The organism is Streptomyces sp. NPDC007945 (assembly GCF_042958885.1).
Lineage (GTDB): Bacteria > Actinomycetota > Actinomycetes > Streptomycetales > Streptomycetaceae > Streptomyces.
The window spans coordinates 1-113581 of sequence record NZ_JBIBJV010000007.1 but is presented as its reverse complement, the minus strand read 5'-3'; the positions used below and the strand labels follow the sequence as shown (position 1 = coordinate 113581).

Here is a 113581-nt window from a genome sequence, read left to right as displayed (position 1 = left end):
CCGCGCTGCGCGAGCGCGGCGTCGAGAAGGTGGAGTCCGCGGCGATCCTCGGCGCCGGCGCCACCGCCTCCTCCGCGCTCGCCGCCCTGGCCCGCGTCTGCGCGGGCCCGGTCACCGCCTACGTACGCGGCGAGGCCCGGGCCGCGGAGATGCGGGGCTGGGGCGAGCGCCTCGGCGTCGAGGTCCGCACCGCCGCCTGGGACGACGCGGCGGAGGCCCTCGCGGCGCCGCTGGTCGTGGCCACCACCCCGGCGGGCGCCACGGACGCGCTGGCGGACGCGGTCCCCGACCGCCCCGGCACCCTCTTCGACGTCCTCTACGACCCCTGGCCGACCCGGCTCGCCGCCGCCTGGTCCGACCGCGCCGGTAAGATCATCGGCGGCCTGGACCTCCTGGTCCACCAGGCGGTGCTCCAGGTCGAACAGATGACGGGCGCCCCGAAGGCCCCGCTGGCCGCCATGCGCGCCGCCGGCGAGGCCGCGCTCGCCGCGCGCTGACCCCGCGCGGCCGCCCCGGGGTGCCATGACACCCAGGGGGAACGGGGATGGACGGGGACATCACGCTCGCGTCGAAGGCGGACCTCGCCTTCGACGCGCTGCGCTTTCTGTACGTGGGCTTCTTCAGCTCGGTGCCCGCGTGGGCGCGGTACACGGTGCTCGCGCTCTTCGCGCTGACCGTGGTGTACGGCTTCGTCGGCCGGCTGCGGAAACGGTCCGCCGACGCGCCCGCGTCCACCGCCGACGTCGAGGAGGACGAGGCGCGCGTCCGATAGCTGGACCGGAGGCCGGGGCCAGGGCCCGGACGTGGGAGGATCGGGGGTGGCGGGTCAGGACCGCGCGCCCGGTCCTGCCGTCGCAGTGCCCAGGCGCGAGCATGAGGAGCATCGTTGAGCAGGTTGCGTTGGCTGACCGCTGGGGAATCCCACGGACCCGCGCTGGTCGCGACGCTGGAGGGTCTTCCCGCCGGCGTCCCGGTCACCACTGAGCTGGTGGCGGACCACCTCGCGCGGCGGCGCCTCGGCTATGGGCGCGGCGCCCGCATGAAGTTCGAGCAGGACGAGGTCACCTTCCTCGGTGGCGTCCGGCACGGGCTCTCGCTGGGTTCGCCGATCGCCGTGATGGTCGGCAACACCGAGTGGCCCAAGTGGGAGAAGGTCATGTCGGCCGACCCGGTCGACCCCTCGGAGCTGAAGGAGACCGGCCGCAACGCGCCGCTCACCCGGCCCCGCCCCGGCCACGCCGACCTCGCCGGCATGCAGAAGTACGGCTTCGACGAGGCCCGGCCGATCCTGGAGCGCGCCAGCGCCCGGGAGACCGCCGCCCGCGTCGCCCTCGGCGCCGTCGCCCGGTCCTTCCTCAAGGAGGCCGCCGGCATCGAGATCGTCAGCCACGTGGTCGAGCTGGCCGCCGCCAAGGCCCCGTACGGCGTCTACCCGGTCCCCGGCGACGTCGAGCGGCTCGACGCCGACCCGGTCCGCTGCCTCGACGCCGACGCGTCGAAGGCGATGGTCGCCGAGATCGACCAGGCCCACAAGGACGGCGACACCCTCGGCGGCGTCGTCGAGGTCCTCGCCTACGGCGTGCCCGTCGGCCTCGGCTCGCACGTCCACTGGGACCGCCGCCTCGACGCCCGGCTCGCCGCCGCGCTCATGGGCATCCAGGCCATCAAGGGCGTCGAGGTCGGCGACGGCTTCGACCTCGCGCGGGTGCCCGGCTCCCGGGCCCACGACGAGATCGTGCGGACCGAGGACGGCATCAAGCGCACCTCCGGCCGCTCGGGCGGCACCGAGGGCGGTCTCACCACCGGCGAACTGCTGCGCGTCCGCGCCGCGATGAAGCCGATCGCGACCGTCCCGCGCGCCCTCGCGACCGTCGACGTCGCCACCGGCGAGGCCGCCGCGGCCCACCACCAGCGCTCCGACGTCTGCGCCGTCCCGGCCGCGGGCATCGTCGCCGAGGCCATGGTCGCCCTCGTCCTCGCGGACGCCGTCGTCGAGAAGTTCGGCGGCGACTCGGTCCCCGAGACCCGGCGCAACGTCCGGTCGTACCTCGACAACCTGCGCATCCGGTGACCGGCGGCCCGCTGGTCGTCCTCGTCGGCCCGATGGGCTCCGGCAAGTCCACGGTGGGCGCGCTCCTGGCCGAACGGCTCGGCGCGCCCTACCGGGACACCGACGCCGACATCGTCGCCGCCGAGGGCCGCGAGATCTCCGACATCTTCGTCGAGGACGGCGAGGAGCGCTTCCGCGCCCTGGAGAAGGCCGCCGTCGCCCGGGCGGTGGCCGAGCACCAGGGCGTCCTCGCCCTCGGCGGCGGCGCGATCCTCGACGCCGACACCCGCGCCCTGCTGGCCGGGCAGCCCGTCGCGTACCTCTCGATGGACGTCGAGGAGGCCGTGCGACGGGTCGGGCTCGGCGCGGCCCGGCCGCTGCTCGCCGTCAACCCGCGCCGGCAGTGGCGCGAGCTGATGGACGCCCGGCGCCCCCTGTACGAAGAAGTCGCCCGCGTCGTGGTCGCAACCGACGCGCGCACCCCCGAAGAGGTCGCAGCGGCGGTCCTCGACGCACTGGAGCTGAAGGACGCATGACCACGGACCAGGAAGTCACCCGCATCCACGTCGGCGGCAGCGCGGGCACGGATCCGTACGAGGTGCTGGTCGGCCGGCAGCTGCTCGGCGAACTGCCCTCCCTCATCGGCGACAAGGCCAGGCGGGTCGCCGTCATCCACCCCGAGGCGCTCGCCGAGACCGGTGAGGCGCTCTGCGAGGACCTCGCCGAGCAGGGGTACGAGGCCGTCGCCATCCAGGTGCCGAACGCGGAGGAGGCGAAGACCGCCGAGGTCGCCGCGTACTGCTGGAAGGCGCTCGGACAGACCGGCTTCACCCGCACCGACGTCATCGTCGGCGTCGGCGGCGGCGCCACCACCGACCTGGCCGGCTTCGTCGCCGCGACCTGGCTCCGGGGTGTCCGCTGGGTCGCCGTGCCGACCACCGTCCTCGGCATGGTCGACGCGGCCGTCGGCGGCAAGACGGGCATCAACACGGCCGAGGGCAAGAACCTCGTCGGCGCCTTCCACCCGCCCGCCGGCGTCCTCTGCGACCTCGCCGCCCTGGACTCGCTGCCCGTCCACGACTTCGTCAGCGGGCTCGCCGAGATCATCAAGGCCGGTTTCATCGCCGACCCGGTGATCCTCGACCTGATCGAGGAGGACCCGCAGGCCGCCCGTACGCCCGCGGGGCCGCACACCGCAGAGCTGATCGTCCGCTCGATCCAGGTGAAGGCCGACGTGGTCTCCGGCGACCTCAAGGAGTCCGGCCGCCGCGAGATCCTCAACTACGGGCACACCCTCGCGCACGCCATCGAGAAGAACGAGCGGTACAAGTGGCGCCACGGCGCCGCCGTCTCCGTCGGCATGGCCTTCGCCGCCGAGCTGGGCCGCCTCGCCGGCCGCCTCGACGACGCCACCGCCGACCGGCACCGCGCCGTCCTGGAGTCCGTCGGCCTGCCGCTCACCTACCGCGGCGACCAGTGGCCCAAGCTCCTGGAGACGATGAAGGTGGACAAGAAGTCCCGCGGCGACCTGCTGCGCTTCATCGTCCTCGACGGGCTCGCCAAGCCGTCCGTCCTGGAGGGCCCGGACCCGGCCGTCCTCGTCGCCGCCTACGGGGAGATCTCCGCATGAGCGGAACGCGGCGCGTCCTCGTGCTGAACGGGCCGAACCTCGGCCGCCTCGGCTCGCGGGAGCCCGACATCTACGGCGCCACCTCCTACAAGGGGCTCGTGGAGTCATGCCGGGAGCTCGGCGCCGAGCTCGGCTTCGCCGTCGAGGTCCGCGAGACCAACGACGAGGGCGAGATGATCCGCTGGCTGCACGAGGCGGCCGACGGACGCGTCCCCGTCGTGCTCAACCCGGGCGCCTTCACGCACTACTCGTACGGGATGCGGGACGCGGCCGCGCAGCGGACGGCCCCGCTGATCGAGGTGCACATCTCGAACCCCTACACCCGCGAGGAGTTCCGGCACACCTCGGTGGTGGCCGCGGTCGCGACCGGCACCATCGCCGGCTTCGGCATCGGTTCCTACCGGCTCGCCCTGCGCGCCCTCGCCGAGGAGCTCGACGCCCAGGTCTGAGCGGCTCCCGAGCGGTTCCGCGGGACCGAGGGCGGGTCCCGCGCGTCCCGGCGGGCCCGCGGCGCCCGGCGCGCACGACCGGGACGCCGCTCCCTGATCCGGCTTCATCCGGCTCGATCCAGCCTCACCCCGCTTGATCCGGCCTGATCCGGAAAGACGCGCCCCGGGGGCGGTCGCCCCACCGCGACCGCCCTTCGCGTGGGCCCGGCCCGGCGGCGACCGGTCACTTCCGGCCGGGCACTTTCGGCGGGGTCCGGCCCGTTCCCCGAGCGGGGGGACGGGGCGGTAACGTTTTGGCATCCCCGGGGGACCGGAGCGGGGCCGGCGGCGGCACCGTGTCCGGCCGCCCGCACCGACCTACCAGGCCGACGAGACGGAGTGGCACCGGATGCAGCACGCAGTGGGGGCACCGCTGCCACCGCCCGAGGGGCCGGGCCGCGTGCCCGGACAGGGCCCGGCGGGCGGCCACGGCCCCGTACCACCGCCCCCGCACACCGCGCCCTACCCGGGGCCGCCGTCCGGCGCGCCCGGCGGCCGCCTCGGCGTGCACCCCGCCGTGCGCCCGGGGCAGCCTCCGGCGCCCGGCGGCGCGGGCTGGGGCGCCGCCCCCGGAGCCGTACCGCCCCCTCCCGGCGGCGCCGTGCCGCCGGTCGCCCCCGGCGCGACCCTGCCTCCGCACGCCGCGGGCTCCGCGCACACCACAGGTGCCGTGCCGCTCGCCCCGCCCGTGCCGGTCGTCGAGCACCGGCCCGGCACCGGGGGCGCCACGCTCGCCGTGCTGCTCATCGGGCCCGCCGGCGCCGGCAAGACGACCGTCGCCCGGCACTGGGCGACCCGACGGCCCGTCCCCACCGCCCACATCAGCCTCGACGACGTCCGGGAATGGGTCTGCTCCGGCTTCGCCGACCCGCAGTCGGGGTGGAACGAGCACTCCGAGGCGCAGTACCGGCTGGCCCGCCGCACCTGCGGCTTCGCCGCCCGCAACTTCCTCGCCAACGGCATCTCCTGCATCGTCGACGACGCCGTCTTCCCCGACCGGCCCGCCGTCGGCCTCGGCGGCTGGAAGCGGCACGTCGGCCCCGGCCTGCTCCCGGTCGTCCTCCTCCCCGGCCTGGAGGTCGTCCTGGAGCGCAACGCCCAGCGCGCCGGCAACCGGCGGCTCTCCGACGAGGAGGTCGCCGCGATCCACGGCCGGATGGCCGGCTGGTACGGCTCCGGGCTGCCGATCATCGACAACTCCGCGCTCGACGTGGACTCCACCGCCCGGCTCATCGACGAGGCCCTGGCCCGGGCGATAGCCGCGCCGCCCGCCGGCTGAGCGGCGGGCGGTCCCCGGTCGGGCGCCGCCGACAGGCCGGGCCGGGGCCGGGCTCGTAGGCTCGGAGGCATGTCACAGGTGTATGCGGACCGCCGGATCAGGCTGCGCGACCGGGTCGCGGCAGCGGGCAGCGCGGCGGCCCTGGTGTCCCGTCCCGCGAACGTCCGCTATCTCGCGGGCGGCGCCCCACCCGGGGCCGTCCTCCTCGTCGGCCCCGAGCCCGGCGCGGACCTGCTGATCCGGCCGCTCGCGGCCGAGGGCGAGCCCTCCGACGGACGGCTCGACGAACTGCTCCGGCAGCAGCAGCTGCCCCTCGGCGGCGGCGACCCGGCCGTCGCCGCCGCCGAACTCGCCCGCCGCTCCGGCGCCGACGGGCTCGCCGTCGAGGAACACGACCTGACGGTGGCCCGCCACCGCAGCCTCGCCTCCGCCGCTCCCGGTCTCCGCCTCGCCGACCTCGCCTGCGCCGTCGAACAGCTCAGGGTGGTCAAGGACGAGGACGAGATCGGCTGTCTGCGGATCGCCGCCGAGATCGCCGACCAGGCCCTCGGCGAGCTCCTGGAGTCCATCCTCGTCGGTCGCACCGAACGCCACCTCGCCCTCGAACTGGAGCGGCGGCTCGTCGACCACGGCGCCGACGGCGCCGCCTTCCCCACCTCCGTCGCCACCGGGCCGCACTCCGGCCGGCGCGGCCACCGGCCCACCGACCGGAGGGTCGAGGAGGGCGACTTCCTCTCCGTCTGCCTCGGCGCCGACTACCACGGCTACCGCTGCGAGATCGGCCGGACCTTCGTCATCGGCACCGCGCCCGCCGACTGGCAGATCGAGCTGTACGAGCTCGTCTTCGCCGCCCAGCGGGCCGGCCGGGAGTCCCTCGTGCCCGGTGCCGGGTACCGTGACGTGGACCGCGCGGCCCGCCAGATCCTCGACGCCGCGGGCCATGCGGAGACCGCCGTTCCGCTCACCGGACACGGTGTGGGACTCGAAATCGACGAGGACCCGCAGTTGTCGCCCTCGGCCATGGGTAAACTGGACGCTTGTGTGCCGGTCACCGTCGAACCGGGGGTCCACCTCCCGGGCCGGGGCGGAGTCCGGATCGATGACACGCTCGTCGTGCGCCAGGAGGCGGACGGCGGACCCGAGCTACTCACCATCACGACCAAGGAGCTGCTCGCGCTGTGAGGCGCGTACGCCTCCTCGGTCCCACGTCAGTCCAGGAGATTCCGCAACCGTGGCTTCCACGAACGACCTCAAGAACGGCATGGTGCTCAAGCTCGAAGGCGGCCAGCTCTGGTCCGTCGTCGAGTTCCAGCACGTCAAGCCCGGCAAGGGCCCGGCCTTCGTGCGCACCAAGCTCAAGAACGTGCTGTCCGGCAAGGTCGTCGACAAGACCTTCAACGCCGGCGTGAAGGTGGAGACCGCGAACGTCGACAAGCGCGACATGCAGTTCTCCTACATGGACGGCGACTACTTCGTCTTCATGGACCTGGACACCTACGACCAGCTCCACATCGACCGCAAGGTCGTCGGCGACGCCGCCAACTTCCTCATCGAGGGCTTCACCGCGCTCGTCGCGCAGAACGAGGGCCAGGTCCTCTACGTCGAGCTGCCGGCCGCCGTCGAGCTGGTCATCGCCGAGACCGAGCCGGGCGTCCAGGGCGACCGCTCCACCGGTGGCACCAAGCCCGCCAAGCTGGAGACCGGCCACGAGATCCAGGTCCCGCTCTTCATCACCACCGGTGAGAAGGTCAAGGTCGACACCCGCACCAGCGACTACCTCGGCCGGGTGAACAGCTAACCGTGGCCGCCCGGAGCAAGGCCCGCAGGCGGGCCTTCCAGATCCTGTTCGAGGCCGACCAGCGCGGCACTTCGGTGCAGGAGGTCCTCGCGGACCAGATCCGGCTCCACCGCGCCGACGAGCGTCAGCCCGCGGTCGGTGACTTCACGATGCAGCTGGTCGAGGGGTACGCCCGGTACGTGGCCCGGATCGACGAGCTCATCGCCACCTACGCGGTGGACTGGGACCTCGATCGGATGCCGGCCACCGACCGGAACATCGTGCGCCTCGGCGCGTACGAGCTGATCTGGGAGGACGGCACGCCGGACGCGGTCGCCATCGACGAGGCCGTACAGCTCGCCAAGGAGTTCTCCACGGACGACTCCCCGGCCTTCGTCAACGGTCTCCTCGGGCGCTTCAAGGACCTGAAGCCCCGACTCCGTCGCGACGTGGACGCCTAGTCCCGCACCGCCCTGCGAAGGGGCCCGCCGCACCGTCCGGTGCCGCGGGCCCCTTCGCGTTCCCCCGAACGGGTGAGAGCGGGGGAGAACGGGTGAGAACCCGCGAGAACCGGTGAGAAGGATCCCGGACGCGGAAAAGCGCCGGGCCCGTGGCGTCGGATGACGTCCACGGGCCCGGCGGCACGTTTCTGCAGAAGGCGCGGAGGAGGTCAGTTCTCCTCGTGGGCGGCGACCGCGCGGCGCGCGTCCGCGTCGAGCACGCCCCAGCTGATCAGCTGCTCGGTGAGGACCGAGGGGGACTGGTCGTAGATGACGGCCAGGGTGCGCAGGTCGTCCTGGCGGATCGACAGCACCTTGCCGTTGTAGTCGCCGCGCTGCGACTGGATCGTCGCCGCGTAGCGCTGGAGGGGGCCGGCCTTCTCCTGCGGGACGTGGGCCAGGCGCTCCAGGTCCAGGACCAGCTTCGGCGGGGGCTCGGCGGCGCCGCCGGGGGTCGTACCGGGCAGCAGCTCCTGCACCGGAACGCCGTAGAAGTCCGCCAGCTCGGCCAGACGCTGCACGGTCACGGCGCGGTCGCCGCGCTCGTACGAGCCGACCACCACGGCCTTCCAGCGGCCCTGGGACTTCTCCTCCACCCCGTGGAGGGAGAGGCCCTGCTGGGTGCGGATCGCGCGGAGTTTGGCCCCGAGCTGCTTTGCGTATTCGCTGGACATAACGCTCCCGGACGCTGTGACGACATGCGGCTGCGCCGCGCGGCTGGTAACTCACTGTGAGGTTACGCAGCGTTACTCTTTCCCGTCAAGCCGAAAGGGGCTCGCCGCCCCCTCCCGGGGGACGGTCCGCCGCAGGTCGGAGCGGGGGAGGGGGAGCCCCCGGAAAGCCTGTGCGAGCGTCCTGCTAGAGTGGACGCCGTACATCCGACGTCCTTTAAGAACCGTCCCGTGAGGCGGAGAAGGAGGTCCTTTCTTCATGGACACGCACGAGCACACGCACGAGCACACCGATGAGGCACGGCCCGTTCTGGAGGCCCCCGACATCGCCCGGGTCCTGACCCGGATCGCCCACGAGATCGTCGAGCGCGCCAAGGGCGCCGACGACGTGGTCCTCCTCGGCATCCCCACCCGCGGCGTCTACCTCGCCCGCCGGCTCGCCGAGAAGCTCGAATCGATCACCGGTGCCAAGATCCCGGTCGGTTCCCTCGACATCACCATGTACCGCGACGACCTCCGGATGAAGCCGGCGCGCGCCATCGGCCGCACCGAGATCCCCGGAGAAGGCGTCGACGGCCGCCTCGTCGTCCTCGTCGACGACGTCCTCTTCTCGGGCCGCACCATCCGCGCCGCCCTCGACGCCCTCGGTGACATCGGCCGCCCCCGCGCGGTCCAGCTCGCCGTGCTCGTCGACCGCGGCCACCGCGAGCTCCCGATCCGCGCCGACTACGTCGGCAAGAACCTCCCCACGTCGCTGCGGGAGACCGTCAAGGTCCAGCTCGCCGAGGAGGACGGTCGCGACACCGTCCTGCTCGGCGGCAAGTCCGCCTCCTAGCCGGACCGGCCACCCCGCGGAGCCCGGGCACCCCGCCCGCGCCCCCGCATGCCCTGATGCCTCCCCACCCCGGAGAGAAACCCCGATGATGCGTCACCTCATCTCGGCCGCCGACCTCACCCGCGACGACGCCGTCCTGATCCTCGACACCGCGGAGGAGATGGCCCGGGTGGCCGACCGGCCCATCAAGAAGCTGCCGACCCTGCGCGGCCGGACGATCTGCAACCTGTTCTTCGAGGACTCCACCCGCACCCGGATCTCCTTCGAGGCGGCCGAGAAGCGCCTCTCCGCCGACGTCATCAACTTCGCGGCCAAGGGCTCCAGCGTCTCCAAGGGCGAGTCGCTGAAGGACACCGCCCAGACCCTGGAGGCGATGGGCGTCGACGCCGTCGTCATCCGGCACGGCGCCTCCGGCGCCCCCTTCCGCCTGGCCACCTCCGGCTGGATCGACGCGCCCGTCATCAACGCGGGCGACGGCACCCACCAGCACCCCACCCAGGCCCTCCTGGACGCCTTCACCATGCGCCGCCGCCTCGTCGGCCGCGACGCCGGACTCGGCAAGGACCTGGCCGGCAAGCGGATCACCCTGGTCGGCGACGTCCTGCACAGCCGGGTCGCCCGCTCCAACGTCGACCTGCTGCACACCCTCGGCGCCGAGGTCACCCTGGTGGCCCCGCCCACCCTCGTCCCCGTCGGCGTCGAGACCTGGCCCTGCGAGGTCAGTTACGACCTCGACAGCGTGCTGCCGAAGTCCGACGCGGTGATGATGCTGCGGGTGCAGCGCGAGCGGATGAACGCCGCCTTCTTCCCGACCGAGCGCGAGTACTCGCGCCGCTACGGGCTCGACGGCGACCGGATGGCGAAGATGCCCGAGCACGCCATCGTCATGCACCCCGGCCCCATGGTCCGCGGCATGGAGATCACGGCCGAGGTCGCCGACTCGGACCGCTGCACGGTCGTCGAGCAGGTCGCCAACGGCGTCTCCGTCCGGATGGCCGTCCTCTACCTGCTGCTCGGCGGCTCCGAGCCCGCCGTCGCCCCCGCCACCGCCCGTACCGAGGAGAGCAAGTAAAGATGAGCAAGATCCTGATCCGCGGTGCGAAGGTGCTGGGCGGCGAGCCGCAGGACGTCCTCCTCGACGGCGAGACCGTCGCGGAGGTCGGCACCGGCCTGTCCGCCGAGGGCGCGACCGTCATCGAGGCCGAGGGGCAGATCCTCCTCCCCGGCCTCGTCGACCTCCACACGCACCTGCGCGAGCCCGGCCGCGAGGACTCCGAGACCGTCCTCACCGGCACCCGCGCCGCCGCCTCCGGCGGCTACACCGCCGTCTTCGCCATGGCCAACACCCACCCGGTGGCCGACACCGCCGGCGTCGTCGAGCAGGTCTACCGGCTCGGCAAGGAGGCCGGCTACTGCGACGTGCAGCCCATCGGCGCGGTCACCGTCGGCCTGGAGGGCAAGAAGCTCGCCGAGCTCGGCGCCATGCACGACTCCGCCGCCGGCGTCACCGTCTTCTCCGACGACGGCAAGTGCGTCGACGACGCCGTGATCATGCGCCGCGCCCTGGAGTACGTGAAGGCCTTCGGCGGCGTCGTCGCCCAGCACGCCCAGGAGCCCCGCCTCACCGAGGGCGCCCAGATGAACGAGGGCATCGTCTCCGCCGAGCTCGGCCTCGGCGGCTGGCCGGCCGTCGCGGAGGAGTCGATCATCGCCCGCGATGTCCTCCTCGCCGAGCACGTCGGCTCCCGCGTCCACATCTGCCACCTCTCCACCGCCGGCTCCGTCGAGATCGTCCGCTGGGCCAAGTCCCGCGGCATCGACGTCACCGCCGAGGTCACCCCGCACCACCTCCTCCTCACCGACGAGCTGGTCCGCACGTACAACCCGGTCTACAAGGTCAACCCGCCGCTGCGCACCGAGCGCGACGTGCTGGCCCTGCGCGAGGCCCTGGCCGACGGCACCATCGACATCGTCGCCACCGACCACGCCCCGCACCCGCACGAGGACAAGGACTGCGAGTGGGCCGCCGCCGCCATGGGCATGGTCGGCCTGGAGACCGCGCTCTCCGTCGTCCAGCAGACGATGGTGGAGACCGGCCTCCTCGACTGGGCCGGCGTCGCCGACCGGATGTCCTTCGCCCCGGCCCGCATCGGCCGCGCCACCGGCCACGGACGACCCGTCTCGGCTGGTGAGCCCGCGAACCTCGTCCTGGTCGATCCGGCTTACCGTGGGACGGTGGACCCCGCGGGCTTCGCCTCCCGCAGCCGCAACACCCCCTACGAGGGCCGCGAGCTGCCGGGTCGCGTCACCCACACCTTCCTGCGGGGCCGGGCAACGGTCATGGACGGGAAGTTGGCGTGACACACACCATCGCAAGCGCGGCCCTCGCCGCGGAGCAGAAGTCGGCCGAGGTGACCGACTGGGCCGGCCGCGTCGGCTGGGTCGTCGGACTCCTGCTCTTCGTCGCCTTCGTCTACTGGCTGATGCGCCAGGGCTGGAAGTGGCGCGGCAGCCTCCAGTCGGACCTCCCCGAGCTCCCCGAGGTGCCGCGGGCGCCCGGTGCGGCGAAGCTGACGATGGAGGGCCGCTACCACGGCTCCACCACCGCCGGGCAGTGGCTCGACCGGATCGTCGCCCACGGTCTCGGCACCCGCAGCCGCGCCGAGCTCACGCTCACCGAGGCGGGGATCTCGGTCGTCCGCCCCGGGGCGAACGACTTCCTGATCCCCGCCGCCGCCCTGCGCGAGGCCCGCCTCGACAAGGGCATCGCCGGGAAGGTCCTCGCCGAGGGCGGGCTCCTGATCGTCACCTGGGAGCACGGCACCACCCTCGTCGACTCCGGCTTCCGCTCCGACCGGGCCGCCGAGCACACCGCCTGGGTCGACACCCTCAACTCCATGATCAACACGACGGAAGGCATCGCACGATGACGACCTCCACAAGGGGAGCCCAGGCTCCCGCCGTACTCGTCCTGGAGGACGGCCGCACCTTCCGCGGCCGCGCCTACGGGGCCGTGGGGGAGACCTTCGGCGAGGCCGTGTTCTCCACCGGCATGACCGGCTACCAGGAGACCCTGACCGACCCCTCGTACGACCGACAGATCGTCGTCGCCACCGCCCCCCAGATCGGCAACACCGGCTGGAACGACGAGGACGACGAGTCGAGCCGCATCTGGGTCTCCGGCTACGTGGTCCGCGACCCCGCCCGCATCCCGTCGAACTGGCGCGCCAAGCGCAGCCTCGACGACGAGCTGGTCGCCCAGGGCGTCGTCGGCATCTCCGGCATCGACACCCGCGCCCTCACCCGCCACCTGCGCGAGCGCGGCTCCATGCGCGCCGGCGTCTTCTCCGGCGACGCCCTCGCCCCCGAGGCCGAGCTGCTCGCCCGCGTGCAGGCCCAGCCGCACATGAAGGGCGCCAGCCTCTACGAGGAGGTCGCCACCAAGGAGCCGTACGTCGTCCCCGCCCACGGTGACAAGAAGTTCACCGTCGCCGCGATCGACCTCGGCATCAAGGGCATGACCCCGCACCGGATGGCCGAGCGCGGCATCGAGGTCCACGTGCTGCCCGCCACCGCCACCGCCGACGACGTGTACGCGGTGAACCCGGACGGCGTCTTCTTCTCCAACGGCCCGGGCGACCCGGCCACCGCCGACGGCCCGGTCGCGCTCATGACCGCCGTCCTGGAGCGGAAGACCCCGCTCTTCGGCATCTGCTTCGGCAACCAGATCCTCGGCCGCGCGCTCGGCTTCGGCACCTACAAGCTGAAGTACGGCCACCGGGGCATCAACCAGCCCGTCCAGGACCGGACCACCGGCAAGGTCGAGGTCACCGCGCACAACCACGGCTTCGCCGTCGACGCGCCCCTCGACAAGGTCTCCGAGACCCCCTTCGGCCGCGCCGAGGTCTCGCACGTCTGCCTGAACGACAACGTCGTGGAGGGCCTCCAGCTGCTCGACCAGCCCGGCTTCTCCGTCCAGTACCACCCCGAGGCGGCCGCGGGCCCGCACGACGCCGCGTACCTCTTCGACCGCTTCGTGACCCTCATGGAGGCCGAGCGTGCCTAAGCGCACCGATATCCAGTCCGTCCTGGTCATCGGCTCCGGCCCGATCGTCATCGGCCAGGCCGCCGAGTTCGACTACTCCGGCACCCAGGCCTGCCGGGTCCTCAAGGCCGAGGGCCTGCGGGTCATCCTCGTCAACTCCAACCCGGCCACGATCATGACCGACCCGGAGATCGCCGACGCCACCTACGTCGAGCCGATCACCCCCGAGTTCGTCGAGAAGATCATCGCCAAGGAGCGCCCCGACGCCCTCCTGCCCACCCTCGGCGGCCAGACCGCGCTCAACACCGCGATCTCCATGCACGAGCAGGGCGTCCTGGAGAAGTACGGCGTCGAGCTCATCGGCGCCAACGTCGAGGCCATCCACAAGGGCGAGGACCGCGACCTCTTCAAGGGCGTCGTCGAGGCCGTCCGCGCCAAGATCGGCCACGGCGAGTCCGCCCGCTCGGTCATCTGCCACTCCATGGACGACGTCCTCAAGGGCGTCGAGACGCTCGGCGGCTACCCCGTCGTCGTCCGCCCCTCCTTCACCATGGGCGGCGCCGGCTCCGGCTTCGCCCACGACGAGGAGGAGCTGCGCCGCATCGCCGGCCAGGGCCTCACGCTCTCCCCGACCACCGAGGTGCTCCTGGAGGAGTCCATCCTCGGCTGGAAGGAGTACGAGCTGGAGCTCATGCGCGACAAGCACGACAACGTCGTGGTCGTCTGCTCCATCGAGAACTTCGACCCGATGGGCGTCCACACCGGCGACTCCATCACCGTCGCCCCGGCGATGACGCTCACCGACCGCGAGTACCAGATCCTCCGCGACGTCGGCATCGCGATCATCCGCGAGGTCGGCGTCGACACCGGCGGCTGCAACATCCAGTTCGCGGTCAACCCCGAGGACGGTCGCGTGATCGTCATCGAGATGAACCCGCGCGTCTCCCGCTCCTCGGCCCTCGCCTCCAAGGCCACCGGCTTCCCGATCGCCAAGATCGCGGCCCGGCTCGCCGTCGGCTACACCCTGGACGAGATCCCGAACGACATCACGGAGAAGACCCCGGCGTCCTTCGAGCCCACGCTCGACTACGTCGTGGTCAAGGCCCCGCGCTTCGCCTTCGAGAAGTTCCCCTCCGCCGACTCCACGCTGACCACGACCATGAAGTCGGTCGGCGAGGCCATGGCCATCGGCCGGAACTTCCCCGAGGCCCTCCAGAAGGCCCTGCGCTCCCTGGAGAAGAAGGGCTCGCAGTTCACCTTCACCGGCGAGCCCGGCGACAAGGCCGAGCTCCTCCGCGAGGCGGTCCGCCCGACCGACGGCCGCATCAACACCGTCATGCAGGCGATCCGCGCCGGCGCCACCCCCGAGGAGGTCTTCGACGCCACGAAGATCGACCCGTGGTTCGTCGACCAGCTCTTCCTGATCAAGGAGCTCGCCGACGAGCTCGCCGGCGCCGAGAAGCTGGAGCCCGCGCTCCTCGCCGAGGCCAAGCGCCACGGCTTCTCCGACGCCCAGATCGCCGAGATCCGCGGCCTGCGCGAGGACGTCGTCCGCGAGGTCCGGCACGCCCTCGGCGTCCGCCCGGTCTACAAGACCGTCGACACCTGCGCCGCCGAGTTCGCCGCCAAGACGCCGTACTTCTACTCCTCCTACGACGAGGAGTCCGAGGTCGCGCCGCGCGAGAAGCCCGCCGTGATCATCCTCGGCTCCGGCCCGAACCGCATCGGCCAGGGCATCGAGTTCGACTACTCCTGCGTCCACGCCTCCTTCGCCCTGAGCGACGCCGGCTACGAGACCGTGATGGTCAACTGCAACCCCGAGACCGTCTCGACGGACTACGACACCTCCGACCGCCTGTACTTCGAGCCGCTGACGCTGGAAGACGTGCTGGAGATCGTCCACGCCGAGTCCCTCGCGGGCCCCATCGCCGGCGTCGTCGTGCAGCTCGGCGGCCAGACCCCGCTCGGCCTCTCCCAGGCCCTCAAGGACAACGGCGTGCCGGTCGTCGGCACCTCCCCGGAGGCCATCCACGCCGCCGAGGACCGGGGCGCCTTCGGCCGCGTCCTGGAGGAGGCCGGCCTGCCGGCCCCCAAGCACGGCACCGCCACCACCTTCGCCGGTGCCAAGAAGATCGCCGACGAGATCGGCTACCCGGTCCTGGTCCGCCCCTCGTACGTGCTCGGCGGCCGCGGCATGGAGATCGTCTACGACGAGGCGCGCCTGGAGGCGTACATCGCCGAGTCCACCGAGATCAGCCCCACCCGGCCGGTCCTGGTCGACCGCTTCCTCGACGACGCCATCGAGATCGACGTCGACGCCCTCTACGACGGCGAGGAGCTCTACCTCGGCGGCGTCATGGAGCACATCGAGGAGGCCGGCATCCACTCCGGCGACTCGGCCTGCGCCCTGCCCCCGATCACGCTGGGCGGCTTCGACATCAAGCGGCTGCGCGCCTCCACCGAGGCCATCGCCAAGGGCGTCGGCGTCCGCGGCCTGATCAACATCCAGTTCGCCATGGCCGGTGACATCCTTTACGTCCTGGAGGCCAACCCGCGCGCCTCCCGGACCGTGCCCTTCACCTCCAAGGCCACCGCCGTCCCGCTCGCCAAGGCCGCCGCCCGCATCTCGCTGGGCGCGACCATCGCCGAGCTGCGCGCCGAGGGCCTGCTGCCGAAGAACGGCGACGGCGGCACCCTGCCGCTCGACGCGCCGATCTCCGTCAAGGAGGCCGTGATGCCGTGGAGCCGCTTCCGCGACGTACACGGCCGCGGCGTGGACACCGTCCTCGGCCCGGAGATGCGCTCCACCGGCGAGGTCATGGGCATCGACGCCGTCTTCGGCACCGCCTACGCCAAGTCGCAGGCCGGCGCCTACGGCCCGCTGCCCACCAAGGGCCGCGCGTTCATCTCGGTCGCCAACCGCGACAAGCGCTCCATGATCTTCCCGGCGCGCGAGCTGGTCGCCCACGGCTTCGAGCTGCTCGCCACCTCCGGCACCGCCGAGGTCCTCAAGCGCAACGGCATCAACGCCACCGTCGTGCGCAAGCTCAGCGAGGGCGAGGGCCCCGGCGGCGAGAAGACCATCGTCCAGCTCATCCACGACGGCCAGGTCGACCTCATCGTCAACACCCCGTACGGCACCGGCGGCCGCCTCGACGGCTACGAGATCCGTACGGCGGCGGTGGCCCGCGGCGTCCCGTGCCTCACCACGGTCCAGGCGCTCGCCGCGGCCGTCCAGGGCATCGAGGCACTGGGCCACGGCGGCGTCGGCGTCCGTTCCCTGCAGGAACACGCCGAACACCTGACCGCGGCCCGCGACTAGCAGCCACCGAGGGGGACACCGGAAACGGTGTCCCCCTCTTCATGAGGACACCACCATGTACAAGCTCTTCTTCCAGCTCGTCTTCCAGCGCATGGACCCCGAGAAGGCCCACTACCTGGCCTTCCGCTGGATCCGGCTCATCGTCCGCGTCCCGGTCCTGCGGACCTTCGTCGCCGCCGTCCTCGCCCCCCGGTACAAGGAGCTGCGCACCGAGGCCCTGGGCCTCCGCATGCACGGCCCCTTCGGGCTCGCCGCCGGCTTCGACAAGAACGCCGTCGCCATCGACGGCATGGCCATGCTCGGCTTCGACCACGTCGAGATCGGCACGGTCACCGGCGAGGCCCAGCCCGGCAACCCGAAGAAGCGGCTCTTCCGCCTCGTCCCCGACCGGGCGCTGATCAACCGCATGGGCTTCAACAACGAGGGCTCCGCCGCCGTCGCCGCCCGCCTCCACGCGCGCGTGCCGGTCTTCAGGACCGTCGTCGGCGTCAACATCGGCAAGACCAAGGTCGTCGAGGAGGCCGACGCGGCCGCCGACTACGTGAAGTCCACCGAGCGGCTCGCCGCCCACGCCGACTACCTCGTCGTCAACGTCTCCTCGCCCAACACCCCCGGACTGCGCAACCTCCAGGCCACCGAGTCGCTGCGCCCGCTGCTCACCGCCGTCCGCGAGGCCGCCGACCGCACGGTCACCGACCGCCGCGTCCCGCTCCTGGTGAAGATCGCCCCCGACCTCGCCGACGAGGACGTGGACGCCGTCGCCGACCTGGCCGTCGAGCTCGGCCTGGACGGCATCATCGCCACCAACACCACCATCGCCCGCGAGGGCCTCGGCCTGCGCTCCGCCCCGGCCCTCGTGCAGGAGACCGGCGGCCTCTCCGGCGCCCCGCTCAAGGAGCGCTCCCTGGAGGTCCTGCGCCGCCTGTACGCGCGCGTGGGCGACCGGATCGTCCTCGTGGGCGTCGGCGGCATCGAGGACGCCGAGGACGCCTGGCAGCGGATCCTCGCCGGCGCCACCCTGATCCAGGGCTACAGCGCCTTCGTCTACGCGGGCCCGTTCTACGCCCGCGCGATCCACAAGGGCCTCGCCGCGCGCCTCGCGGCCTCCCCGTACGCCACGATCGCCGAAGCCGTCGGCGCCGACCACCGAAAGGCCGCCACCTCGTGACCCCCTCCTTCGGCACCCGCCTGCGCTCCGCCATGGACGAGCGCGGCCCGCTCTGCGTCGGCGTCGACCCGCACGCCTCCCTGCTCGCCTCCTGGGGCCTCGGCGACGACATCGCGGGCCTGGAGCGCTTCACGTACACCGTGGTCGAGGCGCTGGCGGAGACCGTCGCCGTCTTCAAGCCGCAGGCCGCCTTCTTCGAGCGCTTCGGCTCGCGCGGCATCGCCGTCCTGGAGCGCGCCACCGCCGATCTGCGGGCCGCCGGCGGCCTGGTCGTCATGGACGCCAAGCGCGGCGACATCGGCTCCACCATGGCCGCCTACGCGGAGGCCTTCCTCCGGAAGGACGCCCCGCTCTTCTCCGACGCCCTCACGGTCTCCCCGTACCTCGGCTACGGCTCCCTGAAGCCGGCCGTGGACCTGGCCCGGGAGTCCGGCGCCGGCCTCTTCGTGCTCGCCCTCACCTCCAACCCGGAGGGCGCCGAGGTCCAGCGGGCGGTACGCACCGACGACCCCGACGGCCGGACGATCGGCGCGACCATGCTCGCCCACCTGGCGGAGGAGAACGCGGGGGAGACCCCGATGGGCTCCTTCGGCGCGGTCGTCGGCGCCACCCTCGGCGACCTCTCCTCGTTCGACCTCGACATCAACGGCCCGCTGCTCGCCCCGGGCATCGGCGCCCAGGGCGCGACCCCGGCCGACCTCCCGGTCGTCTTCGGGGACGCGGTCCGCAACGTGGTCCCCAACGTGAGCCGGGGCGTGCTGCGCGCCGGACCGGACGCGTCCGCCCTGCGGGACGCGGCGACGCGCTACGCGGACGAGATCCGGGCCGCCGTCGCCGGCTGACCCCGCCGGCCCGCCCCCGGGCCATCCCCGCAGGTGGGAGCGGACGGCGGGCCGGGAGCGCGTCCCGCCGTGCCACTTGACGAAATCTTGGCAGAAAACCGGGGCGTTATGCCGGAAAAGTCCTGGTCGACGGAGGCTGACCAGGACTTTTCCGCTGTTCTCGCTGACTGGAGCGGCCATGGCCGCTAGTCTCCGGGGCAGGGCAGGCGTCCGACGGCCACGTCGTCGGGCGTTGCTCCACTGGTGTGGGTCGACCAGGTCCCCACCGGTCCGTATCCGACAGATCGACATCCGAGGTGACGTAGGCGTGGCTCTTCCGCCCCTTACCCCTGAACAGCGCGCAGCCGCGCTCGAGAAGGCCGCCGCGGCTCGCCGGGAGCGGGCCGAGGTCAAGAATCGACTCAAGCACTCCGGCGCCTCCCTCCACGAGGTCATCAAGCAGGGTCAGGAGAACGACGTCATCGGCAAGATGAAGGTCTCCGCCCTCCTCGAGTCCCTGCCCGGCGTCGGCAAGGTCCGCGCCAAGCAGATCATGGAGCGGCTCGGCATCTCCGAGAGCCGCCGTGTCCGAGGTCTCGGCTCCAACCAGATCGCCTCCCTGGAGCGCGAGTTCGGCGGCGCGGGCGCCTGACCCGGCGCCCCGGCGGGTGCCCGATCCGGGACACGCGTCCCGGGCACCCCGGCGATACTGGAATAATCGCTGCATGGCAGCAGAGGTACGTCCGCGGTTGACCGTGCTCTCCGGCCCCTCAGGGGTCGGCAAGAGCACGGTCGTCGCTCATATGCGCAAGGTCCACCCCGAGGTCTGGCTCTCGGTGTCGGCCACGACACGAAAGCCCCGCCCCGGCGAGAAGCACGGCGTCCAGTACTTCTTCGTCTCGGACGACGAGTTCGACAAGCTGATCGCCAACGGTGAGCTCCTCGAATGGGCCGAGTTCGCGGGCAACCGCTACGGCACCCCTCGCGGCGCGGTCGTCGAACGCCTGGAGAAGGGCGAGCCCGTGCTCCTGGAGATCGAACTCCAGGGCGCGCGCCAGGTGAAGGAGTCCATGGCCGACTCCCGCCTCGTCTTCCTGGCCCCCCCGAGCTGGGAGGAGCTGGTCCGCCGGCTCACCGGCCGCGGCACCGAGTCGCCCGAGGTCATCGAGCGCCGCCTGGCGGCCGCCAAGATCGAACTCGCCGCCGAGTCGGAGTTCGACACCACGCTCGTCAACACCTCCGTCGAGGACGTCGCACGCGAGCTGCTAACGTTGATGCACGTAGTCTGATCTTTCTGATCTTTCTGATCTTTTATCCATCTTCGGAAGGTAGAGCGTGTCCTCTTCCATCACCGCGCCCGAGGGCATCATCAACCCCCCGATCGACGAGCTGCTCGAGGCCACGGACTCGAAGTACAGCCTCGTGATCTACGCGGCCAAGCGCGCGCGTCAGATCAACGCGTACTACTCGCAGCTCGGTGAGGGCCTGCTGGAGTACGTGGGTCCCCTCGTCGACACCCACGTCCACGAGAAGCCGCTCTCGATCGCCCTGCGCGAGATCAACGCGGGCCTGCTGACCTCCGAGGCCGTCGAGGGCCCCGTCCAGTAGGCGTCCGTACATCACTCCAGGCCCGGCGGTTCTTCCGCCGGGCCTGTGGTGTCTCATGGAGTCGTACGTCATCCGAGAGCGCGCACCCGCGTGGGGAGAGGCAGTCGTGACCAAGCCGAAGGTCGTCCTGGGCGTGAGCGGCGGCATCGCCGCCTACAAGGCGTGCGAGCTGCTGCGCCGGCTCACCGAGTCGGGCCACGACGTCCGCGTCGTCCCCACCGACTCCGCGCTCCACTTCGTGGGCGCCGCCACCTGGTCCGCGCTCTCCGGCAACCCCGTCTCCACCGAGGTCTGGGAGAGCGTCCACGAGGTGCCGCACGTCCGCATCGGCCAGGGCGCCGACCTCGTCGTCGTCGCCCCCGCCACCGCCGACATGCTCGCCAAGGCCGCCCACGGCCTCGCCGACGACCTCCTCACCAACACGCTCCTCACCGCGCGCTGTCCGGTCGTCTTCGCCCCCGCCATGCACACCGAGATGTGGGAGCACCCGGCCACCCAGGAGAACGTGGCCACGCTCCGCCGCCGCGGCGCGGTCGTCATCGAGCCCGCCGTGGGCCGCCTCACCGGCGTCGACACGGGAAAGGGCCGGCTCCCCGACCCCGGCGAGATCTTCGAGGTCTGCCGCAGGATCCTCGCCCGCGGCGTCACCGCCCCGGACCTCGCCGGCCGTCACGTGGTGGTCTCCGCCGGCGGCACCCGCGAACCCCTCGACCCGGTCCGCTACCTGGGCAACCGCTCCTCCGGCAAGCAGGGCTACGCCCTCGCCAAGGCCGCCGCCGCCCGCGGCGCCCGGGTCACCCTCGTCGAGGCCAACACCGGCCTGCCCGACCCGGCCGGCGTCGACGTCGTCCACGTCGGCACCGCCGTCCAGCTCCGCGAGGCCGTCCTCAAGGCCGCCGCCGACGCCGACGCGGTCGTCATGGCCGCCGCCGTCGCCGACTTCCGCCCGGCCACGTACGCCACCGGCAAGATCAAGAAGACCGACGACGGGGGCGCGCCCACCATCGAGCTGGTCCGCAACCCCGACGTCCTGGCGGAGCTCTCCGCCGACCGCGCCGTGCCCGGCCAGGTGGTCGTCGGCTTCGCCGCCGAGACCGACGACGTGCTCGCCAACGGCCGCGCCAAGCTCGCCCGCAAGGGCTGCGACCTCCTCGTCGTCAACGAGGTCGGCGAGCGCAAGACCTTCGGCTCGGAGGAGAACGAGGCCGTGGTCCTCGCCGCCGACGGCACCGAGACCCCGGTCCCGTACGGCCCGAAGGAAGCCCTCGCCGAGACCGTCTGGGACCTCGTCCTGCCGCGCCTGCGGGAGCGCTCCGCCTGAGCGCGGGGAGCGGCGGGGCACGCGAAACGCCGGGGCGCGAGTGATCTCCGCCCTACGGAACGTGCCCCCCGGGCCCCCTCCGCGGCCGGTTCGCCCGACCTGATCACATTCGTCAGGCGAGACACCTGGTCCATCCGGCGACCTGGCCCGATAGACTGTCCGTGGAACGTCGCGGGGCGCAGCCCCCTGCCGGTCCGCGAAGAGATAGCCAGCAGCCGCTGCAACCCCAGGGAGCGTTGTGTCCCGTCGTCTGTTCACCTCGGAGTCCGTCACCGAGGGACACCCCGACAAGATCGCTGACCAGATCAGCGACACCATCCTCGACGCGCTGCTCCGGGAGGACCCCACCTCCCGCGTCGCCGTCGAGACGCTGATCACCACCGGCCTCGTGCACGTCGCGGGCGAGGTGACCACCAAGGCGTGGGCGGACATCCCCACCCTGGTGCGCAACAAGATCCTCGAGATCGGGTACGACTCCTCGAAGAAGGGCTTCGACGGCGCCTCCTGCGGCGTCTCGGTCTCCATCGGGTCGCAGTCCCCCGACATCGCGCAGGGCGTGGACACCGCCTACGAGAAGCGCGTCGAGGGCGACGAGGACGAGCTCGACAAGCAGGGCGCCGGCGACCAGGGCCTGATGTTCGGCTACGCCTCGGACGAGACCCCCGAGCTGATGCCGCTGCCGATCCACCTCGCGCACCGGCTCTCCCGCCGGCTGACCGAGGTCCGCAAGAACGGCACCATCCCGTACCTGCGCCCCGACGGCAAGACCCAGGTCACCATCGAGTACGACGGCGACAAGGCCGTCCGCCTCGACACGGTCGTCGTCTCCTCGCAGCACGCCTCGGACATCGACCTCGACTCGCTGCTCGCGCCCGACATCCGCGAGTTCGTCGTCGAGCACGTCCTGAAGGAGCTCGTCGAGGACGGCATCAAGCTCGACACCGACGGCTACCGCCTGCTGGTCAACCCGACCGGCCGCTTCGAGATCGGCGGCCCGATGGGCGACGCCGGGCTCACCGGCCGCAAGATCATCATCGACACGTACGGCGGCATGGCCCGCCACGGCGGCGGCGCCTTCTCCGGCAAGGACCCGTCGAAGGTGGACCGCTCGGCCGCGTACGCGATGCGCTGGGTCGCCAAGAACGTCGTCGCCGCGGGCCTCGCCTCCCGCTGCGAGGTCCAGGTCGCGTACGCGATCGGCAAGGCCGAGCCGGTCGGTCTCTTCGTGGAGACCTTCGGGACCAACGCCGTCGAGACCGAGAAGATCGAGAACGCCATCGGCGAGGTCTTCGACCTCCGCCCGGCCGCGATCATCCGCGACCTCGACCTGCTCCGCCCGATCTACTCGCAGACCGCCGCCTACGGCCACTTCGGCCGCGAGCTGCCCGACTTCACCTGGGAGCGCACCGACCGCGTCGACGCCCTCAAGAAGGCCGCGGGCCTGTAGGCCACCCGCACCACCGTCCGGAAGCCCGGCACCCCCGAGGGGGCGCCGGGCTTCCGGCGTCCTCCCGCTGTCCGAGCCGTCTGGTAGGTATGGGGCTGTGAGCAGCGAGAAGGGGAACGGCGAGAGCGGCGAGGGGCCCGAGCAGCTCGCGCTCATCCGGGAGACCGTGCGCAAGGCGAAGGTGCCGAAGGCGAAGCCGCGGACGTGGCGGGGGGCCGCCCTCGCCAAGGAGCTGCCGGTCGCGCGGGTCGTGGTGAACAAGGGGGTGCTGCACCTCGACCAGTTCTTCGACTACGCGGTCCCCGAGGAGCTCGACGAGGTCGCCCGGCCGGGCGTGCGGGTGCGGGTGCGGTTCGGGGCCGGCTCGGGGCAGGTGCGGGGCGGCCGCCGGGAGGGCGGACGGCTGATCGACGGGTTCCTCGTCGAGCGGCGGGCCGCCTCGGACTACTCCGGGCCGTTGGCCGCGCTCGCCGACGTGGTGTCGCCCGAGCCCGTGCTCGGGCCCGAGCTCCTCGGCCTCGCGCGGGCCGTCGCCGACCGGTACGCGGGCAGCCTCGCCGACGTGCTCCAGCTCGCCGTCCCGCCGCGCAACGCCGCCGCCGAGCGCCGGACCTCGCCCGCGCCGCTGCCGCCGCCCCCGCCCCCCGAGCCGGCCACCTGGGGCCGGTACGAGCAGGGGCCGGCGTTCCTGGAGTCGCTGGCCCGCGGCGGGACGCCCCGGGCGGTCTGGACCGCGCTGCCGGGACCCCACTGGGCCGAGGAGATCGCCCGCGCGGTCGCCGCCACGCTCGCCTCCGGACGCGGCGCCCTCGTCGTCGTGCCCGACGGGCGGGCCGTCGGCCGGGTCGACGCGGCGCTGACCGCCGTCCTCGGGGAGGGGCGGCACGCGGTGCTCACCGCCGAGGCCGGGCCCGAGAAGCGGTACGGGCAGTGGCTCGCCGTGCGGCGCGGCTCCGTGCGGGCCGTCGTCGGCACCCGGGCCGCCATGTTCGCTCCCGTCCGCGACCTCGGTCTCGTCGTCATCTGGGACGACGGCGACGGCAGCCACAGCGACCCGCACGCCCCGCAGCCGCACGCCCGCGAGGTGCTGCTGCTCCGCGCCGCGCACGACCGGTGCGCCTTCCTGCTCGGGGCCGTCGGATGCACCGTGGAGGCCGCGCAGCTCGTCGAGTCCGGCTGGGCCCGGCCGCTCGCCGCGAGCCGTGAGGAGGTCCGCGCGGCCGCGCCCCTGGTGCGTACCGTCGGCGACGACCTGCTCGCCCGGGACGGCGCCGCGCGGGCCGCCCGGCTGCCCTCGCTGGCCTGGGAGACGCTCCGGGACGGACTGCGCGCCGGCCCGGTCCTCATCCAGGTCCCGCGCCGCGGCTACGTCCCCCGGCTCGCCTGCCAGCAGTGCCGGACGCCCGCCCGCTGCCGGCACTGCGCCGGGCCGCTGGAAGCCCCCGACCAGCGCGAGCTGCACTGCGCCTGGTGCGGGCGCGAGGCCCCCGACTGGCACTGCGAGGCGTGCGGGTCCACCCGGCTGCGCGCCCAGGTCGTCGGCGCCCGCAGGACGGCGGAGGAGCTCGGCCGCGCCTTCCCCGCCGTCCCGGTCCGCACCTCCGGCCGCGATCACGTCCTGGACCGGGTCCCGGACCGACCCGCCCTCGTCGTCTCCACCCCCGGCGCCGAACCGGTCGCCGACGGCGGTTACGCGGCGGCGCTGCTGCTCGACGGCTGGGCGCTGCTCGGCCGTCCCGACCTGCGGGCCGGCGAGGAGGCGCTGCGCCGCTGGATGGACGCGGCCTCGCTGGTCCGGGGCCAGGCGGAGGGCGGAACCGTGGTGGTGGTCGCCGAGCCGACCCTCCGGCCCGTGCAGGCGCTCGTCCGCTGGGACCCGGCCGGGCACGCCCGGCGGGAGCTGGCCGAGCGGGCCGAACTGGGCTTCCCGCCGGTCTCCCGGATGGCGGCGGTGACCGGGCCCCCCGAGTCGGTGGAGACCTTCCTCGCGGGCGCCGCGCTGCCCATGGACGCGGAGGTGCTGGGACCGGTGCCGCTGCCGGTGGTCCGCCCCGGGTCCGCCCGCCGGCCCGGCGACCCGCCGCCCGGCGAGCAGTGGGACCGGGCGCTCGTCCGGGTCCCGCCGGGCAGCGGCGCGGCGCTCGCGCAGGCCCTCAAGCACGCCCGGGCGAGCCGTCAGGCGCGCGGCACCGGCGACCCCGTCTGGGTCAGGGTCGACCCGCCGGACATCGGCTGACGGGCATCGGCGACCCGCGACCGAGGACGGGTGCGGGGCCCGGCGGCGCGGGAGCGGGCACGACGACGGCCGCCGCCCCCTTCGGCCAGGGGACGGCGGCCGGTCGTCGGCCCCGAGGGGTCAGCCGTGGCGCGGGCTGGGGAAGGCGGGGGAGCGGGGCTCCTCGCGGAGGGCGGCGCTGCCCGAGGTCGGCTGCGGCGGCATGCTTCGGGCGGCGGGCACGGACGGCAGGGTGCGCGTCACGCCCGGCTCGGCGCCGTGCTGCTCCGGCTCCACCGAAGGCTGCTGGGGCGCCCGGCGGGCACCGTAACGGCGGTGGACGGCCTGCTTGGTGACACCCAGTGCGGAACCGACGGCGTCCCAGGAGAACCCGAGGGAGCGGTCGAACTCGACGGCCGCGGTCACCAGGGTCTCGACGCTGTCGCGGAGCTCCTGGGCGAGCCGAACGGTGGGGGCGGGGGCGCGGCCGTAGACGACGAAGCCCGTGGACGGGCCGGAGCGGCGAGGGCGGTAGACATTGCCCAGCTGGGCCGTGAGCGTGCGCAGTGCGTCCACCTGCCGCCGGACCCGCTCGATGTCCCGCACCAACAGGTGCAGACTCGCCCGGGCTTGGGCGTCGTGGGTTGCGTGGTCGGCCATGTGAAAGCCTCTCGAACCGGCGATGGAAGGGCGGGCGGCCGCAGGGGGACGGCAGCCCGATGAGGTCAATCTCTCTTGACCAACGCGCCACCGGGAGTTGGGTCACGCTGCGGGGGCGTACACGCATATGCGCAGGGCGCTCACCGCCGCGCACGCCCCCTCCCTCCGCGCGCCGCCGCCCCCTCCCTCCGCCCACGGTCGCCGCCTCCCTCCGGCGCCGCCGTGGCCGTCCCCGCCGCCGCCGGAGGGCCCGCGGCACGGCCGCCGCGCCCACCCGCCCGGGACCGCCGGGCCCTCTGCCGCGGGGCCCGGCCCGTCCCCTCCGAACGGTGTCGGAGACAGCGCCTAGACTGGTGCGTCGCTCGCAACGCCCCCGGACAGACAGGCAGTCGCCACCCATGAAGCTGGTCTTCGCAGGCACCCCCGAGGTCGCCGTTCCCGCCCTGGACGCCCTGCTCGCCTCGGGCCGGCACGAGGTGGCGGCCGTGGTCACCCGGCCGGACGCGCCGGCGGGGCGCGGGCGGCGGCTCGTCGCCAGTCCGATCGCGCAGCGGGCCGAGGAGGAGGGCATCGAGATCCTGCGGCCGGCCCACCCGCGCGACGAGGACTTCCTCGCCCGGCTGCGCGAGATCGCCCCCGACTGCTGCCCGGTCGTCGCCTACGGCGCGCTGCTCCCGCAGAAGGCCCTCGACATCCCGGCCCACGGCTGGGTCAACCTGCACTTCTCCCTCCTGCCGGCCTGGCGGGGCGCCGCCCCCGTCCAGCACGCGGTGATGGCGGGCGACGAGGTGACCGGCGCCTCCACCTTCCAGATCGAGCGCGGCCTGGACTCCGGCCCGGTCTACGGCGTGGTCACCGAGGAGATCCGCCCCACAGACACCAGCGGCGACCTGCTCACCCGGCTCGCCTTCGCCGGCGCGGGGCTGCTCTCGGCGACCATGGACGGCATCGAGGACGGCACCCTGAAGGCCGTCCCGCAGCCCGCCGACGGCATCTCCCTGGCCCCGAAGATCGAGGTCGAGGACGCCCACGTCGACTTCGCCGCCCCCGCCCTCCGCGTCGACCGCGTCGTCCGCGGCTGCACCCCCGCCCCCGGCGCCTGGACCCTCTTCCGCGGCGAGCGCCTCAAGCTCATCCAGGTCACCCCCCTCGCCGACCGCACCGACCTCGCCCCCGGCGAGCTGGCGGTCGGCAAGAACAACGTGTACGCGGGCACCGGATCGCACGCCGTGGAGCTCCTGTGGGTCCAGCCCCAGGGCAAGAAGCCGATGAAGGCAGCCGACTGGGCCCGCGGCGTCCGCATCGCCGCCGGCGAGCGCCTGGGCGCGTGACCCCGCCGCCGCTCCCCGAGGGGCCGTGGGACGCCTGGGAGCTGCGCCGCTTCGACGGCAGCCGGCTCACCCTGGTCGCCGGGTACGACCTCACGTACCACCACGGCCTGGAGGTGGAGCTCGTGGACGTCTCGTACGTCCGGTTCCCGACGGGCCTCATGGACCCCCTCTTCCGCGAGCCCACCGCCGGGGAACGGGCCGAGGTGCTGCGGATCACCGGCGAGGAGCCGCCCGTGCTCCTCGCCTTCGAGGCGGACGGGGGCGGCACCGCGCCGGTGACCTGCCTCCTCGCCGCCGAGGACCTGGTCGTCCGGCAGGGGCGTTTTCCCCGGTAGCGGCGCGCGGACGTAGGCTGGGTGGGTTCGACCCCTCATTTCGTCACGCGGAGCACCTTTGAGCGAGCAGGCACGTCGCCGTCCCCCCAAGCCCCACCGCCGGCCCAAGAAGGATCCCGTGCGGATGCTCGCCTTCGAGGTGCTCCGGGCGGTCGACGAGCGGGACGCGTACGCCAACCTCGTGCTGCCCCCGCTGCTGCGCAAGGCGCGCGAGAAGGAGGGCTTCGAGGCCCGGGACGCGGCCCTCGCGACCGAGCTGGTCTACGGGACGCTGCGCCGGCAGGGCACGTACGACGCGATCATCGCGGCCTGCGTCGACCGGCCGCTGCGCGAGGTCGACCCGCCGGTCCTGGACGTGCTGTCGCTCGGCGCGCACCAGCTGCTCGGGACCCGGATCCCGCCGCACGCCGCCGTCTCCGCCACCGTCGAGCTGGCTCGCGCGGTGCTGGGCGAGGGACGCGCCAAGTTCGTCAACGCCGTCCTTCGGAAGATCACGCGGCAGGACCTCGACGCCTGGGTGGCCGAGGTCGCCCCGCCGTACGAGAAGGACGCCGAGGACCACCTCGCCGTCGTGCACTCCCACCCCCGCTGGGTGGTCTCCGCCCTCTGGGACGCGCTCGGCGGCGGCCGGGCCGGCATCGAGGCGCTCCTGGAGGCCGACAACGAGCGGCCCGAGGTCACCCTCGTCGCCCGCCCCGGCCGGACCACCGTCGAGGAGCTGGCCGCGGCCGCCGAGACCGAGCCCGGCCGCTGGTCGCCGTACGCCCTGCGGCTGAGCGACGGCGGCGAGCCGGGCGCCATCGAGGCCGTCCGGGACGGCCGGGCCGGCGTCCAGGACGAGGGCAGCCAGCTCGTCGCGATCGCGCTGGCCGACGCGCCGCTCGAAGGCCCCGACACCCGCTGGCTCGACGGCTGCGCGGGGCCCGGCGGCAAGGCCGCCCTGCTCGGCGCGCTGGCCGCCGAGCGCGGCGCCGCCCTGCTCGCCTCCGAGAAGCAGCCGCACCGCGCCCGCCTCGTCGAGCGCGCGCTGGCCGGCAACCCCGGCCCGTACCAGGTCATCGCCGCCGACGGCACCCGCCCGCCGTGGCGCGAGGGCTCCTTCGACCGGGTCCTGGTCGACGTGCCCTGCTCCGGGCTCGGCGCCCTGCGCCGTCGCCCCGAGGCCCGCTGGCGCCGCCGCCCCGAGGACCTCGACGGCTTCGCCCCGCTCCAGCGCGGGCTGCTCACCGAGGCGCTCCGGGCCGTCCGCGTCGGCGGCGTCGTCGGCTACGCGACCTGCTCGCCGCACCTCGCCGAGACCCGGGTCGTCGTGGACGACGTCATGAAGAGGCTCGGCGGCGCCGAGCTGATCGACGCCCGGCCGCTCTTCCCCGGCGTCGAGCCGCTCGGCGACGGTCCCGACGTCCAGCTGTGGCCGCATCTGCACGGTACCGACGCCATGTACCTGGCGCTCATCCGCCGGACGGCCTGACGGTTTCTGCTGGTCCGTACCAGTACGTCCGGTGCCGGAAGGGCCGCGCATCGGTTCGCGGCAAAGAAGTCCCCAAGAACGTGGCAGGCTTGGCTCATGGCGCAGATCAATCCCAGCATCCTCTCCGCAGACTTCGCCCGCCTCGCGGACGAGGCCAAGGCCGTCGACGGAGCCGACTGGCTGCACGTCGACGTCATGGACAACCACTTCGTGCCCAACCTGACGCTGGGCGTGCCGATCGTCGAGTCGCTCAGCCGGGCGACCGACACCCCCCTCGACTGCCACCTGATGATCGAGGACCCCGACCGCTGGGCGCCGCAGTACGTGGAGGCCGGCGCGGGCTCGGTCACCTTCCACGTCGAGGCGGCCGCCGCGCCGGTCCGGCTCGCCCGGGAGATCCGCGCCAAGGGCGCCAGGGCCTCCATGGCGCTCAAGCCGGCCACCCCCATCGAGCCCTTCGAGGACCTGCTCCCCGAGCTCGACATGCTCCTCATCATGACCGTCGAGCCCGGCTTCGGAGGCCAGGCCTTCCTCGACATCATGCTGCCCAAGATCCGCCGCACCCGTGAGCTGATCGCCAAGCACGGTCTGGAACTGTGGCTCCAGGTCGACGGCGGCGTCTCCGAGGCGACCATCGAGCGCTGTGCCGAGGCGGGCGCCGACGTCTTCGTGGCCGGTTCGGCGGTCTACGGAGCGGCCGATCCGGCCGCCGCGGTGGCCGCGCTGCGGGCCAAGGCGGACGCCGCCACGGCCGGTGCCGCCTGGGCATGTGGCCACTGAGCCTCCGGCTGGTGAACGCGGTCCGACGGGCCGCCGACAGGACTGATCAAGGCCCGCCGTTTCTGACAGGATGAACAGCGGGTCCAGAGTGTGAACGAACACGGATCGTGGACAGCGGTACGTGAACAGCAGTGAGGAGATCGCGGTGGCGGGAATGTCGGCGGGACGGTCGGCCCTGCGGATGGGCCCCGCGGAGCTGGTGCAGGCGGCGGCCATGGCGCGCCGCTTCTACCTGGAGGGGAAGTCCAAGATCCAGATCGCCGAGGAGTTCGGCGTGAGCCGCTTCAAGGTGGCCCGGGTCCTGGAGACCGCTCTGGAGCGGGATCTCGTACGCATCGAGATCCGGGTACCGGCCGAGCTGGACGCGGAACGTTCCGACGCGCTGCGCGCCCGCTACGGGCTCCGCCACGCCGTCGTCGTCGAGTCCCCGGCCGAGGACGACGAGTCGCCCGACCCGGAGAACCTCGGCGAGGTCGCCGCCGACCTCCTCGGCGAGCTGGTCGCCGAGGGCGACGTCCTCGGCCTGGCCTGGGGCCGCTCGACCATCCACATGGCGGCCGCCCTCGACCGGCTGCCCCCGTGCACGGTCGTCCAGCTGACCGGCGTGTACGACGCCGGGACCGCCGAGCGCGGCTCCGTCGAGGCGGTCCGGCGCGCCGCCCAGGTATCCGGCGGCGAGGCCCACCCGATCTACGCCCCCATGCTGCTGCCCGACCCGGCCACCGCCGCCGCGCTGCGCAGCCAGACCGGCATCGCCCGCGCCTTCGAGTACTTCGACAAGGTCACCGTCGCCTGCGTCTCCATCGGCTCCTGGGAGCCGGGCATCTCGACCGTCCACGACATGCTCACCGAGGAGGAGCGGGCCCACTACGCCACCCTCGGCGTGGCCGCCGAGATGTCCGCGCACCTCTTCGACGCCGAGGGCCGCCGCATCGGCCGCGACCTCGGCGAGCGGTGCATCACCGTCGAGGCGGACCGGCTGCGCCGGATCCCCGAGGTCGTCGCCATCGCGGGCGGCCAGCGCAAGGCGGCGGCGATCGGCGCGGTGCTCCGCTCCGGCCTCGTCACCAGCCTCGTCACCGACCGCTCGGCCGCCGACCGCCTCCTCACCGAGTTCAGCCCCGGCTCGCGCCCGGCCCTCGACCGCAAGGACCCCGACACGGGCACCGACGCCCGCTGACCCCGACGGAGGGCGCCGACCACCACTTGGTCGGCGCCCTCCGGCACACCCGGACCCGCCGTCGCGGGGGTTGCGCCTGCGGGCCCCGGGGCTTGGGCGTGTCTTTCGGCCGCGGCACGGGAGGGGGCGCGTCTCCCGGCCCCCGGGCCGTCGGTCGTGGTCGTTCCCCGGCCCCCTTTCGGCTCTGCCTGGCGCGTCCGACGGGCCTCGACGGGGGCCGGTGGCAGCATCGGGGGATGATCGCTCGCTCTCTTCGGGCGGGGCTCGGCGTCCTGGTCGGACTGACGCTGCTCCTCACCGGCTGTTCGGGTGGGACCGCCACGCCGGCCGCCACCGCGGCCCCGTCCCGTACCGCCGCGACCGCCGGGCCGACGTCCTCGGGGCGGGCCATCGCCACGCCCGTCTCGGACCTCCCCACCGTCCAGGAGTCGGAGCTGCCGCCCGAGGCACGCCGGACCCTCGCGCTGATCCGGGCCGGCGGGCCCTTCCCGTACGCCAAGGACGGCAGCGTCTTCTCGAACTTCGAGCGGATCCTGCCGCCGAGGAAACGCGGCCACTACCGCGAGTACACCGTCCCCACCCCCGGCGAACGCGACCGCGGCGCCCGCCGCGTCGTCACCGGCGGGGACGGGGAGCGGTACTACACCGACGACCACTACGAGAGCTTCCGAGAGGTGGTGGTCGGCGATGAGACTCGATGACCCCGTCGTCCTCGATCTGCGCGGCGTCACCGACAAGGCCGGCTTCATGGACCGCTGCGCGGACGCGCTCGGACTGCCGGACTGGTTCGGCCGGAACTGGGACGCGCTGGCCGAGAGCCTGGGCGAGCTGCCCCGGCCCGTCGCGGTCGTGGTGACCCACTGGCAGGCGTACGCGCGCCGCGCCCCGCGCGACTGGGACCTCGCCCGGGAGGTCTTCGCGACGGCCGTCGAGGAGTCCGGTGAGCGGCTCTCGGTGCTGGTCGCCCTGGGACCGGAGGGAGAGGAGGCGGAGTGAGGCGGCGCGTACACCGGAGGGAGTACGGCGTGCGCCGGGGGAGTACGCCAGGATGACGGCGGGCGGCGGACGCGGCCCCGCGAGGCGGGTTCCTAGCGTGAGGGCCGTCGGGCGGAAGCGCCGCCCCGTACCGTCCGGAGGCTCCTCGTGCAGACCCGTTCCCCGTCCTCCACCACTTCCCCCTCCTCCCTCATCCCTCCTTCCTCCGTCGTCGTCACCGGGATCGGCGCCGCGGTGGCCGGGATCGTCGCCGCCGACCTCCTGAACCCCGGCTACAGCCCGGTCACCGAGGTGATCAGCCGGTACGTCAACGGGACCGCCGGCTGGCTGGTGACCACCGCCCTGCTGCTGGTCGCCGGCGCCTCCGGCCTCCTCCTCGCCCTGCTGCGGCGCGCCGGGGCACCGCGGGCCGGCCGGTGGGCGGTGGCGGTGTGGACCGTCGGCGTCCTGGTCGCCGGCGTGTTCCCGGCCGATCCGCCCGGGCGGTGGAGCAGGCCGTCCACCTCGGACCTCGTCCACGGCACCGCCGCCGCCCCCGCCTTCCTGGCCCTGCCCGTGGCGGCGCTGCTGCTGCACCGGTGGCTGGCCCGGCGCCGGCCGGGCGCGGCCCGGCTCCTGCGGGCCGCGCTCGTCGCCTCGTGGGTCTCGACCGCCGTGCTGCTGGTCTGCCTGGTGGACGTGATGGACGGGCCCTCGCTCGGCACCGCCGCCGTGCCGACCTTCGTGGGGCTGGTCGAGCGGGTCGCCTTTGGCGCCGCCCTGGCCTGGGTGGCGCTCGCCGCCGTCGCCGCCGCGTCCCCGCGGGAGCGGGCGTGAGGCCCGAACAGCCCCGGCCGAGGGCGGGCGTTGGGCAGAATGAGCCGGTGAGCGAAGAGCGTGTCGTCAGGGGCGGGCGGAGCGGGCGGACGCTGTCGGGCGGGGGACCGGCGGCCCCGGGGGCCGTACGGGTCGCCGCGGCCGCGGTCACGGCGGTCGCCGTGGTCACCGCCGAGGCCCTGGCGGGCGAGGGCCCGCTCCTGGTCGGCGCGGTGCCGTACGGGCTCGGGCTCGCCGTCCTGGTCCTCGTGGCCGGCCGGTGGCCGCGCGCCGCCCTCCTGGCGAGCGTCCAGACCGTCATCGCCTTCCGCGCCGCCGGGATGTCGGACGTGGGCTGGCTCTGGCCCGCCTCCGCCGCGTACTTCCTGGTCGCGGCGGGGGACGGAGCCGTACCGGACGGGTCGGGGAAGCGGCGCGGCGCGCTGCCGCGGCGCGGGCCGGCCCTCGCCGTCGCCGTCGGCGTCCTCCAGGTCGTCTTCGCGGCGAACTGGGAGCGGTACGTCGCCGGGCTCGACGGCCGGGAGGTCGTCGCCGAACTCGGCGCCGAGACCCTCTGGCTCGCCCTCGTCCTGGCCGCCGCGACCGCCTGGCGCAACGGCCGCAACTGGCGCCGCGAGGAGGCGGCCGGTCGCGCACGCGCCGCCCGGGAACGGGCGGCGGAGGCCCGGCGGAGGGCCGAGGCGGAGCGGCTCCGGATCGCCCGCGAACTGCACGACGTGGTCGCGCACACCCTGACCGTGGTCGGCGTGCAGCTGCGGGTGGCCGTCGAGGCCCTCGACGACGAGCCGGCGGAGGCGCGGGCCGCGCTGCGAACCGCGCAGGAGGTCCGCGCGACCGCCGTGGCCGACCTCCGCGCCCTCATCGGCGTCCTGCGGGACCCCGGTGAGGAACCGGGTGCCATGGAGCTCGCCCCGGGGCGGGGACTCGACGGCCTCGACGACCTGGTGGCGGGCGTACGGGCCGCCGGACTCCGGGCGGCCGTCGAGACCGAGGGAGACCCGGCCGGGGTCCCGGCTCCCGTCGCGCTCGCCGTCTACCGGATCGTCCAGGAGTCGCTGACCAACGCGGTGCGGCACTCCGGCGGCACCCGCGTCGACGTCCGCCTGCGGTACGGCGCCGAGGCCGTCCGCGTCGAGATCGCCGACGACGGCGCAGGGGCCGGGGCGCGGGCCGGGGCCGGGGCCCGGGTTGAGGACCGGTCCGAGGACGGGGCCGGCAGGGAGGCGGGCGGGGTCCCCGGGACGGGCGGTGGCGGGCACGGGGTCGCCGGGATGCGGGAGCGGGTCACCGTCCTCGGCGGTGAGTTCGCCTCCGGGCCGGGGGAGCACGGCGGACACACCGTCAGGGCCGTGATTCCTGTGCCAAGCTGACGATCATGACGATCTCGGTACTGCTCGCCGACGACCAGGCCCTCGTCCGGGCCGGTTTCCGCAGCCTGCTCCGGCGGACCCGCGACATCGAGGTGGTCGGCGAGGCGGCCACCGGCGACGAGGCGCTGCGCGCCGTCCGCGAGCTGCGCCCCGACGTCGTCCTGATGGACATCCGCATGCCCGGGACGGACGGGCTGACCGCCACCGAGACCCTCACCGGGGATCCGGAACTCTCGGGCACCCGGGTCATCGTGCTGACCACCTTCGAGACCGACGAGTACGTCTTCGCGGCGCTGCGCGCGGGCGCCGGCGGCTTCCTCACCAAGGAGATCGAGCCGGACGACCTGCGCCAGGCGATCCGGGCGGTCGCCGCGGGCGACGCCCTGCTCTCGCCGAGCGCGACCCGCCGGGTCGTCGCGGAGTTCGCCCACCGGGCGCCCGCCGCCACGGTCGCCGCGGAGCGGCTCACGGCGCTCACCGCCCGGGAGCGCGAGGTGGTCGCCCTGGTCGCCGCCGGGCTCTCCAACGACCGGATCGCCGAACGCCTGGTGATCTCACCCCTGACCGCCAAGACCCACGTCACCCGGGCGATCACCAAGCTCGGCGTGCGCGACCGCGTCCAGCTCGTCGTGCTGGCGTACGAGACGGGGCTGATCCGGCCGGGCCACACCGCCGAGAGCGGTGGATGACCGAAAGCGTTCGGTCGATCCTCCGAAAGGGCGGTCGTGAGGCTCGGAGGATTCGACCGGGGCTGGTATCCGTACCGGCGTGGGACAATGAACTACGTGCTTTTTCCCCTGGCTGAAATGCCTAGGGGCCGATCCGAACGACTGGGATGTCAGCACGTGCGTTTCCTCAATGACGTCAAGCCGCCGTACGACCTCACGTACGACGATGTGTTCATGGTGCCGAGCCGGTCGGCCGTCGGCTCCCGACAGGCCGTGGACCTCTCCGCGCCGGACGGCACCGGCACGACGATCCCGCTGGTCGTCGCCAACATGACCGCGATCGCCGGCCGCCGCATGGCCGAGACGGTCGCCCGCCGGGGCGGCATCGTCGTCATCCCCCAGGACATCCCGATCGAGGTCGTCACCGAGGTCGTCTCCTGGGTGAAGGGCCGCCACCTGGTCCTCGACACCCCCATCGTCCTGGAGCCGCACCAGACCGTCGCCGACGCCCTGGCGCTGCTGCCCAAGCGGGCGCACGAGGCCGGCGTCGTCGTCGACGAGCACCGCCGTCCCGTCGGCGTCGTCACCGACGCGGACCTCGCCGGCGTCGACCGCTTCACCCAGCTCTCCGAGGTCATGTCCAAGGACCTCCTGCTGCTCGACGCGGACATCGACCCCCGCGAGGCCTTCAACGTCCTCGACGGCGCCAACCGCCGCTACGCCCCCGCCGTCGACGCGGACGGCAAGCTGGCCGGCATCCTCACCCGCAAGGGCGCCCTCCGGGCCACCCTGTACACGCCGGCCGTCGACGCGAACGGCAGGCTGCGGATCGCCGCCGCCGTCGGTATCAACGGCGACGTGGCCGGCAAGGCCAAGCTGCTGCTCGACGCGGGCGTCGACACCCTCGTCATCGACACCGCCCACGGGCACCAGGAGTCGATGATCGCCGCGATCAGGACGGTGCGGGCGCTCGACCCGCAGGTCCCCATCGTCGCGGGCAACATCGTCTCCGCCGAGGGCGTCAAGGACCTCGTCGAGGCCGGCGCGGACATCATCAAGGTCGGCGTGGGCCCCGGCGCCATGTGCACCACCCGCATGATGACCGGTGTCGGCCGCCCGCAGTTCTCGGCCGTCCTGGAGTGCGCCGCCGAGGCGAAGAAGTACGGCAAGCACGTCTGGGCCGACGGCGGCGTCCGGCACCCGCGCGACGTCGCCATGGCGCTCGCCGCCGGCGCGTCCAACGTGATGATCGGCTCCTGGTTCGCCGGGACGTACGAGTCCCCCGGCGACCTCCACCACGACGCGCAGGGCCGTGCCTACAAGGAGTCCTTCGGCATGGCGTCGGCGCGGGCCGTCCGGAACCGGACGTCCGAGGAGTCGGCCTACGACCGCGCGCGCAAGGCGCTCTTCGAGGAGGGCATCTCGACGTCGCGGATGTTCCTCGACCCGGCCCGTCCGGGCGTCGAGGACCTGATTGACTCGATCATCGCGGGCGTGCGGTCGTCCTGCACGTACGCGGGGGCGAGCACGCTGGCGGAGTTCGAGGAGAAGGCCGTCATCGGCATCCAGTCCGCCGCCGGCTACGCCGAGGGCAAGCCCCTCCACGCCAGCTGGAGCTGACCCTCCGGCCCATCCCCCCCCGGGCGGCCGGGCGTATCCGCCCGGGGCGGGCACCCCACCCGGTCGGCGCCTCGCCGCGCGCCCGGGCGGGCAGCCGTCCCGCCAAGGGGGGCCGGGGAGAGGCACCCGGGACGGTGCCCCCTTGCCGGCCCCTGCTCCCGCTCCTGAACCCGCACCCGCTGTACGGCTCCGTACGGGTGCGGGTTCAGTCGTGCGGGGAGGGGAGGCGCGGTGCTCGCGACGGGGAGCGCCCGAGGGCGTCTCCCGCGGGGCCGGGGCGGCCGTGGTGGGACAGGGCCTTCGTGACCGCCTCCGCCAGGGCCGCGTGGCCGGTGTCGTCGGGGTGGAGGCCGTCGGCCAGATGCTCGGGACGGAGGAGCGGGCGGCCGGGGAGCACCGTCAGGTGGCGGTCGCCCTCCGCGGCGAGCTCGCGGCCGGCCCGCTCCATCGCCCGCCGCAGCTCCGTGAGCGTCGCGCCCAGCGCGTTGCGGGTGTGCTCCGCGGCCGGGCGCAGCACGGGGGAGACCAGGAGGATCGGGGTCCGGGGGTGACCGCGCCGGACCAGGCCCACGAAGGAACGCACCGTCGCGTGCAGCCACTCGGGCGTCGCCGGCACCCGGTCCCAGCAGTTGGTGCCGAACGCCAGGGTGATCAGGTCGCCCGGCAGCCGGGCCAGGTGTTCGGCCAGGACGAGTTCGCCGCGCGCCCCGCCCGCGTACCCGAGGTTCACCGGGTCGAGGCCGAGCGCGCGCCCCGCCGCCGCGGGCCAGGCGTGGGCCGGCCGGGTGGACCACCAGCCCTCGGTGATGGAGTCGCCGTGGACCAGCCACCGGGGCCGCGCGGGCGCGGGCGTAAGCGCCCCGCCGACGCCCCGTACGCCGCGCACGACGGGCGCCTGCGCCTCCGGCAGATGGACGGTGAACTCCCCTCCGCCCGGCGGGAGTCGGAGTCGTACCGTGGCCTCCTCCGCGGGCTCCGCGCAGACCTCCCGCACACACCGTCCGTCCTGCCAGAGCGCGAACACGTGACGCAGCGCGCCCAGTGCGTCGCCGGCCGGCGGAACGTCCGCCCGGTAGCGGAGTTCCACCGCCGACGTGCCCGGCTGCGCGAGGAACTCGACCCGCACCCCGATCGGCAGCGCGGCCCGTTCCGCGACGTCCCAGGGCAGCCGGTCCAGGTCGGCCGGGTCGGCGCGGACCACCCGGTCGCCGTCGCGCCAGGCCGTGCCCCGGAGGAAGGGGTCGGGCTCCAGCCAGCTCACTCGGTACCTCCGATCGGGCCGCGGCGGGGTGCCACGGGCGGTGAGGAGTCACGGCATGCGTTCAGGTTCCGTCCTGTCCCCTGGTGTGTCGATTCATGCGGGGGCGCGCAATGTTTCCCCGGCCGGGCCGGAAGTGCGCAATGATCATCCGCCACTGCGCAACAACACTGCATTACGGATGCGAAGCGGAGCGCTAGGCTCATCCCTCGTACCAGGAGTGGCGGGGACCGCCTGCTCGGCGGACTTCCTGCCCCCGTGGACTGCTTCGGCATGCCCCCGGACCGGCACGCGGCCGTCGCGATCCCCGTCGTACCGACAGGCAGCGATAAGGAGCCTCCGCAGTGCTGGATCACGGCGCAGCCCCACCGGTCGAGTCCCCGACCGTCCCCAAGACGTCCCTCCTGACCGCCCTCGTCCGCCGTAAGCCGGTGGAACGCCTGGTCGCGGAGGGTGGGCAGGGCGAGGGCGGCAGTCTTCGCCGCTCGCTCTCCATGTGGCAGCTGACCATGATCAGCATCGGTGCCACGCTCGGCACGGGCATCTTCGTCGTCCTCGGCGAGGCGGTCCCCGAGGCCGGTCCGGCCGTGACGCTCGCCTTCGTCTTCGCCGGCCTCACCGCGCTCTTCTCGGCCCTCTCGTACGCCGAGCTGGCCGGCACCATCCCCGTCGCGGGCTCCAGCTACTCGTATGCGTACGCAACGATGGGTGAGCTCGTCGCCTGGGTCTGCGGCTGGTGCCTGATGCTGGAGTACGGCGTCTCCGTCGCGGCCGTCGCCGTCGGCTGGGGCGACTACCTGAACGAGCTGCTCGACGGCACGATCGGCGTCACCCTCCCCGCCGCGCTGAGCGCGCCGCCCGGCGAGGGCGGCGTCTTCAACCTGCCGGCGCTGATAGTCGTCGTCCTCGCGATGCTGTTCCTGCTCGGCGGCGCCAAGGAGTCGGCCCGGGCCAACACGATCATGGTCGCGGTGAAGATCGCCGCCCTGGTCCTCTTCTGCGCCGTCGGCTTCATGGGCTTCAAGTCCGGCAACTACTCCGACTTCATGCCGCTCGGCATGGGCAGCGTCGGTGCCGCCGGGGCCATCCTCTTCTTCTCGTACATCGGCTTCGACGCCGCCTCCACGGCCGGCGAGGAGGCGAAGAACCCCAAGCGCGACCTCCCCCGGGCGATCATGCTCTCGCTGGTGATCGTCACCGCGCTGTACGTCCTCGTCGCGGCCGTCGCCGTCGGCGCCTGGGACTGGAAGAAGTTCGAGGGCGCCGACGCCACCCTCGCCGCGATCATGAACGACGTCACCGGCCAGAGCTTCTGGGGCACCCTGCTCGCCGCCGGCGCCGTGATCTCCATCGCCAGCGTGGTCCTCACCGTGCTGTACGGCCAGACCCGCATCCTCTTCGCGATGGCCCGCGACGGCCTCGTCCCCAAGGTCTTCGGCAAGGTCGACGCCAAGACCGGCACCCCGCGCACCAACACCCTCATCGTCTCGCTGCTCTGCGGCGGCCTCGCGGCCGTCGTCCCGCTCGGCGAGCTGGTCAACGCCACCAGCATCGGCACGCTCTTCGCGTTCGCCCTGGTCAACATCGCCGTCGTGGTGCTCCGCTTCACCCGCCCCGACATGGAGCGCTCCTTCAAGGTGCCCTTCGGTCCGGTCTTCGCCGTGCTCGGCTTCCTCTGCTGCGGCTACAGCATGTACAGCCTCGACCTGATCACCTGGGTGTACTTCGGTGCCTGGATGGCCGCGGGTCTCGTGTTCTACTTCCTGTACGGCATGCGCCGCTCCCGCCTGGTCACCGAGCCCGTGACCACCGACGCAGAGAAGTGATCCACCCGTAGTGCGACTCAACGACCTCGACGAACGCATCGTCCACGCCCTCGCGGAAGACGCCCGCCGCAGCTACGCCGACATCGGCTCGCTCGTCGGCCTCTCCGCCCCCGCCGTGAAGCGGCGCGTGGACCGGCTCCGGGCCGAGGGCGCCATCACCGGCTTCACCGTGCGGGTGGACCCGGCGGCGCTCGGCTGGGAGACGGAGGGCTTCGTCGAGATCTTCTGTCGCCACAACACCTCGCCGGACGACATCCGCCGAGGTCTGGAGCGGTACCCGGAGGTGGTGTCCGCGTCGACCGTCACCGGTGACGCGGACGCCGTCGTCCAGGTCTTCGCCTCCGACATGCGCCACTTCGAGCGCGTCCTGGAGCGGATCGCGGGCGAGCCCTTCGTGGAGCGCACCAAGTCCGTCCTGGTGCTCTCCCCGCTGCTGCGGCGCTTCTCCTCCGGCTCGCCCGCCTGACGCGCCACCGGCCCGCCGCCGGAGATCCACGACGGCGCCCGGCAGTCCCCGCCGCCCCGCACGACCCCCTCGTGCGGGGCGGTCGCGTCGAACCGGCGGCACCCCGTCCGTCGGCGACGCGCGGACCCGCCCCGGCCCCGACGGTCGCGGAGCGCGCACCGACCCGCTCTCCTCGCCGCGCAATGAATCGCCGCCGCGGTCGGCGATCGCGCAACGGTTCGACGGTCGGTCCGCAACGGTCCCGTCTTGTCCCGGCCGAGCCCGGAACCGTACCGTTTTGAACGTCTCCCGGAGACGCCCCTCCCTCCCCTCCGCCCCCACGAGGACCAGCATGCCCACGGTGCGCACCGCCCTGCTCCAGAGCTCCGGACGGCTCGGTGACGTCACCGCCAACCTGCGGATCCTCGACGAGGCCGCCGGCCGGGCCGCCGCCGCCGGCGCGGACGTGCTGCTCGCCCCCGAGCTCTTCCTCACCGGCTACGCGATCGGCGCCGACATCGCCCGCCTCGCCGAGCCGTCCGACGGCCCCTCGGCCCGCTCGGTCGCGGAGATCGCCGCCCGCCACGGCCTCGCCGTCGGCTACGGCTACCCGGAGCGGGACACCGAGCGGCACGGCGTGATCTACAACGCGGCCGCGCTCTTCGGCGCCGACGGCGCCCGCCTCGCGCACTACCGCAAGACCCACCTCTTCGGCGACTTCGAGCTGAAGTGGTTCACCCCGGGCGACGAGCCGCTCGTCCAGGCCCGCATCGGCGACCTCACCGTCGGCCTGATGATCTGCTACGACGTCGAGTTCCCCGAGAACGTACGGGCGCAGGCGCTGGCCGGCACGGACCTCCTCCTCGTGCCGACCGCCCTCATGCACCCCGCCGAGATCGTGCCGCTCTCCGTCGTCCCGGTGCGCGCCTTCGAGAACCAGATGTACATCGCGTACGCCAACCGCGCCGGCGCCGAGGGCGACTTCGAGTTCGTCGGGCTCTCCGTGCTCGCCGGCCCCGACGGCACCGCCCGGGCCCGCGCCGGCCGCGGCGAGGACCTCGTCCTCGGCGACGTCGACCCCGAGGCCCTCGCGGCCTCCCGCGCGGAGAACCCCTACCTCCGCGACCGCAGGCCGGGCCTGTACGGCTCCCTCGTCTGAGCCGCCCCCTTCCGCTTCCCGCCCCACCCCCGTGCAAGGAGTCCGTACCCCATGACGTCCACCGTGCCCAACGCCGTCGAGCACGTCGACGAGCAGCAGCCGCCGATCACCATGTTCGGCCCGGACTTCCCGTACGCGTACGACGACTTCCTGGCCCACCCGGCCGGCCTCGGCCAGATACCCGCGACCGAGCACGGCGCCGAGGTGGCGGTCGTCGGCGGCGGCCTGTCCGGCATCATCGCCGCGTACGAGCTGATGAAGATGGGCCTCAAGCCCGTCGTCTACGAGGCCGACCAGATCGGCGGCCGGCTGCGCACGGTGGGCTTCGAGGGGCCGGAGACCGAGGGGCTGACGGCGGAGATGGGCGCCATGCGCTTCCCGCCCTCCTCCACCGCCCTCCAGCACTACATCGACCTGGTCGGCCTGACGACCTCGCCGTTCCCGAACCCGCTCGCCGAGGCCACCCCCTCGACCGTCGTCGACCTCAAGGGCGAGTCGCACTACGCGGAGACCATCGACGACCTGCCGCAGGTCTACCGCGATGTCGCCGAGGCCTGGGGCAAGTGCCTCGACGAGGGCGCCGACTTCTCCGACATGAACCGCGCCATGCGCGAGCGGGACGTCCCGCGCATCCGCGAGATCTGGTCGAAGCTCGTCGAGAAGCTCGACAACCAGACCTTCTACGGCTTCCTCTGCGACTCCGAGGCCTTCAAGTCCTTCCGGCACCGCGAGATCTTCGGACAGGTCGGCTTCGGCACCGGCGGCTGGGACACCGACTTCCCCAACTCCATCCTGGAGATCCTCCGCGTCGTCTACACCGAGGCCGACGACCACCACCGCGGCATCGTCGGCGGCTCGCAGCAGCTGCCGCTGCGCCTGTGGGAGCGCGAGCCGGAGAAGATCGTCCACTGGGCGCAGGGCACCTCGCTGGCCTCCCTGCACGAGGGCGGGCAGCCGAAGCCGGCCGTCACCCGGCTGAACCGCACGGCGGGCAACCGGATCACCGTCACCGACGCCTCGGGCGACATCCGCACCTACCAGGCGGCGATCTTCACCGCCCAGTCCTGGATGCTGCTCTCGAAGATCGCCTGTGACGACTCGCTCTTCCCGATCGACCACTGGACGGCGATCGAGCGCACCCACTACATGGAGTCGAGCAAGCTCTTCGTCCCGGTCGACCGGCCGTTCTGGCTCGACAAGGACGAGGAGACCGGGCGGGACGTCATGTCGATGACGCTGACCGACCGGATGACCCGCGGCACGTACCTCCTGGACGACGGCCCGGACAAGCCGGCCGTCATCTGCCTCTCGTACACGTGGTGCGACGACAGCCTGAAGTGGCTGCCGCTCTCCGCGAACGAGCGCATGGAGGTCATGCTGAAGTCGCTCGGCGAGATCTACCCCAAGGTCGACATCCGGAAGCACATCATCGGCAACCCGGTGACGGTCTCCTGGGAGAACGAGCCCTACTTCATGGGCGCCTTCAAGGCCAACCTGCCGGGCCACTACCGCTACCAGCGGCGCCTGTTCACCCACTTCATGCAGGACCGCCTGCCCGAGGACAAGCGCGGCATCTTCCTCGCCGGCGACGACATCTCGTGGACGGCCGGCTGGGCCGAGGGCGCGGTGCAGACGGCGCTCAACGCCGTGTGGGGCGTCATGCACCACTTCGGCGGCGCCACCGACGCCACCAACCCGGGCCCGGGCGACGTCTACGACGAGATCGCCCCGGTCGAGCTGCCGGAGGACTGATCCCCGGAGGCCTACGGCCTGGCCAGGGGCGTGAGCAGCATGCGCCCCACCAAGCCGACCGAGCGGTCGAGCCGCTCGGTGAACTCGGCGGCGATGCCGGGGAGCGCCCGCAGCTGCCACAGCGAGCGGGCGGCGAGCCAGGCCCCGTCGCGGGCCCGCTCCAGGCTCCAGCAGCCGAGCAGATGCGTCAGCGGGTCCGCGATCTCCAGGAGGTCCGGGCCCGGCATCAGTTCCTCCCGGATCCGCTCCTCCAGGAGGAGGAGGACGTCGCCGACCCGGTCGAACTCGTCCTCCAGGTCGGCCGGCGCGCACTCCAGGGCCGCGCAGCTGTCGACGACGGCGAGCGCCAGGTCGTGGCCGATGTGGGCGTTGATCCCGGCGAGCGCGAACTGGAGCGGGGTCACGCCGGGGTGCCGCCGGTAGTGGAAGAGGGGCCGCCAGCAGGCGGGACCGCGGCGGCCCGCGGCGTGCGCCTCGACGGCGGCGAGATAGCGCTCGGCGAAGAGCACGTCCAGGGTGGTCGCCGCTCGCCGGTCCTGGAAGGCGCCCGCCCCGATGGCGTGGCCGATCTCCTCGGTGACCGTCAGGTACACCCGGTTGAAGACGGCGACCCCGTCGCCCGGGTGCCAGGCCGCGCGCAGCGACCGCATCCGGTCCACGACGGGGTCGACCGCCACGAACTGCCCGAGCCGTTCATCCGTCCACTGGGTCTGCGCCATGGGGGCAGACTCCCAGCCGCCGGGCCCGGGAGGGAGCCTCCGGGGCCCGGCTTCGCCGGAACGGGCGAATACCTCAGCTCTTCGCCGTGTCGCCGGAGCCCGTCTCGTACGAGCTGGTGCCCGAGTCCAGGAGCGGTTCCTGCTCCGTGGGCGCGGCCTTGAGGTGCGCCGGGGCGAAGGCGCGCAGCACGTGGTAGCCGGTGATGACGACGATCGTGCCGAGCGCGATGCCGCCGAGCTCGAAGGTGTCGGTGAAGGTCAGCTTCACGCCGCCGACGCCGATGATGATGCCGGCGGCGGCCGGGACCAGGTTGAGCGGGTTGCGCAGGTCGACCTCGGCGTTGATCCAGATCTGCGCGCCGAGCAGGCCGATCATGCCGTAGAGGATGACGGTGATGCCGCCGAGGACGCCGCCCGGGATGGCGGCGACGACCGCGCCGAACTTGGGGCAGAGGCCGAAGAGGAGCGCGAAGCCGGCGGCGGCCCAGTAGGCGGCCGTGGAGTAGACGCGGGTGGCGGCCATGACGCCGATGTTCTCGGAGTACGTGGTGTTCGGCGGTCCGCCGACGGCGGTCGACAGCATGGACGCGGCGCCGTCCGCGGCGATCGCGGTGCCCAGCTTGTCGTCGAGGTCGTCGCCGGTCATCTCTCCGACGGCCTTCACGTGGCCGGCGTTCTCGGCGATCAGCGCGATGACGACGGGGAGCGCGACGAGGATGGCGGACCACTCGAAGCTGGGGCCGTGCAGGTCCGGCAGGCCGATCCAGTCCGCCTTGCCCACGGCGGAGAGGTCGAGCCGCCAGTGGTCGGTGACCTGGCCGCTCGGGGACATCGAGTGGATCTTGCCGAAGGCCAGGTCGAGGACCCAGGAGAGGGCGTAGCCGAAGATCAGGCCCAGGAAGATCGCGATCCGCGACCAGAAGCCGCGCAGGCAGACCACGGCCAGACCGGTGAAGAGCATCACCAGGAGCGCCGTCCACTGGTCCTGGGGCCAGTACGTGGAGGCCGTCACGGGCGCCAGGTTGAAGCCGATCAGCATGACGACGGCGCCGGTGACCACCGGGGGCATCGCCGCGTGGATGATCCGCGCGCCGAACTTCCGCACGGCGAGACCCGCGAGGAAGAGCACCGCGCCGACCACGAAGACGGCGCCGGTCACGGTCGCGCTGCTGCCGCCGGAGGCCCGGATGGCGGCGGCGACGCCCACGAAGGAGAGCGAGCACCCCAGGTACGAGGGGACCGTGCCGCGCGTCGCCAGCAGGAAGATGACCGTGGCGAAACCGGACATCATGATCGCGAGGTTGGGGTCGAGGCCCATCAGCACGGGCGCGACGAAACTCGCCCCGAACATGGCGACCACGTGCTGTGCGCCGAGACCGACGGTGCGGGGCCAGGAGAGCCGCTCGTCGGGGCGGACGACGGCCCCGGGGGCGGGCGTTCTCCCGTCCCCGTGCAGGGTCCAGCGCACGCCGAGTTTCATGAGGTCGCTCCCGTTCTCCGGTTCCGGCGGCCAGGACACGGCCGCAGAAGATCAGCCACATGGTATGCGCCGGAACCGGCCGGGCGAGGGGGCGGAAGCGCCCGCTCAGGGGCTCAGCCCACCGGGCCCGCGCTCTTCGCGCCGTCCGCGTCGGCGGGCGCCGCGCTCGTGGCGCGCGGCGCCGTCCGCAGCACGCCCGCGCCGAGCACCAGCCCGAAGGCGAGGGCGGTGACCAGGCCGAACGAGAACACCAGCGAGGTGGCGTCGGCGATGCCGCCGATCGCGGAGGGCGCGATGAGGCCGGAGGTGTAGGTGATGGTGGCGACGCCCGCGATGGCCTGGCTCGGGTTCGGGCCGCTGCGCCCGGCGGCGGCGAAGGCGAGCGGGACGACGACCGCGACCCCGAGGCCGAGCAGTCCGAATCCGGCCATCGCCACGGCGGCGTTCGGGGCGACGACGACCAGGACCCCGCCGAGGGTGGCGGCCGCGCCCCCGACCCGTACGGTGCGGACCGCGCCGAAGCGGTCCACGACCCGGTCGCCGACCAGCCGGGCCACGGCCATGGTCAGCGCGAAGGCGGTGGTGGAGGCGGCGGCGAGACCGGCCGAGCCGCCCAGTTCGTCGCGCAGGTAGACGGCCGACCAGTCGAGGCTGGCGCCCTCGGCGAAGACCGCGCAGAAGCCGATGGCGCCGATGACCAGGGCGGACCGCGGGGGCAGCGCGAAGCGCGGCGGGGCCTCCGCCTCCTCGGCGGGCGCCGGGTCGAGGACGCCCTGGCAGCAGACTAGGCCGAGGGCGGTGAGGACGAGCGCGGCGACCAGGTGGTGGAGTCGGGCGTCGCCGCCGACGTGGGCGGCGACCGTGCCGGCCGCGGAGCCGATGAGGGCGCCCACGCTCCACATGCCGTGCAGGCCGGACATGATGGAGCGGCCGAGCCGGGTCTCCGTCTCGACGCCGAGCGCGTTCATCGCCACGTCGGACATGCCGGCGGTGGCGCCGTAGACGAAGAGCGCGGCGCACAGGCCCCAGACGTTCGGCGCGAGCGCGGGCAGGGTGAGCGACAGCGTCCACAGGGCGAGCAGCCCGCGCAGGGCGGTCCGGGCGCCGAAGCGGTGGCTGATCCGGCCCGCCAGCGGCATCGCGAGCGAGGCGCCGAGGGCGGGGAACGCGAGCGCGAGGCCGAGCTGGCCGGCGCTCACCCCCGCGTGCTCCTGGATCCAGGGGATCCGGGTCGCGAAGCTGCCCGTCACGGCGCCGTGCACGCAGAAGACGGCGGCGACGGCGAAGCGGGCCCGCCGGAGCCGTTCGGAGCTGAGGACGGTCTCCGCCGCCATGGGTCCTCCCCGGTGGTCGTGATGGTTCCGATATTTCGGATCCGATATTCCGTATCCGATGTCGGCCGTAAACTATCAGGCACCCTGCCTGATAAATAGTGGTCCGCAGAGAAGACGGCGGGGGAGCGTCTGAGAGGATCACCGCATGGCCGCATCCCCGAGCACCGCCCGGGCCCTCAACGACCGGCTCGCCCTGCGTCTGCTCCAGGACGAGGGGCCGCTGACGGCAGCCCAGCTCAAGACCCTCACCGGACTCTCCCGGCCCACCGTCGCCGACCTCGTCGAGCGGCTCGGCGACTCCGGTCTCGTGCACGTCGTCGGCGAGACCGGCGCCGAGCGCCGCGGCCCCAACGCCAAGCTGTACGGCCTCGTCGCCGACCGCGCCCACCTCGCCGCGCTCGACCTCCGCACCCGCTCGGTCACCGTCACCGTCACCGACCTCCTCGGCACCCCGCTCGCCGAGGCGGCGGCCCCGGTCGGCGAGGACGCCGGCACCGGCCCCGCCGTCGAGCTGGCCGTCGCCCTCCTGGAGCGCACCGCGGAGGAGGCCGGCGTCGAGCGCCTCCACTCCGTGGCCGTCGGCGCTCCCGGCCTCATCGACCCGGCCACCGGGGAGCTCCGTGACTCCACCGGCCTCCCCGCCTGGCACCGCCGGCTGGTCGCCGTCCTCCAGGAACGGCTCCCCGCGCAGGTGCTCGTCGAGAACGAGACCAACCTCGCCGCCGTCGCGGAGCTGCGCGAGGGCGCCGCGGCGGACCGCGAGGACTTCGTCCTGCTCTGGCTCGGCCAGGGCATCGGCGCCGCCGTCGTCCTCGGCGGGCGGCTGCGCCGGGGGGCCTCGGGCGGCGCGGGCGAGATCGGATTCCTGCCCGTGCCCGGCACCTCGGGACTGCCCTCGGCCACCGGCTGCGACGGCGGCTTCCACGAGCTGGTGAGCACCGCCGCCGTCGACGCCCTCGCCGCCGCGCACGGCCTCGACCCGGCCGGCGCCCTCGCCTCGGGACACGGCCCCTTCCTCGACGCCCTGGCCCGCCGGCTCGCGGTCGGCGCGGCGGCCGTCGCCGCCGTCCTCGACCCGGGCTGCGTGGTCCTCGGCGGCGAGACCGGCCACCAGGGCGGCCCGGAGCTCGCCGCCCGCGTCGAGGCCGCGCTCGCCGGGCTCTCACCGCTGCGCACCGAGATCCGCGCCACCACGCTCGGCGACGCGGCCGTCCTGCGCGGCGCGCTGCTGCGGGCCCGGGACGCGGCCCAGGACGCCCTGTTCCCGTAGAGGGCGGCCGCCGGCGGACCTCCGCCGCCGCCGAGGGGGCCGGCGGGCTTCCGGGAACGCGACCGCGCCGCGCCCCGGACAGGGGGGCGCGGCGCGGAGGGCGGGGCCCGGCGGCGGCCAAGGGCCGTGAGACCGCCGCCGGGGGTCTTTCGGGTGGAGCGTGCGGACGATCAGCAGGCGCCGAGGTCCTGCCAGACGCCCCAGTCACCGGTCGTGCCCGGCTCCTCGTTCTGCGTCCACCACTTGGCCTTCCACTTGCGGCTCTTGTGGGAGACCTCGTTGCCCGCGTTGTACACCTGGCCGGCCACGTACGCCGGGGCGGCGCAGCCCGCGGGCGGCGTCGTCGGCGGGGTGGTCGGGGGAGTGGTGGGCGGGGTGGTCGGCGGAGTCGTGGGCGGGGTGGTCGGCGGCGTGGTGCCCGTGCCGGGCTCCACCGTCGTCGTGCCGCGCGCCAGGTCGCCGGCGAGGGCGTACGTGGTGCCGTTGATGTTCACCGTCCAGTTGGAGGGGGTGGACACCGGCAGGTAGTAGTTGAAGGAGAGCTCGACCGTCGCGCCGGGGGCCAGGGTCTGCCAGGCCGGGAGCTTCAGCGAGACCCGGTGGAAGTCGCCCTTCAGGCCGCCCACGTTGGAGCCCGTGTGGTCGCTGCTGATGACCTTGGTGCCGAAGCCGGACTGGTCGGAGGCGTTGGCCGGGGCCGAGGTGCCGTAGTCGAACTGGAACTCCGTGCCGCCGGGCAGCGTGGTGTTCGTCCGGTTGGTGATCTTCACCTTGGGGGTGATCGGGTAGTTCGAGTCGCCCAGCTTGAACTCGGTGAAGGCGGTCTCGATGTTCACGGCCCGGGTCGGCAGCGCCTTGTTCGACTTCTTGGCGCCGTAGGGGGTGGCGGCCTTGAACTTGTCGTACATCAGCGAGGTGAGCGTGGAGCCCATCTCGTACTGGCCCTTGGCGGCGTTCCAGGAGTAGTCGCCGGCCATCTCCCAGACCATGGTGCCGCCGATGCCGCGGTCGACCACGTAGTCGGCCTTGGCGGCCACGGACTGCTCGTCCTCGGTGGAGAGGAAGACCTTCTTCTCGGCGTTCCACAGCCACGGCGCGACCAGGGTCGGGTCGTACTTGCGGGCGTAGGTGCCGGTCAGGGTGGTGTTCGCCGGGAAGCCGTACCGGGTGACGTAGTCGCCGACGATCCCCTTCTCCAGGTTCTTGGCGTGCCACATCGGGTTGGAGCCGGCGGGCGACTCCTTGCCCGCGGTGTCCTTGTCGTGCCACAGGTTGTCGATGCCGACGGCGCCGTCACCGCACTTGGTCAGGCCGGCGCCGGCCGGGCAGGTGGCCGCGGTGGCCTTGCCCCAGAGGCCGTCGGTGCCGCCCTGCACGTTCTTGTGGCCGCGGGTGTAGTAGGGCAGGCCGATGTTGATCCGGCCGGCCGGCATGGAGCCGCGGAAGTAGTGGTAGGCCCAGTCGGTGTTGAGGTAGCCGATGTTGCCGTACTGGGAGGAGCCGTAGACGTTGGCGGCGGCGAGCTCGCCGTCCTTGCCGTCGTCGAAGAGCGAGGCGTTCGGGCCGACGTACTCGTTCCAGGCGCCGTGCAGGTCGTACGACATGATGTTGACGTAGTCCAGGTACTTCTGGACCTGGAAGGTCTCCATGCCGCGCAGCAGGTAGCCGGAGGACGGGGCGGCGACGGTCAGCAGGTAGTGCCTGCCGTCGGCGGCGCCGGCCTTGTCGAGCTTCTCGCGGAGCGTCTTCATGAGGGCCGCGTAGCCCTGGACCAGGCCGGCGCGGCGCGCGTTGGCGAAGGTCCAGTCGAGCGGGTTGCCCGCGTCCTTCATGGTGGTCGGGTACTCGTAGTCGATGTCGACGCCGTTGAACCCGTACTTCCGGATGAAGTCGACCGCCGAGGTGGCGAAGGTGTCGATGCCGGCCTGGTTGACCGAGCCGTCGGCGTTGGTGGCCATCGAGTAGAAGCCGCCGGAGTTCACCCGGTCGCCGTTGTCGGCGAAGTAGCCGCCGGTCTCGGCCCAGCCGCCGACGGAGATCAGCGTCTTGACGTCGGGGTGCTGCTTCTTGAACTTGTTCAGCAGGTTGAAGTGGCCCTTGTAGGGGAGGGCCGGGTCCATCTCGGCGCCGGCCACGCCGGGCCAGGTCATGCCGGTGGCGGCGTTGTTCGGGCCGTCCGTGCCGACCGAGAGCTTGTTGTCGCCGCCGATGTGGCCGAAGGCGTAGTTGATGTGGGTGATCTTGTCCCACGGAATGTCGTCGGCGAGGTACGCGGGCTCGCCGTTCTTGCCGGTGCGCCAGCCCGTGAAGTAGCCGATGACGCGGCGCTGGTGGTCGGCGCCCATCTTCTCGCGGCCCTCGGTGTCGTAGACCGAGCAGTAGGGCACGTCGACGCCGGGCGTCTTGTACAGGCCGTCGGGGCGACAGCTCTCGTTGTCGGCGGCGTACGAGACGCCGCCGGCGAGCGAGCTGAGCAGCAGTCCGGTGACGGCGGCACCGGAAGCGAGCAGCGACGCCCTCTTGGTCGTGGGGGACAGCACGATCGGGTCCTCCTCAGGGAGGTCGAGAAACACGCAACGAACAAAGGGGGTGGTACGTGTCGGGCCCGGGGTGTGCGCACACCGACGGGCCGTGCCTCGGAGGTGACACGGACATTAAGAGGACTAGACCAGTGCGTCAATAGGTCTGGACCATCGAAGCGTTCCGAACGGTCGTGTGAGTCATCGCACAGAGATCGCCCGCATGACCTTCGGCGGGGCGTGGCACACTGGCCCTGTATCAGCAGCAGCGCACTCCGGGGTCGGTGTAATTCCGAACCGGCGGTATAGTCCGCGACCCGTCCGCAGCCAGCGGTCGGTTGATCAGGTGAAATTCCTGGACCGACGGTGAAAGTCCGGATGGGAGGCAGTGCGCGGCGGGCGACCCCTGACAGGGGTGTGCCGGCCGTACGTCCGCTGGTGGCCGCGTTCTCGCGTCGGCGCACCCGTGGACCTCCGGCCGTACCGGCACACCCGCTGCACAGCCGTCGTACCCGCTCTCTGTCGTCATCGACAGGCCCCGGAGTCCGTGCCCGAAGAGGCAGGAGGACCCGGTGGACCGGCAGGCCGACATCACCGCCATGCGACGCGCCGTGGAGCTCGCCGCCCGCGGACTCGGCGCCACCAGCCCCAACCCCGTCGTCGGCTGCGTCGTCACCGACGCCTCCGGACGAGTGGTCGGCGAGGGCTGGCACCAGCGCGCCGGAGGCCCCCACGCCGAGGTCCACGCCCTGCGCGCGGCCGGCGAGGAGGCCCGCGGCGGCACCGCCTACGTCACCCTCGAACCCTGCAACCACACGGGTCGCACCGGACCCTGCGCCCAGGCCCTGATCGAGGCCGGGATCGCCCGCGTCGTGTACGCCGTCGCCGACCCGAACCCGCAGGCCACCGGCGGCGCGGACACCCTGCGCGCGGCCGGCGTCGAGGTCGAGGGGGGACTCCTGGAGGCCGAGGCCGAGGCCGGCAACCTCGCCTGGCTCACCTCCGTCCGCACCGGCCGCCCCTTCGTCCGCTGGAAGTACGCCGCCACCCTCGACGGCCGGATCGCCGCCGCCGACGGCACCTCCCGCTGGATCAGCTCCGCCGCCTCCCGCGCCGACGTCCACCGGCTCCGCGCCGAGGCCGACGCCGTCCTGGTCGGCGGCGGGACGCTGCGCGCGGACGACCCGCACCTCGCCGTCCGCGGCGTCGAGGGCGCCGTCCAGCCGCTGCGGGTCGCCCTCGACACCCACGCCGGCCTGCTGCCCACCGCCCGGATCCTCGACGACGCCGCGCCCACGCTGCTCGTCGTCGGCGAGGACGCCGACACCCGGCACCTGCCCGGCGTCGAACTGCTCCGGCTGCCGCTGCACGACGGCCGCGTCGGCGTGCACGAGCTGCTCGCCCACCTGTACGCGCGCGGCATCCGCTCGCTCCTCCTCGAAGGCGGCCCCACCCTCGCGGGCGCCTTCGTCGCCGGGGGCGCCGTCGACCAGGTCGTCGGCTACCTCGCCCCCGTCCTCCTCGGGGCCGGCCCCCACGCCCTCGCCGACGCCGAAATCACCACCCTCACGCGCGCGTTGCGCCTCGACATCACCGAGACCGCACACATCGGATCCGATATCCGCATCACCGCCGTCCCGACCCTCAAGGGAGCCTGACCGTGTTCACCGGAATCGTCGAAGAACTGGGCGAGGTCGTCGCCGTCGAGCAGCTGGAGGACGCCTCCCGCTTCCGGCTCCGCGGCCCCCTGGTCACGGAAGGCGCCCAGCACGGCGACTCCATCGCCGTCAACGGTGTCTGTCTCACGGTCGTCGAGCACGGCGACGGCGAGTTCACCGCCGACGTCATGGCCGAGACCCTCAAGCGGTCCAGCCTCGGCGCCCTCGACGTCGGCTCCCGGGTCAACCTGGAGCGGCCCATGGCCGTCGGCGGCCGCCTCGGCGGGCACATCGTCCAGGGCCACGTGGACGGCACCGGCACCATCCTGGAGCGCACCCCCTCCGAGCACTGGGAGCTCGTCAAGGTCGGCCTCCCCGCCCCGCTCGCCCGCTACGTCGTCGAGAAGGGCTCCATCACCGTCGACGGCGTCAGCCTCACCGTGGTCGAGGTCGGCGACGACTGGTTCACCATCAGCCTCATCCCCACCACCCTCGACCTGACGACGCTCGGCCTCAAGCAGCCCGGCGCCCCGGTCAACCTCGAAGTCGACGTCATCGCCAAGTACGTCGAGCGGCTGCTCGGCACGGACGCACAGGAGAACGGCAAGTGAACTGGCTCAACTCCGAGGCGTTCACCGTCTTCGGCCAGCACATCATGTGGTCCGACATGATCGGCAACACCATCGGCCTCATGGCCCTGGCCCTCGGCTGGCGCCGCTCCATCCTCACCTGGCCCGCCCAGCTCCTCTCCGGACTGATCCTGGTCGGCGCCTACGCCTCCGCGCACCTCGCCGGCGGAGTCGGCAAGCAGCTCCTCGTCATCGGCGTCGCCGCCTGGGGCTGGTGGCAGTGGAACCGCGGCCGGCAGCAGGCCCAGGACGGCTCCATCGCCGTCCGCTTCGCCACCTGGAAGGAGCGCGGCCTCCTCGCGGGCGGCGCCCTCCTCGGCACCCTCGCCGTCGGCGGGCTCTTCACCCTCTACCCGTCGCTCTCCTGGAGCCCGTGGGCCGACGCGTACATCTTCGTCGGCACCCTCGTCGCGATGGTCGCCCAGGCCCGCGGCCTGGTCGAGTTCTGGTTCGCCTGGCTCCTCGTCGACCTCGTCGGCGTCCCGCTCGCCTTCAGCAGCGGCCTCGCCTTCTCCGGCCTCGTCTACGTCGTCTACTTCGCCCTCGTCCTGTGGGGCATGCGCGACTGGTGGCTCCGGACCCGCACCCCCGTCCTGGAAGGAGCCCCCGCATGAACCCCTGGGACCTCGAAGAGAGGCTCGCCCTCGACCCCGTCGAGCAGGCCATCAGCGACATCGCCGCCGGACGCCCCGTGGTCGTCGTCGACGACGAGGACCGCGAGAACGAGGGAGACCTCGTCATCGCCGCCGAGAAGGCCACCCCCGAGGTCGTCGCCTTCATGATGAGCGAGTGCCGCGGCCTGATCTGCGCCCCCATGGAGCACGACGAGCTGGAACGGCTCCGCCTCCCGCAGATGGTCGAGCACAACACCGAGTCGATGCGGACCGCCTTCACCGTCTCCGTCGACGCGAGCCCCGAGCACGGCGTCACCACCGGCATCTCCGCCGCCGACCGCGCCACCACCCTCCGGATGCTCGCCGGCGGCCACCACGAGCCCTCCGACTTCGTCCGCCCCGGCCACATCTTCCCGCTGCGCGCCCGCGAGGGCGGCGTCCTCGCCCGCCCCGGGCACACCGAGGCCGCCGTCGACCTCGCCCGCCTCGCGGGCCTCCGCCCGGCCGGCGCGATCGTCGAGATCGCCGGCGAGGACGGCGTGATGCTCCGCCTGCCCGAGCTCGTCCCCTTCGCCCGCAAGCACGGCCTCACGATCATCTCCATCGAGGACCTGATCGCCTACCGCCGCTCCGCCGAGCCCACCGTCCGCCGCGAGGCCGAGGTCCACCTCCCGACCGCGCACGGCGACTTCACCGCCTACGGCTACCGCTCCACCGTCGACGGCGTCGAGCACGTCGCCCTCGTCCACGGCGAGATCGGCGACGGCGAGGACGTCCTCGTCCGGGTCCACTCCGAGTGCCTCACCGGCGACGTCTTCCACTCGCTGCGCTGCGACTGCGGCCCCCAGCTCCAGGCCTCCATGGAACGCATCCAGGAGGCCGGCCGAGGCGTCGTCGTCTACCTCCGCGGCCACGAGGGACGCGGCATCGGCCTGCTCTCCAAGCTGCGCGCGTACGAACTCCAGGAGCGCGGCCGCGACACCCTCGACGCCAACCTCGAACTGGGCCTGCCCGCCGACGCCCGCGACTACGCGGCCGGCGCGCGGATCCTCGGCGACCTCGGCGTCCGCAGCCTCCGCCTGATGACCAACAACCCCGACAAGATCGAGGCCCTCACCCGGCACGGCCTCGCCGTCCAGGGCCGCGAGCCGATGCCCGTGACGGCCGGCGAGCACAACCTCCACTACCTGCGCACCAAGCGGGACCGGATGGGCCACGACCTCCCCTGGCTCGACGGCTCCCCCGCCCCCACCTGCGGCAACCAGTAACCACCCCCCGTACGACAACACCGGCTAGGAGAACCATGAGCGGCAAGGGCGCACCCGTCCTCAGCGTGAAGAACTGCGGCGACCTGCGGGTCGCGGTCGTCGCGGCCCAGTGGCACGAGAAGATCATGGACGGCCTCGTGGACGGCGCCCTGCGCGCGCTGTCCGAGCTCGGCATCGACGAGCCCACCCTGCTCCGCGTCCCCGGCAGCTTCGAACTCCCCGTCGTGGCCAAGGTGCTCGCCGGGCGCGGCTACGATGCCGTCGTGGCGCTCGGCGTCGTCATCCGAGGCGGGACGCCCCACTTCGAGTACGTGTGTCAGGGCGTCACCCACGGCCTCACCCAGGTCTCGATCGACACCGGCGTACCCGTCGGATTCGGCGTGCTGACCTGCGACACCGAGGAGCAGGCCCTGGACCGGGCCGGCCTCGAAGGATCCAGCGAGGACAAGGGCCACGAGGCCGTCACCGCCGCTGTTGCTACCGCCACTATCCTCCGCACGGTCAGCGAACCCTGGCGCTAGGGACGAGCCGTCCACCCCGTACTCTTAGGACCATCATGGCGAACGAAACCCTGAAGACCTTCGAAGAGCTCTTCGCCGAGCTGAAGCTCAAGGCGGAGACCGGCGACCCGGCCACCTCCCGCACCGCGGAACTGGTCGGCAAGGGCGTCCACGCGATCGGCAAGAAGGTCGTCGAGGAAGCCGCCGAGGTCTGGATGGCCGCCGAGTACGAGGGCAAGGAAGCCGCCGCCGAGGAGATCTCGCAGCTGCTGTACCACGTCCAGGTGATGATGGTCGCCCGCGGGATCTCGCTCGACGACGTCTACGCCCACCTCTGAGCGCGGACCGTCCCCGAGCACGGCCACCCCGAGCACGCACCCCACGTCTCCCACCACTCCCCAGGCAAAGGAAGCCCACCCCATGCTGCGCATCGCCGTCCCCAACAAGGGTTCCCTCTCCGGACCTGCGTCGGCCATGCTCCATGAGGCCGGCTACCGCCAGCGCAAGGAGTCCAAGGAACTGGTGGTCATCGACCCCGACAACGAGGTCGAGTTCTTCTACCTGCGCCCGAAGGACATCGCCATCTACGTGGCGTCCGGCAAGCTGGACATCGGCATCACCGGCCGTGACCTGCTCCTCGACTCCGGCGCCAGCGCCGAGGAGATCCTGGCGCTGAACTTCGGCCGCTCCACCTTCCGCTACGCCACCCGCCCCGGCACCGCCACCGGCCCGCAGGACTTCGGCGGCATGACGATCGCCACCTCCTACGAGGGCATCGTCGCCAAGCACCTCGCCGACCAGGGCATCGACGCCTCCGTCGTCCACCTGGACGGCGCCGTCGAGACCGCGATCCAGCTGGGCGTCGCCCAGGTCATCGCCGACGTCGTCGAGACCGGCACCAGCCTGCGCAACGCCGGCCTGGAGGTCATCGGCGAGCCGATCCTCACTTCCGAGGCCGTCGTCGTCCGCAGTCACGGCGCCGACACCGACCACCCGCAGGTCCAGCAGTTCCTGCGCCGGCTCCAGGGCGTCCTGGTCGCCCGCAGCTACGTGATGATGGACTACGACTGCCGCGCCGAGCACCTGGAGCAGGCCGTCGCCCTCACCCCGGGCCTGGAGTCGCCGACCGTCTCCCCGCTGCACAACGAGGGCTGGGTCGCCGTCCGCGCGATGGTCCCCGCCAAGGAGGCGCAGCGGATCATGGACGACCTCTACGAGATCGGCGCCCGCGCGATCCTCACCACCGCGATCCACGCCTGCCGTCTCTGACCCCCGCCGCACCACTCCAGGCCGAGGTACCCCGATGTCCGAGTCGTCCACGCCCGCCCTTCCGGTCACCTTCCGGCCGGGCCGCACCCGCGCCGTCCTGCTGACGGTGGGCGTCGCCATGTTCGCCGCGATCACCGCCGTGGCGCTGATGCTGGAGCGGCTCGGACCGGGGGAGCGGGCCAGCTTCGTCTTCACCGCCGCCCTCTTCCTCGGCGTCCTCGTGATGCTGAGCCGCCCCAAGGTCGTCGCCGACAGCGAGGGCGTCACGGTCGTCAACATCACCCGCACCCGGCGCCTCGCCTGGGCGGAGATCCTCCGCGTCAACCTCCGTCCCGGCGACCCCTGGGTCTTCCTCGACCTCAGCGACGGCACCAGCCTGCCGGCCCTCGGCATCCAGCCGGGCATCGCCAAGGAGTCCGCCATCAGGGACGCCCGCGCCCTGCGGGCCCTCGCGGACAGCCGGGGCACCGGAGCCGAGACGGCCTGAGCCCCGGCACGGGTCTCCGGGACGACCCCGGACCGTCCCCCATCCGGGGCGTCCCCCCTGCCACGCGGGGGGCTCGCGTGACTACTCTTGAGGCGGTGGTGCCGGGTGCACCACCGCCTCGCGTGTGCAGGGCCGCCGCCGGCGGCCGGCGAGGCCTCCCTTCGACCCGAGGAGTGACTCCCTCCGGCAATGGACGGATCGTCCGGTAGTACATGCGCCGCCCCCTCGTCCCCCGAGGCGGCGGCATGATCGTCTCCCTGCTGCTCCTGCTGGCAGCCTTCCTCCTGATCCTGGCCAACGGCTTCTTCGTCGCCGCCGAGTTCGGTCTCGTGACCGTCGAGCGCGCGGAGGCCGAGCGGGCCGCGGCCGCCGGCGACCGGCGCGCCCGCACCGTCGTCTCGGCGCTGCGCGAGCTCTCCTTCCAGCTCTCCGGCACCCAGCTGGGCATCACCCTCACCTCGCTCGTCGTCGGCATGCTCGCCGAGCCCGCGCTCGCCGGCCTGCTGCGCGCCCCCCTGACCGCCACCGGGCTCCCCCCGGGCGCTGTCTCCGGGGTCGCCGTGGTGATCGGCATGCTGCTCGCCTCGGCCGTGCAGATGGTCGTCGGCGAGCTGGTGCCGAAGAACTGGGCGGTCTCCCGGCCGCTCCAGGTCGCCCGCTTCGTCGCCGCCCCGCAGCGCCGCTTCTCCGCCGCCTTCCGGCCGGTGATCGCCCTGCTCAACCGGGTGGCGAACGCACTGGTCCGCGCCCTGGGCGTGGAGCCGACCGAGGAGCTCGACTCGGTCCGCACCCCCGGCGAGCTGGAATCCCTCGCCCGGCACTCGGCCCGGGCCGGCGCCCTCGAACAGGACACCGCCGACCTCTTCGTCCGCACCCTGTCCCTGGGCGGCCTCACCGCCGAGCAGGTCATGACCCCGCGGGTGAAGGTCAGCGCCCTCCAGTGGGACGCCACGGCGGCCGACGTCCTCAACCTCACGCGCGCCACCGGCCTCTCGCGCTTCCCGGTCTACCGGGACCGCATCGACGAGGTCGTGGGCATGGTCCACCTCAAGGACGCGCTCGCCGTCGCCGCCGACGCCCGCCCGCGGACCCCGGTCGGACGGATCGCCGTCCCCCCGCTCCTGGTCCCCGAGTCGCTGCCCGTCCAGGCCCTCCTGGAGCGGCTGCGGCGCGAGCAGCCGATCGCCGTCGTCGTCGACGAGTACGGCGGCACGGCCGGCGTCGTCACCCTGGAGGACATCGTCGAGGAGCTCGTCGGAGAGGTCCGCGACGAGCACGACACCGCCGCCGACGCCCGCCCCGAGCTGGCCGCCGCGCCCGCCGAGGACGGCCGCCCCGCCTGGGAGGCCGACGGCTCCTGCCGGGTCCACACCCTGCGCCGGATAGGCCTCGACGTGCCGGACGGCCCGTACGAGACGGTCGCCGGGCTCGTCGCCGACCTCCTGGGCCGGATCCCGGCCCCCGGCGACCGGGCCGAACTGCCCGGCTGGCGGCTCTCGGTCCACCGGGTCGACCGCTTCCGGGCCGAACGGGTCCGGATCGTGCGCACCGCCGCGGTGCCGATGGCGGAGGCGGTCCGATGAGCACCCTCCAGCTCCTCCTCGCCCTCTTCCTCGTCCTGGCCAACGGCTTCTTCGTGGGAGCCGAGTTCGCGCTCGTCTCCGTCCGCCGCAGCCAGATCGAGCCGCTCGGCGGGGCCCGCGCCAGACAGGTGCTGTACGGCCTGGAGAACCTGCCGCGGATGATGGCCGCCGCGCAGTTCGGCATCACCGTCTGCTCGCTCACCCTGGGCGCGGTCGCCGAACCGACCGTCGCCCACCTCCTCGAACCGGCCTTCCACGCGGTCGGCGTGCCGGCCGGGCTCATCCATCCGCTCGGCTATGTGATCGCCCTCGCCGTGGTCGTCTTCCTCCACCTCGTCATCGGCGAGATGGTCCCGAAGAACCTCGCGATGGCCGCGCCCGAACGGACCGCGCTCTGGCTCGCCCCCACCCTGGTCGCCTTCGCCCGGCTCTGCCGGCCGGTGACGGCCGCCCTGGGCGCCTGCTCGGCCGTGGTCCTGCGGGCCTTCAAGGTCGAGCCGAAGGACGAGGTGGAGGCCGTCTTCACCAGTGCGCAGCTCGGCCGGCTGGTCGAGGACGCCGGCCAGGCGGGTCTCCTCGACCCGGCCGAGCAGGAGCGCCTGGAGGACGCCCTGGAGCTGGGCAGCCGCCCGGTCACCGACGTCCTCCTCCCGGCCGCGGCGCTCGTCACCGTCCCGCCGTCGGCCACCCCGGAGCGGATCGAGGAGCTCACCGTGCGGACCGGCTACTCGCGCTTCCCGGTCGTCGCGGAGGACCGCGGGCAGACCGCCTTCCTCGGCTTCGTGCACGTCAAGGACGTGCTGGACCTGGAGGACCGGGAGCGACCGGTGCCGCGGCAGCTGTGGCGTCCGATGGCGACGCTCCGGGCGGAGCTGCCGCTGGACGACGCCCTCACCGTGATGCGCCGGGCCGCCACCCATCTCGCGCAGGTCGCGGACGCCTCCGGCCGGGTCCTGGGCCTGGTCGCCCTGGAGGACGTCCTGGAGACCCTGGTGGGCGAGGTGCGCGACCCGGCACACCGGCTGGGCCCGCCCCCGGCGTCGGCTCCGAGCCCGGTGTCGGCTCCGAGCCCGGCGCCCGCTCCGAGTCCGGCGTCGGCTTCGGGTCCGGCGCCCGCTCGGGGGCCGGCGTCCGCTCCGTCCCCCGCTCCGGCGGGCTAGGCGCGGGTCAGAACGGAGGCTCCTGCTGGGGGCCGCGGTCCGCGGGACCGCGGCCCGACAGCACCTCGCCGTACGCCTGCATCAGGTCCCCGAGCCGCAGCGTCGCCAGGTCCTCGCGGCTCAGCGTGCCGGAGTAGCCGGAGAGCCGCAGGTCCCGGTAGGCGCAGGACTTCTCGTACAGGGTGCGCAGGAAGCGGCCGTTGCCCAGCTCGTCGATCCAGCCCTGCTCGACGACGTGGCCGCTGATCGAGCGCAGCTCCTCCAGAGCCTCCTCGTCCCAGCCGTCGCCGTTCGCCGCGGCCAGCACCTCGCCGATCGCGGTCAGTTCCCGCGGCCGGTAGGACGGGAAGTCGACCCGGGTGGTGAAGCGGGACGACAGCCCGGGGTTGGCGGCGAGCAGCCGGTCCATGCCCTCCGGATACCCCGCCAGGATGACGACGAGGTGGTCGCGGTTGTCCTCGGCCCGCTTCAGCAGCACCTGGAGGGCCTCGTCGCCGTACGCGTCGCCCTTGCTGTAGCCGGAGTTGGAGAGCGCGTACGCCTCGTCGACGAAGAGCACCCCGCCGACCGCCGAGTCGATCAGCTCGTTCGCCTTCACCGCCGTCTGGCCGAGGAACTCGCCGACGAGGTCGGCCCGTTGGGCCTCGACGAGATGGTCGCCGCCGAGCAGGCCGAGCGCGTAGAAGACCCGGCCGAGGATCCGGGCGACCGTCGTCTTGCCGGTGCCGGACGGTCCGGAGAAGACGAAGTGCCGCTTCGGCGGCTGCACCGGCAGCCCCTGCCCCGCCCGCAGGCGGGCCATCTCCAACTGGGCGGAGAGCGCCTTGACCTGACGCTTCACCGGTTCGAGCCCGACCATGCCCTCCAGCTCGGCGAGCGCCTCGGCGAGCAGCGTCGGGTCGGTCGGCCCGGCGGGGAACCGCGGCGGCCCGGGCTGGGCGGGCACCGGAGAGGTGTGCCGTACGACCTCCCGGGGCCCGGCCGGAGCGCCGGGCGGCACCGGGTCGGGGGAGCGGCGCAGCCCGTCGCCGCCGGGGGCGAGCGGCTCCGTCTCGGTGCCGGCGGCGGTGTCCGTGCCGTCCTGCCCGGGGCCCGCGCCGACCGTGCCGAGGGCGACGGCGGCGAGGCCGGCCTGTTCGTCCATGCCGTCGAGTCCGTCGAAGCCGTCGTACTCGGCGATGGCGGCGAGCCGGGCGGCGGTGTCCATGAACGCGGGGTCGACCCGGTGTACCGCCCGGTAGAGGGGGAGGGCGGCGGCGCTCCGGCCGGTGCCCTCGTGGGCGCGGGCGAGCCAGTAGCGCAGCTCCTTGCGCTGCGGCTGCTCGCTGCGGCAGCGCATCAGGGCGGCCGAGAGCAGGGGCTCGGCCTGTCCGTACATCTCCAGGCGCACCCGGGCCATGCCGCCGAAGAGACCCGCCTCGATGCCGAGCAGCGGGTCGTCCACGAGCGGTTCGGTGTGCCGCACCAGCTGATCCCAGTCCTTGACCAGATAGGAGCGGCAGGCGTGCAGGAAGCGGACCTGCGGGTCGGTGTCGACCGGCGGCAGCTCGGCGAGGGCCCGGTCGAGCTCCGGGACGTGCCGCCCGTCGAGCCAGTGGGAGGCGTGGGCGAGCAGCAGGTCGCGCGGGCTCTCCAGCACCGGCTGCACCCACCAACCAAGCCAGTACCAGGAGTTGAGGGTGCGGCGGTGCCGGGCGCGCTGCTCGCCGAAGCGCTCGCGGTTGCGGTACATGCGCAGCAGCGCCGTCGTGGTGTCCACCCGGAGAGCGTGCAGCCCCAGCCAGGCGTCCGCCATGCCGGGATCGATCCGCACCGCGGCCCGGAACTCCTCCTCGGCCTGCGGGTAGGCGCCCATCGTGTAGGCGTCCACTCCGCGCAGCCAGGCGAGTTCGGCGGGGGCCTGCGCGCCCTGTGTGCCGATGTCCATCGGGTCCCCCACAACCGTCGGCGTATGGACGGGATTTGACCGCACCTGCGGGCATCGTACCTGCGCAGGCGGGGTGCGCTTAAGGAGAAGCGCAAGATCCGGAAGCGGTGACCCTGGGTGAGCGCAGGCGGTGGGGAAGGGCCCGGCGGGGGTGTCCGAGGGCGGAACGAAGCCCCCGATCACGGGGGAACAACCGGGGGCTTCGTGTCCGCGGCGGCTGTAGAAAAGCCGCACATTGAGAACGTAAGACCTGTAAGCCCCCGGGGTCAAGCGCCCTCGAGGCACTTGCGGAAGCGGAATTCCGGAGACTCAGTCCACCGCCATCAGGCCGTCACGGTGGGTGATGATCTGGTCCGCGCCCGCCGTCACAGAGGGCCCGGGAAGCCAGTCGTACCCCTCGCTCCGCTCCCGTACCAGGGTGTCGGCGAAGGGCCGCGAGGGGTCCTCCGCGAAATGGCGAGTCTCCGCCACCACCCAGCCGTCCCAGAACTCCGCCTGCTCCGGCCCGTCCCGGTGCCGTCCCCGCTCCCAGGACGCCCCGGCCGACCGCTCCATCCACAACAGCCACGCCAGGTGCGGCCGCAGCTCTCGCCGCCCGGAGCCCACGCCCTCCACCAGCACCACCGGTGCCGCGGGCAGCGGACGGGCGGCGCCGAAGCGCCGCAGATTCCAGTCGTACGGGTGGTAGCGCGCCGTCTCGCCGCGCCCCAGCGGCTCCAGGACCTGGGCACGCAGCCGGGCCGTCCAGGCGAAGAGCTCCTCGTGGGTGGCGAGGTCGTCGAGCCGGAGCACCGGGGCGCCACCGAGGGCGGCGGCGAGCCGGCGGGCGAGGGTGGACTTCCCGGAGCCGGCGTGGCCGTCGACCGCGATCAGCCGCACCGGACCGAGCGAGGGCGGCAGCCGGCGCAGCGCGCGGGCCGCACGGTCGAGGTCGTCCATGCCGCCAGCGTAGGCCAGGGGCCGCCCGCGCAGGTCAGCGCGGTGCCGCCGTCAGTGGTCTGCACCCATGTCGGTGGCCGCGACGCGGGCCGAAGTGCTGGCGAAGGCCCCACCGAGCCGGGATAGTGGGCCCGCGCAGCCCCGTCCGATCGCCGTCCCGTCCTCGACTGGGGGTCCTCGCCATGCCCGGATCAGCCTCACGCCGGACCGTCCTCGCCGCGGCGCTCGCCGCCGCCGCGGGCACCGGGGGAGCCGTGTCGGCCACCGCGGCCGAACCCGGTCCCGCGGAGCCGGACTCCGCCGCCCCGGCCGCCGCCGCGACCGTCGCCAACCGCTTCTGGTCGACCTTCACCGACTGGCGCTCCGGGACCGCCGAGGGCACCCGGCCCGTCGCCGGGCACCGCCCCGGACTGGTCCTGGAGGCGCCCCTGGGCCGTACCGACTACACCGACCCGCACACCGGGACGACCTCCGCCTGGGAGTACGCCCGCTGGACCTCGCCGGAACACACCCCCGCGGTGCCCGCCACGGAGGTGATCGCCTCCTGGAACGCCCACACCCCGGCCGGCACCTGGATCCAGGTCGAGCTCTCCGGCGCCTACTCCGACGGGACGCGGACCCCGTGGTTCGTGATGGGCCGCTGGGCGTCGGGCGACGCCGACATCAAGCGCACCTCGGTCGACGACCAGACCGACGGGCGCGGCACCGTCTGGACCGACACCCTCGCCGTCGACGACCCGGCGAGCGGCCTCCGCCTCGTCTCGTACCGCCTCCGGCTCACCCTCCACCGCCGGCCGGGCACCGCGCTCACCCCCACCGTGTGGCGGCTCGGCGCGATGGCCTCGGACGTCCCGGACCGCTTCACCGTCCCGGCCTCCGCGCCCGGCCTCGCCCGCGAGCTGACCGTCCCGCGCTACTCGCAGAACACCCACATCGGCCAGTACCCCGAGTACGACAACGGCGGCGAGGCCTGGTGCAGCCCGACCTCCTCGCAGATGATCGTCGAGTACTGGGGCCGCGGCCCGTCCGCCGCCGACCTGGCCTGGGTGAACCCCGACTACGCCGACCCCCAGGTCTGCCACGCGGCCCGCTTCACCTACGACCACCAGTACTCCGGCTGCGGCAACTGGCCCTTCAACGCCGCCTACGCCGCCGCCTACCCCGACCTGAACGCCGTCGTCACCCGGCTCCGCTCGCTCACCGACCTGGAGGCCCTGATCCGCGCCGGAATCCCGGCCATCACCTCACAGTCCTTCCGCAAGGAGGAACTGACCGGCGCCGGCTACGGCACCGCGGGCCACCTGATGACCGTCATCGGCTTCACTTCCGAAGGCGACGTGATCGCGAACGACCCCGCCTCCCCGACCAACGAAGCCGTCCGCCGGGTCTACCGCCGCCGCGAGTGGGAGAACATCTGGCTGCGTACGAAGAGGTACGACGCGAACGGCAAGGTCAGAAGCGGTACGGGCGGCGTCTGCTACGTCTTCTGGCCGGTCGGGCCGACACCGGCTCAGCGCCGCGCGCTGCAGTCGCTCGGCCTGGTGTGAGCACGCGCGGCCCGACGGCCGCCTCGACGACCCGACGGCAGCGCTCGTTCGGGCGGGTTTCCCACCGGCCCCCCGCGCTGCGGCCCACGGTCGTCCCGCCGGGGAGCTGACCCGCGCCTCCGGCTCGGCGTGAAGCGGTGCGACGCACCCGGGAAGTGGTGTCCGGCACAGGCCGGGCTGCTCCCGTGCTTCCCCGGCCGGCCGATTCCCTTGCGGCGCAAGGCGCTTCGGGGCGTGGGCGTGCTCCGAGGCGCACGGCGGGCGGGCGGGGGTGTGAGGGACGTCTCTGGTGGCGGGGCGGGGGTCTGGCCCATGGTGGTGGGCATGAGCGCCACCACCACCTTCGCGGCCCGTCTGTTCACGCGTACGCGCACCGGCGGGCCCCAGGACGACCGGGGCCCCGAGCTCCTGGAGCACCTTTTGGGCTGGACCCTCGTCGTCCTGCTCGCCGTCCTCGTCACCCGCGCGGGCCTCATGTGACCCGGCGGGCGGTCAGCGGGCTCCGCCCTGGGCGACCAGGACGCCGCTGACGCGGACCGTCCGGTCGGCCCAGACGGGGCCCGCCGCCAGCCGCGCCCACTCCGGGTCCCGGCGCCCGGGCAGGGTGCGGCCCTGGCTTGCCCAGAGGGAGTACAGCGCCTCGTAGATCGGCGGGTCGGGGTGGACCTGTACGGGGACCGGCGCGGGTGTCGGCACGGGCACCGGAGCCGGGGCGACGGTGGTGGGGGTCGGGGTGGGCCAGGGCGCCGCGTGCGGCGCCGGGCCCGGAATCCCGGCCGGACCCGGGGCCGGGCCGGCGGCCGGGGGCGGTGCCGTGGAGGGCGTGGGAACCGGGGACCGCGGGGGGACCGGTGCCGGCGCGGCGCCGTCCGGGGCCGGGTCCGAGGGGCCGGAGGCCTCCGGAATCCAGGGAAGAACCGATTCTTCACCGCGCGGTTCGGTCTGCCGATGCCGACCGACTCCGCTGGGTGTGGAGTACAGCGTGGTCATGCCCGGACCAACGCGCCCCGGGGCCGCCGGGTCACCGCCCGGCGGATTCGGGCGCCAGTTCGCGCCCTACCCATTGCTTATCCGGCGCTTATGCGCGCCCTCCGCTCGCCACCCGCGCACGCCCCCGCCCGCGGCCCGCCCCTCCGGAGCCCCTCGCCCGCGTCGCGCCCGGCTGGAGCCCTCTGGCCGGCGCCCCGCCCCTCCGGAGCCGTCACGCCCGCGGCCCGCCCCTCCGGATCCCTCTCGCCCGCGTCGCGCCTGACTGGAGCCCCCTGGTCGGCGCCCCGCCCTTCCGGAGCCCCCTCGCCCGCGTCGCGCCCGGCTGGAGCCCCCTGGTCGGGGCCCGCCCTTCCGGAGCCCTCTCGCCTGCGGCCCGCTCGCGCGACGGCCTCCTCCCGCCCGCACTCCGGCACCTGACGTTGCGTCAAGGCCCTTCCGCGGAGCAGGAGGTCAGCTGCGGATTCCCCCTCCGGCCTTACGCGGATCGACCGGCAGCTTCCCGCCACGCAGGGAGCCCCGTTCCGCACGCCCAGGGTCGGCTGACCCCCGAAGGTCGTCGCTTCGTCCAGGCCGGAAACTGAGGGCGGCATGGTCGTCGCGCGGGCGCCGATCCCCGTGGGCGCGCGGCGCCGCGGCACGCGAGCGTGATGCCGGGGATCGCGTACCGCCAGGCGTACTTCGGCAAGGCCGGGGTCCACGAGGACCTCGACCAGCTGATCCCGCGCCGCGCCACCCTCGCGGCGACGGCGCGGGGGACCCGCTGGGCCGTGGGAGGCCGGCCTCAGGCCGCGCGGCGCAGCTGCGTCGCGCGGATCGGCCGCGAGCCGGGGCCGCCGATGTGCGAGAACGGCTGGGTCCGCCAGTCGAGCCCCTGGGGGAGCGTCAGCAGGAGCGCGGTGTCCTGCTCCTGGACGCCCGCCTCGGCGTCGGCGGACTCCGCCTCGTCGGCGGCCCGGCCGGTGCCCGGGCAGACCGTGAGGGTGAAGGGGTTCCACGGCGACGGGCAGAGCGCGTGCTCGGGCAGCGCGTCCTCGTCGGCGAGCAGCGCGATCGGCTGGTCGCACTCCGGGCACACCACCCGGTACATCTCAAAGGTGTCGTACGCGTCGAACTCGTCGGACGGCTCGACGGAATCAACGGGCTCCTGCATGGAGAATCTCCCCCTCGGACCGGTCGGCCGATACTGTGCGGCCGGAACCACAGCAAGCCCTTCCCATACGGAAGTCCGCATAACCGTGAGGGAGGCCCGGGATGCCTCCGGCAAACCTGTGGCGTTCGTCACATGCCTGTCGCAGGTGCCCCGTGAGGGCCCATAGCGGCCGATAAGGCCCCCTCCCGGTTGGGCCCGGGACCCTTCGGCGCCATAGGGTCGGCGCATGGAGGAGCTGGATCGTCAGATCGTCGAGTTGCTCGTCAAGGACGGGCGCATGAGCTACACCGACCTGGGCAAGGCCACCGGCCTGTCCACGTCGGCCGTGCATCAGCGCGTCCGCCGCCTGGAGCAGCGCGGAGTCATCCGCGGCTATGCCGCCGTCGTCGACCCCGAGGCGGTGGGCCTGCCGCTGACCGCCTTCATCTCGGTCAAACCCTTCGACCCCAGCGCCCCCGACGACACCCCCGACCGGCTCGCCGACATCCCCGAGATCGAGGCCTGCCACAGCGTCGCCGGTGACGAGAACTACATCCTCAAGGTCCGGGTCGCCACGCCCCTGGAGCTGGAGCACCTGCTCAGCCGGATCCGCTCCCAGGCGCACGTCTCCAGCCGCACCACCGTCGTCCTGTCCACCCCGTACGAAGCCAGGCCGCCCCGCATTTAGCCTGGTCGCATGAGCGACACCCTGAACTCCGGCGAACACCGCACCGTGCTGCTGCGCGGTGGAGAAGTCCACAGCCCCGCCGACCCCTTCGCCACGGCCATGGTCGTGGAGCGCGGTCACATCGCCTGGGTGGGGGAGGAGGGCGCCGCCGACGCCTTCGCCTCCGGCGTGGACGAGGTGATCGACCTGGAGGGCGCGCTCGTCACCCCGGCCTTCGTGGACGCCCATGTGCACACCACGGCCACCGGCTTCGCCCTCACCGGCCTCGACCTCTCCTCCGCCGCCTCGCTGGCCGAGGCGGCGGTGCTGATCCGCGCCCACGCCGACGCCCGCCCCGGGGACCGCATCCTCATCGGCCACGGCTGGGACGCCTCCCGCTGGCCCGAGCGGCGCCCGCTCACCCGCGAGGAGCTCGACGGCCTCACCGGCGGCCGCCCGCTCTACCTGACCCGGATCGACGTCCACTCCGCCGTCGTCAGCACGGCGCTGCTCGACCTCGTCCCCGGCGTACGGGAGCTCGACGGCTTCCACGGCGGGCGCGCGCCCCTCACCGGCGACGCCCACCACGCCGTGCGCGCCGCCGCCTTCGCCGCCGTCTCGCCGGCCCAGCGCGCCGAGGCCCAGCGCGCCGCCCGCGCCCACGCGGCGTCCCTCGGCATCGGCACCCTCCACGAGTGCGGCGGGCCGCGGATCTCCTCCGAGGACGACTTCACCGGCCTGCTGGACCTCGCCCGCAGCGAGCCCGGCCCCCGGGTGGTCGGCTACTGGGCGGACCTCGACATCGAGCGGGCCCGGGCCCTCGGTGCCCTCGGCGCGGCCGGCGACCTCTTCGCCGACGGCTCGCTCGGCTCGCACACCGCCTGCCTCCACGAGCCGTACGCGGACGCCGGTCACACCGGCGCCGCCCACCTGGACGCCGCCGCGGTCGCCGCGCACGTCGTCGCCTGCACCGAGGCGGGGCTCCAGGCCGGCTTCCACGCCATCGGCGACGCCGCGGTGAGCGCCGTCGTGGACGGCGTCAGGGCCGCCTCCGAGAAGCTCGGCCTCGCCCGCGTCCGGGCCGCCCGGCACCGCGTCGAGCACGCCGAGATGCTCACCCCCGAGACCGTCGCCGCCTTCGCCGAGCTCGGACTGACCGCCTCCGTCCAGCCCGCCTTCGACGCCCTGTGGGGCGGCGAGGACGGCATGTACGCCGAGCGGCTCGGCGCGGAGCGGGCCCGCACCCTCAACCCGTACGCGGCCCTGCTGCGGGCCGGCGTGCCGCTGGCCTTCGGGTCGGACAGCCCGGTCACCCCGCTGGACCCGTGGGGGACGGTCCGGGCCGCCGCCTTCCACCGCACCCCCGAGCACCGGATCTCGGTCCGGGCCGCCTTCACCGCCCACACACGCGGCGGCTGGCGAGCGGTCGGCCGGGACGACGCCGGCATCCTGGTGCCGGGGGCGCCCGCGGACTACGCCGTCTGGCGGACCGGTGACCTGGTCGTCCAGGCGCCCGACGACCGGGTCGCCCGCTGGTCCACCGACCCCCGGTCCGGAACGCCCGGTCTGCCCGATCTGTCGCCCGGCGTGGAACTCCCCGTCTGCCTGCGGACCGTGGTGTACGGGCAGACGGTTTTCGTACGACCGAACGAGTGATGTCGGGTTGACGACCACCCGGATGTACGCACCACGGGCCCGTCCTCGACCTGCGGATCGTCCCGTCCGGCCTGCGGCTTCTCGGGAACCCCGCAGGTCAAACGGGTGTTGACAGCCGACCGTCCTGGCCCGGTAGGTTCTCACGCGTCCACCACAGGACGTCCGACCGGACCACACCTCCTCGCCCGCGCCGACCGCCGCCCGCGCCTCGGCCGCGAGGGAAGGTTTCGCCGGCGGAAGGTGCGACCCGGGTGGGGCCCGGACGTTCAGTAGACAACGGCCTTGTGTCGATCCGCAGCCGGCGGGTCCCGGGTCGGACCGAAGGACGTCGGGCCCCGCACCGCACTCCGTGCCGGGGTCGCACGTGTCACACCCCGCAGGACCGGACCAGGTCGGAGACCTCGCTAAGGTGGTGGCCTGTGTCTGTATCCGAAGGGGCAGTAGTGAACGACGGTGGCGTGAGGCGTTACGGCCCGCTCGGCAAGGCCTTGGTGATCATTCCGACCTACAACGAGGCGGACAACATCAGGCCGATCGTCGCGCGGGTGCGGGAGGCCGTCCCTGAGGCGCACATCCTCGTCGCCGACGACAACAGCCCCGACGGCACGGGCAAGTTCGCCGACGAGCTCGCGGCCGACGACGACCACGTCCACGTCCTGCACCGCAAGGGCAAGGAGGGGCTGGGCGCCGCCTACCTCGCGGGCTTCCGCTGGGGCATGGAGAACGGCTACGAGGTCCTCGTCGAGATGGACGCCGACGGCTCCCACCAGCCCGAGGAACTGCCCCGCCTGCTCACCGCGCTCAAGGGCGCCGACCTCGTCCTCGGCTCCCGCTGGGTCCCGGGCGGCCGGATCGTGAACTGGCCGAAGTCCCGCGAGTTCATCTCGCGCGGCGGCAGCCTGTACTCCCGCCTGATGCTCGACGTCCCGATCCGCGACGTCACCGGCGGCTACCGCGCCTTCCGCAAGGAGACCCTGGAGGGCCTCGGCCTGGAGGACGTCGCCTCGGCCGGCTACTGCTTCCAGGTCGACCTCGCCCGCCGCGCCGTCGCCGCCGGCTTCCACGTCGTCGAGGTCCCCATCACCTTCGTCGAGCGCGAGATCGGCGACTCCAAGATGAGCAGGAACATCGTCGTCGAGGCCCTGTGGCGGGTCACCGGCTGGGGCGTCGCGGCCCGCGCCGAGAAGCTCTCCAAGGCCCTGGGCCGCAAGAACGCCTGACGGCACGGGCACCGCCCGCCCTGCGACCCGGCCCCGAGGGGCCGGGTCGATCCTTTCCTTGCGCCGTCCTTTCCTTACGCCGCCTTGGCGGGGTTCCAGGCACACTGGAGCCCATGACGACCGGCGCACCGCCCCCGCAGACCCATCGGCGCTCCCGGGCGCGCACCCTGCTCCCGCTGGGCCTGGCCGCCTGGCTGGTCCTGGAGATCTGGCTCCTCACCGTCGTGGCGGACGCCGCCGGCGGGCTCACCGTGCTGCTCCTGCTGATCGGCGGGGTCGTGCTCGGCACCGTGGTGATCAAGCGGGCCGGGCGCCGGGCCTTCGCCCATCTCACCGCCGCCTTCCAGCAGGCCCAGGCCGCCGCGCAGAGCGGTACGACCCCGACCGCGGCCGGCCGCGAGGGCGCCGAGGACCGCAACGGCTTCCTGATGCTCGGCGGACTGCTCCTGATGATCCCCGGGCTCCTCTCCGACGCGGCCGGACTGCTGCTCCTCGTGCCCCCGGTGCGGGCGGCCCTGGGCCGCGCCGCGGAGAGGGCGGTCGAGCGCCGGATGGCCGCGGCGCCTGCCGGCAGCCTCCAGGACGCCTTCCAGCAGGCCCGTATCCGCCGCCCGGCCGGGAAGGTGGTGCAGGGCGAGGTCATCCGCGACGACGCTCCCCAGGGGCCGTACGGCCCCGCCGGCGACCGCCGCCCGCCGCTGACGCCCTGAGACCGGCCGCGTACCCGGGCGCCCGCCCCTCCGGGACGCGGGCGCGGCAACGCCGAGGGGCCCGGTACACGGATCGTGTACCGGGCCCCTCGGCGTTGCTCGTGCCGGGTCGTCCGTCAGGCGGACTTCCGGCTGTCGCGCGGATGCACCGCGATGTTCATGGCGCCGGAGCGCAGGACGGCCAGCCTCTCGGCGAGGACCTCCTCCAGCTCCTCACGGGTACGCCGCTCCATGAGCATGTCCCAGTGCGTACGCGCCGGCTTGCCCTTCTTCTCCTCGGGTCCGTCGCCGTCCACCAGGAGTGCCTGGATTCCGCAGACCTTGCATTCCCACTCCGGCGGAATTTCCGCCTCCACCGAGAAGGGCATCTCAAAACGATGGCCCTTCTCGCATGCGTACTCCACGGCCTGGCGAGGTGCCAGATCGATGCCGCGGTCGGTCTCGTAGCTGGTCACCACGAGGCGCGTGCCGCGAAGAGCTCGCTCACTCATGAATCGTGCCTCCCGGGCTTGTCGCCCACAGGACAGGTGTCGCTGTCGTCGTCATCCGGTCAACGTCCGGTCGGCGAGAAAGATTCCCGTTCCGGGTAATGCGTCGCCCGTCGTGCCGCCCCTTGTTGTACCCACCAGTGCCCGTTTTGTCACATCTGGCGGCAGATGTGACTCATCGTCTTCACTGAAGCAGCGCGCAGTAACGGTCCGCCTGGCAGGCCAAACGCGTACACTACCGGCCTTTTACTTCCGCGTCTAAATTCGTTCGGGCACCACATTCCCCGCCTCCCTGGCCGCCTCGCGCACCGGCACCCGCGCGAGGAGGACGAATCCGGCCACGAAGAAGATCACCAGGGAGATGATGGCAGCTCGATAGCTTCCGGTCAGCTGGTTCACGAGCCCGAACACCAGCGGGCCCAGCCAGCTCAGTCCCCGGTCGCTCAGCTCGTACGCGGAGAAGTACTCCGCCTCCTTGCCCTCCGGCACCGTGTGCGAGAACAACGAGCGCGACAGCGCCTGCGTCCCGCCCATCACCAGGCCGATGGCCGCCGCCAGGAAGTAGAAGAAGACCGGCGCCCCGGCCGGCAGGAAGTACCCCGCCAGCAGGATGAGGGTCCACACGACCAGGGCCCCCAGAATCGTCCGCTTGGCCCCGTGCGTCCGGGCGACCCGGCCCATCGCGAGCGCCCCGGCCACCGCGAGCACCTGCACCAGCAGGACCGCCGTGATGAGCGTCGTCTGCTCCAGCCCCAGCTCGTTCTTGCCGAAGACGGCCGCCTGCGAGATCACCGTCTGTACCCCGTCGTTGTAGACGAGGTAGGCGAGCAGGAAGGCGAGCGTCTTCGGGTGGTTGCGCATGTCGACGAGCGTGGCCCGCAGCTGGCGCCAGCCGGCCCCCACCGCGCCCGTCCCGTCCGCCTCCACCGCGCCGCCCGCCGGCAGCCCCCGGTCGCGTAGCCGCTTCAGCGGGATCAGCGCGAAGGCGCCCCACCAGAGTCCGGCGGAGGCCAGGCAGATGCGGACCGCCTCGCCCGCCGACAGGCCGAAGGACTCGTGGCCCGAGTACAGGACGAGGTTGAGGACCAGGACGAGCGCGCCCGAGGTGTAGCCGAACGCCCAACCGCGCGACGAGACCGCGTCCCGCTCCTCCGGCTCGGAGATCTGGGGCAGGTAGGAGTTGTAGAGCATCATCGACACCGCGAGCGCGGCGTTCGCCACGACGAGCAGCAGGGCGCCGAGCAGATAGCGGTCGTCCTTCAGGAAGAACATGCAGGTCGTCGCGCCCGCCCCGAGGTAGGCGGCCGCCGCGAGCAGCGGCTTCTTCCGGCCCCGGCGGTCGGCCGCCGCGCTCACCAGCGGCATCGCGACGATCGCCACCACGAGCGACGCCGAGACCGCGTAGGCGAAGAGCGAGTCGACGTGCACCGGGACGCCGAGCGGGTACACGTGCGTCCCGCCGCCGGCCGCCGCCTTCGCCAGCTCGTTCAGGTACGGACCCAGGAACACGGTCACGACGGTGGTCGAGTACACCGAGCAGGCGAAGTCGTAGAAGTACCAGCCGCGCTGCTCCCGTCTGCGCTCGGCCGGATCGGTGATGGGCCCCTCGGGCCCGGTCGTCTCGGCGGTCACGGCCGCACGCCCCCCTCGCTCGTCCCCGTCCCGGGGGCGCCCGCTCGCCCTCAGACCCATGCCCCGCGGGCGATGAGGACCTCGCGCAGCGTCTCCAGATGATCGGTCATGATGCCATCGACCCCCAGGTCGAGGAGAGACTCCATGCGCTCCGGATCGTTCACGGTCCACACGTGCACCTGGAGCCCGCGCGCGTGCGCCGCCCGGACGAAGCGGCGGTCCACCACGCGGACCCCGCCCTGCGTCTCCGGGACCTGCGCCGCCACGGCGCCCGCCCGCAGCGGGGCCGGCAGGCCGAGCGAGCGCAGCCGCAGGGCCGCGACGCCGGTGACGCCGAACGAGGTGGCGAGGCGCGGACCCGCGAGGCGCTGGGCGCGGGCGATCCGGGCCTCGGTGAAGGAGCTGACCAGGACCCGGTCCCAGGCCGCGGTGCGGGAGATCAGGTCGACCAGCGGGCCGAGCGCCGACTCGGTCTTCAGATCCACGTTCCAGCGCGCCTCGGGGAACTCCTGGAGCAGGTCCTCGAAGAGCGGCAGCGGCTCCTTGCCGGCCACCCGGGCCTCGCGCACCGCCGCCCACGGCAGGTCCCGGATCCGGCCCGCGGTGTCCGTCACCCGGTCGAGGGTCGCGTCGTGGAAGGCGACCAGCACGCCGTCGGCGGTGGTGTGGACGTCGGTCTCGAAGTAGCGGTAGCCCGCGGCGGCGGCCCGGCGGAACGCGGCCGCGGTGTTCTCCAGGCCGTCCGCCGTGCCGCCCCGGTGGGCGAAGGGCAGGGGGGACGGGTGGTCGAGATAGGGGTGTCGTACGCGAGTCACCGCCGCAGTATGGCGCCTTCCGGTGACTCCGCGGTGACGGCCGCCTCGACGGGCCGCGGCTCCGGGACCGCGAAGAAGCGGAGGAAGAACTGGGCGAGCGGGCCGATCGTCAGCGCGTACAGGAGCGTGCCGACGCCGACGGACCCGCCGAGCAGGAAGCCGGTCGTGACCACCGCCACCTCGATCAGAGTCCTGGTCAGCCGGATCGACCAGCCGGTCACCCGGTGCAGGCCCGTCATCAGGCCGTCGCGCGGACCGGGCCCGAAGCGGGCCGCGATGTAGAGACCGGTCGCCAGGGCGTTCAGGACGATGCCCAGCACCATGAGGGCGCCGCGCGTCACCAGGCCGTGGCCGTCCGGGAGCAGCGCGAGGGTGCCGTCCATCGCCAGGCCGATCACGAAGACGTTCGACACCGTGCCCAGGCCCGGGCGCTGCCGGAGCGGGATCCACAGCAGCAGCACGATGGCGCCCACGATGATCAGGACCACCCCGATCGTCAGCCCGGTCAGCCCGGCCAGGCCCTGGTGGAGCACGTTCCACGGCTCCATGCCGAGCCCCGCCCTGACCAGCAGGGCCGAGCTGGCCCCGTACAGCGCGAGGCCGGCGTACAGCTGGACCAGCCGTCGGGTCAGATGCCGGCCGCGGGAGCCGGAGGCGATGGACATGGAGGTGCCCCCCTGAGGTGGTGTGTGGCGGAAGATCGCGGCCCGCTGTGGTGCGAGTGGACCGACCCATGCCACTCTGTGGCGGGAGAACGGATGCCAACCATGGCCAATTCGATGAAGGTGGACTGATTTCCATGGCTCAGTGGACTTCGGCCGTCGGGGCCGCCCAGCTCGCCCGGCAGCTCCAGGCGCAGCAGCCCCGCCCCGCGGGACCCGGCGCCCGGAAGCCCCCCGCCTACCGCGCCCTCGCCGACGGCATCCGCCTGCTCGTCCTGGAGGGCCGGGTGCCGGTCGCCGCCCGGCTGCCCGCCGAGCGGGAACTCGCGCTCGCCCTCACCGTCAGCCGCACCACCGTCGCCGCCGCCTACGAGACGCTGCGCACCGAGGGCTTCCTGGAGTCCCGGCGCGGCGCCGGCAGCTGGACCGCCGTCCCGGCCGGCAACCCGCTGCCCGCGCGCGGCCTCGAACCGCTGCCGCCGGAGACCCTCGGCTCCCTCATCGACCTCGGCTGCGCCGCGCTGCCCGCCCCCGAGCCCTGGCTGACCCGCAGCGTCCAGGGAGCCCTGGAGGAGCTGCCGCCGTACGCGCACACCCACGGGGACTACCCGGCCGGGCTCCCCGCGCTGCGCGCCACGCTCGCCGAGCGCTACACCGCCCGCGGCATCCCGACGATGCCCGAGCAGATCATGGTGACCACCGGCGCGATGGGCGCCATCGACGCCATCTGCCACCTCTTCGCCGGGCGCGGCGAGCGGATCGCCGTCGAGTCCCCGTCGTACGCGAACATCCTCCAGCTCATGCGGGAGGCGGGCGCCCGGCTGGTCCCCGTCGCCATGTCCGAGGGACTCGGCAGCTGGGACCTGGGGCGCTGGCGCCAGGTGATGCGCGAGGCCGCGCCCCGCCTCGCGTACGTGGTCGCCGACTTCCACAACCCGACCGGCGCCCTCGCCGACGAGGACCAGCGCCGGGGGCTCGTGGAGGCCGCCCGGGCGGCCGGCACCGTCCTGGTCGTCGACGAGACCATGACCGAGCTCCACCTCGACGCGGACGTGGCGATGCCCCGGCCGGTCTGCGCCTTCGACCCGGCCGGCTCCACCGTCCTCACCGTCGGCTCGGCGAGCAAGGCGTTCTGGGCCGGGATGCGCATCGGCTGGGTCCGGGCCGCGCCCGACGTCATCCGCTCCCTCGTCGCCGCCCGCGCCTACGCCGACCTGGGCACCCCGGTCCTGGAGCAGCTCGGCGTCAACTGGCTGATGCGCACCGGCGGCTGGGAGGAGGCCGTCGACCTGCGCAGGGCGCAGGCCCGCGAGAACCGGGACGCGCTCGTCGCGGCGGTCCGCAGGGAACTGCCGGAGTGGGAGTTCGACGTGCCGAAGGGCGGCCTGACGCTCTGGGTGCGCACCGGCGGGCTCTCCGGCTCACGGGTGGCGGAGGCGGGCGAGCGGGTCGGCGTCCGCGTCCCCTCCGGCCCCCGCTTCGGCGTCGACGGCGCCTTCGAGGGGTACATCCGCCTGCCGTTCACCGTCGGCGGCCCGGTCGCCGAGGAGGCCGCCGCCCGGCTGGCCGCCGCCGCTCGGCTGGTCGAGTCGGGCCTCGGCGGGGGAGCGGAGCCCCTCAGGACGTTCGTGGCCTGAGGGGACGCGTGCGCCTGCCGCGCGCACGCGCGCGTGGAGACAGCGATGGCCGGTACGGAGAGACGGCGATGGCCGGTACGGGCGGGTCCGTACCGGCCATCGCCGTCTCCTGACTCCGGCGGGATCAGCCCTCCGCCGGGACCGGGGCGTGGCGGGGGAGAGGGGCGGGGGTCGGTTCGGCCGCCGCCTCCGGGACCTTCTCCAGGGCCACCGTGGCCGCCGCCCGCCGCTCCGGCAGGAGGTCGAGGACGGCCTGCCGGTCGGCGTCGCCGGCGGCGTCGTCGTACGGGTCGGGCGTGGCCGGCACCTGGAGGCGGAGGACCGGCCCGGTGCCGAGGCGGGCGTAGCCGCGGCCGGGCGGGACCTGCGGGGTCGGCGTGGTGTGCGGGGCGGCGCCGAGCACCGCGGCGATCTGCTCGGGGGAGGCGGGGCCGAGCACCACGCGGGCGCGGGCGTGCGCGCGTACCCCCTCGTGGAGCGCGTCGGCGGTGTCGAACTGCTCCGCCACCACCACCGTCACCTGGGCCGCCCGGCCGTGCCGCAACGGCGCCTGGAGCAGTTCCTGGGGGTCGGGCCGGCCCTCGGCGGCGGCCAGGTGGCCGAGGACGCCGGGGCGGTCGAGGAGGATCCACAGCGGGCGGCGGGTGTCCGCGGGGGCGGGGCGCCCCGCCTGCCGGGCGCGGTTCGCGGTGATCAGCCGCCGCTCGGTCTCCTGGGCGGCCCATTCCAGGCTCTCCAGGGCGCCGGACAGTTCGCTCTCGACGCCGAGGACGCCGTCACGGCCGACCAGGCAGGCGTACTCGCCGGCGCCGGCCCCGTCCACGATCAGCACGTCGCCGTGGGCGAGGGCCTGGAGCGCCAGGGAGCGCAGCAGGGAGGTGGTGCCGCTGCCGGGCTGGCCGACGGCGAGCAGGTGCGGCTCGGTGGAGCGGGGGCCGGTGCGCCAGACGACGGCCGGCGCGTCCTCGGAGCCGTCCGCCGAGACGACCGGCACGGTCCGCTGCACGGCGTCGGCGTCCGTGAAGCCGAGGACGGTCTCGCCGGGGGCGGTGACGAACCGCTGTGCGGCGATGGTGGTCGGCAGCGCGGCCAGTACGTGCATGTCGAGCCGGTTGCCCTCCTCGTCCCACTCGAAGAGGTACTCGCGGCCGCGGCCCGACTTGGCGTGCAGGAGCTGCTCGATGCGGGCGCGGGAGGCGGCCTCGCCGTCGGTGAAGTACGGGGGGTAGGAGATCCGCAGCCGCGTCAGGCGGCCGCTGTCGTCGAAGGCGTGGTCGCCGAAGGCCCGGGACCAGTCGCCGCCGTGGGCGAAGAGCGGGTCGGGGTCGTCGGGGACGGAGAAGTACGGCACCAGGGCCTCGTAGAGCCCCTTCAGCCGGGCGGTCTCCGCCTCGTCGGGGCCGGTCTTGACGACCGGTTTCTCACGCCCCTTCCACGCGGCGGCACCCATGAGCGCGACGAGCGCGAGCAGCGGCCCGTACGGCGCGAGGGCGACGACCAGGAGGCAGGCCGCGACCAGGAACAGCGTGGGACCGCGCCGTTCCTTGGGGGTCGCGGCCCACTTGGCGCGCGCGGTCGCGGCCAGTTTCCGCAGACCGCGGGAGACCGTGATCAGCGGGTGGAGCACGTCGGTGGCGCTGTCGGCGGCCGACCGCGCGATCTCTCGGCCGCGCGCCAGCTGCGCGCCGCCGTTGCTCAGAATGCGGGGGAGTGGTCGCCGGTACACGTCGTGCTCCTGGAGGGGTGGAAGGGGGTGAGTGGCGTCAGAACTTGATTCCGCCCAGCAGGCCGGCCAGGCTCTGGCCGCCCGCGGTGATGCTCGGTGCGATGGCGGTGCCCGCCAGGTAGAAGCCGAAGAGCGCGCAGACGAGGGCGTGCGACGCCTTGAGGCCGTCCTTCTTGAAGAACAGGAAGCAGATGATGCCGAGCAGGACGACGCCTGAGATGGACAGGATCATGGGGTGTTCTCCTGGTTGAGGGGACAGTCACGATGAGTCCTTCCAGGTTCACGGCAAGTATCTATGTGACTAAAGGTGCATTCGGGTGAATGGCGGGCGTTTTCACTTGACCGGCGGAGGGAGAGGGCCGTTCCGGGTGGCGAAAGCGTCGAAGTGGGGTAGGGGAGCCGTCGGAGACGGAGGTCACGGGGGGTGGACGCCGTGATCCTTGCCTCGGCCGGACGCGGTCATGTCACCGCGCGGGCAGTACCCTGTCGATTCACTCGTACGGCCGCGCGTGCCGTGCGCAGGTCAAGGGCAGGCGATACCGGGCGACAGGCGCGCGGTACGCGGTCGGAGCACGGAAGGCGGTTGTGGAGATGAGCGAGACCCCGGACCCCGAGGTCGTCGAGCTGGCGTCGAAGGTCTTCGACCTGGCGCGCACCGGCGACGCGGCGGCCCTCGCCGCCTACCTCGACGCGGGCGTCCCCGCGAACCTCACCAACGACCGGGGCGACACCCTCGTCATGCTCGCCGCCTACCACGGCCACGCCGACGCCGTCACGGCCCTCCTGGAGCGCGGCGCCGACGCCGACCGCGCCAACGACCGGGGCCAGACCCCGCTCGCCGGAGCCGTCTTCAAGGGCGCCGACGCCGTCATCCGTGCCCTCCTCGCCGGCGGCGCGAATCCGGAGTCCGGGACTCCGTCCGCCGTGGACACCGCCCGCATGTTCGGCAAGACCGAACTCCTGGAGCTCTTCACCACCAGGTGAACGCGGCCTGAACCCCAGGTGGGAACGGGTCCGTAAATGTGGTCGCGACCGTGCGGACGGTCGGTCATCATGACGACAAGCCCGGCCGTCCGACCGGGCTCCGGACGAGAGGCAGAGGAAGATGAGCAGCGCGCACAAGCGACGTACGACGGACGGCCCGACCTGTTGTCCCACGGCCTACTAGGCCGGGCTCCGCGCGGACGGGCCCTGCGCCCGGCCTCCGCCGCCCCGGTCCACCCGTCGTGACGACAGCTTGATGTGAGGCGTCTTCCCATGTTCGAACCAGCCATAGCGCCGAGCGGCACCCTGCTCGGCCTGCTGCAGAGGGGCCGCGGCGACGGCACCCTGCACGCCCTCGCCGCCCCCCGCACCGAGGCCCTCGTGGCCCTCGACCACTGCGTGCTCGCCGACCCGCGCCACGACTGGCGGGTCGAGAACCGCTCCTTGTACTACGCCCGGCTCTACCTCGACCTCCACGGAGGCCTGGAGGCCATCGAGGCGCACCTCTTCGCGCCCGAGGACCACCTCGACCCCGAGGAGCAGCGCACCGGCCTCGCCCTCGCCGTCCTCGGCCACCTGGCCTCCTACGGACGCCACGACGCCCTGCTGCTCCTCCGGCGCTACGCCGCCGCCGGTGCCAACTGGGCCTGGGCCCTCGACGAGCTCGCCCTGCGCGACGACGACGCCGGACTCCGCTCGCTCGCCGAGCCCGTCCTCGCCCGCTTCCCGCAGGACGAGGCCGGCGACACCGCGCTCGCCGGAACCGTCCGCGACGCCTTCGAGCCCCGCCCCTGGCGCCTGTGGGCCGAGGACCAGCGCGACGCCGTCGGCGCCCGCGTCCGCGCCGCCCAGGAACACGGCTCCTTCGACCGCTGGCAGCGGCAGCTGCGCCCCACCGGGCCCCGCCCCGGCTGGAGCGTCCGCGCCGTCCTCGACTGGGCCCAGGAGGGGTACGAGCGCGGAGCCGACCTCGCCGGCCCCGCCGCCCGCTGCCTGGCCGCCGTGGCCGGGTCCGAGGACCGGCCCGAGCTGCTGGCCGCCGCCCGCGCCGGCGCCCCCGGCGCGCGCGCCGCCGCCCTGCACCACCTGGCCGCCACCCGGGACCCCGCCGTCCTCGACCTCGTCGAGGCCGCCGCCGACGCCGTACACCCCCTCGACACGGCCGCCGGCACCACCCCCGGACAGACCGGTCCGTACGCCGACGTGCCCGGAGCCGTCGACCGCGAGGCGCTGGCCGCCGCCCGGGCCGCCGTCACCGCCTACCTCCGCATGTGCGGAGAGGACGCGGTCGCCCGCGCCCGCGCCTGGATCCACCGCACCGACCCCCTCGGCGCCGCCGCCGGCGAGACCCTCGCCGCGCGCGGCGAGGCGCGGGACGCCGCGCTCGTCCTCGGCGCCCTGCGCACCGCCATCCGCACCGGCGGGCCCGACGCGGCCGCGCTCGGAGCCCTCGTCGACGGCGCCGGCCGCCTCGGCATCGCCTGCGCGGCGCCCGTGCTGCGCCACGTCTACCGGGAGACGGCCTCCTCCCAGTTGCGCGGCCGCACGGCCCGCGCCCTCGCGGCCACCGACCCCTCCTTCGCCAGCGGCTTCGCCGTCGAATGCCTCTGGGACTGCGAGGAGACCACCCGCGAGATCGCGGCCCAGCACGCCGAGACGGCCGACGCGCGCGTGGCCGAGCGATTGCGCCGCCTCGCCGCCGACCCGGCCGAGGAGGTCGAGGTCCAGACCGCGGTCCGCAACCGCATCGGCCCCGACCTCCAGGTCTGAGCCGACCCACCACCGCCCCGGCCCGGGGCGGCGCGGCCCCCGGCGCGACCCGCCGAGCGTGGCCCCGCCCCGGGACCGCGAGGGCGGTCCCCGCCCGGACCGGAACCTGCGCCGCGGCCTTCCACCGGGCTCTTCCCGAGCGAGGCCTCGCCCCGGGGGTCCGCACCCTCCCCGGAGGCGTCCGAGCCGCCGCCCACCCGAGCCGAGACCGTGCGGTGGCCGGCCACGGCCGGGACCGGCCCTGAAGCCGTCCAGGCCTCCATGGGGCCGCGTCCGGGCCAACGCCGAGTCGAGCACCTGGACGGCGCCGCGACCACCGAGGTCGCCCCCGGCGACGTCCTGGTCGTCCACACGCCCGGCGGCGGGGGCCACGGCACCCCACCGCAGGACGACGGGACACCCGGCGACCGCGACGACCGCACCGACGCCGGGGCCCCCAGGGCCTGTCGTCAAACTCCCGCCTGCCCCACGACGCCATGCACGCACTCTCGCCGCACCGGGCACAAGGCCAAGTACGTCCCGTACGAGGCCTCGCGCCCGGCACGCCGAGAGCACGCACCTGACGCCGCGGGGCCGCCCTCCGGGCGACGGCGGGAGTTCGACGACAGGCCCTAAGGAGCGGTGACGAACCGGACCCGGGTCCCCGGCACGGCCTGCGCGGCCGCCCCCAGGTCCGTCTCCCGCACCACCGCCACCACCGGATAGCCGCCGGTCGTCGGATGGTCCGCCAGGAAGACCACCGGCCGGCCGTCCGGCGGCACCTGCACCGCCCCCAGGACCATGCCCTCGCTGGGCAGTTCCCCGGGAAGGGCCCGTTCCAGGGCCGGCCCGTCGAGGCGCAGCCCGATGCGGTTGCTCGCCGAGGACACCCGGTACGCGCGCGTGGTGAGGGTCCGGAGCGCGCCGGCGGTGAACCAGTCGTCGCGCGGCCCGAGCCGGACCCGCAGGACCAGTTCGTCCGGCGGGCCCGGCCAGGGAGGAGCGTCGACCGACCCCCGTACGGCCGTGGCCGCCCCCAGCGGCAGCACCGCCCCCTCGGCCAGCGGCGCCGGGCCGAGCCCGGACAGCAGGTCGGTGGAGCGGCTGCCGAGCACCGGTTCGACGGCGATCCCGCCGCCGAACGCCACGTACGAGCGCAGCCCGCGCACGGCGGCCCCGACCTCCAGGAGCGCCCCGGCGGGGACCCGTACCGCCGTGCCCCAGGGCAGCGGCCGGCCGTCCGCCCGGACCGGGCACGGCGCCCCGCCCACCGCCACCGTCACCGCCCTCGGGGACCGCAGCGCACAGCCGTCGACGGTGGTCTCCAGGACGGCGGCGTCCTCGGCGTTGCCGACCAGCCGGTTCAGCAGCCGGACGGCGGCCGGGTCCAAGGCGCCCGAGCGGGGCACGCCCAGGTGCGCGTACCCCGGCCGTCCCAGGTCCTGCACGGTGGTCAGGGCGCCGGCCCTGACGACGGCGACGGCACGGTCGTTCATCGGCCGGGCCCCGTCCGGGGCGCCGGGACGAACCGCACGCGCGTACCGGGCGACAGCAGCGCCGCCGGCTCCCGCGCGGCGTCCCACAGGACCGCGTCCGTCGTCCCGATCAGCTGCCAGCCGCCCGGAGAGGAACGCGGGTACACGCCCGTGTACGGCCCCGCCAGCGCCACGGACCCGGCGGGCACCGACGTCCGAGGCGTCGCCCGGCGCGGCACCTCGTACCGTGCCCCGAGCCCCGTCAGATAGCCGAAGCCGGGCGCGAAACCGCAGAAGGCGACCCGGAACTCCGTCGAGGAGTGGATCCGTACCGCCTCCTCGGGCGGCACGCCCCACCGGGCGGCCACCTCGGCCAGGTCCGGGCCGTCGTACCGGACCGGGACCTCCACGACCGGACCCACGCGCGCGTGCCCGGGCCCCGGCGGCCAGCCGGGCAGTTCGGCGGCGAGCCGCGCGGGCTCGGCCACCCCGTCGAGCAGCACCGTCCGCGCCGCCGGCACGACCTCCCGCACGCCGGGCAGCGCGCCGGACGCCCGGCGCCGCAGCAGCTCCGCGTGGAAGGCCTCGGCGGCGGCCCCGTCGGCCAGTTCGACGAGCAGGGCCCGCTCGCCCACCCGCAGCACCCTCACGCGAACGCCTCCACGGTCACCCCGGCCGACTCCAGGGCCGTCCGGACGCGCCGGGCCAGCTCCACCGCGCCCGGGGTGTCCCCGTGCAGGCAGAGCGAGCGCGCCCGCACGGCCACGGCCGTCCCGCAGTGCGCGGTGACCGTGCCCGAGCGGACCAGCGTCACCGACCGCTCGACCACCTTGTCCGGATCGTGCACCACGGCCCCCTCCTGCCCCCGTGGCAGCAGGGAGCCGTCGGCCCGGTAGGCGCGGTCCCCGAAGGCCTCGGCCACCACCGGGAGCCCGGCCCGCTCCGCCGCCTCGTGCAGCCGCGAGCCCGGCAGCCCCAGCACCGGCAGCGCGCCGCCCGCGAGGAGCACCCCGTCGACGACCGCGGCCGCCTGCTCCGCGTCCCGCACCACCCGGTTGTAGAGCGCCCCGTGCGGCTTCACGTACGCCACCCGGGAGCCGGCCGCGCGGGCGAAGACCTCCAGGGCACCGATCTGGTACGCCACCTCGGCGGCCAGCTCCGCCGGCGGCACGTCCATCGCCCGCCGTCCGAACCCGGCGAGGTCCCGGTACGACACCTGGGCCCCGATCCTCACCCCCCGCTCGGCGGCGAGCTCGCACACCCGCCGCATGGTGACCGCGTCCCCCGCGTGGAAGCCGCAGGCGACGTTGGCGCTGGTGACGACGGAGAGGAGCCGCTCGTCGTCGGTCAGCGTCCACCGGCCGAACCCTTCTCCGAGATCGGCGTTCAGGTCGATCGAGACCCCGCTCATGGTGCTGCCCCTTTCACCGGTGCTCCGGTGCCGGCGTCCGCAGGCTCCGCCACCGGTCGTCCGTCCTCAGGGACCCGGTAGCCTCGACGTTAGGGGATTGTTGAACGATCGGACAAGAGCTGTTGTCCCGGATCCGATTCTGCGGTTGACTCGACGGCCACACGACGACCGGGCCGGCGGCCCCATGAGGAAGGGGGACCGTGGGAGCGAGCGACACCGGCGCGGCCGGGACGGCCGGGGGACTGGCGGACGACCGGGCACTGCTCGGCCGCACCAGCACGGCGGAGCGGGTCGCGGACATCCTGCGCACCCGCATCGCCGAGGGCTTCTTCCCGCCCGGAACCCGCCTCTCCGAGGAGAGCATCGGCAGGGCCCTCGGGGTCTCCCGCAACACCCTGCGCGAGGCCTTCCGGCTCCTCACCCACGAGCGGCTCCTCGTGCACGAGCTCAACCGCGGCGTCTTCGTCCGCGTCCTCGCCGTGGACGACGTCGAGGACCTCTACCGCACCCGCCGGCTCGTCGAGTGCGCCGTCGTACGGAGCCTCGGCGAACCGCCCTTCCCGGTGGCCGGCCTCGCCGCCGCCGTCGCCGAGGGCGAGGCCGCCGCGAGGGCCGGCGACTGGCGCGCGGTCTCCACCGCCAACATCCACTTCCACCGGGAACTCGTCGCCCTCGCCGGCAGCGCCCGCACCGACGAGCTCATGCGCGGCGTCCTGGCCGAGCTGCGCCTCGCCTTCCACGTGGTGGAGGACCCGCGGGACCTCCACGAGCCCTACCTCGCCCGCAACAAGGAGATCCTGGCAGCCCTGGAAACGGGGGAGCGGACCGCAGCTGAACGCCTCCTCGTCCGCTACCTCGACGACTCCGCCGAGCGCGTCGCGGCCGCCTGCGCGCGCGCCGTGGACGAACCGGCGCAGGCGTAGCGGCCGGACCGAGCACCGCCCGGGCGCCTGGGTGCGGGGCCTTCCCGCGCCGGGCGGAGAGTACCGCCCGGGCCGGGACCGGGGCGGTGGTTTCTGCGCCGTTTCGACCCATGTCAGTGCGAGGACCTACTCTGTGCACCGTGACTTCGCCTGCCTCGACGGACCTCGCTCCGCCCCAGCTCAGCGTGGGGCCGCGCCCCGCGCAGGGGCCGGCCGCCGACGAAGGGCTCGCGCGGCGCCTGCGCGCGCTCGCCTGCACGGCGCCGCTGCACGACCTCGACGCGCGCAAGTCCAACCTCGCGGGCGAGTACACGGTCTACGCGATGGCCGAGGTCGCCCTCGCCGCGATCGACCTCGTCACCCTCCACATGGACTTCGACACCGGCGCCGACCACGACCAGGTCGTCGCCCGGTTGCTGCCCCGGGTCGCCGCCCAGGCCCCGGAGCGCCCCGCCGCCGAGCACGAGCGCGTGGCCCGCTGGGTGCTGGAGAACCTGATCAACGTCGGCAGCGTCGACCGCGGCTTCCGCGCCGTCTACGGCACCTTCGGCACCGACGGCGTGTACGTCCGCCGGGACTACGACTTCAAGCTCATCGAGGAGGTCCCGGGCTACGGCGGCGCCGTCTGCCTCCGGACCACCGACGAGGCCGTCAACGTGCTGGTCGGCGCGCTCGACACCGACGTCACCAGCGCGCAGATCGCCGCCGAGGTGAAGCTGGAGGTCCTCATCAGCCGGGGCCGCCTCGCCGACGCCCAGCTCGCGGCCGAACAGGCCCGCTACCGCACCGTCCAGTACGCCGAGACCCTCCGCAGGACCCTGGAGGCCACCCGGCGCAACGTGCGCGCGGTCGACTGGCTCAACAGCGTCCCCGACATGATCGCCGAGGCCCTGGACCACGTCGCCGACCGCTACCGCCACGAGAACGCGATCCTCACCAACATCCGCAAGGCCAGGGACGAGGCCGAGGAGCCCGAGCACAAGCGCCGGGCCGCGGAACTGGTCGACATCGTCAAGGACTGCATCCGCCGCCACACCCAGCTCCAGTCCCGGCTCCTGGAAGCGGGCCCGCTGTTCCGCGCCGAGCAGGACCGGCAGGCCTTCGCCGCGCCCACCAGGTACACCGGCCTCGACCTGTACGGGCAGCTCGTCGCGCCCGTGCTGCCCCTCCCCGTCGAGCGCGCCACCCGCGTCACGGACGCCTTCTTCGCGCGCGGCACCGGCCTGCGCACCCCCGCCTCGGTCCGCCTCGGCGACCTCGTGGACCTGCTCCTCACCCCGCCCGTCGAGCGCGAGCACCTCGGCGCGGAGATGCCCGAGCCGGACCTGATCGCCACCCCCGACGACTCCCGCTTCAGCGAGCGGCAGCTCGCCGACGCGCTCGCCCTCCTCGACCTGGAGCACGACGCCCCGCGCCGCCTCTCCGGGCTGCTCGCCGACGCCCGCGCCACCGGCGGCGAGGACCTCGCCTACCTGGTCGCCCTGCTCGCCGTCCACGCGGCCAGCCCGCCGGTCGGCACCGCCTACCGCCAGGGCGAGGAGCGCCTGCTCTTCGCCGTCGACGACGGCACCCCGCTCGACGACCCCGGTTTCGGCGGCGCGGACCTCATCGTCGGCACGGCGCTCCTCGACGCCGCGGGCATGGCCGCCGACCGTTCGGAGGCGACGTGAGGTACGCCTCCGGCAAGCGCCCCCGCCTCCTCACCCGCGCCACGCGCGCGTGGCTCCCGAAGCCGACCGCCCCGGAGCAGCCGCCGGCCCCCGACACGGACCCGACCCCGGCCCCGCCCGACGCCGCCGAACCGACCCCGGCCACGGCGCACTTCGCCGATCCCACGGCCACCGCGTCGGCCCCCGCCGAGCAGCCGCCGGTGGCCCGGGTGGACCTCGCCGATCCCGCGGCCGCCCCGACGGCCGTCACGGAGCAGCCGTCGGCCGCCCCGGCCGATCCCGCGGCCGCCCCGACGGCCCCGGCTTCCGCGACGGTCCCGGTCGGTTCCGTCGTCGACGCCACCGACCAGCCCGAAGCCCCCACCGCGCCGGAAGCCCCCACCGCGCGCCCCGCGCCGGACGCGCGCACCGGTCCCCGCCTCGTGCCCCCCTTCGTGGACCCGCCGTCCGGGCCCGCCACTGCGGCGGCCCCCCGCACCTCGGCACCCGAGCCCATCGGGGGGACCGGCATCGGGTCAGCGACCGATCCCGGCCCCGACCCCGTCCGGGTGACCGGCACCGGATCCGCGACCGACCCCGACCCCGCCCGGGCAACCGGCACCGAGCCCGCGACCGATCCCGACCCCGCCCGGGAAACCGGCACCGGCCCCGCGACCGGCTCCCTCCCCGCGCCCCTCCCCGCCCCCCGTCCCCGCTTCGCCGTCGTCTCCCTGCCGGAGGCGCCTCGGGGCGGCGGGCGGCGGCGGGAGCTGCCGAGCGTGCGGGCCGTGCGCCTCGGCGGCGCGGGGGAGCCGCCACCGGGCGGGCCCGCCGTGCCGCCCGCCGCCGTCACCCCCGTGCCGCTGCCCCTGCCGAGGGCCGGCACCGCCGCCGTACCGAACGAGAGCCGCACCGAGGAGCCCCAGCCGTGAGCGACAACCACGTCGAGTACGCCGAGTACCCGGACGCGTGGAGCGAGCAGGAGTCCCCCCGGCCCCCGGCCACCGCGCCCGCGCACGCCGCCGTCACCCCCGCGGACGCCGCCGACGCGGCGCGCCTCGTCTCCTTCGGGCTCCAGCCGAAGCTGCTGCCCGCCCGGGACGCCGAATACGCCGAGCTGCTCCGCCGCTACCAGGAGGACCCGGGGTTCGCGCGGCTCGCCGACGCCGTCGCGACCGGTCTCGGCCTGATCGTCCTGGAGGTCTCCCCGCGCGCGGGGATGGCCGTCACCGCCGGCGAGGACTCCGTCTTCGCCGTCCGCATGGGCGACTACGCCCGCCGCGCCAACACCGACGCCGCCGACCGCTTCCTGCACGGCCTGGCCCACCTCGCCATCGCCGCGATGGCCTTCCCGCGCCCCGAAGACCTCGCCGACGACGCGTACATCGGCCGCCTCACCGTCAACGGCGTGGACTCCTTCGTCCGCCAGGCCTGCCTCCGCCTGGAGCAGCGCGCCGAGGAGGAGGGCGAGAACACCGACCCCGCCTCCGACGCCCCCGGCCTGGAGGCCGCCTGGCGCGTCTGGTCCCGCCGCTCCACCACCGGCGCCACCAAGGACGCCCGCCGCCTCGCGGGCTCCACCACCGGCATCGTCGCCAAGGCCGTCGCCTTCCTCACCGAGTCCGGCTTCCTCCAGCGCACCGGAGACGAGAACGGCGGCTCGTACCGCACCACCGCCCGCTACCAGCTGCAGGTCCGCGACATGGCCGGTTCCGCCGCCCTCACCCAACTGCTCGACCTCGGGATCGTCCCGGTCAGCGACGGCACCGCCACCCTCGTCCCGCCGCCCGAGGGAGACGACCTGGAGCTCGCCGCCGACGCCGGCCTCCCCTTCCACGCGTAAGCCCACCACCCCGCGTCCCCCGGGCCGCCGCATCCCGCCCCACCGAACTCCCCGAGCACGAGAGCACGAGAGTCCCTCGCCATGTACGAGCTGTCCCGGGTCCGCCTCTACTCCATCGGCCCCGCCGGCGCCCGCTACGCCGACACCGTCCTGGACCTGCGCGGCGTCGGCGCCCCCGTGCCGAACCCGGCGCCCACCCAGGCGGAGTTCTTCGAGGAGGAGCCCGTCGGCCCGCCCCGCCGCCCCGCGCCCGCGGGCGTGCTCTTCCTGGAGAACGGCGGCGGCAAGTCCGTCCTCCTCAAACTGATCTTCTCGGTGATGCTCCCGGGCCACCGCAACACCCTCGGCGGCGCCAGCTCCGGCGTGCTCCGCAAGTTCCTGCTCGCCGACGACTGCGGCCACGTCGCCCTGGAGTGGCAGCACACCCTCACCGGCGAACTCGTCGTCGTCGGCAAGGTCAGCGAGTGGCGCGGCCGCCAGGTCTCCAACGACCCGCGGAAGTTCGCCGAGGCCTGGTACTCCTTCCGCCCCGGCCCCGGCCTCAGCCTGGACAACCTCCCGGTCGCCGAGGCGAACGCGGTCCGCCCCGCCGTCGAGGGCGCCTCGGCCGCCACCGGCCGCCGCCGCACCATGAAGGGCTTCCGGGACGCCCTCACCGAGGCCGGCAAGGCCTACCCGCACCTGGACGTGGTGTGGGAGGAGATCCACGACCGCTGGAACGAGCACCTCGGCGAGCTCGGCCTCGACCCCGAACTCTTCCGCTACCAGCGCGAGATGAACGCCGACGAGGGCGAGGCCGCCGGTCTCTTCGCGGTGAAGAAGGACTCCGACTTCACCGACCTCCTCCTGCGCGCCGTCACCGACACCCGGGACACCGACGGACTCGCCGACCTCGTCGGCGGCTTCGGCAACAAGCTCGGCCGCCGCGCCGAACTCACCGCCGAACGCGACTTCACCGCCGGCTCCGTCGACCTCCTCGGCCGCATCGTCGACGCCGCCGGAACCCGGTCCCACGCGCGCGAGGTGCACGCCGCGGCCGAGCGCCGCACCCGCACCCTCGCCCGCCGCCTGTCGGCCCGCGGCGCGGCCGAGCGGGCCCGTGCCGCCGAACTGGCCGAGCGGGTCACCGCCGCCGGCCACGCCGTCGCCGAGGCCGAGACGGCCCGCGAGCGCAGCTCCCTCATCGCCGCCGAACTCGCCTACCGGCACGCCTCCCTGGCGCTCGCCGCCGCCGAGAAGGGCGCCGCCTCCCAGCGCCGCGAGCTGATCGAGGCCCGCACCCTGCACGCCGCCTGGCAGGCCGCCGAGTCGGTGCTCCGCCACCGCGCCGCGGGCGACCGCTCCGCGCGCGTGGCCGCCGCCATCCGCGAGGCCGAGCGCGACGCCGCCCCGGCCCTCGCCGCCCGCGCCCGGGCCGCCGCCGACCTCGTACGGGCCCTGGCCGCGGCCGCGGAGGAGGGCGAGCGGCTCGCCGCCGAGGAGGAGGAACGGTCCACCGCCCTCCAGGAGGCCGGCGAGGCCGCCCACCGGGACGCCACCGCCGCCGCCACCGAGGCCCAGCGCGCCCGCAGCGAGGCCGGCCACCTGCGCCAGCGGCTCGCCGAGGTCGAGCAGGAGACCGCCGAGGCCGTCCGGGCCGGCTGGCTCGACGACTCCGCGCCCGACGCCGACCCGGCCCGCGCCGCGCTCGCCGCCGCCGACGCGGAGAAGACCACCGTCGCCGCCTGGGACGCGGCCCGCGAGGCGGCCCGCACCGCGAGCGACCGGGCCCGCGAGACGGCCGCCGCCGAGTCCCGCGCCGAACTCGCCGCCGCCCGCGCCGCCGACGCCGCGGAGGCCGCCGGCAACGCCTACGACGCCGAGCGCCGCGCCGCCGAGGCCCTGGCCGCCGAGGAACGCCTCGCCGAACTCCTCGGCCTGCCCTCCTCCGGCTCCCCGCTGCCCGGCCAGCGCGCCGCCGTCCCCACCGAGGGGGCCGCCGAGAACCCGGAGCAGCACGGAAGCCCCGACGGGCCCGACGGCCGGTCCCCGCTCTCCGTCACCGACTTCGACCGTTATGCGGAGGAGCTGCGCCGCCTGCTCGACGAGGCCGTCGCCTCCGCCGAGCGCCGCCTCTTCGACCTGCGCACCGCCGCCGCCGACGACTCCCGCATCCTCGGGGCCCTCGGCGACGGCGGCCTGCTGCCGCCCGGTCCGGACGTCCTCGCCACCGTCGAGTTCCTCGGCGAGCAGGGCATCCCCGCGCTCCCCGGCTGGCGCTACCTGGCCCAGTCCGTCGATCCCGCCGACCACGCGCGCGTGCTCGCCGCCCGCCCCGAACTCGTCGACGGCGTCGTCATCACCGACCCCGTCTCGTACGGGCGCGCCCGCGAGGCCCTCGCCTCGGCCGCCCTGCTGCCCCGCTCCGCCGTCGCCGTCGGTACCGCCGCCGCCCTCCTCGCCCCCGTACCGGCGCAGGACCCCGGCGACGACACCGGCGTCTTTCTCGTGCCCCCGAACCCGGCCATGCACGACGAGCACGCCGCCGACGAGGAGCGGCAGGCGCTCCGCGCGCGTGCCGCCGCCCGCGACGAGGAGATCCGCGCCCTCGCCGCCCGGCTCGCGGGCGACCGCGCCCTCGCCGCCCGGATCGGTGCCTGGCGCGCCGACTGCCCGCCCGGCATGCTCGCCGAGCTCGCGGCCGTCGCCGCCACCGCCCGCGAGACCGCCGAGACGGCCGCCCGTGCCCTCGGCGAGGCCCGCGCCCTGCGCGCCGAGGCCGAGGAGACCGCCGCCGAGGCGCTCGCCGTCCGCGACGAGCGGCAGGAGGCCGCCCAGCGCGCCCGCCGCGTCGCCGACGCCCTCGCGGGGCTCGCGTACCGGCTCCGCGAGCGCTCCGCCTGGCAGGCCAAGCTCCGCGAACTCGCCGACGACGCCGCCGAGGCCGAGGCCCGCGCCCAGACCTGCCTCGAACGCGCGCGTGCCGCCGACGAGGACCGCCGGGCCGCCCAGCGGGCCGCCGACGACGCCCACCGCACGGCCCGCGCGCTGCGTGCCGAGCGCGCCGAGATCGCCGGCGCCCCCGAGCAGCTGCCGGAGGAGGCCCCGGACGCCCCCCGGGCCGCGCTCCCCACCCTCCGCGAGGCCTACCGGGCCGCCTCGCAGGTGTACGAGAAGGTCGGTGTCGGTGCCGACCTGCGCGCCGAGCAGGCCCGCGCCGAGAGCGACGAGTCCGCCGCCCTCGCCGAACTGGACCGGCTCACCAACAAGGTCCGCACCCGCGCCGAGCAGCTCCTGGAGTCCACCGACGGCGCCGACGGCCCGTCCCGGCAGGCCGCCGCCGCCCGCGCCGAGTCCCTGGTGCAGATGCTGGAGTCCCGCGCCACCGAGGCGAGCGAGAAGCTGGGCCGGCTCCGCGGCGAGTCCGAGCGGCTCGCGCCCGAGGACGGCGAGGTCCACACCGAGCTGCCGGAGGAGCTGGTCCCGGCCGACGCCGAGCGCGCCCAGGTGCTGCTCCGCACCGCCGGCGCCGAACTCGCCGCCCGCAGCGACGCGCTGGACGCGGCCCGCGCCGCCCACGCCGGTCTGCTGCGCGACCACCGGGCCGCCGAGGACGCCGCCGGCGGCTTCGACGAGACCGCCGCCCTCCTGCGGGACCTGCTGCGCGACCACGCGGAGGAGGAGCAGGAGGAGCCGGAGCCGTACGCCGGTTCCCTGGAGGAGGCCCGGAACGCGGCCGGCGAGGCCCGGCGGGCGCTGCGCGCCTGCGCCGCCGAACTGTCCGCCGCCGACTCCGCCGTCCGCGAGGCGAGCGACATCCTCGTCCGGCACGCCAACTCCAGCCGCTACGAGCAGGTCCGCACCCCGGCCCGCCAGCAGATCCGCGAACTGCCGGCCTCCGCGCTGCCCGAGCACGCCGCCAAGTGGGCGGAGGCCTTCGCGCCCCGGCTGCGGGTCCTCACCGACGAGCTGGCCCAGCTGGAGCGCAACCGCGACTCGATCGTGGACCGGCTGCGCGGCCTGGTGGAGACCTCGCTCGCCACCCTCCGCTCCGCCCAGCGGCTCTCCCGGCTCCCCGAGGGCCTCGGCGAGTGGTCGGGCCAGGAGTTCCTGCGGATCCGCTTCGAGGAGCCCGACCAGGCGACCCTCACCGAGCGGCTCGGCGAGGTCGTCGACGAGGCGACCCGGGCCGCCGTCAGGAAGAACTCCGACCTGCGCCGCGACGGCATGTCGCTGCTGCTGCGCGGGGTGCAGGCGGCGCTCGAACCCAAGGGCGTCGCCGTCGAGATCCTCAAGCCGGACGCGGTGCTGCGCGCCGAGCGGGTGCCGGTCGGGCAGATGGGCGACGTCTTCTCCGGCGGCCAGCTGCTCACCGCGGCCATCGCGCTGTACTGCACGATGGCGGCGCTGCGCTCCAACGACCGGGGCCGCGACAAGCACCGGCACGCGGGCACGCTGTTCCTGGACAACCCGATCGGCCGCGCCAACGCCACGTACCTGCTCGAACTCCAGCGGGCCGTGTCGGACGCGCTCGGCGTCCAGCTGCTCTACACCACGGGCCTGTTCGACACGACGGCCCTCGCCGAGTTCCCGCTGGTGATCCGGCTGCGCAACGACGCGGACCTGCGGGCGGGACTGAAGTACATCAGCGTCGAGGAGCACCTGCGCCCGGGCCTGCCGCAGCCGGCCGGCGAGGGCGAGATGATCCACGGCGAGATCACGGCGACCCGGATGTTCCGCCGCCACCAGGACGACCCCCGGGGCGACCGGCGGGCCGACCGCCGTGACGAGCGTCAGGGCGACCGGGGGAACGACCGGCGTGACGAGCGCCAGGACGCCGGGGACCCGTCCCCGGCGCCGTAGGCACGGAGGAGGCCCGGCACCCCGGGACGCCTGCCAGGGGTGCCGGGCCTCCTCCGTGCCGCGGCTTCAGGCGACCTGTTCCTCCCCGAGCCGCTCACGCCGCCCCGGGTACGCGCTGCTGCTCGGCTCGGAGACCACGCCGTTGCGCTGCCGCCAGACCTGGCGGGTGATCCAGATGTCCAGCACGCTCCAGGTGGCCACGACGGTCGCGACCACCGCCGCGATCGTCGTCGGGAAGGCCAGCCAGGAGCCCGCCACGGTGGTCAGGAAGGCGACCACGGCGAGGATGAGGGTCACCGACATGATCATCACCGCCCGCACCGCCGCGTCCCGCACCGGATCCGGCATCCTCCGCCGTCCGCGCTCGTCCTCCACCCACAACTGACGCGCGGCCCGCGTCTCGTCTTCCATCTCTTCCGTCACTCCCCACCGCACGACTCTCCCAGGGGTGGCTGCCCGGATCCGGCCGCTTCACACGGTCCGCGCGGCCGGCGCCCCCGGCGCACGGCTTCTTGCCCCGGGCAGGGCGTTCCCCCTTACTTCATGACGCTCCGGACAGGTAAAAGGTTTCCCCGATCGCTCACGACGCACCACGCTCCGCTGGCGGAACGAACGATTCCAGCCATTGCGCCCACGGCGGAAAAGAACACACCCTGCCGTGTCCTGCGCCACAGCCTCCCGGTCGAACTCCCGGAATAGCGGGACATCTCATGATCAACGCTCACTCGACAGGCTGAAAATCGCCCAGACGCACCTTCGAGATGGTCGTGATGCAGTAGTAGGCTCGCGCCGCCGTTTGTTGAAACCGAGGGTTGACGCGCCGTGTTGACGCGGCGACACCGTTCGAGAGACCTCCGTGGCCGCGGGGGCCGTACTGGGGGAGGCCATGCGCTTTCGCGGGAAGTCCATCCGCCGGAAGATCGTGGCGCTGCTCCTCGTACCGCTCGTCTCCCTCACCGGCCTCTGGGTCTTCGCCACCGTCCTCACCGGACGCGAGGCCGACCAGCTCCTCGACGTCGGCTACGTCGTCGAGAAGGTCGGCTACCCCATCGAGGACACCGCCCGGGTCATCCAGCTCGAACGCCGCCAGTCCCTCGTCTACCTCGCCGACCCGCGCGGCTCCGAGGCGCTCCCGCAGCTCCGCGCCGCCCGCCGCGCCACCGACCGGCAGATCGCCCGCATCCGCGCCAACGCCCAGGACCCCGGCGTCCGCGAGGAGATGCGCCCGGTCACCACCCAGCGGCTCAACTCCCTGCTCACCGCCTTCGATGAGATCACCTCGCTGCGCCGCTCGGTCGAGAAGCGAAGCATCGGCCGCCTCCAGGCACTGGAGTTCTACAACCGCCTGGTCGACCCCTGCTACAGCTTCCTCGTCACCCTCCACGCGCTGGAGAACGTCGAGATGGACAAGCAGGGCCGTGCCCTCGTCGGCGTCACCCGGGCCCGCGAACTCCTCTCCCGCGAGGACGCCCTCGTCCTCTCCGCCCTCGTCGCCGACCGGGTCACCGCCCAGGAGATCCGCGCCGTCTCCGACCTGGTCGCCGGACGCAAGCAGTACTACGACGTCAACCTCGAACTCCTCCCCGCCACCGAGCGGCAGCGCTACGAGCAGTACTGGCGCAGCCCCGAGACCGCCGCCCTGCGCACCGCGGAGGAGGCGTTCATCAAGGCCGGCCCGACAGAACGGCCGAAAAGCGTCACCCCCGCCTACTGGCAGGACGAGGCCAGCCCCGTCCTCGACGAGCTCGCCCGGGCCAACACCGCCGCCGGCGACCGCTACCAGGAGCGCGTCCAGCCCGCCGCCTACAGCGTCCTCCTGAAGGCGGGCGTCGCCGGCGTCCTCGGCTTCCTGGCCCTCCTCGCCTCGGTGGGCATATCGGTCCGGATCGGCCGCTCCCTCGTCCGCGACCTGCGCCGCCTCCAGAAGGAGTCGCAGGAGGTCTCCGGCGTCCGCCTGCCGAGCGTCATGCGCCGCCTCGCCGCCGGCGAGCACGTCGACGTCGAGACCGAGGTGCCCCACCTGCGGTACGGCGAGGACGAGGTCGGCCAGGTCGGCCAGGCCCTCAACACCCTTCAGCGCGCCGCCGTCGAGGCCGCCGTCAAGCAGGCCGACATGCGCCGCGGCGTCGCCGAGGTCTTCGTGAACCTCGCCCGCCGCAACCAGGTCCTGCTCCACCGCCAGCTCACCCTGCTCGACACGATGGAGCGGCGCACCGAGGACACCGAGGAGCTCGCGGACCTCTTCCGCCTCGACCACCTCACCACCCGCATGCGGCGCCACGCCGAGGGCCTGGTGATCCTCTCCGGCGCCGCCCCGTCCCGCCAGTGGCGCAAGCCCGTGCAGCTCATGGACGTGGTCCGGGCCGCCGTCGCCGAGGTCGAGGACTACGAGCGCGTCGAGGTCCGCCGGCTGCCCCGGCTCGGCGTCGGCGGCCCCGCCGTCGCCGACCTCACCCACCTCATCGCCGAACTCCTCGAGAACGCCACCGTGTTCTCGCCCCCGCACACCGCCGTCCAGGTCCTCGGCGAGCGCGTCGCCAACGGCTTCACGCTGGAGATCCACGACCGCGGCCTCGGCATGAGCCCCGAGGTCCTCCTCGACGCCAACCTGCGGCTCGCGGAGACCCCCGAGTTCGAACTCTCCGACACCGACCGCCTCGGCCTCTTCGTGGTCAGCCGGCTCGCCCAGCGCCAGAACGTCCGCGTCTCGCTCCAGACCTCCCCGTACGGCGGCACCACCGCGGTCGTGTTCATCCCGGCGGCGCTGCTCACCGACGCCCCCGAGACCCAGGGCGCGGGCTTCCGCCTCGACCGCCCGTCCCCCGACCCCCGCACGGCGGACGCCGCCCCGCACCCGGCCTCCGCCGGATCTCCTACGACCTCCGGGGCGCCCGCGGGCGCGCTCGGCGACGGACTCCTCCCGCAGCGCCGGCCGGCCCTCGCCCGGGTCCCCGACCTCGCCGACGAGACGGGCCCGGCGGGAGCCGCGGGCGGGCCGCCCGCCCGGCCGCTGGACGGCCCGGTCGAGCTGGAGCCGCCGCTGGGGCCCGACGACCTGGAAGCGCTCCTCGACCGCTCCGCCGACCTCCTGGACAGCGACAGCGAGCGCGGCGGCCTCTTCCGGCCCCAGCGCCGCCGGAGCGGGCTCGTCCCGGCCGTCGAGCAGCACCAGCAGGCCCCCGACCAGACCTCGGGCCACGGCGCCGGCGCCCCGGCGGACGGGGACGGCGCCCTGCCGCTGCCTCGCCGCCGTCCGCCGACGCTCGTCGTCGACCGCGGACGCAGGCTCGACGAGCCGGGTCGGGCCCACCCGGCACCCGGCCGGCGCGGCGCCGAGGAGCGCCCGGCGGGGCCCACGCTCGTCCCCGTGCGCCCGGAGGGCACCGAGCTGCGCCCGGCGGCCCCCGCGCCGCCGCCCGCCCCGCGCGCGGAGGCCCCGGACGGGCTCGACGGGCTTCCGCGCCGGGTCCGGCAGGCCAGTCTCGTGCCGCAGTTGCGCGAGCAGGAGCAGCCGGCCGCGGCCGACGACCGGCCCGCCGACGGCGGCCGGGCGGAGGACGACTTCGAGCGCGACGCCGAGGAAGTGCGGGCCAGGATGGCCGCCATGCAGCGCGGCTGGCAGCGCGGCCGCCGGCACGACCCGGGCCCGGACGACAGCACAGCACACGGAACGACACCCGAGGGGGACGGTCGATGACCGCACCGAACGCCGCAGCAGGCACCAGCAGCACCGTCCACGGCAACGGCGAGCTCAACTGGCTCCTCGACGAGCTGGTCGAGCGCGTCGCCGCCATCCGCAAGGCGCTGGTGCTCTCCAGCGACGGCCTGCCCACCGGCGCGTCCAAGGACCTGAGCCGTGAGGACGGCGAGCACCTGGCCGCCGTCGCCTCCGGTTTCCACAGCCTCGCCAAGGGCGTCGGCCGCCACTTCGAGGCGGGCAGGGTCCGTCAGACGGTGGTCGAGCTGGAGGACGCCTTCCTCTTCGTCACCGCGGCCGGCGACGGCAGCTGCCTCGCCGTCCTCGCCGACGCGGACTCCGACGTCGGCCAGGTCGCCTACGAGATGACCCTCATGGTGAAGCGGGTCGGCACCCACCTCGGCACGGCCCCCCGGACCGGTCTGACGACGGGAGGGTGAGCCGCCCCGCATGAGCGACGCAGCCGAGCGCAATCAGCCCGACGGGCTCGTCCCGGACCGGCGGACCGCCGTCCCCCACCACTGGTACGACGACGAGGCGGGTCCGGTCGTCCGCCCGTACGCGATGACCCGCGGCCGGACGAGCGCCGCGGGCCGGCACCGGCTCGACCTCATCGCCCTCGTCGTGCCCGAGCCGGCCGCCGACGACCCCGGCCGTGACCAGTCGCTCTCCCCGGAACACGTGGAGATCGTCGAACGCTGCTCCGAGCAGCCCCAGTCGATCGCCGAGCTCGCCGCAGGACTGGACCTCCCCGTCGGGGTGGTCCGGGTCCTGGTCGGCGACCTCGTCGACGAGGAACTCGTCCACGTGACCCGCCCCGTTCCGCCGGCCCAGCTGCCGGACGTGAGCATCCTCCGCGAGGTGATCAATGGCCTTCGGGCGCTCTAGCCGCAAGAAGACCCCCGTCGAGCCGGTGACTCTCAAGATCCTGGTGGCGGGCGGCTTCGGAGTCGGCAAGACGACACTCGTCGGCGCGGTCAGCGAGATCCGGCCGCTGCGGACCGAGGAGGTCCTCACCGAGGCCGGCCGGCCCGTGGACGACCTGCACGGCGTCGAGGCCAAGACGACCACCACGGTCGCGATGGACTTCGGCCGGATCACGCTCCGCGAGGACCTCGTCCTCTACCTGTTCGGCACCCCGGGCCAGGACCGCTTCTGGTTCCTCTGGGACGAGCTGGCGCAGGGCGCGCTGGGCGCGGTCGTGCTCGCCGACACCCGCCGCCTGGAGGACAGCTTCGCCGCGATCGACTACTTCGAGCGGCGCGGCATCCCCTTCACGGTGGCCGTCAACTGCTTCGAGGGCGCCCGCCGCTACCCGGCGGAGACCGTGCGGGCCGCGCTCGACCTGGACCCCGAGGTCGAGCTGGTGCTGTGCGACGCCCGCGACCGCGAGTCGGTCAAGGCCGTCCTCGTCGCCGTCGTCGAACACGCCCTCGTCCTCGCGGACCGGGGCCAGCAGCCGGTCGCGACCTGACGCCGTACGGATCCGGTGCGGAGGGGGGGGCACGCCGTACGGCTCCGGCCGCCGGGGTCGCCCCCGGCGCGTCCGGGTCCTGATGGTCGCCGCCGCGCGGCCTCAGCGGACCGCCACCACCGCCGACCCGTGCCCGAACAGGCCCTGGTTGGCGGTGATCCCGGCCCTGGCGCCCGGCACCTGGCGGGCGCCGGCGGTGCCCCGCAGCTGCCAGGTCAGCTCGCAGACCTGGGCGATCGCCTGCGCGGGCACGGCCTCCCCGAAGGAGGCGAGTCCGCCGCTGGTGTTGACCGGCAGCGCCCCGCCGAGCCGGGTCACCCCGTCCCGGAGCAGCTCGGCGCCGTCCCAGGGCCCGCACAGGCCCAGGTCCTCAGAGGTCAGTGCCCCGCCACCGACCTCCGGGCCACCGGGAAGTCGAAGTACGTCGACGGGAACGGCTCCGGCTTGAACGTGAAGTGCCACCACTCCTCCGGCAGGTTCACGAACCCCTCCGCCTCCAGGAGACCCTTCAGCAACTGCCGGTTGGCCCGCTGGACGCCCGTGATCCGCGGGTCCTCGGTGTGCGAGAGCGTGTCGAAGCAGTCGTACCCGGTCCCCATGTCCACCGAGCTGTCCGGGAACCGCTCCTCCCGCGGCCCGGCGCACGACGTCAACTCCTCGCCCGGCACGTACGCGCGCGTGCGCTCCGCCGGCAGCCGCACGACCGTCAGGTCCACGGTCGACCCGCGGCTGTGCCCGGACTTCTCCGCGATGTACCCGTCCGCGAAGAGCCGGTCCTTCGCCACCGCCGGATAGAACTCCGCCTTCATCCGCTCGTCCGCCAGGTCCTCCGCCCAGCGCACGAAGTGGTCCACCGCCCGCTGCGGCCGGTAGCAGTCGTACACCTTCAGCGTGTACCCGCGCGCCAGCAGCCGCGTCTGCGCCCGGTGCAGCGCCTCCGCCGCCAGCCGCGTCAGCACGCACACCGGCTGCCGGTACCCGTCGATCGGTTCGCCCACGAAGTTGTGTTCCGTCGTGTACCGCATCTCCTGGAGGATCGTCCGGTCCACCGAGTCCAACGCCACGAACTCCCGCGGAGCCTTCGGCTCGGGCGCGCCGGCGGCGGGGGAGCCGGCGCCCACCGCGCAGACGAGCAGCACGGCCGCACCGAGGGAACGCGTCACCACACCAAGTCGAGTCATGCGCACCGGGTCTACCAGTTCCGTCCCCACCGGGAAACCCCCTCGCGTACGGTCGACGCCGTGACCACCCCCGTACTCCACTCCCACTGCTCGGCCTGCGGAGCCCCGTACCCCGCCGACACCACCACCTGGCCCCGCGCCTGCCCGGCCTGCGGCACCACCGCCTACCGCAACCCCCTCCCGGTGGCCGTGGCCCTCCTCCCGGTCACCGCCCCCGAGGGAACCGGCCTCCTCGCCGTCACCCGCGCCATCCACCCCGGCCACGGCGGCACCGCCCTCCCCGGTGGCTTCATCGACCACGGCGAGGACTGGCGCGCCGCCGTGAGCCGCGAACTCCACGAGGAGACCGGCATCGTGGCCCCCGCCGAGGACGTCCGCCTCGCCGACGTCCTCTGCTCCGCCGACCACCTCCTCGTCTTCGGCCTCCTCCCGCCCGTCGGGGCCGACGCCCTCCCCGCCTTCACCCCGACCTCGGAGACCTCCGCCCGCCTCGTCCTCCCGGCACCGCGCGATCTGGTCTTCCCCCTCCACACCGAAGCGGTACGGAAGTGGTTCGCCGGCGCGTACGGCTGACACGGGCGCCGCGCAGTCCCACCGGAAGGTCCACAGGCCCTCCGCCACCAGAAGTCCGGCGTACGCGACGAGGCCCCTGACAGCGCCCCACGCCCCCCGCCCGCCCCGTCCCCGTCTCACACCCCCCGCACCCGCACCGGCAGTGCGACCCGCACGGCCCCCTCCTCCGTCACCCGCTCCACCACGACCCGCCCGTCCACGAGCCGCGACTGGTAGCGCTCGATCTCCGCCGGCTCCCAGCCGTCCCCGGTGTCGCGGACGACGAGCCCGCCGCCCGTCCGGCCGGGCGCCGGCGCCCACACCTCCAGCGCCAACTCCCCGTCGGCGCCCCGCACGGGAAGGACCGCCCCCGCCCGGGCGAGGACCGGCACGCGCGCGAGGGGCGCGTCGAGCAGCACCTGCCCGGGGCCCTCGTACGCCCGGCCGGTGGCGGTGTCGTACCAGCGGCCGCGCGGCAGCCGCACCGCCCGCCGGTCCTGGCCCCGGTGCAGGACCGGCGCGACCAGCAGCCCGTCGCCCAGCAGGAAGGCGTCCTCGCACTCCCGCAGCGCCCGGTCCTCGGGCGTCCCCCACCACACCGGCCGCACATAGGGCGCACCGGTCATCCGGGCGAGGCGGGACAGGGTCACGAAGTACGGCTGGAGCCGCTCGCGCTCGGCCAGCGCCACGCGCGCGTGCTCCAGCACCTCCGGGCCGAACTCCCACGGCTCGCGCCGCCCCGCCTCCAGCGCCGCGTGCGTCCGGAACAGCGGCAGCCACGCCCCCAGCTGGTACCAGCGCAGGAACAGCTCCGGCGACGGGCTGCCGTCGAAGCCACCGACGTCCGGCCCCGAGTACGGCACCCCGCACAGCCCGAGCCCCAGCACCAGCGCCAGCGAGGCCCGCAGCCCCGGCCAGCCGGTCGCCACGCCGCCGGACCAGGTGCCCCCGTACCGCTGCATCCCCGCCCACCCCGCGCGCGTGAACAGGAACGGCCGCTCCTCGGGGCGCAGCCTCCGCAGCCCCTCATAGGCGGCCCGGGCCATCAGCAGCCCGTACACGTTGTGCGCCTCCCGGTGGTCCCCGCCCCGCCCGTCCAGGTGGTGCCGGGCCGACCGGGGGAGCGTCGGATCACCGAAGGCCGCGAACGACACCGGCTCGTTCATGTCGTGCCACACCCCGGAGAAGCCCTGCCGCAGCCGCTCCTCGTACAGCCCGCCCCACCACTCCCGCACCGCCGGATCCGTGAAGTCCGGGAAGGCGCACTCCCCTGGCCGCACCATCCCCCGCACCTCCTCGCCCCGCGCGTCCCGCACGAACGCCCCGGCGGCCCGCCCCTCCTCGTACAGCACGTCCCCCGGCTCCGCGGCGACCCCGGGACCGACGATCGACACCAGCCGCACCCCCTGCTCCCGCAGCTCCTCCGCGAGCCCCGGCAGGTCGGGGAACCGCTCCCGGTCCACCGTGAACGCCCGGTGCCCGTCGTGGTGGTCGAGGTCCAGATGGACCGCCGACAGCGGCAGTCCCCGCTCCCGGTAGCCGGCCACCACCCGCCGCACCTCCGCCGCGCTCCCGAACCCCCCGCGCGCGTGCTGCGGCCCCAGCGCCCACGCCGGAGGCAGCGCCGGCGCGCCCGTCAGCGCCGCCCAGTGGTACAGCACGCGCGCGGGGGTCCCGACGACCACCCAGCACCGCAGCGGACCGCCCTCCATCCGCACCTCGCTCGTGCCCGGCCGGTCGTGCCCCGACCCGGCCCCCTCCTCGCCCTCCGCGAGGGTCACCCGGCCGTCCCACGTGTTGTCGTGGAAGACCAGGTGGGTCCCCGCGTCCGCGACCACGAACTGCACCGGCATCGTGATGTGCGGCGGGCCGTCCCCCGGCCCGAACCGCCCCTTCGGGTCCGTGTTCCACAGCCGGTACGACCCGTCCCGCAGCCGCGGCCCCGTCGACCGCCCGCCCAGCCCGAAGAACCGCGCGTCCGCCGGCACCTCCGCCCGCTGCGCCCACCGCGCCGGGCCGCCGCCCACCGGCTCCCACCAGCGCGGCGGCAGGTCCCGCCGCAGCATCACCCCGCCCGGCGTGCGGATCTCCACCGCCCCGTGCCGCGAGACCGCCACCGTCACCCGCTCCGACACGACCCGCCAGCCGCCGTCCGTGTCCGGCTCCAGGACCGCCCGGGGATCCGGCTCGGGCACCGGCCCCGCCAGCGCGTACGACGGCTCCGGCTCCGCCCCGTCCCACCCCCAGAACACCGTCCCGCCCGCTGACACGCACACCCGCAGCGACGACCGGGCGAACCGCACCGTCCCACCGCCCGGCAGCGGCTCCGCGCCCTCCGCGAGCCCCGGCACCCGGGCCCGCTCCGCCCCCCGGGGCGGCAGCGCCGCCGCGTCCGCCCGCCGCTGCCGCCACGCCGCCCGTATCGTCCTGAGCCCCCACACCGAACCGAACACCCTCACCGAACGCACCCGTCCACGACCGTCCATGACGGCCACCCTGCCAGCCACCAGCGGCGATACGAGCCTCGTTCAACTGCCGTTCACCCGTGGTGGGAGCACATGTTCAACTCACCGACCATGTGCGGGCGGCCCTGGTGCGAACGCCGCTCCCGTGGCATCGTCCTGTCAGCCGCGTCACGCGCACACCCCCGCACGTGCGCGTGACACACGCCGACCCGCGTACAGCCAGGGAGCCACCCGATGACAACTGCGCCGACCGAGCCGACCGAGCCGCTCTGGCAGCCGGACGAGGAGCGCATCGCCCACGCCGCCGTCACCCGCTTCCAGGCGTGGGCCGCCGAACACCACGGCGCCCCCGCCGACGGCGGCTACGCGGCCCTGCACCGCTGGTCCGTCGAGGAGCTGGAGACCTTCTGGGAAGCCGTCGCGGCATGGTTCGACGTCCGCTTCAGCGCCCCCTACGCGCGCGTGCTCGGCGAACGCTCCATGCCCGGCGCCGACTGGTTCCCCGGAGCCACCCTCAACTACGCCGAGCACGCCCTGCGCGCCGCAGCCGACCGGCCCGACGACACCGCCCTGCTCCACGTCGACGAGACCCACGAGCCGACCCCGATCACCTGGGCCGAACTCCGCCGCCAGGTCGGCTCGCTCGCCGACGAACTGCGCGCCCTCGGCGTCCGCCCCGGCGACCGCGTCAGCGGCTATCTGCCGAACGTCCCCCAGGCCGTCGTCGCCCTCCTCGCCACCGCCGCCGTCGGCGGCGTCTGGACCTCCTGCGCGCCCGACTTCGGCGCCCGGTCCGTCCTCGACCGCTTCCAGCAGGTCGAGCCGGTCGTCCTCTTCACCGTCGACGGCTACCGCTACGGCGGCAAGGAGCACGACCGCCGCGACACCGTCGCCGAACTCCGTGCCGAGCTCCCCACCCTGCGAGCCGTCGTCCACATCCCGCTCCTCGGCACCCCGGCCCCCGAAGGCGCCCTCGACTGGGCCGACCTGGTCGCCGCCGACACGGAACCCGTCTTCGAGCAGGTCCCGTTCGCCCACCCCCTGTGGGTCCTGTACTCCTCCGGCACCACCGGTCTGCCGAAGGCGATCGTCCAGTCCCAGGGCGGCATCCTGGTCGAGCACCTCAAGCAGCTCGGCCTCCACTGCGACCTGGGCCCCGAGGACGTCTTCTTCTGGTACACGTCCACCGGCTGGATGATGTGGAACTTCCTCGTCTCCGGCCTCCTCACCGGCACCACCGTCGTCCTGTACGACGGCAGCCCCGGCTACCCGGACACCGGCGCCCAGTGGCGCGTCGCCGAACGCACCGGCGCCACCCTGTACGGCACCTCCGCCGCCTACGTCATGGCCTGCGCCAAGGCCGACGTCCACCCCGGCCGCGACTTCGACCTGTCCGCCGTGAAGTGCGTCGCCACCACCGGCTCCCCGCTGCCGCCCGACGGCTTCCGCTGGCTCCACGACGAGGTCCGCGAGGACCTGTGGATCGCCAGCGTCAGCGGCGGCACCGACGTCTGCTCCTGCTTCGCCGGGGCCGTCCCCACGCTCCCCGTGCACATCGGCGAGCTCCAGGCCGCCGGCCTCGGCACCGACCTCCAGTCCTGGGACCCGTCGGGCAAGCCCGTCATCGGCGAGGTCGGCGAACTCGTCGTCACCAACCCCATGCCGTCCATGCCGATCCACTTCTGGAACGACCCCGACGGCAGCCGCTACCGCGACAGCTACTTCGAGATGTTCCCCGGCGCGTGGCGCCACGGCGACTGGATCACGATCACCGACCACGGCTCGGTCGTCATCCACGGCCGCTCCGACTCCACCCTCAACCGCCAGGGGGTGCGCATGGGAAGCGCCGACATCTACGAGGCGGTCGAGCGGCTCCCCGAGATCCGCGAGTCCCTCGTCATCGGCCTGGAGGAACCGGACGGCGGCTACTGGATGCCGCTCTTCGTCCACCTCGCGGAGGGCGCCGCCCTCGACGACGACCTGATCGCCCGGATCAAGTCCACGATCCGCACCGAACTCTCGCCGCGGCACGTCCCCGACGAGATCATCGAGGTCCCGGGCGTCCCGCACACGCTCACCGGCAAGCGCATCGAGGTCCCCGTCAAGCGCCTCCTCCAGGGCACCCCCCTGGAGAAGGCCGTCAACGCCGGCTCCGTCGACAACCTCGACCTCCTGCGCTTCTACGAGTCCCTCGCGGCCGCCCGCCGCGCCTGACACGACCGGGGGCGCCCCGCGCGGGGCGCCCCCGGTCCGTCACCGACCGGCCCGGCCGGGCACCTGCCCGGCCCGTGCCACCGCCGCCTTCCTCAGCACGGCCGTCTCGCTCAGCACCGTCCCGGCCGCACCGGCGGCCGACGCCGAGACGAGCACGGTCCGCTCTCCGAGGAAGGCCGAGGTCGACCGGTCGAAGACCCACTGGGTCCGCTCCGCGCCCGAGGTCCGCGCCACGGCCACGCCCTCCCGGCCGGCCGCGTCCCGCGCCGACGGCACCACCTCGACGCCGGGAATCCGCCCGGCCGCCTCGAACAGCGCGGCCGTCACCCCCGGCGGCGCCCACGTCTCGGCGAGCAGCGTCCCGATCGCGGCGAACGCCCGCTGGTCCGCGTCACCGCCACCGGCACGGGTCTGCTCCCGCACCAGCCGCAGCAGCGCCTCCGGATCCGTCGGCAGCCCCGCCACGAAGGCGTGCGTCGGCTCGGTCACCGACGGCCCGCCCGACTCCAGGTACGTCCGCCGGGGCTCGGCACCGGGCCGGTCCAGCTCGTACACGGGCAGCCGCGGCGACAGCTCGGAGTCCCCCGCCCCTTCCTCCCGCAGCAGCCCGGCCCGGCTCCCGTCCGCCGAGAGCCACACCTGCCGGCGGTGTACGGGTTCCACGACGGCGGCCCCACCGCCCGCCGGAAGCCCCGCCCGGGACACCAGGCTCTCCACGTACACGAACTCCTCCGGCCGCGCGTCCGGCGCGGGCGCGGAGGCGGCGGCGAGCGCGGCCCGCGACAGCACCGCCGACGCGCCCTCCGCCCGCACCGCCGGCCGCGGCTCGCGCGGCTCCGGAGGAGCGACGACCAGCACCGCGCCCGCCGCGACGCCGCACACCACCGCCGGCACGGCGAACCGCACGGCCCTGCGGGTCCACCGGCCGGCCGGCCGCGCGGGCCGCACCGAGGCCATCAGCTCCCGCCGCACCTCCCGCTGCCGCTCCGGCGCGAACTCCGGCACGGGCGGAGGCGGCAACAGCTCGCTCAACTCACCGAGCAGCGGATCCGGGGCGGAACGGGAAAGGGAACGGGAACGGGGATCGACGTCGTTCATGCCGGCTTCTCCGGGGAGGTTCGGGGGACGAGGACGGTACGGCCGTCGCTCACGGACAGGAAAGGCCCAGCGGCACCGGGCCCGGGGCCGACATCGGGACCGGGGCCGGCATCGGGACCGGCGCCGGGCCGGTCACCGGCGCTGACGGGCCGGGCACCGGCGTTGCCGGATCGGGCGGCTCCGGGCCGGGCACCGCGCCGGCCGGCGCGCAGTTCGGCCTCCGCGAGGGCCCGCAGCCGCTCCCTGGCCCGCGAGAGCCGGGAGCGCACCGTGCCGACCGGGACGCCCAAGGCCTCGCCCGCCGTCGCGTAGTCGAGCCCGGCCCACACGACGAGCCCGAACACCTCGCGCTCACGGCGCCGAAGCCGGCCGAGGGCCACCCGAGCGGCCCGCAGTCTCTCCTCGTCGGCGAGCCGCGCGTCCACCGCGTCGCTGAAGTCCGGCAACACCCCCCGGTCCGGCATCCGCGCCAGCGCCGCGTCCCGCCGCCGCGCCTCCCGCGCGGCCCCCCGCACCACGTTCGTCGCAATCCCGAACAGCCACGGCCGCAGACTCCCGCCCTCGGCGTGGACCTTCCCCCGGCAGCGCCATGCCTCCAGGAAGGTCGCGGACACGACGTCCTCGGCCGCGGCCCGGTCCCCGCACATCCGGTACGCGTACTGGAACAGCACCCGAGCGTGCTCGTCGTACGCCTCACCGAGCGCCGCGGGATCCCCGGCCCGGAAACGTTCTCTCATCTCTGGTTCCACACGGAGTACTGGTCACCGGTTCGCCCCGGTTCCGGTGACCCGCGCCACACTCCCGCCCGCCCCGGCGCCCCATGTGTCCCAGGTCACCGGAACCACCGGCGCACAGGGCCCAGTTCCCTGCATGAACGAAAAACCGACGCAGCGCCCCGCACCCCAGAAGGCCGCATCTCCTGTCCAGAACGTGGGATCCAGGGCCCCGCACGCCCCCGCAGCCCTCCGCCGCGGGAAGGGACGCGGGTTCCGGCCCGCCCTCCCCGCCCTGGCCCTCGCGGCCGCCCTCACGGCCACCGCCTTCACGGTCCCGCCCGCCGCGACGGGCTCCGCCGCCGGGAGCGAGACGTTCACCCTGACCCTCCGCCACCTCGACCGGAAGGGCGCCCCGACCGACGCCTACGCGACCCGCGTCGTCGGCGTCTCCGGCGCGGGCGAGTCCGTCGAGGAGAGGCCCCACGACTCCTCCGGAACCGTCACGCTCCGGCTGCCCAGGGGCCGCTACCTCCTCGACTCCGAGCTGTTCCCCCTGGCCAAGGGCGCAGGCGTGGACTGGCTCGTCCAGCCCCGCCTCGACCTGGACCACGACACGGCCGTCACGCTCGACGCCCGCACGACGTCCCCGGTCGACGTGCGGCCGCCGGAGGCCGGTGCCCGTCCCCAGCACGCCATGTCGTTCGTCGAGGTCCGCCACGACGGGCGCACCCGCTCCGCGAACCTGATGAGCTCGGCCGACGGTCTGCGGGTGGCCCACCTGGGCCCCGCCGCCGAACCCGGCTCGGTGACCTCCTCGTTCGACGCCTACTGGGTCGGCGAACGGGCCGACTACGGCCTCGGCTACCGCTTCGCCTCGGGCCGGTCCCTGACCGGCTTCGTCCGCAGGCCCGCCGCCGGCGATCTGGCGACGCTCACGGTCCGCGCCGCCGACCGGGACGGCACCGGCGGCGTCGGCTCCGCCGCCATCCTGCCGTCCGAGGGCACCTCCCTCGGCCTCGGCGCCGAACTCACCCGCCCCGGCACCACGACCTTCCACGTGACCCCCGAGCGCGGCGCCTGGGACCTCTCGTACGCCACGCCGGGCACGCCCGGGACGCCCCCGAACCTGTACGAGGCGCCGGACCTCCCGGCCCGCGCGGGCGTGACCACCGTCCACACCTTCGACAACGCCGTCCTCGGCCCCTCCCTCGGTCGAGCGACGGGCTCGACGCCCGGCGGGGTCCGTGACGGCGACCGGATCGCCCTGGACCTGCCGCTGCTCGCGGACGGCGAGGGGCACGCCCCGTCCGACCCGGTCTTCCGCTCGGCGGCCACGACCCTCCACCGCGACGGCGTCCTCGTCGGCACCCACCGCGGTGACCCGGGCCGGGCCTCCTTCACCGTCGGCACCCCCGACCGGGCCCGCTACCGGCTCACCGCCACCGCCCTCCACGGCACCGGCACGCGCGAGGGGCGCACGACCGCCGTCTGGGCCTTCGACTCCGCCGCGACCACCGCATCGACCCCGCTCCCCCTGAGCGTCGTGCGCTTCACGCCGCCGCTCGACCTCGACGGCACCGCCCCCGCCGGCACGGAACTCCGCGTCCCCGTCACCGTCCAGGGACCGGCCGCCGGCTCGGGCACGCGGTCGCTGCGCGTACGGGTCTCCGTGGACGGGGGGCGCACCTGGACCGAGACGCCCGTCGTGAACGGCGCCGTCGTGGTCCGCAACCCCGCCGCCGGCGGCACCGTCTCCTTCCGCGCCGCGCTCACCGACGCCCGGGGCAACACCCTGGACCAGACCCTCGGCAACGCCTACCGCACCCGCTGACCCTCCCCGCCACGCGCGCGTGAGCCCGCCGCCCGGCCGCCTCCCGGCCCGGACGGCGGGCTCACGCGCGCGTCAGCCCCCGTACGTCGCCTGGGCGTCCCCGAGCACCCGCGCGAAGTCACCCGCCAGCCGCTCGGCGGCCTCCGGCAGCAGCAGGGAGGCGGTGATCCGTACGGCGGGCGGCGCGGCGATCCGGAAGCGGGCGCCGGCCGCCACCCACCACCCGTGCGTCCGCAGTCCGTTGACGACCGCCGACTCGTCCCGCACCGGCACCCACACGTTCAGGCCGGCGGCCCCGACCGCGCGGATCCCGCGGGCCCCGAGGGCGTCGACCAGCGCCCGCCGCCGCTCGGCGTACGCGGCCTCCCCGCGTGTCACGAGCCGTGCCACCTCCGGGTCGGAGAAGAGGCCGACGACGGTCTCCTGGAGCAGATGGCTGACCCAGCCGGAGGTCATCAGCATCCGGCCGTCGTGCCGGGCGAGCGTCACCGGATCCCCCGTCACCCCGGCCCACCGCAGGTCCACGCCCAGCCGTTTGGAGACCGTGCGCACCTGGGCCCAGCGGGCGGGCCCCAGCGCGCTCAGCGTCGGCGCCGGGGGCCCTTCGAGCTCGGTGAGGTAGTCGTCCTCGATCACCAGGACCTCGGGGAACTCCCGGAGGAGCTCCCCCAGTTCGTCCCGCCGGGCGGGGGAGAGGGACGCCCCGGTGGGGCACTGCGCACGCGGGCTGAGGACGACGGCCCGCACCCCGGTCCGCAGCGCCGCCCGCAGCGCGTCCGGCGTGAGCCCCTCGCCGTCGACGGCCACCGGCACCATCCGCAGTCCGAGCGCGGGCACCAGGTCGAGGAGGTGGTGGAAGCCGGGGTCCTCGACGGCCACCGCGTCCCCGGGCCTGAGCTCCACCGACAGCAGCCGGGCGATGCAGTCGAGCGCCCCGTGCGCGAAGGTCACCCGCTCCGCGGGCACGCCGTCCCGCCGGAACCACGCCCGGGTCAACTCCTCCAGGGCGGCGAGCCGCGGCGCCGCCCGGTGCGAACCGTAGACGGGCCGAACGCCGCCGGGCGGGTGGAGCACCGGCAGGAAGGCGGGGTCGGGCAGTCCGCTCGCGAGGTCCGTCAGCCCCTCCGGCATGCGCGGCGGCCGCCGGGACGCCACCGACGGCGCCTCCGCCACCACCGTGCCGCCCCGACCGCGGGTCACCACGAGCCCCCGTCCGCGCAGTTCCTTGTACGCGGTCGCCACGGTGCCCGGGCTGACTCCCAGGTCGTCCGCGAGCCTGCGCACGGGAGGCAGCGGGTCACCTGGGGCGAGCTCGCCGTCGGTCACGCCGCGTTCGACGGACGCGGCGATCCCCTTGGCCGTCGTCCCCTGAATGGAATATTGTGTCACCACAGTAAAGATTATGTACCAATACATAATTCGCGTCAAGGGGGACCGACATGGGGCCGTCATGGCACCGCACCGCACTCGACCGCATCCCCGGAGGCCGAGACGGCCGCCGCATGCTCGTCGTCAGCATCGTCGACAAGACGGGCACCGGCCTCTGGGCCGGCTGCACCGCCCTCTACTTCACCTACGTCTCAGGACTGAGCCTCGCTCAGGTCGGCCTGCTCATGACCGTCTCGGGCGGCGTCGGCATAGCCGGAGCGCCCCTCGCCGGCGCCCTCGCCGACCGCTTCCCCCTCGTCCGCGTCATCGCCGCCACGCAGTGCGTGCGCGGAGTCACCCTCCTCGCCCTCCTCACCACCGACCACTTCCTCCTCCTCACCCTCTACTCCGCCCTCGGCGCCCTCCCCGACCGCGCCGGCAGCGTCCTCATCAAGCTGTACGCGGCCCGCCAAGCCGGCACCGAACGCGCCCGCTACCAGGCCATCCAGCGCACCACCGTCAACATCGGCTGGTCCATCGGCGGCCTCGGCGCCGCGGCCGCCCTCGCCACCGGCTCCACCCAGGCGTACACCTGGCTCCTCGTCGGCAACGTCCTCACCTACTTCGCCATCACGGTCCTCACCCTCCGCTGCGCGGAACCGCCGACCGCGAGCCGCATCGCCTCCTCGGCCGGCGCCCCTCCCCGCGACACCGCACGGAACAAGCCCGCCGGCCCCTGGCGCGACCGCACCTTCCTCGGCTACACCGCCACCGACGCCGCCCTCTTCCTCGACGACACGATCCTCCAGGTCGCCGTCCCCCTCTGGATCGTCCACGCCACCGAGGCCCCCGTCGGCCTCGTCCCGCTCCTCCTCGTCCTCAACACCGTCCTCGTCGTCCTCTTCCAGGTCCCCCTCGCCCGCTTCGGCGCCACCACCGCCGCGGCCCGCCGCCTCCTCGTCCCCCTCTCCGGCCTCTTCGTCGTCGGCACGCTCGCCCTCGCCGCCTCCGCCGCGGGCGGCCGGAACCTCGCCGTCGCCGCGCTCGTCGTCGCCGTCGTCGCCCTCACCTTCGCCGAGATCATCCACGCCACCTCCTCGTGGGAACTCTCCGTCGCCCTCGCACCCGCCGACGCCCAGGGCGCCTACCTCGGCGTCCACGGCCTCGCCCAGGCCGGCCAGCGCTTCGCCGGACCCCTCCTCGTCACCGCCGTCATGACCGCGGGCCCCCTCGCCTGGCCCCTCCTCGGCCTCGCCCTCGCAGGCGCGGGCGCGGCCCAGCACCGCCTCATCCGCGACCGCGTCTCCCAGCCCGGCCCGCCGTCACTGTCAGTGGCGAAGGTTACGGTGAGTGAGCGTTGATCGCCGTGATTCAACGCGCCACGACCGAGGGGGAACCATGACGACCACCACCACGACCACGACCCGTCTCCGCCGCGCGCTGCGCCGCGAGATCCCCAGCACCGTCGGACTCCTCGCCGACGAACAGGACTTCGCCGCCATGCGCCGCTACCGCACCTTCGCCTTCGACGACCACGGCACCTACCTCAAGGAGATCGAGGCCCTCCTCAAGACCCTCGCCCGCCAGGGCACCCACACCACGGTGGCCCTCTTCGACCCCGACGAGTACGTCTCCTACTGCGCGGAGACCGGCCTCGACCCCGACCACCCCACCAGCCGCAGCCGCTTCACCGACCACCTGGCCACCACCGGCGCCCGCGTCACCTACACCGGGCAGCCCCTCGCCACCCTCCTCCCGGAGCTCGTCGACACCGCCGTCCGACGGGCCACCTGGGAGTACGCCACCACCGTCCTCGCCACCGCGGGAGACTGCGCCGACTGCGGACTGGACCTCGGCCGCGAGGCCTTCGACCGCGCCACCCGCCTGCTCCTCGCCCTCCTCGACGGCGCCGGACCCGGCACCCACCACCTCGTCTGCAGCGTCCCCGCCGCCGACGACCACCTGCTCGCCGTCCTCCACACCGCCCGCGACGACCAGGGCACCAGCCACCACGACCCCACCACCGCCACCGAGTTCACCGCCGTCCTCGCCGCCGGCATCGTCCTCGCCGCCCCCGGCGGACTCGTCCTCCGGGTCACCCGCCCCGGACGCCCCGACCGCCTCCACGGCTGGCGCCTCGCCGACGGCACCCTCGCCCCGCTCACCGAGGCCGAGGTCTTCGCCGCCTACTGCACCGACGCCCGCACCGGCGAACCCCTTCCCCCGGAGCACGGCGTCGACCACCGGGCCGGCTTCCCCCTCGCCCCCGACCCCGACATCCACCGCCACCCCTGACCCCGAACACGACGAAGGGGCCTCCCGCCACCAGCTGACGGGAAGCCCCTCCGACCACGCGCTACGACTCCGGGATCACTCCCCGGACAGCACCGCCTGCGCGGCCAGCCGCGCGTCGTGCGCCGTGTCCGCAGCCCGCGCCGCGGCCGCCGCACGCTCGCACTGCGCCAGCGTGTACTTCGCCAGCGTCGCCCGCACATAGGGGATCGACGCCGCGCCCATCGACAGGGAGGTGACACCCAGACCGGTCAGCACGCACGCGAGCAGCGGATCCGAGGCGGCCTCGCCACAGACACCACAGCTCTTGCCCTCGGCCTTGGCCGCCTCGGCGGACAGCGCCACCAGGTCGAGCAGCGCCGGCTGCCACGGGTCCTGCAGCCGGGACACCGCACCCACCTGACGGTCGGCGGCGAAGGTGTACTGGGCCAGGTCGTTCGTGCCCAGCGACAGGAACTCGACCTCCTGCAGGATCGAGCGGGCCCGGAGCGCGGCGGAGGGGATCTCCACCATCGCGCCGAACTTCGCCCGCAGCCCGGCCTCGCGGCACGCGTCGGCGAACGCCTTGGCGTCCGTCCGGTCGGCCACCATCGGCGCCATGACCTCCAGGTACACGGGCAGTCCCTCGGCGGCCTTCGCCAACGCGGTCAGCTGCGTCCGCAGCACCTCCGGGTGGTCGAGCAGCGACCGCAGCCCGCGCACGCCGAGAGCCGGGTTCGGCTCGTCGGCCGGGGTCAGGAAGTCGAGCGGCTTGTCGGCGCCGGCGTCGAGCACCCGCACGACCACACGGCCCTCGGGGAAGGCCTCCAGGACCTTCCGGTACGCCTCGATCTGCTTCTCCTCGGACGGAGCCTTCTGGCTGTCGTCCAGGAAGAGGAACTCGGTGCGGAACAGACCGACGCCCTCGGCGCCCGCCTCCACCGCGGCCGGCACGTCCGCCGGGCCACCGACGTTGGCGAGCAGCGGCACCTTGTGCCCGTCCGAGGTGGCGCCCGGACCGCTGGACGCGGACAGCGCGGCCTTCCGCTCCTCGGCGGCCCTGGTCAGCGCCGCCTTCTTCTCCTCGCTCGGGTCCACGAAGATCTCACCGGTGGAACCGTCCACCGCGATCTGGGTGCCCTCCGCCAGCTCACCGGCGCCGGGCAGCGCCACCACGGCCGGCACACCCAGGGCCCGCGCCAGGATGGCGCTGTGGCTGGTCGGCCCGCCCTCCTCGGTCACGAACCCGAGCACGAGCGCCGGGTCGAGCAGCGCGGTGTCGGCCGGCGCCAGGTCCCGTGCGATGAGCACGTACGGCTCGTCGCTGTCCGGAACGCCCGGCATCGGCACGCCGAGCAGCCGCGCCACGATCCGGTTCCGCACGTCGTCCAGGTCGGCGACCCGGCCCGCCATGTACTCGCCGGCACCCGCCAGCAGCTCGCGGTAGTGCGAGAAGGCGTCGTAGATGCCGCGCTCGGCCGTGCTGCCGACCGCGATCCTGCGGTCGACGTCGGCGATGAGCTCCGGGTCCTGGGCGATCATCGCCTGGGCCTCCAGCACCGCCTGGGCCTCCCCGCCGGCCAGGTTGCCGCGCGCGATCAGGTCCGCGGCCACGGCCTCCACCGCCTGGCGGGCGCGCCCCTGTTCGCGCTCCGCGTCCTCGGCGGGAATCTGCTTGGCGGGCGGTTCGAGAACCGCCGTACCCATGTGCCGCACCTGGCCGATCGCCACTCCGTGGCTGACGCCGACGCCTCGCAGCGTTGTCTCCATCTCACCCGTCTCCGATTGAGCGGCGGCCGATGCCGCCGCGTTGAATGTCGTACTCGCGACCGTCCGACGACGGACCGGGCTCAGTTCCAGACGAAGAGCAGGTCGTCGGCCTTCACGTCGCCGTCCTCACGGACGTCGGAGAGCGAGTCGGCCGTGGCCTCGAGGGCGACGACGGGACAGATGGGGGACTTGCCGGCGGCCTCGACCTCGGCGGGGTTCCACCGCACGACGGCCTGGCCGCGCGTCACGGTGTCCCCCTTGTTGACCAGGAGCTCGAAGCCCTGGCCGTTGAGCTGCACGGTGTCGATGCCGAGGTGCGTCAGCACACCGTGTCCTTCGGCGTCCACGACGACGAAGGCGTGCGGGTGCATGGAGACGATGACCCCGTCGACGGGGGAGACCGCCTCGGAGGGCTCGCGTACGGGGTCGATGGCGGTGCCGGGCCCGACCATGGCACCGGAGAAGACCGGGTCGGGAACGTTGGCGAGACCGATGGCGCGTCCAGCGAGTGGCGACGTCACGGTTGACATGGGAAGCCTCCCAGGGGCGGAGATCGTGTGGCGCCGCCACACCTGTCCTGGGCGGCGCGTACTAGTTCAGAAGCGTAAGTCATGGGAAGTCCCGGTTCCGCACGAGACGTACCCATATGCGGACCTAGGGACTACCAGCAACGATTTGCCTCTACTGACGGTGGGATGTACTGTCGTACTCCTGCCTGACCCCAACGCGGCTTCGAGTCGTGGGTCGGCAGCACCATCAAGCCAGATCCTAGCCCCAGTGGTCTACACCTCTGCCTGCCCCGGTTCCTTCCGGTGAGCGCGGGGGAGTGGTCAAGGGGCCGGAGAAAGCCTGGTAATGTTTGACCCCGCCGGAAGGCCCCGAGGAAAACAATTCGGGACCGGAAAGCACCGAGGAAATCGGATCGGAAAGATCTGATAGAGTCGGAAACGAAGGAAGCGCCCGGAGGGCCTGGAGACAGGAACGAAGGA

The 113581-nt window shown here is 74.2% G+C and carries 101 protein-coding genes, 1 pseudogene and 1 riboswitch (1 of these 103 cut by a window edge); of the genes and pseudogenes, 73 read left to right on the top strand and 29 right to left on the bottom strand.

The window, feature by feature from the left end; all coding sequences use genetic code 11:
• The 10 genes from ACFZCF_RS22825 to nusB form a co-directional block, all read left to right on the top strand.
• On the top strand, nt 1–497 hold the 3' portion of the coding sequence (locus tag ACFZCF_RS22825) for a shikimate dehydrogenase (RefSeq protein WP_388446764.1). The gene continues 346 nt to the left of window position 1, outside the view; the window shows 497 of its 843 coding nt (coding positions 347–843); the start codon falls outside the window, past its left edge; it ends in the stop codon at nt 495–497.
• Between the two features lie 47 nt (nt 498–544).
• Nucleotides 545–772, top strand: coding sequence for a hypothetical protein (locus tag ACFZCF_RS22820; protein WP_388446761.1), 228 nt, complete (start codon nt 545–547; stop codon nt 770–772).
• A gap of 114 nt (nt 773–886) precedes the next feature.
• Nucleotides 887–2071 carry a chorismate synthase gene (gene aroC, locus ACFZCF_RS22815; RefSeq protein WP_388446758.1) on the top strand — a complete coding sequence of 395 codons (1185 nt, stop codon included), beginning with the start codon at nt 887–889 and terminating at the stop codon, nt 2069–2071.
• A complete protein-coding gene (locus ACFZCF_RS22810; protein WP_391288403.1) occupies nt 2068–2586 on the top strand; it encodes a shikimate kinase in 519 nt (172 codons plus the stop codon). Before aroC ends, ACFZCF_RS22810 begins: the two co-directional genes overlap by 4 nt.
• The gene (gene aroB / locus ACFZCF_RS22805; RefSeq protein WP_391288401.1) at nt 2583–3680 is read left to right on the top strand and encodes a 3-dehydroquinate synthase; all 1098 of its coding nucleotides are present in this window, start codon (nt 2583–2585) and stop codon (nt 3678–3680) included. Before ACFZCF_RS22810 ends, aroB begins: the two co-directional genes overlap by 4 nt.
• Nucleotides 3677–4129 carry a type II 3-dehydroquinate dehydratase gene (gene aroQ, locus ACFZCF_RS22800; protein WP_388446749.1) on the top strand — a complete coding sequence of 151 codons (453 nt, stop codon included), beginning with the start codon at nt 3677–3679 and terminating at the stop codon, nt 4127–4129. The genes aroB and aroQ overlap by 4 nt, the downstream gene beginning before the upstream one ends.
• 388 nt (nt 4130–4517) lie before the next feature.
• Nucleotides 4518–5447: an AAA family ATPase gene (locus ACFZCF_RS22795; protein ID WP_391288400.1), complete on the top strand. Its 930-nt coding sequence runs from the start codon at nt 4518–4520 to the stop codon at nt 5445–5447.
• A gap of 69 nt (nt 5448–5516) precedes the next feature.
• Nucleotides 5517–6629 carry a M24 family metallopeptidase gene (locus ACFZCF_RS22790; protein ID WP_391288398.1) on the top strand — a complete coding sequence of 371 codons (1113 nt, stop codon included), beginning with the start codon at nt 5517–5519 and terminating at the stop codon, nt 6627–6629.
• Nucleotides 6630–6678: 49 nt separating this feature from the next.
• Entirely contained in the window at nt 6679–7245 is a 567-nt protein-coding gene (gene efp, locus ACFZCF_RS22785; protein ID WP_189949395.1) for an elongation factor P, read from the top strand.
• 2 nt (nt 7246–7247) lie between these two features.
• Complete coding sequence (nusB, locus tag ACFZCF_RS22780; RefSeq protein WP_388446738.1) at nt 7248–7685, top strand: transcription antitermination factor NusB; 438 nt, start codon at nt 7248–7250, stop codon at nt 7683–7685.
• A 209-nt stretch (nt 7686–7894) separates the two neighbouring features.
• Here nusB and bldD read toward each other — a convergent pair whose 3' ends face one another.
• Nucleotides 7895–8398: a transcriptional regulator BldD gene (bldD, locus tag ACFZCF_RS22775; protein ID WP_391288394.1), complete on the bottom strand. Its 504-nt coding sequence runs from the start codon at nt 8396–8398 to the stop codon at nt 7895–7897.
• A gap of 256 nt (nt 8399–8654) precedes the next feature.
• Here bldD and pyrR point away from each other — a divergent pair, with 256 nt between their 5' ends.
• From pyrR to ACFZCF_RS22705, 14 genes are all read left to right on the top strand, one after another.
• Nucleotides 8655–9230: a bifunctional pyr operon transcriptional regulator/uracil phosphoribosyltransferase PyrR gene (gene pyrR, locus ACFZCF_RS22770; protein ID WP_388446735.1), complete on the top strand. Its 576-nt coding sequence runs from the start codon at nt 8655–8657 to the stop codon at nt 9228–9230.
• An 85-nt stretch (nt 9231–9315) separates the two neighbouring features.
• Nucleotides 9316–10302, top strand: coding sequence for an aspartate carbamoyltransferase catalytic subunit (locus tag ACFZCF_RS22765; RefSeq protein ID WP_388446732.1), 987 nt, complete (start codon nt 9316–9318; stop codon nt 10300–10302).
• Nucleotides 10303–10304: 2 nt separating this feature from the next.
• Entirely contained in the window at nt 10305–11591 is a 1287-nt protein-coding gene (locus ACFZCF_RS22760; RefSeq protein ID WP_391288391.1) for a dihydroorotase, read from the top strand.
• Nucleotides 11588–12160, top strand: coding sequence for a hypothetical protein (locus tag ACFZCF_RS22755; protein WP_388446726.1), 573 nt, complete (start codon nt 11588–11590; stop codon nt 12158–12160). Before ACFZCF_RS22760 ends, ACFZCF_RS22755 begins: the two co-directional genes overlap by 4 nt.
• On the top strand, nt 12157–13296 hold the full coding sequence (gene carA / locus ACFZCF_RS22750) for a glutamine-hydrolyzing carbamoyl-phosphate synthase small subunit (protein WP_388446723.1): 1140 nt from the start codon (nt 12157–12159) through the stop codon (nt 13294–13296). The genes ACFZCF_RS22755 and carA overlap by 4 nt, the downstream gene beginning before the upstream one ends.
• Nucleotides 13289–16597 (top strand): carbamoyl-phosphate synthase large subunit, encoded by a 3309-nt coding sequence (gene carB / locus ACFZCF_RS22745; RefSeq protein ID WP_391288387.1) that lies wholly within the window; start codon nt 13289–13291, stop codon nt 16595–16597. Before carA ends, carB begins: the two co-directional genes overlap by 8 nt.
• 55 nt (nt 16598–16652) lie before the next feature.
• Complete coding sequence (locus ACFZCF_RS22740) at nt 16653–17765, top strand: quinone-dependent dihydroorotate dehydrogenase (protein WP_388446717.1); 1113 nt, start codon at nt 16653–16655, stop codon at nt 17763–17765.
• A complete protein-coding gene (gene pyrF / locus ACFZCF_RS22735; protein WP_388446714.1) occupies nt 17762–18607 on the top strand; it encodes an orotidine-5'-phosphate decarboxylase in 846 nt (281 codons plus the stop codon). The genes ACFZCF_RS22740 and pyrF overlap by 4 nt, the downstream gene beginning before the upstream one ends.
• A gap of 307 nt (nt 18608–18914) precedes the next feature.
• A complete protein-coding gene (locus ACFZCF_RS22730) occupies nt 18915–19238 on the top strand; it encodes an integration host factor (RefSeq protein ID WP_030493613.1) in 324 nt (107 codons plus the stop codon).
• Nucleotides 19239–19311: 73 nt separating this feature from the next.
• Nucleotides 19312–19875 (top strand): guanylate kinase, encoded by a 564-nt coding sequence (gene gmk / locus ACFZCF_RS22725; RefSeq protein ID WP_382802980.1) that lies wholly within the window; start codon nt 19312–19314, stop codon nt 19873–19875.
• 46 nt (nt 19876–19921) lie between these two features.
• Nucleotides 19922–20194, top strand: coding sequence for a DNA-directed RNA polymerase subunit omega (rpoZ, locus tag ACFZCF_RS22720; protein WP_030493615.1), 273 nt, complete (start codon nt 19922–19924; stop codon nt 20192–20194).
• Nucleotides 20195–20249: 55 nt separating this feature from the next.
• Nucleotides 20250–21515 carry a bifunctional phosphopantothenoylcysteine decarboxylase/phosphopantothenate--cysteine ligase CoaBC gene (gene coaBC, locus ACFZCF_RS22715; protein WP_388446709.1) on the top strand — a complete coding sequence of 422 codons (1266 nt, stop codon included), beginning with the start codon at nt 20250–20252 and terminating at the stop codon, nt 21513–21515.
• 238 nt (nt 21516–21753) lie between these two features.
• On the top strand, nt 21754–22962 hold the full coding sequence (metK, locus tag ACFZCF_RS22710; protein WP_382838968.1) for a methionine adenosyltransferase: 1209 nt from the start codon (nt 21754–21756) through the stop codon (nt 22960–22962).
• A 97-nt stretch (nt 22963–23059) separates the two neighbouring features.
• Nucleotides 23060–25198, top strand: coding sequence for a primosomal protein N' (locus ACFZCF_RS22705; protein ID WP_391288382.1), 2139 nt, complete (start codon nt 23060–23062; stop codon nt 25196–25198).
• Between the two features lie 120 nt (nt 25199–25318).
• On the opposite strand, the gene ACFZCF_RS22700 is transcribed toward ACFZCF_RS22705, so the two are convergent.
• The gene (locus ACFZCF_RS22700; RefSeq protein ID WP_391288380.1) at nt 25319–25837 is read right to left on the bottom strand and encodes a hypothetical protein; all 519 of its coding nucleotides are present in this window, start codon (nt 25835–25837) and stop codon (nt 25319–25321) included.
• Between the two features lie 398 nt (nt 25838–26235).
• Between ACFZCF_RS22700 and fmt the strand changes: the two genes are divergently transcribed.
• The 11 genes from fmt (at nt 26236) to ACFZCF_RS22645 (ending at nt 36404) form a co-directional block, all read left to right on the top strand.
• Entirely contained in the window at nt 26236–27168 is a 933-nt protein-coding gene (gene fmt / locus ACFZCF_RS22695; RefSeq protein WP_388446700.1) for a methionyl-tRNA formyltransferase, read from the top strand.
• The gene (locus ACFZCF_RS22690; protein WP_391288377.1) at nt 27165–27503 is read left to right on the top strand and encodes a hypothetical protein; all 339 of its coding nucleotides are present in this window, start codon (nt 27165–27167) and stop codon (nt 27501–27503) included. The genes fmt and ACFZCF_RS22690 overlap by 4 nt, the downstream gene beginning before the upstream one ends.
• A 58-nt stretch (nt 27504–27561) precedes the next feature.
• A complete protein-coding gene (locus ACFZCF_RS22685) occupies nt 27562–28974 on the top strand; it encodes an RsmB/NOP family class I SAM-dependent RNA methyltransferase (protein ID WP_388446694.1) in 1413 nt (470 codons plus the stop codon).
• A 96-nt stretch (nt 28975–29070) separates the two neighbouring features.
• Nucleotides 29071–29754 carry a ribulose-phosphate 3-epimerase gene (gene rpe / locus ACFZCF_RS22680; protein ID WP_388446691.1) on the top strand — a complete coding sequence of 228 codons (684 nt, stop codon included), beginning with the start codon at nt 29071–29073 and terminating at the stop codon, nt 29752–29754.
• A gap of 121 nt (nt 29755–29875) precedes the next feature.
• Complete coding sequence (locus tag ACFZCF_RS22675) at nt 29876–30934, top strand: sugar-binding transcriptional regulator (protein ID WP_388446688.1); 1059 nt, start codon at nt 29876–29878, stop codon at nt 30932–30934.
• A gap of 236 nt (nt 30935–31170) precedes the next feature.
• A complete protein-coding gene (locus tag ACFZCF_RS22670) occupies nt 31171–31635 on the top strand; it encodes a ribonuclease domain-containing protein (RefSeq protein WP_391288374.1) in 465 nt (154 codons plus the stop codon).
• Nucleotides 31622–31930 (top strand): barstar family protein, encoded by a 309-nt coding sequence (locus ACFZCF_RS22665; RefSeq protein ID WP_388446683.1) that lies wholly within the window; start codon nt 31622–31624, stop codon nt 31928–31930. The genes ACFZCF_RS22670 and ACFZCF_RS22665 overlap by 14 nt, the downstream gene beginning before the upstream one ends.
• A gap of 147 nt (nt 31931–32077) precedes the next feature.
• Nucleotides 32078–32746 (top strand): DUF998 domain-containing protein, encoded by a 669-nt coding sequence (locus ACFZCF_RS22660; RefSeq protein WP_391288371.1) that lies wholly within the window; start codon nt 32078–32080, stop codon nt 32744–32746.
• Between the two features lie 47 nt (nt 32747–32793).
• Nucleotides 32794–34116, top strand: coding sequence for a histidine kinase (locus ACFZCF_RS22655; RefSeq protein ID WP_391288369.1), 1323 nt, complete (start codon nt 32794–32796; stop codon nt 34114–34116).
• A gap of 5 nt (nt 34117–34121) precedes the next feature.
• Nucleotides 34122–34805: a response regulator gene (locus tag ACFZCF_RS22650; RefSeq protein WP_391288367.1), complete on the top strand. Its 684-nt coding sequence runs from the start codon at nt 34122–34124 to the stop codon at nt 34803–34805.
• Between the two features lie 156 nt (nt 34806–34961).
• Nucleotides 34962–36404 (top strand): GuaB1 family IMP dehydrogenase-related protein, encoded by a 1443-nt coding sequence (locus ACFZCF_RS22645; RefSeq protein ID WP_388446670.1) that lies wholly within the window; start codon nt 34962–34964, stop codon nt 36402–36404.
• A 205-nt stretch (nt 36405–36609) separates the two neighbouring features.
• Here the strand turns inward: ACFZCF_RS22645 and ACFZCF_RS22640 are convergent, their stop codons facing one another.
• Nucleotides 36610–37665, bottom strand: a complete 1056-nt coding sequence (locus tag ACFZCF_RS22640; RefSeq protein ID WP_391288364.1) for a GDSL-type esterase/lipase family protein — start codon at nt 37663–37665, stop codon at nt 36610–36612.
• A 341-nt stretch (nt 37666–38006) separates the two neighbouring features.
• On the opposite strand from ACFZCF_RS22640, the gene ACFZCF_RS22635 reads away from it, so the two are divergent.
• The 4 genes from ACFZCF_RS22635 (at nt 38007) to ACFZCF_RS22620 (ending at nt 42844) form a co-directional block, all read left to right on the top strand.
• On the top strand, nt 38007–39488 hold the full coding sequence (locus ACFZCF_RS22635) for an amino acid permease (RefSeq protein WP_388446664.1): 1482 nt from the start codon (nt 38007–38009) through the stop codon (nt 39486–39488).
• Between the two features lie 10 nt (nt 39489–39498).
• The gene (locus ACFZCF_RS22630) at nt 39499–39954 is read left to right on the top strand and encodes an Lrp/AsnC family transcriptional regulator (RefSeq protein ID WP_043223665.1); all 456 of its coding nucleotides are present in this window, start codon (nt 39499–39501) and stop codon (nt 39952–39954) included.
• Between the two features lie 331 nt (nt 39955–40285).
• On the top strand, nt 40286–41092 hold the full coding sequence (locus tag ACFZCF_RS22625) for a nitrilase-related carbon-nitrogen hydrolase (protein WP_391288361.1): 807 nt from the start codon (nt 40286–40288) through the stop codon (nt 41090–41092).
• 51 nt (nt 41093–41143) lie between these two features.
• Nucleotides 41144–42844, top strand: coding sequence for an FAD-dependent oxidoreductase (locus ACFZCF_RS22620; RefSeq protein WP_391288359.1), 1701 nt, complete (start codon nt 41144–41146; stop codon nt 42842–42844).
• Nucleotides 42845–42855: 11 nt separating this feature from the next.
• On the opposite strand, the gene ACFZCF_RS22615 is transcribed toward ACFZCF_RS22620, so the two are convergent.
• The 3 genes from ACFZCF_RS22615 to ACFZCF_RS22605 all read right to left on the bottom strand — a co-directional run bounded on the left by ACFZCF_RS22615 (nt 42856) and on the right by ACFZCF_RS22605 (nt 46377).
• On the bottom strand, nt 42856–43563 hold the full coding sequence (locus ACFZCF_RS22615; protein WP_391288356.1) for a DUF5995 family protein: 708 nt from the start codon (nt 43561–43563) through the stop codon (nt 42856–42858).
• A gap of 73 nt (nt 43564–43636) precedes the next feature.
• Complete coding sequence (locus ACFZCF_RS22610) at nt 43637–45043, bottom strand: solute carrier family 23 protein (RefSeq protein ID WP_391288354.1); 1407 nt, start codon at nt 45041–45043, stop codon at nt 43637–43639.
• Between the two features lie 113 nt (nt 45044–45156).
• The gene (locus ACFZCF_RS22605) at nt 45157–46377 is read right to left on the bottom strand and encodes an MFS transporter (protein ID WP_391288352.1); all 1221 of its coding nucleotides are present in this window, start codon (nt 46375–46377) and stop codon (nt 45157–45159) included.
• 145 nt (nt 46378–46522) lie between these two features.
• Between ACFZCF_RS22605 and ACFZCF_RS22600 the strand changes: the two genes are divergently transcribed.
• A complete protein-coding gene (locus ACFZCF_RS22600; protein WP_388446645.1) occupies nt 46523–47647 on the top strand; it encodes an ROK family transcriptional regulator in 1125 nt (374 codons plus the stop codon).
• A gap of 170 nt (nt 47648–47817) precedes the next feature.
• On the opposite strand, the gene ACFZCF_RS22595 is transcribed toward ACFZCF_RS22600, so the two are convergent.
• The gene (locus ACFZCF_RS22595) at nt 47818–50187 is read right to left on the bottom strand and encodes a chitinase C-terminal domain-containing protein (RefSeq protein WP_391288349.1); all 2370 of its coding nucleotides are present in this window, start codon (nt 50185–50187) and stop codon (nt 47818–47820) included.
• Nucleotides 50188–50432: 245 nt separating this feature from the next.
• Nucleotides 50433–50562: riboswitch (FMN riboswitch) on the top strand.
• A gap of 176 nt (nt 50563–50738) precedes the next feature.
• On the opposite strand from ACFZCF_RS22595, the gene ribD reads away from it, so the two are divergent.
• From ribD to ACFZCF_RS22545, 10 genes are all read left to right on the top strand, one after another.
• On the top strand, nt 50739–51824 hold the full coding sequence (gene ribD, locus ACFZCF_RS22590; protein ID WP_391288347.1) for a bifunctional diaminohydroxyphosphoribosylaminopyrimidine deaminase/5-amino-6-(5-phosphoribosylamino)uracil reductase RibD: 1086 nt from the start codon (nt 50739–50741) through the stop codon (nt 51822–51824).
• 2 nt (nt 51825–51826) lie between these two features.
• Nucleotides 51827–52435, top strand: a complete 609-nt coding sequence (locus tag ACFZCF_RS22585; protein ID WP_359533876.1) for a riboflavin synthase — start codon at nt 51827–51829, stop codon at nt 52433–52435.
• Between the two features lie 44 nt (nt 52436–52479).
• Entirely contained in the window at nt 52480–53067 is a 588-nt protein-coding gene (locus ACFZCF_RS22580) for a nicotinamide riboside transporter PnuC (RefSeq protein WP_388447354.1), read from the top strand.
• Nucleotides 53064–54335 carry a bifunctional 3,4-dihydroxy-2-butanone-4-phosphate synthase/GTP cyclohydrolase II gene (locus ACFZCF_RS22575; RefSeq protein WP_391288345.1) on the top strand — a complete coding sequence of 424 codons (1272 nt, stop codon included), beginning with the start codon at nt 53064–53066 and terminating at the stop codon, nt 54333–54335. Before ACFZCF_RS22580 ends, ACFZCF_RS22575 begins: the two co-directional genes overlap by 4 nt.
• Nucleotides 54336–54370: 35 nt before the next feature.
• The gene (ribH, locus tag ACFZCF_RS22570; RefSeq protein WP_282696477.1) at nt 54371–54856 is read left to right on the top strand and encodes a 6,7-dimethyl-8-ribityllumazine synthase; all 486 of its coding nucleotides are present in this window, start codon (nt 54371–54373) and stop codon (nt 54854–54856) included.
• Nucleotides 54857–54891: 35 nt separating this feature from the next.
• Nucleotides 54892–55173 carry a phosphoribosyl-ATP diphosphatase gene (locus ACFZCF_RS22565; protein WP_388446629.1) on the top strand — a complete coding sequence of 94 codons (282 nt, stop codon included), beginning with the start codon at nt 54892–54894 and terminating at the stop codon, nt 55171–55173.
• An 82-nt stretch (nt 55174–55255) separates the two neighbouring features.
• Entirely contained in the window at nt 55256–56104 is an 849-nt protein-coding gene (hisG, locus tag ACFZCF_RS22560; protein WP_388446626.1) for an ATP phosphoribosyltransferase, read from the top strand.
• A gap of 34 nt (nt 56105–56138) precedes the next feature.
• Nucleotides 56139–56591: a PH domain-containing protein gene (locus ACFZCF_RS22555; RefSeq protein ID WP_388446623.1), complete on the top strand. Its 453-nt coding sequence runs from the start codon at nt 56139–56141 to the stop codon at nt 56589–56591.
• 245 nt (nt 56592–56836) lie between these two features.
• Nucleotides 56837–58174, top strand: a complete 1338-nt coding sequence (locus ACFZCF_RS22550) for a hemolysin family protein (protein WP_388446619.1) — start codon at nt 56837–56839, stop codon at nt 58172–58174.
• Nucleotides 58171–59334 carry a hemolysin family protein gene (locus ACFZCF_RS22545; protein WP_388446616.1) on the top strand — a complete coding sequence of 388 codons (1164 nt, stop codon included), beginning with the start codon at nt 58171–58173 and terminating at the stop codon, nt 59332–59334. The genes ACFZCF_RS22550 and ACFZCF_RS22545 overlap by 4 nt, the downstream gene beginning before the upstream one ends.
• A 7-nt stretch (nt 59335–59341) precedes the next feature.
• Here the strand turns inward: ACFZCF_RS22545 and ACFZCF_RS22540 are convergent, their stop codons facing one another.
• Both ACFZCF_RS22540 and ACFZCF_RS22535 read right to left on the bottom strand, forming a co-directional pair.
• Nucleotides 59342–61261: an AAA family ATPase gene (locus ACFZCF_RS22540; protein WP_388446613.1), complete on the bottom strand. Its 1920-nt coding sequence runs from the start codon at nt 61259–61261 to the stop codon at nt 59342–59344.
• Between the two features lie 309 nt (nt 61262–61570).
• On the bottom strand, nt 61571–62200 hold the full coding sequence (locus ACFZCF_RS22535; RefSeq protein WP_391288340.1) for a uridine kinase: 630 nt from the start codon (nt 62198–62200) through the stop codon (nt 61571–61573).
• A gap of 182 nt (nt 62201–62382) precedes the next feature.
• On the opposite strand from ACFZCF_RS22535, the gene ACFZCF_RS22530 reads away from it, so the two are divergent.
• Together ACFZCF_RS22530 and ACFZCF_RS22525 are read left to right on the top strand one after the other, a co-directional pair.
• Complete coding sequence (locus ACFZCF_RS22530) at nt 62383–63747, top strand: C39 family peptidase (RefSeq protein WP_391288338.1); 1365 nt, start codon at nt 62383–62385, stop codon at nt 63745–63747.
• 324 nt (nt 63748–64071) lie between these two features.
• Complete coding sequence (locus tag ACFZCF_RS22525) at nt 64072–64227, top strand: SCO1431 family membrane protein (RefSeq protein ID WP_388446489.1); 156 nt, start codon at nt 64072–64074, stop codon at nt 64225–64227.
• Nucleotides 64228–64239: 12 nt separating this feature from the next.
• Here the strand turns inward: ACFZCF_RS22525 and ACFZCF_RS22520 are convergent, their stop codons facing one another.
• Nucleotides 64240–64449: a hypothetical protein gene (locus ACFZCF_RS22520; protein WP_388446487.1), complete on the bottom strand. Its 210-nt coding sequence runs from the start codon at nt 64447–64449 to the stop codon at nt 64240–64242.
• 1069 nt (nt 64450–65518) lie between these two features.
• Nucleotides 65519–65887: a hypothetical protein gene (locus ACFZCF_RS22515; protein WP_391288335.1), complete on the bottom strand. Its 369-nt coding sequence runs from the start codon at nt 65885–65887 to the stop codon at nt 65519–65521.
• A gap of 226 nt (nt 65888–66113) precedes the next feature.
• Between ACFZCF_RS22515 and ACFZCF_RS22510 the strand changes: the two genes are divergently transcribed.
• The 4 genes from ACFZCF_RS22510 (at nt 66114) to fxsA (ending at nt 70119) form a co-directional block, all read left to right on the top strand.
• Nucleotides 66114–66554 carry an Lrp/AsnC family transcriptional regulator gene (locus ACFZCF_RS22510; protein ID WP_030493658.1) on the top strand — a complete coding sequence of 147 codons (441 nt, stop codon included), beginning with the start codon at nt 66114–66116 and terminating at the stop codon, nt 66552–66554.
• A gap of 9 nt (nt 66555–66563) precedes the next feature.
• Nucleotides 66564–68189 (top strand): amidohydrolase family protein, encoded by a 1626-nt coding sequence (locus tag ACFZCF_RS22505; protein WP_391288332.1) that lies wholly within the window; start codon nt 66564–66566, stop codon nt 68187–68189.
• Between the two features lie 443 nt (nt 68190–68632).
• On the top strand, nt 68633–69409 hold the full coding sequence (locus tag ACFZCF_RS22500; protein WP_388446479.1) for a polyprenol monophosphomannose synthase: 777 nt from the start codon (nt 68633–68635) through the stop codon (nt 69407–69409).
• A 113-nt stretch (nt 69410–69522) separates the two neighbouring features.
• Nucleotides 69523–70119 (top strand): FxsA family membrane protein, encoded by a 597-nt coding sequence (gene fxsA / locus ACFZCF_RS22495; protein ID WP_391288330.1) that lies wholly within the window; start codon nt 69523–69525, stop codon nt 70117–70119.
• A gap of 116 nt (nt 70120–70235) precedes the next feature.
• Here the strand turns inward: fxsA and ACFZCF_RS22490 are convergent, their stop codons facing one another.
• The 4 genes from ACFZCF_RS22490 to ACFZCF_RS22475 form a co-directional block, all read right to left on the bottom strand.
• Nucleotides 70236–70610: an RNA polymerase-binding protein RbpA gene (locus ACFZCF_RS22490; protein WP_015032218.1), complete on the bottom strand. Its 375-nt coding sequence runs from the start codon at nt 70608–70610 to the stop codon at nt 70236–70238.
• A 255-nt stretch (nt 70611–70865) separates the two neighbouring features.
• On the bottom strand, nt 70866–72239 hold the full coding sequence (locus ACFZCF_RS22485; RefSeq protein ID WP_391288328.1) for an MFS transporter: 1374 nt from the start codon (nt 72237–72239) through the stop codon (nt 70866–70868).
• 50 nt (nt 72240–72289) lie between these two features.
• Nucleotides 72290–73054, bottom strand: coding sequence for a glycerophosphodiester phosphodiesterase family protein (locus ACFZCF_RS22480; RefSeq protein ID WP_391288326.1), 765 nt, complete (start codon nt 73052–73054; stop codon nt 72290–72292).
• A complete protein-coding gene (locus ACFZCF_RS22475) occupies nt 73051–73719 on the bottom strand; it encodes a YitT family protein (RefSeq protein ID WP_388446466.1) in 669 nt (222 codons plus the stop codon). Before ACFZCF_RS22475 ends, ACFZCF_RS22480 begins: the two co-directional genes overlap by 4 nt.
• Before the next feature lie 134 nt (nt 73720–73853).
• Between ACFZCF_RS22475 and ACFZCF_RS22470 the strand changes: the two genes are divergently transcribed.
• Nucleotides 73854–75353 carry an aminotransferase class I/II-fold pyridoxal phosphate-dependent enzyme gene (locus ACFZCF_RS22470; protein WP_391288323.1) on the top strand — a complete coding sequence of 500 codons (1500 nt, stop codon included), beginning with the start codon at nt 73854–73856 and terminating at the stop codon, nt 75351–75353.
• A 124-nt stretch (nt 75354–75477) separates the two neighbouring features.
• Here ACFZCF_RS22470 and ACFZCF_RS22465 read toward each other — a convergent pair whose 3' ends face one another.
• Complete coding sequence (locus ACFZCF_RS22465; protein WP_391288321.1) at nt 75478–77079, bottom strand: hypothetical protein; 1602 nt, start codon at nt 77077–77079, stop codon at nt 75478–75480.
• A 37-nt stretch (nt 77080–77116) separates the two neighbouring features.
• On the bottom strand, nt 77117–77311 hold the full coding sequence (locus ACFZCF_RS22460; protein ID WP_030493667.1) for a hypothetical protein: 195 nt from the start codon (nt 77309–77311) through the stop codon (nt 77117–77119).
• Between the two features lie 359 nt (nt 77312–77670).
• Between ACFZCF_RS22460 and ACFZCF_RS22455 the strand changes: the two genes are divergently transcribed.
• Both ACFZCF_RS22455 and ACFZCF_RS22450 read left to right on the top strand, forming a co-directional pair.
• Nucleotides 77671–78063: an ankyrin repeat domain-containing protein gene (locus ACFZCF_RS22455; protein ID WP_189953134.1), complete on the top strand. Its 393-nt coding sequence runs from the start codon at nt 77671–77673 to the stop codon at nt 78061–78063.
• Nucleotides 78064–78336: 273 nt separating this feature from the next.
• Nucleotides 78337–79833, top strand: coding sequence for a HEAT repeat domain-containing protein (locus tag ACFZCF_RS22450; protein WP_388446455.1), 1497 nt, complete (start codon nt 78337–78339; stop codon nt 79831–79833).
• 611 nt (nt 79834–80444) lie between these two features.
• Here ACFZCF_RS22450 and ACFZCF_RS22445 read toward each other — a convergent pair.
• From ACFZCF_RS22445 to ACFZCF_RS22435, 3 genes are read right to left on the bottom strand one after another with little or no spacing between them, the layout of a single operon-like run.
• Nucleotides 80445–81308 (bottom strand): 5-oxoprolinase/urea amidolyase family protein, encoded by an 864-nt coding sequence (locus ACFZCF_RS22445; RefSeq protein ID WP_391288318.1) that lies wholly within the window; start codon nt 81306–81308, stop codon nt 80445–80447.
• Nucleotides 81305–81937 carry a carboxyltransferase domain-containing protein gene (locus ACFZCF_RS22440; protein WP_391288316.1) on the bottom strand — a complete coding sequence of 211 codons (633 nt, stop codon included), beginning with the start codon at nt 81935–81937 and terminating at the stop codon, nt 81305–81307. The genes ACFZCF_RS22445 and ACFZCF_RS22440 overlap by 4 nt, the downstream gene beginning before the upstream one ends.
• A complete protein-coding gene (locus ACFZCF_RS22435) occupies nt 81934–82698 on the bottom strand; it encodes a 5-oxoprolinase subunit PxpA (RefSeq protein WP_391288314.1) in 765 nt (254 codons plus the stop codon). The genes ACFZCF_RS22440 and ACFZCF_RS22435 overlap by 4 nt, the downstream gene beginning before the upstream one ends.
• Nucleotides 82699–82898: 200 nt before the next feature.
• Between ACFZCF_RS22435 and ACFZCF_RS22430 the strand changes: the two genes are divergently transcribed.
• The 5 genes from ACFZCF_RS22430 (at nt 82899) to ACFZCF_RS22410 (ending at nt 91955) form a co-directional block, all read left to right on the top strand.
• Nucleotides 82899–83621 carry an FCD domain-containing protein gene (locus ACFZCF_RS22430; protein ID WP_391288311.1) on the top strand — a complete coding sequence of 241 codons (723 nt, stop codon included), beginning with the start codon at nt 82899–82901 and terminating at the stop codon, nt 83619–83621.
• Nucleotides 83622–83761: 140 nt separating this feature from the next.
• Nucleotides 83762–85291 (top strand): hypothetical protein, encoded by a 1530-nt coding sequence (locus tag ACFZCF_RS22425; RefSeq protein ID WP_391288309.1) that lies wholly within the window; start codon nt 83762–83764, stop codon nt 85289–85291.
• Nucleotides 85288–86202, top strand: coding sequence for a hypothetical protein (locus ACFZCF_RS22420; RefSeq protein ID WP_391288307.1), 915 nt, complete (start codon nt 85288–85290; stop codon nt 86200–86202). Before ACFZCF_RS22425 ends, ACFZCF_RS22420 begins: the two co-directional genes overlap by 4 nt.
• On the top strand, nt 86199–87113 hold the full coding sequence (locus ACFZCF_RS22415; RefSeq protein WP_391288305.1) for a hypothetical protein: 915 nt from the start codon (nt 86199–86201) through the stop codon (nt 87111–87113). Before ACFZCF_RS22420 ends, ACFZCF_RS22415 begins: the two co-directional genes overlap by 4 nt.
• 81 nt (nt 87114–87194) lie before the next feature.
• Nucleotides 87195–91955 (top strand): hypothetical protein, encoded by a 4761-nt coding sequence (locus tag ACFZCF_RS22410; protein WP_391288303.1) that lies wholly within the window; start codon nt 87195–87197, stop codon nt 91953–91955.
• 66 nt (nt 91956–92021) lie between these two features.
• On the opposite strand, the gene ACFZCF_RS22405 is transcribed toward ACFZCF_RS22410, so the two are convergent.
• The gene (locus ACFZCF_RS22405) at nt 92022–92366 is read right to left on the bottom strand and encodes a hypothetical protein (RefSeq protein WP_391288301.1); all 345 of its coding nucleotides are present in this window, start codon (nt 92364–92366) and stop codon (nt 92022–92024) included.
• 475 nt (nt 92367–92841) lie between these two features.
• Between ACFZCF_RS22405 and ACFZCF_RS22400 the strand changes: the two genes are divergently transcribed.
• From ACFZCF_RS22400 to ACFZCF_RS22385, 4 genes are read left to right on the top strand one after another with little or no spacing between them, the layout of a single operon-like run.
• On the top strand, nt 92842–95652 hold the full coding sequence (locus ACFZCF_RS22400; RefSeq protein WP_391288299.1) for a nitrate- and nitrite sensing domain-containing protein: 2811 nt from the start codon (nt 92842–92844) through the stop codon (nt 95650–95652).
• Nucleotides 95649–96092, top strand: a complete 444-nt coding sequence (locus ACFZCF_RS22395) for a roadblock/LC7 domain-containing protein (protein WP_388446423.1) — start codon at nt 95649–95651, stop codon at nt 96090–96092. The genes ACFZCF_RS22400 and ACFZCF_RS22395 overlap by 4 nt, the downstream gene beginning before the upstream one ends.
• Nucleotides 96093–96102: 10 nt before the next feature.
• A complete protein-coding gene (locus ACFZCF_RS22390) occupies nt 96103–96540 on the top strand; it encodes a DUF742 domain-containing protein (protein ID WP_388446420.1) in 438 nt (145 codons plus the stop codon).
• Entirely contained in the window at nt 96521–97126 is a 606-nt protein-coding gene (locus tag ACFZCF_RS22385; protein WP_189953171.1) for an ATP/GTP-binding protein, read from the top strand. The genes ACFZCF_RS22390 and ACFZCF_RS22385 overlap by 20 nt, the downstream gene beginning before the upstream one ends.
• A 102-nt stretch (nt 97127–97228) precedes the next feature.
• On the opposite strand, the pseudogene ACFZCF_RS22380 reads toward ACFZCF_RS22385, so the two are convergent.
• Nucleotides 97229–97498, bottom strand: a pseudogene (locus ACFZCF_RS22380) (lipid-transfer protein); the annotation flags it as partial.
• Nucleotides 97499–97503: 5 nt separating this feature from the next.
• Entirely contained in the window at nt 97504–98307 is an 804-nt protein-coding gene (locus ACFZCF_RS22375; protein WP_391288296.1) for a M15 family metallopeptidase, read from the bottom strand.
• 60 nt (nt 98308–98367) lie between these two features.
• Between ACFZCF_RS22375 and ACFZCF_RS22370 the strand changes: the two genes are divergently transcribed.
• On the top strand, nt 98368–98880 hold the full coding sequence (locus ACFZCF_RS22370) for an NUDIX domain-containing protein (RefSeq protein ID WP_388446414.1): 513 nt from the start codon (nt 98368–98370) through the stop codon (nt 98878–98880).
• 116 nt (nt 98881–98996) lie between these two features.
• Here ACFZCF_RS22370 and ACFZCF_RS22365 read toward each other — a convergent pair whose 3' ends face one another.
• Nucleotides 98997–101345 (bottom strand): TIM-barrel domain-containing protein, encoded by a 2349-nt coding sequence (locus ACFZCF_RS22365; protein ID WP_391288293.1) that lies wholly within the window; start codon nt 101343–101345, stop codon nt 98997–98999.
• 213 nt (nt 101346–101558) lie between these two features.
• Between ACFZCF_RS22365 and ACFZCF_RS22360 the strand changes: the two genes are divergently transcribed.
• Nucleotides 101559–103538: an acetoacetate--CoA ligase gene (locus tag ACFZCF_RS22360; RefSeq protein ID WP_391288291.1), complete on the top strand. Its 1980-nt coding sequence runs from the start codon at nt 101559–101561 to the stop codon at nt 103536–103538.
• A gap of 39 nt (nt 103539–103577) precedes the next feature.
• Here ACFZCF_RS22360 and ACFZCF_RS22355 read toward each other — a convergent pair whose 3' ends face one another.
• Both ACFZCF_RS22355 and ACFZCF_RS22350 read right to left on the bottom strand, forming a co-directional pair.
• The gene (locus ACFZCF_RS22355; protein ID WP_391288289.1) at nt 103578–104636 is read right to left on the bottom strand and encodes a CU044_5270 family protein; all 1059 of its coding nucleotides are present in this window, start codon (nt 104634–104636) and stop codon (nt 103578–103580) included.
• The gene (locus ACFZCF_RS22350; RefSeq protein ID WP_391288287.1) at nt 104633–105373 is read right to left on the bottom strand and encodes a sigma-70 family RNA polymerase sigma factor; all 741 of its coding nucleotides are present in this window, start codon (nt 105371–105373) and stop codon (nt 104633–104635) included. Before ACFZCF_RS22350 ends, ACFZCF_RS22355 begins: the two co-directional genes overlap by 4 nt.
• A gap of 193 nt (nt 105374–105566) precedes the next feature.
• Between ACFZCF_RS22350 and ACFZCF_RS22345 the strand changes: the two genes are divergently transcribed.
• Nucleotides 105567–107183, top strand: a complete 1617-nt coding sequence (locus ACFZCF_RS22345) for a serine protease (RefSeq protein ID WP_391288285.1) — start codon at nt 105567–105569, stop codon at nt 107181–107183.
• Between the two features lie 72 nt (nt 107184–107255).
• Here ACFZCF_RS22345 and ACFZCF_RS22340 read toward each other — a convergent pair whose 3' ends face one another.
• Complete coding sequence (locus tag ACFZCF_RS22340) at nt 107256–108575, bottom strand: aminotransferase class I/II-fold pyridoxal phosphate-dependent enzyme (protein WP_391288283.1); 1320 nt, start codon at nt 108573–108575, stop codon at nt 107256–107258.
• Nucleotides 108576–108622: 47 nt separating this feature from the next.
• Between ACFZCF_RS22340 and ACFZCF_RS22335 the strand changes: the two genes are divergently transcribed.
• Nucleotides 108623–109912 (top strand): MFS transporter, encoded by a 1290-nt coding sequence (locus ACFZCF_RS22335; RefSeq protein WP_391288281.1) that lies wholly within the window; start codon nt 108623–108625, stop codon nt 109910–109912.
• A gap of 37 nt (nt 109913–109949) precedes the next feature.
• A complete protein-coding gene (locus tag ACFZCF_RS22330; protein WP_391288278.1) occupies nt 109950–110846 on the top strand; it encodes a hypothetical protein in 897 nt (298 codons plus the stop codon).
• Between the two features lie 75 nt (nt 110847–110921).
• On the opposite strand, the gene ptsP is transcribed toward ACFZCF_RS22330, so the two are convergent.
• On the bottom strand, nt 110922–112592 hold the full coding sequence (gene ptsP / locus ACFZCF_RS22325; protein ID WP_388446387.1) for a phosphoenolpyruvate--protein phosphotransferase: 1671 nt from the start codon (nt 112590–112592) through the stop codon (nt 110922–110924).
• A gap of 80 nt (nt 112593–112672) precedes the next feature.
• Entirely contained in the window at nt 112673–113122 is a 450-nt protein-coding gene (locus ACFZCF_RS22320; RefSeq protein WP_388446384.1) for a PTS glucose transporter subunit IIA, read from the bottom strand.
• Nucleotides 113123–113581 lie beyond the last annotated feature (459 nt).

Bases quoted from the DNA above. Each gene is read 5' to 3' on its own strand.
- ACFZCF_RS22625 (WP_391288361.1), top strand. From the start codon at position 40,286: ATGCCCACGGTGCGCACCGCCCTGCTCCAGAGCTCCGGACGGCTCGGT.
- bldD (WP_391288394.1), bottom strand. From the start codon at position 8,398: ATGTCCAGCGAATACGCAAAGCAGCTCGGGGCCAAACTCCGCGCGATC.
- ACFZCF_RS22610 (WP_391288354.1), bottom strand. From the start codon at position 45,043: ATGAAACTCGGCGTGCGCTGGACCCTGCACGGGGACGGGAGAACGCCC.
- ACFZCF_RS22390 (WP_388446420.1), top strand. From the start codon at position 96,103: ATGAGCGACGCAGCCGAGCGCAATCAGCCCGACGGGCTCGTCCCGGAC.
- ACFZCF_RS22665 (WP_388446683.1), top strand. From the start codon at position 31,622: ATGAGACTCGATGACCCCGTCGTCCTCGATCTGCGCGGCGTCACCGAC.
- ACFZCF_RS22615 (WP_391288356.1), bottom strand. From the start codon at position 43,563: ATGGCGCAGACCCAGTGGACGGATGAACGGCTCGGGCAGTTCGTGGCG.
- ACFZCF_RS22455 (WP_189953134.1), top strand. From the start codon at position 77,671: ATGAGCGAGACCCCGGACCCCGAGGTCGTCGAGCTGGCGTCGAAGGTC.
- carA (WP_388446723.1), top strand. From the start codon at position 12,157: ATGACGACCTCCACAAGGGGAGCCCAGGCTCCCGCCGTACTCGTCCTG.
- ACFZCF_RS22505 (WP_391288332.1), top strand. From the start codon at position 66,564: ATGAGCGACACCCTGAACTCCGGCGAACACCGCACCGTGCTGCTGCGC.
- ACFZCF_RS22580 (WP_388447354.1), top strand. From the start codon at position 52,480: ATGTGGTCCGACATGATCGGCAACACCATCGGCCTCATGGCCCTGGCC.
- hisG (WP_388446626.1), top strand. From the start codon at position 55,256: ATGCTGCGCATCGCCGTCCCCAACAAGGGTTCCCTCTCCGGACCTGCG.
- ACFZCF_RS22530 (WP_391288338.1), top strand. From the start codon at position 62,383: ATGCCCGGATCAGCCTCACGCCGGACCGTCCTCGCCGCGGCGCTCGCC.
- aroB (WP_391288401.1), top strand. From the start codon at position 2,583: ATGACCACGGACCAGGAAGTCACCCGCATCCACGTCGGCGGCAGCGCG.
- ACFZCF_RS22670 (WP_391288374.1), top strand. From the start codon at position 31,171: ATGATCGCTCGCTCTCTTCGGGCGGGGCTCGGCGTCCTGGTCGGACTG.
- ACFZCF_RS22620 (WP_391288359.1), top strand. From the start codon at position 41,144: ATGACGTCCACCGTGCCCAACGCCGTCGAGCACGTCGACGAGCAGCAG.
- gmk (WP_382802980.1), top strand. From the start codon at position 19,312: ATGGCAGCAGAGGTACGTCCGCGGTTGACCGTGCTCTCCGGCCCCTCA.
- ACFZCF_RS22550 (WP_388446619.1), top strand. From the start codon at position 56,837: ATGATCGTCTCCCTGCTGCTCCTGCTGGCAGCCTTCCTCCTGATCCTG.
- rpe (WP_388446691.1), top strand. From the start codon at position 29,071: ATGGCGCAGATCAATCCCAGCATCCTCTCCGCAGACTTCGCCCGCCTC.
- ACFZCF_RS22330 (WP_391288278.1), top strand. From the start codon at position 109,950: ATGACGACCACCACCACGACCACGACCCGTCTCCGCCGCGCGCTGCGC.
- pyrR (WP_388446735.1), top strand. From the start codon at position 8,655: ATGGACACGCACGAGCACACGCACGAGCACACCGATGAGGCACGGCCC.
- ACFZCF_RS22350 (WP_391288287.1), bottom strand. From the start codon at position 105,373: ATGAGAGAACGTTTCCGGGCCGGGGATCCCGCGGCGCTCGGTGAGGCG.
- ACFZCF_RS22765 (WP_388446732.1), top strand. From the start codon at position 9,316: ATGATGCGTCACCTCATCTCGGCCGCCGACCTCACCCGCGACGACGCC.
- ACFZCF_RS22450 (WP_388446455.1), top strand. From the start codon at position 78,337: ATGTTCGAACCAGCCATAGCGCCGAGCGGCACCCTGCTCGGCCTGCTG.
- ACFZCF_RS22435 (WP_391288314.1), bottom strand. From the start codon at position 82,698: ATGAGCGGGGTCTCGATCGACCTGAACGCCGATCTCGGAGAAGGGTTC.
- fmt (WP_388446700.1), top strand. From the start codon at position 26,236: ATGAAGCTGGTCTTCGCAGGCACCCCCGAGGTCGCCGTTCCCGCCCTG.
- ACFZCF_RS22575 (WP_391288345.1), top strand. From the start codon at position 53,064: ATGAACCCCTGGGACCTCGAAGAGAGGCTCGCCCTCGACCCCGTCGAG.
- ACFZCF_RS22790 (WP_391288398.1), top strand. From the start codon at position 5,517: ATGTCACAGGTGTATGCGGACCGCCGGATCAGGCTGCGCGACCGGGTC.
- ACFZCF_RS22605 (WP_391288352.1), bottom strand. From the start codon at position 46,377: ATGGCGGCGGAGACCGTCCTCAGCTCCGAACGGCTCCGGCGGGCCCGC.
- ribH (WP_282696477.1), top strand. From the start codon at position 54,371: ATGAGCGGCAAGGGCGCACCCGTCCTCAGCGTGAAGAACTGCGGCGAC.
- ACFZCF_RS22600 (WP_388446645.1), top strand. From the start codon at position 46,523: ATGGCCGCATCCCCGAGCACCGCCCGGGCCCTCAACGACCGGCTCGCC.
- ACFZCF_RS22385 (WP_189953171.1), top strand. From the start codon at position 96,521: ATGGCCTTCGGGCGCTCTAGCCGCAAGAAGACCCCCGTCGAGCCGGTG.
- ACFZCF_RS22400 (WP_391288299.1), top strand. From the start codon at position 92,842: ATGCGCTTTCGCGGGAAGTCCATCCGCCGGAAGATCGTGGCGCTGCTC.
- ACFZCF_RS22545 (WP_388446616.1), top strand. From the start codon at position 58,171: ATGAGCACCCTCCAGCTCCTCCTCGCCCTCTTCCTCGTCCTGGCCAAC.
- ACFZCF_RS22375 (WP_391288296.1), bottom strand. From the start codon at position 98,307: ATGACTCGACTTGGTGTGGTGACGCGTTCCCTCGGTGCGGCCGTGCTG.
- ACFZCF_RS22360 (WP_391288291.1), top strand. From the start codon at position 101,559: ATGACAACTGCGCCGACCGAGCCGACCGAGCCGCTCTGGCAGCCGGAC.
- aroQ (WP_388446749.1), top strand. From the start codon at position 3,677: ATGAGCGGAACGCGGCGCGTCCTCGTGCTGAACGGGCCGAACCTCGGC.
- ACFZCF_RS22555 (WP_388446623.1), top strand. From the start codon at position 56,139: ATGTCCGAGTCGTCCACGCCCGCCCTTCCGGTCACCTTCCGGCCGGGC.
- ACFZCF_RS22740 (WP_388446717.1), top strand. From the start codon at position 16,653: ATGTACAAGCTCTTCTTCCAGCTCGTCTTCCAGCGCATGGACCCCGAG.
- coaBC (WP_388446709.1), top strand. From the start codon at position 20,250: ATGGAGTCGTACGTCATCCGAGAGCGCGCACCCGCGTGGGGAGAGGCA.
- ACFZCF_RS22460 (WP_030493667.1), bottom strand. From the start codon at position 77,311: ATGATCCTGTCCATCTCAGGCGTCGTCCTGCTCGGCATCATCTGCTTC.
- ACFZCF_RS22760 (WP_391288391.1), top strand. From the start codon at position 10,305: ATGAGCAAGATCCTGATCCGCGGTGCGAAGGTGCTGGGCGGCGAGCCG.
- ACFZCF_RS22335 (WP_391288281.1), top strand. From the start codon at position 108,623: ATGGGGCCGTCATGGCACCGCACCGCACTCGACCGCATCCCCGGAGGC.
- ACFZCF_RS22410 (WP_391288303.1), top strand. From the start codon at position 87,195: ATGTACGAGCTGTCCCGGGTCCGCCTCTACTCCATCGGCCCCGCCGGC.
- ACFZCF_RS22820 (WP_388446761.1), top strand. From the start codon at position 545: ATGGACGGGGACATCACGCTCGCGTCGAAGGCGGACCTCGCCTTCGAC.
- ACFZCF_RS22445 (WP_391288318.1), bottom strand. From the start codon at position 81,308: ATGAACGACCGTGCCGTCGCCGTCGTCAGGGCCGGCGCCCTGACCACC.
- ACFZCF_RS22700 (WP_391288380.1), bottom strand. From the start codon at position 25,837: ATGGCCGACCACGCAACCCACGACGCCCAAGCCCGGGCGAGTCTGCAC.
- ACFZCF_RS22565 (WP_388446629.1), top strand. From the start codon at position 54,892: ATGGCGAACGAAACCCTGAAGACCTTCGAAGAGCTCTTCGCCGAGCTG.
- ACFZCF_RS22475 (WP_388446466.1), bottom strand. From the start codon at position 73,719: ATGTCCATCGCCTCCGGCTCCCGCGGCCGGCATCTGACCCGACGGCTG.
- ACFZCF_RS22395 (WP_388446423.1), top strand. From the start codon at position 95,649: ATGACCGCACCGAACGCCGCAGCAGGCACCAGCAGCACCGTCCACGGC.
- ACFZCF_RS22525 (WP_388446489.1), top strand. From the start codon at position 64,072: ATGAGCGCCACCACCACCTTCGCGGCCCGTCTGTTCACGCGTACGCGC.
- fxsA (WP_391288330.1), top strand. From the start codon at position 69,523: ATGACGACCGGCGCACCGCCCCCGCAGACCCATCGGCGCTCCCGGGCG.
- ACFZCF_RS22510 (WP_030493658.1), top strand. From the start codon at position 66,114: ATGGAGGAGCTGGATCGTCAGATCGTCGAGTTGCTCGTCAAGGACGGG.
- ACFZCF_RS22355 (WP_391288289.1), bottom strand. From the start codon at position 104,636: ATGAACGACGTCGATCCCCGTTCCCGTTCCCTTTCCCGTTCCGCCCCG.
- ACFZCF_RS22365 (WP_391288293.1), bottom strand. From the start codon at position 101,345: ATGGACGGTCGTGGACGGGTGCGTTCGGTGAGGGTGTTCGGTTCGGTG.
- ACFZCF_RS22515 (WP_391288335.1), bottom strand. From the start codon at position 65,887: ATGCAGGAGCCCGTTGATTCCGTCGAGCCGTCCGACGAGTTCGACGCG.
- ACFZCF_RS22650 (WP_391288367.1), top strand. From the start codon at position 34,122: ATGACGATCTCGGTACTGCTCGCCGACGACCAGGCCCTCGTCCGGGCC.
- ACFZCF_RS22405 (WP_391288301.1), bottom strand. From the start codon at position 92,366: ATGGAAGACGAGACGCGGGCCGCGCGTCAGTTGTGGGTGGAGGACGAG.
- ACFZCF_RS22540 (WP_388446613.1), bottom strand. From the start codon at position 61,261: ATGGACATCGGCACACAGGGCGCGCAGGCCCCCGCCGAACTCGCCTGG.
- ACFZCF_RS22470 (WP_391288323.1), top strand. From the start codon at position 73,854: ATGGCTCAGTGGACTTCGGCCGTCGGGGCCGCCCAGCTCGCCCGGCAG.
- ACFZCF_RS22320 (WP_388446384.1), bottom strand. From the start codon at position 113,122: ATGTCAACCGTGACGTCGCCACTCGCTGGACGCGCCATCGGTCTCGCC.
- ACFZCF_RS22795 (WP_391288400.1), top strand. From the start codon at position 4,518: ATGCAGCACGCAGTGGGGGCACCGCTGCCACCGCCCGAGGGGCCGGGC.
- ACFZCF_RS22535 (WP_391288340.1), bottom strand. From the start codon at position 62,200: ATGGACGACCTCGACCGTGCGGCCCGCGCGCTGCGCCGGCTGCCGCCC.
- ACFZCF_RS22490 (WP_015032218.1), bottom strand. From the start codon at position 70,610: ATGAGTGAGCGAGCTCTTCGCGGCACGCGCCTCGTGGTGACCAGCTAC.
- ptsP (WP_388446387.1), bottom strand. From the start codon at position 112,592: ATGGAGACAACGCTGCGAGGCGTCGGCGTCAGCCACGGAGTGGCGATC.